At 37.1% G+C, this 90,210-nt stretch carries 76 protein-coding genes, 4 tRNA genes and 1 pseudogene (1 of these 81 running past the window's edge); 26 read left to right on the top strand and 55 right to left on the bottom strand.

Annotation, left to right across the window (positions count from 1 at the left end):
• Positions 1 to 518: 518 nt before the first annotated feature.
• The 12 genes from ESZ36_RS17015 to ESZ36_RS16955 all read right to left on the bottom strand — a co-directional run bounded on the left by ESZ36_RS17015 (position 519) and on the right by ESZ36_RS16955 (position 15,114).
• On the bottom strand, positions 519 to 809 hold the full coding sequence (locus tag ESZ36_RS17015) for a hypothetical protein (RefSeq protein WP_146790064.1): 291 nt from the start codon (positions 807 to 809) through the stop codon (positions 519 to 521).
• Positions 810 to 1,252: 443 nt separating this feature from the next.
• Positions 1,253 to 1,639, bottom strand: a complete 387-nt coding sequence (locus ESZ36_RS17005; protein WP_146790060.1) for a hypothetical protein — start codon at positions 1,637 to 1,639, stop codon at positions 1,253 to 1,255.
• A 116-nt stretch (positions 1,640 to 1,755) separates the two neighbouring features.
• On the bottom strand, positions 1,756 to 1,944 hold the full coding sequence (locus ESZ36_RS17000; protein ID WP_146790058.1) for a hypothetical protein: 189 nt from the start codon (positions 1,942 to 1,944) through the stop codon (positions 1,756 to 1,758).
• A 463-nt stretch (positions 1,945 to 2,407) separates the two neighbouring features.
• Positions 2,408 to 2,797: a diacylglycerol kinase gene (locus ESZ36_RS16995; protein ID WP_146790056.1), complete on the bottom strand. Its 390-nt coding sequence runs from the start codon at positions 2,795 to 2,797 to the stop codon at positions 2,408 to 2,410.
• Positions 2,787 to 3,518 carry a phosphatase PAP2 family protein gene (locus ESZ36_RS16990; protein WP_146790054.1) on the bottom strand — a complete coding sequence of 244 codons (732 nt, stop codon included), beginning with the start codon at positions 3,516 to 3,518 and terminating at the stop codon, positions 2,787 to 2,789. Before ESZ36_RS16990 ends, ESZ36_RS16995 begins: the two co-directional genes overlap by 11 nt.
• Positions 3,505 to 4,413 (bottom strand): cation diffusion facilitator family transporter, encoded by a 909-nt coding sequence (locus ESZ36_RS16985; protein WP_146790052.1) that lies wholly within the window; start codon positions 4,411 to 4,413, stop codon positions 3,505 to 3,507. Before ESZ36_RS16985 ends, ESZ36_RS16990 begins: the two co-directional genes overlap by 14 nt.
• On the bottom strand, positions 4,414 to 6,030 hold the full coding sequence (locus ESZ36_RS16980) for a phosphoethanolamine transferase (protein WP_246129144.1): 1,617 nt from the start codon (positions 6,028 to 6,030) through the stop codon (positions 4,414 to 4,416).
• Between the two features lie 150 nt (positions 6,031 to 6,180).
• Entirely contained in the window at positions 6,181 to 9,381 is a 3,201-nt protein-coding gene (locus ESZ36_RS16975; protein WP_146790050.1) for an efflux RND transporter permease subunit, read from the bottom strand.
• A 14-nt stretch (positions 9,382 to 9,395) separates the two neighbouring features.
• A complete protein-coding gene (locus ESZ36_RS16970; protein WP_146790048.1) occupies positions 9,396 to 10,754 on the bottom strand; it encodes an efflux RND transporter periplasmic adaptor subunit in 1,359 nt (452 codons plus the stop codon).
• Positions 10,755 to 10,817: 63 nt separating this feature from the next.
• Entirely contained in the window at positions 10,818 to 12,056 is a 1,239-nt protein-coding gene (locus tag ESZ36_RS16965; RefSeq protein WP_146790046.1) for a TolC family protein, read from the bottom strand.
• Positions 12,057 to 12,169: 113 nt separating this feature from the next.
• Positions 12,170 to 12,517: a DUF2946 domain-containing protein gene (locus ESZ36_RS16960; protein WP_146790044.1), complete on the bottom strand. Its 348-nt coding sequence runs from the start codon at positions 12,515 to 12,517 to the stop codon at positions 12,170 to 12,172.
• 224 nt (positions 12,518 to 12,741) lie between these two features.
• Positions 12,742 to 15,114 carry a S8 family serine peptidase gene (locus ESZ36_RS16955; protein WP_146790042.1) on the bottom strand — a complete coding sequence of 791 codons (2,373 nt, stop codon included), beginning with the start codon at positions 15,112 to 15,114 and terminating at the stop codon, positions 12,742 to 12,744.
• Positions 15,115 to 15,319: 205 nt separating this feature from the next.
• On the opposite strand from ESZ36_RS16955, the gene ESZ36_RS16950 reads away from it, so the two are divergent.
• Complete coding sequence (locus tag ESZ36_RS16950; RefSeq protein WP_146790039.1) at positions 15,320 to 16,015, top strand: 2OG-Fe(II) oxygenase; 696 nt, start codon at positions 15,320 to 15,322, stop codon at positions 16,013 to 16,015.
• Between the two features lie 161 nt (positions 16,016 to 16,176).
• Here ESZ36_RS16950 and ESZ36_RS16945 read toward each other — a convergent pair whose 3' ends face one another.
• Genes ESZ36_RS16945 through ESZ36_RS16925 form a run of 5 tightly spaced genes read right to left on the bottom strand, consistent with a single transcriptional unit; the run spans position 16,177 to position 22,583 of the window.
• Positions 16,177 to 17,076 carry a dienelactone hydrolase family protein gene (locus ESZ36_RS16945; RefSeq protein ID WP_146790037.1) on the bottom strand — a complete coding sequence of 300 codons (900 nt, stop codon included), beginning with the start codon at positions 17,074 to 17,076 and terminating at the stop codon, positions 16,177 to 16,179.
• Entirely contained in the window at positions 17,064 to 18,713 is a 1,650-nt protein-coding gene (locus tag ESZ36_RS16940; RefSeq protein ID WP_246129147.1) for an urea transporter, read from the bottom strand. The genes ESZ36_RS16945 and ESZ36_RS16940 overlap by 13 nt, the downstream gene beginning before the upstream one ends.
• Positions 18,694 to 20,079, bottom strand: coding sequence for an alanine racemase (locus ESZ36_RS16935; RefSeq protein ID WP_146790033.1), 1,386 nt, complete (start codon positions 20,077 to 20,079; stop codon positions 18,694 to 18,696). The genes ESZ36_RS16940 and ESZ36_RS16935 overlap by 20 nt, the downstream gene beginning before the upstream one ends.
• A 4-nt stretch (positions 20,080 to 20,083) precedes the next feature.
• Positions 20,084 to 22,288 carry an ATP-grasp domain-containing protein gene (locus ESZ36_RS16930; protein ID WP_170235871.1) on the bottom strand — a complete coding sequence of 735 codons (2,205 nt, stop codon included), beginning with the start codon at positions 22,286 to 22,288 and terminating at the stop codon, positions 20,084 to 20,086.
• The gene (locus tag ESZ36_RS16925; RefSeq protein ID WP_146790029.1) at positions 22,275 to 22,583 is read right to left on the bottom strand and encodes a PqqD family protein; all 309 of its coding nucleotides are present in this window, start codon (positions 22,581 to 22,583) and stop codon (positions 22,275 to 22,277) included. The genes ESZ36_RS16930 and ESZ36_RS16925 overlap by 14 nt, the downstream gene beginning before the upstream one ends.
• A gap of 1,132 nt (positions 22,584 to 23,715) precedes the next feature.
• Between ESZ36_RS16925 and ESZ36_RS16920 the strand changes: the two genes are divergently transcribed.
• Positions 23,716 to 24,981, top strand: a complete 1,266-nt coding sequence (locus ESZ36_RS16920) for a GGDEF domain-containing protein (protein ID WP_146790027.1) — start codon at positions 23,716 to 23,718, stop codon at positions 24,979 to 24,981.
• Between the two features lie 64 nt (positions 24,982 to 25,045).
• Here the strand turns inward: ESZ36_RS16920 and ESZ36_RS16915 are convergent, their stop codons facing one another.
• Both ESZ36_RS16915 and murQ read right to left on the bottom strand, forming a co-directional pair.
• On the bottom strand, positions 25,046 to 26,242 hold the full coding sequence (locus ESZ36_RS16915; RefSeq protein WP_146790025.1) for an exo-beta-N-acetylmuramidase NamZ family protein: 1,197 nt from the start codon (positions 26,240 to 26,242) through the stop codon (positions 25,046 to 25,048).
• Positions 26,243 to 26,252: 10 nt separating this feature from the next.
• The gene (gene murQ / locus ESZ36_RS16910) at positions 26,253 to 27,179 is read right to left on the bottom strand and encodes an N-acetylmuramic acid 6-phosphate etherase (protein ID WP_146790023.1); all 927 of its coding nucleotides are present in this window, start codon (positions 27,177 to 27,179) and stop codon (positions 26,253 to 26,255) included.
• A 199-nt stretch (positions 27,180 to 27,378) separates the two neighbouring features.
• Here murQ and alr point away from each other — a divergent pair, with 199 nt between their 5' ends.
• Positions 27,379 to 28,461 carry an alanine racemase gene (gene alr, locus ESZ36_RS16905; RefSeq protein ID WP_146790021.1) on the top strand — a complete coding sequence of 361 codons (1,083 nt, stop codon included), beginning with the start codon at positions 27,379 to 27,381 and terminating at the stop codon, positions 28,459 to 28,461.
• Between the two features lie 19 nt (positions 28,462 to 28,480).
• Here the strand turns inward: alr and queE are convergent, their stop codons facing one another.
• A complete protein-coding gene (gene queE, locus ESZ36_RS16900) occupies positions 28,481 to 29,149 on the bottom strand; it encodes a 7-carboxy-7-deazaguanine synthase QueE (RefSeq protein WP_146790095.1) in 669 nt (222 codons plus the stop codon).
• 140 nt (positions 29,150 to 29,289) lie between these two features.
• Between queE and queC the strand changes: the two genes are divergently transcribed.
• Both queC and ESZ36_RS16890 read left to right on the top strand, forming a co-directional pair.
• Positions 29,290 to 29,946, top strand: a complete 657-nt coding sequence (gene queC, locus ESZ36_RS16895; RefSeq protein WP_146790018.1) for a 7-cyano-7-deazaguanine synthase QueC — start codon at positions 29,290 to 29,292, stop codon at positions 29,944 to 29,946.
• A gap of 407 nt (positions 29,947 to 30,353) precedes the next feature.
• A complete protein-coding gene (locus ESZ36_RS16890; RefSeq protein ID WP_146790016.1) occupies positions 30,354 to 30,566 on the top strand; it encodes a hypothetical protein in 213 nt (70 codons plus the stop codon).
• Between the two features lie 12 nt (positions 30,567 to 30,578).
• Here the strand turns inward: ESZ36_RS16890 and uvrB are convergent, their stop codons facing one another.
• Both uvrB and ESZ36_RS16880 read right to left on the bottom strand, forming a co-directional pair.
• Entirely contained in the window at positions 30,579 to 32,600 is a 2,022-nt protein-coding gene (uvrB, locus tag ESZ36_RS16885; protein ID WP_146790014.1) for an excinuclease ABC subunit UvrB, read from the bottom strand.
• A complete protein-coding gene (locus ESZ36_RS16880) occupies positions 32,597 to 33,985 on the bottom strand; it encodes an MATE family efflux transporter (protein WP_146790012.1) in 1,389 nt (462 codons plus the stop codon). Before ESZ36_RS16880 ends, uvrB begins: the two co-directional genes overlap by 4 nt.
• Before the next feature lie 640 nt (positions 33,986 to 34,625).
• On the opposite strand from ESZ36_RS16880, the gene ESZ36_RS16875 reads away from it, so the two are divergent.
• The 3 genes from ESZ36_RS16875 (at position 34,626) to ESZ36_RS16865 (ending at position 34,933) form a co-directional block, all read left to right on the top strand.
• A tRNA-Asn gene (locus ESZ36_RS16875) sits at positions 34,626 to 34,701 on the top strand.
• A gap of 40 nt (positions 34,702 to 34,741) precedes the next feature.
• Positions 34,742 to 34,817: transfer RNA gene (locus ESZ36_RS16870), tRNA-Asn, on the top strand.
• Between the two features lie 40 nt (positions 34,818 to 34,857).
• Positions 34,858 to 34,933 (top strand) — tRNA-Asn (locus ESZ36_RS16865).
• 350 nt (positions 34,934 to 35,283) lie between these two features.
• Here the strand turns inward: ESZ36_RS16865 and clpA are convergent.
• Complete coding sequence (gene clpA / locus ESZ36_RS16860; RefSeq protein ID WP_146790010.1) at positions 35,284 to 37,542, bottom strand: ATP-dependent Clp protease ATP-binding subunit ClpA; 2,259 nt, start codon at positions 37,540 to 37,542, stop codon at positions 35,284 to 35,286.
• A gap of 20 nt (positions 37,543 to 37,562) precedes the next feature.
• Positions 37,563 to 37,883: an ATP-dependent Clp protease adapter ClpS gene (clpS, locus tag ESZ36_RS16855; protein WP_146790008.1), complete on the bottom strand. Its 321-nt coding sequence runs from the start codon at positions 37,881 to 37,883 to the stop codon at positions 37,563 to 37,565.
• 254 nt (positions 37,884 to 38,137) lie between these two features.
• Between clpS and cspD the strand changes: the two genes are divergently transcribed.
• Positions 38,138 to 38,356 carry a cold shock domain-containing protein CspD gene (gene cspD / locus ESZ36_RS16850; RefSeq protein WP_011043688.1) on the top strand — a complete coding sequence of 73 codons (219 nt, stop codon included), beginning with the start codon at positions 38,138 to 38,140 and terminating at the stop codon, positions 38,354 to 38,356.
• Between the two features lie 93 nt (positions 38,357 to 38,449).
• On the opposite strand, the gene icd is transcribed toward cspD, so the two are convergent.
• Together icd and ESZ36_RS16840 are read right to left on the bottom strand one after the other, a co-directional pair.
• A complete protein-coding gene (gene icd, locus ESZ36_RS16845; protein WP_146790006.1) occupies positions 38,450 to 39,700 on the bottom strand; it encodes an NADP-dependent isocitrate dehydrogenase in 1,251 nt (416 codons plus the stop codon).
• A 241-nt stretch (positions 39,701 to 39,941) separates the two neighbouring features.
• Positions 39,942 to 42,173 (bottom strand): NADP-dependent isocitrate dehydrogenase, encoded by a 2,232-nt coding sequence (locus ESZ36_RS16840; RefSeq protein ID WP_146790004.1) that lies wholly within the window; start codon positions 42,171 to 42,173, stop codon positions 39,942 to 39,944.
• A gap of 182 nt (positions 42,174 to 42,355) precedes the next feature.
• Here ESZ36_RS16840 and ESZ36_RS16835 point away from each other — a divergent pair, with 182 nt between their 5' ends.
• The 5 genes from ESZ36_RS16835 (at position 42,356) to purB (ending at position 46,852) form a co-directional block, all read left to right on the top strand.
• On the top strand, positions 42,356 to 42,961 hold the full coding sequence (locus ESZ36_RS16835; RefSeq protein ID WP_170235870.1) for a pseudouridine synthase: 606 nt from the start codon (positions 42,356 to 42,358) through the stop codon (positions 42,959 to 42,961).
• On the top strand, positions 42,951 to 43,460 hold the full coding sequence (locus ESZ36_RS16830; RefSeq protein WP_246129143.1) for an NUDIX hydrolase: 510 nt from the start codon (positions 42,951 to 42,953) through the stop codon (positions 43,458 to 43,460). Before ESZ36_RS16835 ends, ESZ36_RS16830 begins: the two co-directional genes overlap by 11 nt.
• 111 nt (positions 43,461 to 43,571) lie before the next feature.
• The gene (gene mnmA / locus ESZ36_RS16825) at positions 43,572 to 44,699 is read left to right on the top strand and encodes a tRNA 2-thiouridine(34) synthase MnmA (protein ID WP_146790000.1); all 1,128 of its coding nucleotides are present in this window, start codon (positions 43,572 to 43,574) and stop codon (positions 44,697 to 44,699) included.
• Between the two features lie 73 nt (positions 44,700 to 44,772).
• The gene (gene hflD / locus ESZ36_RS16820) at positions 44,773 to 45,408 is read left to right on the top strand and encodes a high frequency lysogenization protein HflD (RefSeq protein ID WP_146789998.1); all 636 of its coding nucleotides are present in this window, start codon (positions 44,773 to 44,775) and stop codon (positions 45,406 to 45,408) included.
• A gap of 73 nt (positions 45,409 to 45,481) precedes the next feature.
• Positions 45,482 to 46,852, top strand: coding sequence for an adenylosuccinate lyase (gene purB / locus ESZ36_RS16815; RefSeq protein ID WP_146789996.1), 1,371 nt, complete (start codon positions 45,482 to 45,484; stop codon positions 46,850 to 46,852).
• Between the two features lie 149 nt (positions 46,853 to 47,001).
• On the opposite strand, the gene ESZ36_RS16810 is transcribed toward purB, so the two are convergent.
• Positions 47,002 to 47,409 (bottom strand): DUF4826 family protein, encoded by a 408-nt coding sequence (locus tag ESZ36_RS16810; protein WP_146789994.1) that lies wholly within the window; start codon positions 47,407 to 47,409, stop codon positions 47,002 to 47,004.
• A 229-nt stretch (positions 47,410 to 47,638) separates the two neighbouring features.
• Here ESZ36_RS16810 and ESZ36_RS16805 point away from each other — a divergent pair, with 229 nt between their 5' ends.
• Positions 47,639 to 48,676 carry a Leu/Phe/Val dehydrogenase gene (locus tag ESZ36_RS16805; protein WP_146789992.1) on the top strand — a complete coding sequence of 346 codons (1,038 nt, stop codon included), beginning with the start codon at positions 47,639 to 47,641 and terminating at the stop codon, positions 48,674 to 48,676.
• Between the two features lie 242 nt (positions 48,677 to 48,918).
• Here the strand turns inward: ESZ36_RS16805 and ESZ36_RS16800 are convergent, their stop codons facing one another.
• The 5 genes from ESZ36_RS16800 to thrS form a co-directional block, all read right to left on the bottom strand.
• Positions 48,919 to 50,022, bottom strand: coding sequence for a phosphoribosylaminoimidazolesuccinocarboxamide synthase (locus tag ESZ36_RS16800; RefSeq protein WP_146789990.1), 1,104 nt, complete (start codon positions 50,020 to 50,022; stop codon positions 48,919 to 48,921).
• A 211-nt stretch (positions 50,023 to 50,233) separates the two neighbouring features.
• Positions 50,234 to 50,593 (bottom strand): 50S ribosomal protein L20, encoded by a 360-nt coding sequence (rplT, locus tag ESZ36_RS16795; RefSeq protein WP_011043699.1) that lies wholly within the window; start codon positions 50,591 to 50,593, stop codon positions 50,234 to 50,236.
• A gap of 16 nt (positions 50,594 to 50,609) precedes the next feature.
• Positions 50,610 to 50,804, bottom strand: a complete 195-nt coding sequence (gene rpmI / locus ESZ36_RS16790) for a 50S ribosomal protein L35 (RefSeq protein ID WP_033080618.1) — start codon at positions 50,802 to 50,804, stop codon at positions 50,610 to 50,612.
• 211 nt (positions 50,805 to 51,015) lie between these two features.
• Positions 51,016 to 51,573, bottom strand: a complete 558-nt coding sequence (gene infC / locus ESZ36_RS16785) for a translation initiation factor IF-3 (RefSeq protein WP_146789988.1) — start codon at positions 51,571 to 51,573, stop codon at positions 51,016 to 51,018.
• Between the two features lie 124 nt (positions 51,574 to 51,697).
• Positions 51,698 to 53,608, bottom strand: a complete 1,911-nt coding sequence (thrS, locus tag ESZ36_RS16780) for a threonine--tRNA ligase (protein WP_146789986.1) — start codon at positions 53,606 to 53,608, stop codon at positions 51,698 to 51,700.
• A 385-nt stretch (positions 53,609 to 53,993) separates the two neighbouring features.
• Between thrS and ESZ36_RS16775 the strand changes: the two genes are divergently transcribed.
• Positions 53,994 to 54,716: an SRPBCC family protein gene (locus ESZ36_RS16775; RefSeq protein WP_146789984.1), complete on the top strand. Its 723-nt coding sequence runs from the start codon at positions 53,994 to 53,996 to the stop codon at positions 54,714 to 54,716.
• 21 nt (positions 54,717 to 54,737) lie between these two features.
• Here ESZ36_RS16775 and ESZ36_RS16770 read toward each other — a convergent pair whose 3' ends face one another.
• Positions 54,738 to 56,423, bottom strand: a complete 1,686-nt coding sequence (locus tag ESZ36_RS16770) for an NAD(P)/FAD-dependent oxidoreductase (protein ID WP_146789982.1) — start codon at positions 56,421 to 56,423, stop codon at positions 54,738 to 54,740.
• 147 nt (positions 56,424 to 56,570) lie between these two features.
• Here ESZ36_RS16770 and fdxA point away from each other — a divergent pair, with 147 nt between their 5' ends.
• From fdxA to ESZ36_RS23215, 7 genes and pseudogenes are all read left to right on the top strand, one after another.
• The gene (gene fdxA, locus ESZ36_RS16765) at positions 56,571 to 56,906 is read left to right on the top strand and encodes a ferredoxin FdxA (RefSeq protein ID WP_146789980.1); all 336 of its coding nucleotides are present in this window, start codon (positions 56,571 to 56,573) and stop codon (positions 56,904 to 56,906) included.
• Positions 56,907 to 56,995: 89 nt separating this feature from the next.
• On the top strand, positions 56,996 to 57,916 hold the full coding sequence (locus ESZ36_RS16760; protein WP_146789978.1) for a fructosamine kinase family protein: 921 nt from the start codon (positions 56,996 to 56,998) through the stop codon (positions 57,914 to 57,916).
• A gap of 141 nt (positions 57,917 to 58,057) precedes the next feature.
• Positions 58,058 to 58,264 carry a CPXCG motif-containing cysteine-rich protein gene (locus ESZ36_RS16755; RefSeq protein ID WP_011043707.1) on the top strand — a complete coding sequence of 69 codons (207 nt, stop codon included), beginning with the start codon at positions 58,058 to 58,060 and terminating at the stop codon, positions 58,262 to 58,264.
• Positions 58,265 to 58,429: 165 nt separating this feature from the next.
• The gene (locus tag ESZ36_RS16750) at positions 58,430 to 59,803 is read left to right on the top strand and encodes an MATE family efflux transporter (protein ID WP_146790091.1); all 1,374 of its coding nucleotides are present in this window, start codon (positions 58,430 to 58,432) and stop codon (positions 59,801 to 59,803) included.
• A 171-nt stretch (positions 59,804 to 59,974) separates the two neighbouring features.
• Positions 59,975 to 60,051 (top strand) — tRNA-Val (locus ESZ36_RS16745).
• Between the two features lie 166 nt (positions 60,052 to 60,217).
• Positions 60,218 to 61,459 (top strand): integrase domain-containing protein, encoded by a 1,242-nt coding sequence (locus tag ESZ36_RS16740; RefSeq protein ID WP_146789976.1) that lies wholly within the window; start codon positions 60,218 to 60,220, stop codon positions 61,457 to 61,459.
• A 50-nt stretch (positions 61,460 to 61,509) separates the two neighbouring features.
• A pseudogene (locus ESZ36_RS23215) lies at positions 61,510 to 61,635 on the top strand (hypothetical protein); the annotation flags it as partial.
• Positions 61,636 to 61,640: 5 nt separating this feature from the next.
• Here the strand turns inward: ESZ36_RS23215 and ESZ36_RS16735 are convergent.
• From ESZ36_RS16735 to ESZ36_RS16665, 15 genes are all read right to left on the bottom strand, one after another.
• Entirely contained in the window at positions 61,641 to 62,684 is a 1,044-nt protein-coding gene (locus tag ESZ36_RS16735) for a hypothetical protein (protein ID WP_146789974.1), read from the bottom strand.
• 126 nt (positions 62,685 to 62,810) lie between these two features.
• Positions 62,811 to 63,905, bottom strand: a complete 1,095-nt coding sequence (locus tag ESZ36_RS16730) for a tyrosine-type recombinase/integrase (RefSeq protein WP_146789972.1) — start codon at positions 63,903 to 63,905, stop codon at positions 62,811 to 62,813.
• A gap of 47 nt (positions 63,906 to 63,952) precedes the next feature.
• Positions 63,953 to 64,384, bottom strand: coding sequence for a helix-turn-helix domain-containing protein (locus ESZ36_RS16725; protein ID WP_146789970.1), 432 nt, complete (start codon positions 64,382 to 64,384; stop codon positions 63,953 to 63,955).
• A gap of 3 nt (positions 64,385 to 64,387) precedes the next feature.
• Entirely contained in the window at positions 64,388 to 64,591 is a 204-nt protein-coding gene (locus tag ESZ36_RS16720) for an AlpA family transcriptional regulator (protein WP_146789968.1), read from the bottom strand.
• Positions 64,592 to 64,792: 201 nt separating this feature from the next.
• Positions 64,793 to 65,605 carry a hypothetical protein gene (locus ESZ36_RS16715; protein ID WP_146789966.1) on the bottom strand — a complete coding sequence of 271 codons (813 nt, stop codon included), beginning with the start codon at positions 65,603 to 65,605 and terminating at the stop codon, positions 64,793 to 64,795.
• Positions 65,596 to 66,792, bottom strand: coding sequence for a hypothetical protein (locus tag ESZ36_RS16710; protein WP_146789964.1), 1,197 nt, complete (start codon positions 66,790 to 66,792; stop codon positions 65,596 to 65,598). Before ESZ36_RS16710 ends, ESZ36_RS16715 begins: the two co-directional genes overlap by 10 nt.
• A 97-nt stretch (positions 66,793 to 66,889) precedes the next feature.
• Positions 66,890 to 67,540, bottom strand: coding sequence for a hypothetical protein (locus ESZ36_RS16705; protein ID WP_146789962.1), 651 nt, complete (start codon positions 67,538 to 67,540; stop codon positions 66,890 to 66,892).
• Between the two features lie 59 nt (positions 67,541 to 67,599).
• Positions 67,600 to 69,003: a tetratricopeptide repeat protein gene (locus tag ESZ36_RS16700; protein WP_146789960.1), complete on the bottom strand. Its 1,404-nt coding sequence runs from the start codon at positions 69,001 to 69,003 to the stop codon at positions 67,600 to 67,602.
• 22 nt (positions 69,004 to 69,025) lie between these two features.
• Positions 69,026 to 72,232 carry a type I restriction endonuclease subunit R gene (locus ESZ36_RS16695; RefSeq protein WP_146789958.1) on the bottom strand — a complete coding sequence of 1,069 codons (3,207 nt, stop codon included), beginning with the start codon at positions 72,230 to 72,232 and terminating at the stop codon, positions 69,026 to 69,028.
• Positions 72,232 to 72,876 (bottom strand): hypothetical protein, encoded by a 645-nt coding sequence (locus tag ESZ36_RS16690; protein ID WP_146789956.1) that lies wholly within the window; start codon positions 72,874 to 72,876, stop codon positions 72,232 to 72,234. Before ESZ36_RS16690 ends, ESZ36_RS16695 begins: the two co-directional genes overlap by 1 nt.
• Positions 72,876 to 73,274, bottom strand: coding sequence for a hypothetical protein (locus ESZ36_RS16685; protein ID WP_146789954.1), 399 nt, complete (start codon positions 73,272 to 73,274; stop codon positions 72,876 to 72,878). The genes ESZ36_RS16690 and ESZ36_RS16685 overlap by 1 nt, the downstream gene beginning before the upstream one ends.
• A complete protein-coding gene (locus ESZ36_RS16680; protein WP_146789952.1) occupies positions 73,274 to 74,653 on the bottom strand; it encodes a restriction endonuclease subunit S in 1,380 nt (459 codons plus the stop codon). Before ESZ36_RS16680 ends, ESZ36_RS16685 begins: the two co-directional genes overlap by 1 nt.
• Positions 74,653 to 76,755 (bottom strand): type I restriction-modification system subunit M, encoded by a 2,103-nt coding sequence (locus tag ESZ36_RS16675; RefSeq protein WP_146789950.1) that lies wholly within the window; start codon positions 76,753 to 76,755, stop codon positions 74,653 to 74,655. Before ESZ36_RS16675 ends, ESZ36_RS16680 begins: the two co-directional genes overlap by 1 nt.
• 621 nt (positions 76,756 to 77,376) lie before the next feature.
• Entirely contained in the window at positions 77,377 to 77,739 is a 363-nt protein-coding gene (locus ESZ36_RS16670) for an RNA-binding S4 domain-containing protein (protein ID WP_146789948.1), read from the bottom strand.
• Between the two features lie 446 nt (positions 77,740 to 78,185).
• Positions 78,186 to 78,875: a hypothetical protein gene (locus ESZ36_RS16665; protein ID WP_146789946.1), complete on the bottom strand. Its 690-nt coding sequence runs from the start codon at positions 78,873 to 78,875 to the stop codon at positions 78,186 to 78,188.
• Positions 78,876 to 79,229: 354 nt separating this feature from the next.
• Between ESZ36_RS16665 and ESZ36_RS16660 the strand changes: the two genes are divergently transcribed.
• Both ESZ36_RS16660 and ttcA read left to right on the top strand, forming a co-directional pair.
• Positions 79,230 to 79,559, top strand: coding sequence for a DUF3135 domain-containing protein (locus ESZ36_RS16660; protein WP_170235869.1), 330 nt, complete (start codon positions 79,230 to 79,232; stop codon positions 79,557 to 79,559).
• A gap of 196 nt (positions 79,560 to 79,755) precedes the next feature.
• Positions 79,756 to 80,700, top strand: coding sequence for a tRNA 2-thiocytidine(32) synthetase TtcA (ttcA, locus tag ESZ36_RS16655; protein WP_146789942.1), 945 nt, complete (start codon positions 79,756 to 79,758; stop codon positions 80,698 to 80,700).
• Positions 80,701 to 80,881: 181 nt separating this feature from the next.
• On the opposite strand, the gene ESZ36_RS16650 is transcribed toward ttcA, so the two are convergent.
• The 7 genes from ESZ36_RS16650 to ESZ36_RS16620 form a co-directional block, all read right to left on the bottom strand.
• On the bottom strand, positions 80,882 to 81,763 hold the full coding sequence (locus ESZ36_RS16650; RefSeq protein WP_146789940.1) for a glucosaminidase domain-containing protein: 882 nt from the start codon (positions 81,761 to 81,763) through the stop codon (positions 80,882 to 80,884).
• Positions 81,764 to 81,787: 24 nt separating this feature from the next.
• Positions 81,788 to 82,654, bottom strand: a complete 867-nt coding sequence (locus ESZ36_RS16645) for a YciC family protein (RefSeq protein WP_170235868.1) — start codon at positions 82,652 to 82,654, stop codon at positions 81,788 to 81,790.
• 93 nt (positions 82,655 to 82,747) lie between these two features.
• The gene (locus ESZ36_RS16640; RefSeq protein ID WP_146789938.1) at positions 82,748 to 83,434 is read right to left on the bottom strand and encodes a LysE family translocator; all 687 of its coding nucleotides are present in this window, start codon (positions 83,432 to 83,434) and stop codon (positions 82,748 to 82,750) included.
• 338 nt (positions 83,435 to 83,772) lie between these two features.
• Complete coding sequence (locus tag ESZ36_RS16635; RefSeq protein ID WP_146789936.1) at positions 83,773 to 84,345, bottom strand: DUF1415 domain-containing protein; 573 nt, start codon at positions 84,343 to 84,345, stop codon at positions 83,773 to 83,775.
• A 57-nt stretch (positions 84,346 to 84,402) separates the two neighbouring features.
• Positions 84,403 to 86,211, bottom strand: coding sequence for an ABCB family ABC transporter ATP-binding protein/permease (locus tag ESZ36_RS16630; protein WP_146789934.1), 1,809 nt, complete (start codon positions 86,209 to 86,211; stop codon positions 84,403 to 84,405).
• A gap of 381 nt (positions 86,212 to 86,592) precedes the next feature.
• Positions 86,593 to 88,308, bottom strand: a complete 1,716-nt coding sequence (locus tag ESZ36_RS16625) for an alkaline phosphatase family protein (protein ID WP_146789932.1) — start codon at positions 88,306 to 88,308, stop codon at positions 86,593 to 86,595.
• Between the two features lie 184 nt (positions 88,309 to 88,492).
• Positions 88,493 to 89,476, bottom strand: coding sequence for a helix-turn-helix domain-containing protein (locus tag ESZ36_RS16620; RefSeq protein WP_146789930.1), 984 nt, complete (start codon positions 89,474 to 89,476; stop codon positions 88,493 to 88,495).
• A 213-nt stretch (positions 89,477 to 89,689) separates the two neighbouring features.
• On the opposite strand from ESZ36_RS16620, the gene ESZ36_RS16615 reads away from it, so the two are divergent.
• On the top strand, positions 89,690 to 90,210 hold the 5' end (the start) of the coding sequence (locus tag ESZ36_RS16615; RefSeq protein ID WP_146789928.1) for an arylsulfatase. Its footprint extends 1,048 nt past the window's final position; the window shows 521 of its 1,569 coding nt (coding positions 1-521); its start codon is at positions 89,690 to 89,692; the stop codon falls past the right edge of the window.

Below are 90,210 nucleotides of genomic sequence, written 5' to 3'. Positions count from 1 at the left end.
TATCATCCCACATTACACTAATAAAATATTGATACCTTCCATTCTCCAGTGATTCAGAATATGGGTGTTCTTCGCCACTTTCGCTAACCATTAATTTATCGTATGACATTGAGAAAACTCTAACGCCTTGCTAAGCGGCTAAAAAATATTGGCTATAATCGCGAAGCGATGGCCAACTGTTTTGTGTCCGTTTGAGCAACTTGTTATATGCAACGCTGGTTGAACCAAGCTTTGCACGAATTTAAGAAGCCCGTAATATATAACCTAATAGTGAACTTTTACGCTACACGCGAAAGGTTGAACAAAATTAATAGCGTTGCCACCTTTGAAAAAGGTATAAAAGGCAATGCTTATTAATGCTGATGAAATCTAGTTTTAGCGAAAAACGTTGCACTAGAAAGCACTTTATCTAAAGCTAATTTTTAATAGCATATAACGCCCAAATAACAGGCTAAGTAATAGTTGGCTAAAATGTGCGAGGAACGAAGCGCGGCCAACTGCTACGTGTCCTTGTTTATTTACTTGTTAGGTGAATTACTAGGTACAAACAGATCCAAAAAAAATTCAACCCAAATAAATGTAGTTTCTTTTTTACTAGCATCGGCTCTTAAAACATCTTTTTTAGCCTTACATTGAGAAAATATTGCATCGTCATCATTATTTAAAGAGTCATTATGGTTACTATAAGCTAATTCTCTGCATTCATTTATATCATCTGATTCATTACCAACACTTGCACAAGAGGTAACTAAGAATACAGCGCATAATAGAATAATTTTAATTGAGATAGATCCAAAAGACGACTTCAATGGTATTCACCTAACGCCCAATTAAGGGGCTGATAATTGTTTGCAAAAATGTGAAGCGAAGCGGAACCGAGCAAACTGTTAGCAGTCCCACTTTAATTTCTTGTTATGTGTTGTTCTCTGGGAGATCCTTGATAACTACAAAGTAATAGACTAAATACCCTATCCAAGAAATAAAGAAGGACATGAGGAACCAAATAAGCTTATGCATGCCTTTTGCTTTTTTAGATGCCAAAGCGAAAACCCAAGGTAACATCCCAATAATGAAAACGATGAAAAGAATTAAAATTTGCCAAATACTTATGCCGCCCAAAATAGACTCCTTTTTAAATTGATACTACAAAAACACATAACGCCCTAATAACAGGCAAAAAATTGTTTGCTAAAATGTTGAGGCACGAAAACAGAAAACTGTTTTTTGTCCTTGTTAATTAGCTTGTTATGTTTCATTTGCTACCATAGAGAGTAACAATATCACTATCTGCTGACTTATAAAAATACAAATCTTTAGCACCAGTTTTTGACATTAAATCAAATGGGATATTTAGCTCTGAAACATGAATATTTTCAATTTTAGAATTATAAAAACAACCACTAAATTCGTATTCAAATTCTTTAGGATGCTTATTGGTGTCTAAGTAAGCGACTTTCATACCTTTGAATGGTTCTGGGCCATATACATTTTCTGTACTTATCGGTGGTCGCCAATTGTTTAAACATTCTAATTGAGAGTCATTAACAAGTACTGGCGAACCAGACTGTTTAATTTGAAATTGATAAATATTCAGTGCAACGAGTAAAGTAATTAGAACTATAAAAATTTTATTAAGCACGACTCTTCCTTGAAACATAACGCCCAAATAACAGGCTAAGTAATGGTTGGCTAAAATTGTGTAGCGAAGCGGAACGTAGCCAACTGTTACGTGTCCTTGTTAATTTTCTTGATATTTTACTTTTTTACCAACTCAAAAAACTGAAAGTGATCTTGATTACCTTTAAAACGAATATAACCTTTATCTTTGAGAGAATGCAGCACTATTAACCTTTCAGCTTCGGAACCTGTATCACAAGATAGGAACCGTTCATCTTTAGGGAAATTATCCAATTCCGTTTTTTCACTAGGTGTTAACCTCGCCATATTATAAGTACTCTTGATTTAAAATGCTGATGCCAGCTTGTAAAATATCAGTTTTATTATGAGGCAAAGTTCCTTCTTTCTACAGATGGGATAAATCGTCCATAATTTATAATAGGAAGAGATTACTTTATTGTTATAGATAGATCAACGAGTTAAAAATAAGGGTGCAAGTGGTTGATGTGTGAAAGGAGGCAATTTGCACGCTTTCTTGTAGAAAGAAGGAATTAGAGCGACTTGTATAAATAAACAGTGAACAAAAAACAAACAATAGACTCTTTTGCTATTAAGAAATATTTTTTATAACGAGTTGAACTAATTCATTCGCCTAAATTAAATCAATCGTATTATGTACTTTATATCATTCTAGTTAGTTTTTTTTCACCATAAAAAAGGGTAACTTTCGTTACCCTTTAGCTTAATTAATTATCCTCGAAGTTCTTTGATTTTCGCCTTGGAAAAGCAATTATGTAACGCAGGTAAAACATACAAGGTTAATAAACACACTACCCCAAATTAATATTGCAATGATGACGCTCACCATAACAGCTAAAGAGCCTAGGTCTTTTGCCAAACCAGAAAGAGGATGAATCTCCAGACTAATTCTATCAACTACTGCTTCAATGGCTGTGTTGATAATTTCTGCCAACAATACTACTAATAAGGCACACCACAGCAAAACATACTCTAATAACGAGAATGGAAAAAATAAACTACAGGCAACCAGCGCAACAGAAAGCCAACACTCTTGTTTAAAAGCCGCTTCATTTATTATCAGCCATTTAAAAGCTCTTAGTGAATGTCCTCCTGCGAGGTAAATACGTTTTATCCCCGTAGGTTTTCGTCTAAGACTCATGAACTAGCTCCTGTTGATTATTCTTGGCATTAGGTTTGGGATTAGGAAAATGCAAGGTACGAAAAACTATCACGGCTATCAAACAAATGATCAACCATGACAACGTCATCGTGGTTAGTGTATGGCTTAAAAAGTGGTCTCCTATAAGCATCTTATAAATGCCCATAACCCAGCCAATAGAAACAGCAACACCTACCGCAATATATTGGTATTTATGTCGATAAAATAAAAATAGTAATGACATTAGGGCAAAACCGCCACTGGCATGTCCGGCGGGAAAACACTTGTATTTTTTAGTTGATTCAAACGATTCAGGCATTAATTCAAACGCCTTAACATAAGGAACATCGCCTCCATATAATTCGATTTGCGCAGGACACGCACCATTGGTGGTTGCTTTTAATCCTCCTATGACTGAGGGCACTAAAATCAGAGAGAAAATGACCACCAACAATCGCCTTTGAAAGTGCTTAGCGTTCTTGCGCCTAAAAGAGATAAAGTAAAGCGCGATGAGTGAAAGTGCCAACAAGATTATGCTGTATTTAGGAAACAAGTAAAAAACAAAGCGATAATGCTCTTCATATTTGTCAATGATCCACGTTTGGTTGGATGCATTAAAGAATAAGTTTTGCACCAAAATATCGCTATTTGTTGTTTCAAATAAGAAAGCAATAAGCGTTAGTGCATACATTGAATAGAGAATATGCTTACTCAAGTTCATAACAGTTTTCCGTAGGCAATTGATTCCCTACCACGACTTCGATGGTCGAGTGATGAATACCGTATTGTGCCGCGAGCAGATCCTTAATTGGCGTAAGGTCTTGAACATGTTCCATTGTTTTTAGATTAACACTTGTTTCTAAATATACTTCGCTATCATCTAGTTGCCACACATGAATGTGTCTTACTTTATCAACATTCTCGATTGATTCGATATCCTTGCAAAGCTTGTCGATATTAATATCAACTGGTACTGCTTGCATTAAGATACGAATACTTTGCTTCGCTAAAATAATACCGTGGTACACCACATACACAGAGATCAATATGGTTGCCAACAAATCAACAACATACCATTGGTATAAAATAATCAAGCTTCCCGCAACAATAACAACGACAGAAGCAAAGGCATCGGATAAATTATGAATAAATGCAGCTTTTAAATTCAAATTATTCTTCGCACCTGCTTGATAGGTTAACCACGCGGTTATGGAATCAATCACCAAGGCTATGGACGCAATCCAAACGACAATCCAACCATCGATTGGTTGAGGATTAAAATACTTTTCGATTGATGCATAAATGAGATAAACACCTAGAATAATAAGAGTAGTGCTGTTAATTAACGCACCTATAATTTCAGCCCGTTTAAAACCAAAAGTCATCTGGCTATTAGCGGGTTTTCTTGCAATTTTTCTCGCTACAATCGCAATAACTATTGCTCCTGCATCGCTTAGGTTATGAAGCGCATCAGCAATCAAAGATAAACTACCAGAAAAAATCCCTCCGATGATTTGGACTATGGTAAGTAAAATATTGATAAATACTGCCATGCTTAATTTTCCATCATGGCTATGAGCATGTGAATGGCTATGTGTGTTGTTGCTATCTGACATTTATTCTTCCCCTTGCATAACGAATAATGGTGACGGTTCATCTAAAGATATTGGCATGTCGGTACTGATGTTTAAGGCGTGTAACAAAGAATAAGAAAACGCATCGTGTGAATTTTTTTTCTTACTTTGTTTTACCGTACTTTCCATATCAATGTGCGATGAAGAGCCAAACCAAGCGATTAACGGTACGTGGGTTTGTTCTTCTGGCGCCAACATATAAGGCATACCATGCAAATATAATCCATTTTCACCTAACGACTCTCCATGATCACCGATATAAAACATGGCTGTTTCAAAGTTATTATTATTTTCTTCTAATAAGTTAATGGTTTCATTTATAAAGTTATCGGTATAAAGAATGGCGTTATCATAAGCATTGACTATTTCACTGGTTTCACAAGCAGAGAGTTCGCTTGTTTGGCATGCAGGGGTAAATTTTTCATAGTCTTTGGGATATCGTTTGTAGTACGCAGGTCCATGATTACCCATTTGATGCAGAACAATGAGTACACTGCCCTCTTGTTCATCAATATAGCGTTGTAAACCGCCAAGCATACCAATATCACGACACTCTAGATCACAGATTGAATTTACCTCTGGGGATTTGAAGTTTTGATACTCAACCCGATCAGCAACTCCCTTTGAGTTAGAATTGTTGTCCCGCCAAAGCACGCTTACACCTGCTTTAGCAATAACATCCAATACGTTTTGCGTTCGACGTGCTTTTTTATTATCAAATGTCTCTCTATTTTCAAATGAAAACATACAAGGGACAGAGATAGCCGTTGATGTGCCACAAGCATAGAATTCGTCAAAACTGATTAAGTTATTTCTTTGAGCTAATAAGGGGGTAGTCTCTCGCTCATAACCATTTAAAGAAAGGTTTCCTGCATGCACCGTTTCACCAACAATCACAATATATAGTTTTTTGTGCGATTTATCATCAGTACCACTTGCAGCATTTATTACCATTAAAAAATCGTTATTTTCTTGTGGCTCTAATATTTCTTTGACGAAAAAACCCGTAGAGTAAATGGGGTAAATGGGATTCAAGTAAAATCTCAGTGGCTTATGCTCTCTAAAAAAATTAGTGAATTGAGCACTGAAAATGTAGAGTGAAATAGTGACTACGCCAAGCGCGATAATAGTGTTGCTTATCTGTAGCCAACTATTTATCTTCCATGAATACTTATCAATACTAACAAGGTAAAGACAAATTATTGGTAAGATAGCGAATAAAAAAATGTTTAAAATAAACTCGAATGAAACTAAGTCAATTGCTTCATCAACGTTTGTTTCAACAATATTTTGGATCATCACGTTATCGATAATGGTGCCAAAACTGTCGGTAAAATATCCCGCTGAGGCAGAAAATAGTAGCAATACACTCAGTATGATGCGAACAGGAATTATGATACTGAAGCATGACACTATGATGGTTAATACGCTCATTACGACTAGGGTAAGTGCAATAATAAAACCTTGATTATCCTGCCAAGGATATACTGAATTTACTTGTTCAAAAAATGTTGTATTCCCCGTTGCTACTATAAATAGTACTGTGGCAATAATAAGCAGGTTGGGTGAACAATTGAAAAAAGACAACTTTTTCATCATTATTCTCTAAATTTAGGACGCAGAAATTCGAAGCTTAATGAAGCCATAAATTAAATATCTGTATCGAGTGAAAATGACTAGCTAAGCGTTATTTCCTTATCAACAACTTAGCTAGTAGGGTTTTATAGTGTTATCAAATTACTTAGTGAGTTATTCCCTAAGTTCTTTGATTTTCGCCTTTGAAAACCAGGCATATAAAACCGGTAAAACAAACAAGGTTAATAACGTTGCTGTCACTAAACCACCAACAATTACGCTGGCAAGTGGTCGTTGAATTTCAGCGCCAACACCGTTAGACATCAACATAGGTATCAAACCTAACGCCGAGGTAATCGCCGTCATCAATACTGGTCGTAAACGCGATACCGCGCCATCAAAAACAGCTTTTGAGGTATCAATACCATCTTTAACCAGCTGATTAATGCTTTCTACCATCACCACACCGTTGAGCACAGCGACACCAAATAAGGTGATAAAACCGACAGAGCTTGGCACTGATAAGTATTGGCCTGAAATATACAGCGAGAAGATACCGCCAATAACCGCTAATGGCACATTCACTAAAATAAGCATCGCTTGACCAACAGAGCCAAAAGCAAAGTAAAGGAGCAAAGCAATTAACGCCAGTGATAAAGGTACTACTACAGCAAGTCGCTGCTGTGCACGTTGTTGGTTTTCAAACTGACCACCAATAACCACAGAATACCCTGCTGGCAAGTCCACTTTACTCGCAATAGTTTCACGAATATCAGCGACCACACTGCCCATGTCTCGGCCTTGTACATTGGCTTGAATAACCACACGTCTTTGCACATCATCACGGCGCACTTGCGGCGGACCTGATTCAAAACTAACGGTAGCAATATCGCCTAGACGTACCCAAGCACCTGTGGGTGATTGTATTCTAAGGTCAGCAATGGCTTCTTGGTTATCACGGTACTTTTCTTCAAAGCGTACATAAATATCGTATCGTTCATTACCATTAATTATTTGGCCAGCACTTACTCCACCAATGCCATTTTTAACTACGGCCATTACATCGCCAACAGACAAACCAAAACGTGACAATTGTTGTCTTTTCGGTTTGATCACTAATTGCGCTTCACCCGCGATTTGTTCTAAAGCGACATCTCTAGCACCCTCAATTTGTTTGATAGCCGCTTCAATTTCTTGGCCTTTGCTCGCCAGCATAGTTAACTCTGGACCAAACAATTTAATAGCAAGTTGCGCTTTTACCCCAGAAAGTAACTCATCAACACGTGTCGCAATAGGTTGTGAAAAGTTAAGTAATAACCCAGGGAACTGCTCAAGTTTCTCTTCCATTAAGCCTTGTAATTCAATGCGATTTTTAGCGCTGGTCCATTCTGAGACGGGTTTTAAACCAATGTAAATTTCAATGTTATTCACTGGTTCAGGATCGCCACCTATTTCAGCACGACCAATACGACTTAAGGTATATTCTACTTCAGGGAACTCCATTAATTTTTCTTCAAGAATTGGCGCAACCGATAAGGCTGTTTCTAAACTAGCTGAAGGAGCTAACGTCGCTCTTAGGTTAATGGTGCCCTCTTCTAATTCGGGGACAAATTCAGTACCGATTTGCGGTACTAACGATGCCGCACCTGCAAGTAACAATAACGAAGCAACAATCACTACTTTGGTATGTTTCATTGCCGCCTTTAATCCTTTGCGATAAAGCTTATCTAAAGGTTTTAAAACAAAACTTTCTCTTTCTTTAACCCCTTTTTTAAACATAAAAGTAGCTAAAGCAGGTACAACAAACAATGCCACTAAAATAGCTGAAATTACCGCTAAGATAATACTGATTGCCATCGGCTGGAACAATTTAGCTTCCACCCCTTCAAAGCTAAATAACGGTGTAAATACCACTAAAATAATGGAGGCTGCAAAAAATACTGGACGCGCGACTTCTTTCCCTGCTTCTTTTAATCTTAAAGGAATACCCGCTTCATCGTGTTCTACATCATGGGGATCAGCGTCAGTCTCTGGGTTTCTCTGTTGTGCATTTTTATAGTGCGTTGAATCAGGTCTATTAAGATGTTTGAACATGTTTTCAACCATCACTACTGAGCCATCAACCAACATACCAATAGCAACCGCGATACCACCTAACGACATTAAGTTAGCCGATAAACCTATCCAAGACATCACCATTAACGCAATAGCGATTGAAATTGGAATGGAAATTAACACTAAAAAGGTTGCTCGCAAGTTCATTAAAAACAGTGCAAGTACAATAGCGATAAAAATAAATGCCAGCGCTAATGCTTCCACTACGGTATCAACCGCTTTAGTAATTAAATCAGCTTGGTCGTAGAAGGGTTCAAAACGTACTCCTTCAGGTAGTGCTTGATTGATCATAGGAATACGTGCACTAATACCGTCAATGGTGGCTTTAGTATTTGCACCCATGCGTTTTAGTACTATGCCTGAAACCACTTCACCTAAGTTTTCAATATTACCTTGTGCATCTCTGCGCGTCATTGTTACCGCGCCTTGACGAATTTCACTACCCAATGAAACCTTGGCAACATCATCAATAGTTACCACAGTACCATCAACCGTTTTAACCGGTACTTGTCTGATATCGGCTAAACCTGCTTCGCCGCTATTAAACCAACCTGTACCACGAATAACTAACTGCTCTTGTCCGCGGTTCATATACCAACCACCCACATTGGCATTATTGTTATCTAATGCACTAACAATATCGTCTTGGGTTAATTCATATGACAATAATTTACTTGGTTCAATATTGACTTGATACTGCCTAACATTACCGCCAAAAGATAATACATCGGTAACACCATCTACAGGCATAACCAGTAACTTCACGATCCAATCGTTTAAACTTCTTAAGGTCATAGAATCATAACCAGAATCTTTATCAGCAATTAACAAATACTGAAAAACTTGACCCAAGCCTGACGTGTTTGGTCCCATTGCTGGAGTACCTACGCCTTGGGGGATTAATTCTTTCGCTGCTTGTAAACGTTCAAATACTAATTGTCGAGCAAAGTAAATGTCAGTTCCTTCTTTGAAAACAACGGTAACACCCGATAAACCCGTTTTTGAAATAGAACGTACTTGCTCTACATCAGGCAGCGCATACATTACGGCTTCAATCGGATAAGTGATTAGCTGCTCAACTTCTTCGGCGGCTAAACCTGGTGCTTCCGTATTTACGGCCACTTGAACATTAGTTACGTCAGGGAAAGCATCTAAATTTAATTTTGGGATCACCATAATAGATGCCGCCATAGTAGCGATCAGTGCGATGATCACTAACAGTCGATTATTGATCGACCAATCAATCATTTTATTAAACATAATCTTACTCCTCCCTAGTGGCCATGCGGATCAAATCCGCCTTTTGCTATTTCTGACGCGACAAAAAATGCACCTTTTGTCACCACGCGGGTATTAGGCGCAATACCGATAATTTGACGGTAATTGCCTAATGGCTGACCTAATTCAACTTCAACGGCTTTAAATTCACCGGGATGGTCTTCAACAAATACGGTCCAATCACCATCGGCACCACGCATTAATGCTGTTTCTGGTACTGCTATTACAGGGCTTTGCGTATCAAATTGAAAATTAACATTCACAAACATGCCTGAATGCAAACTGTCATCAGTATTTTCAACTGACAATCTTACGATTCGGGTACGCGTACTTGGATCAATGGTATGTGCTTCTTGAATGACCTTAGCCACATGCACTTGTCCAGCAAACTCAACTTTTGCTATGGTGCCAATAGGAAGACTTAACTTTTTATTTGGCGAAACACGCGCTTCAACCCATAAGTCTTTTTCATCAGCCAACACCATTACTTTTTCGCCTGCAGGCACGCGTTGCCCTTGTGAGAAATCATCACTTAATACCACGCCTGAACGCTGAGCAACTAAGGTATATTCGCCAAGGTTTGATGAATTATTTTTAACAATATCTTTAATGGCGGCTTTCGTTAAACCAAAGGCGGTTAATCGACCATAGGCAGAAATGTAATCTGTTTCACTGGCTAACAATCGGCTTTCACTGACCGTACCAAGACCCAATTTTTTAGTTCGCTGCCAGTCACTGTAAGCAACACGATATTCTGCTTGTGCTTCTGCCATTGATTCACTAAATAATGTAACCAAAGCCTGACCCTTAGTAACATGCTCACCCAAAATAGCGTGACGACTGATCACCACCGATTCAGTACGCGGCGACACAATATAACTGGTGTAACCGTTCGCTTTTATTTCCCCTGGTGCATAAACACTTTTAGCAAAAACTTGAAGTGTTAACTTAGTAACTTTGATGTTAGCTAATGCCATTTTTTCTGGCGAAAAACTTATGCCTTCTTCATGTTCTTCTTCATTCTGTTGTTCACTCTTTTGTTCACTAGTAGCTGCACTGCCATGGCCGTGACCATCATCAGCTTTACCTTCTTTAGCATGCGCTGCTTTGCTTTCATTACTGCCGTGGTCATGACCACTTTTGTCATGTACTTCTTCAGTTTCAGCTTCATGATTGTGTTCAGCTTTTATTACGATTGATTGCTCTTTCAACGCCGTACTTTCAACTGCCACATCGCTGTAAGAAAACACTGTGGTCGACGCGATAGCTAAGCTGGTGAATATACTGCTTAAGGTAATAAGTTTTATTTTTTTCGCTATTTTTTTAGATGTTTTGTCAGTTATTTTATTTTTCATTTTTAATTCCAAATTCTTTGACAACGTACGCTTATCGAAACGGCGTAAGATGAGATAACAGGTTTAGTTTAATAGCTTAGTTGCCACATTTAATTGACCTACATTGAGTAGCCATTGCAATTCGCTTATTTTGAACTGGGCTTGTAACTCAATGCCCGCGTATAAACCTTCCGCTCGTTGTTGTAATGCCAATAGATAATCAGCCGTATTTAAATCGCCAAATTGCCATTGTTTTTCCAATAACTGCGCACTGTGTTCACCACGCCCTTGCATTAACTGTTGCCAGCGACCAAGATATTTTTTATTAGAGATTAATGACGCGGTACTCGCCTGTATCAAATACTTTTGCTTGCGCATTACTGAACGAAAATTCGCTTCTGCTGCGATAGCTTGTTGATTTTTAGCTTTTGCGTTGGCTTGGTAATCATTACGAATATTTAGTGGCATGGAGAAAGTCACGCCAACAACATTGTCGACATCATTTTTTCCGGCACTAATACCAATAGTGGGATCAGCTTTGGTTTCAAGCATGGCATATTGAGCTTTGCTTTTTTGCATCTGCCATAGTGCTTGAGAAGCCAATACTTGAGGGTGCTGCGTTAACCACTGCTCAGCGACTTGAAAGTTTGTCACGCCCAAGCCCTGCTCTGGATATACTTGCGTATCAGGACGCCAATCAGGCAGTAACTCATTAACTTCAGCTTGCGCTTGTGTTAACTGCGCTTGTATCTGGGCTGTTGTATTAAGTAATTGCGACAAATTCAAAAACGTTAGCTCTGCATCAACCGGACCGAGATCGCCAGCCTTCTGCCTTTTAGTAACAATTTTAAGAAGAATCTCTAATTGTTGCTCTTGTTCAAAAGCAAGTACCGACTTGTCCATAGCAAGTTGCCAGTTGATTAATGCTTTCAATGCTTGGGCTTTTTTTTGCGCAACAGCGTAAGTAAACTGTTTACTGGCAGCGGTTAATATTTTATCGCCAATAGCAGCATTAACAGCCTGCTTATCCCACAAGTCAATGGTTTGGCTAATACCTATATTAAAGTTATTGCCGTCACCTTCTCGCTCAAAACCGGTAGATAATTGAGGGTTATATAGGGGTAATTTACTGCCCTGTGCTTTTGAAAATTCAGCATTCATGAGCTCACGCGCTGAGACAATATCAGGATGCTTATTAATTTGCCGATCGAGCCAATCACTTGATAACGTTGGCTTAGCAAAGGCAAAGCAACTTACAGACAAACTTGCCGATAAGCCGATAAACAGCACGACTCCAGCAGATTTTGCTGAGAAAAATTTCATAATAATCTCTTAATTAATAATTAAATGCCGCAACTGAAACAACATAAACTAACTAAGCTAAATTAGGCGCTAGTTAAGAATAAATCTGTTACGGGTATAGTTTTAAAATTAAATTAAGATATTGGGGGGCGTATAGGTTCTTCGGTGAAGATTTTGTCTACATTATTGCTATAAAAATACTGATTTGTGATGATAAATTCAGGTGTCGGTAACGTAGATTTATTCGTTGCAACCCACTGAGTGTGAGTGCCTTGACAGTGACCACAATGATGGCAATCTTTAATATTATGTTCGCTGTCAGATGATTCATCTAAAAGTTCGATGTCATCACTATCATGGGAATGTTCTGTTTGAATATGTTGAGAATCGACTTGATGACTTGCATTTGAATCAGCCACAGCAGCATACGATTGCAATGCAATCAATAATACTAATACCAAGCCAACCCAAGTGTTTTTCATCTGTACGTATTCTCTACTATTAAGAATCTAAGAATCTTCGAGCTACATGCTAATCAAAAAAGTTAGCCCAGTCAATTAGGTTGAGCGCTATCGTTACACTTTATAACAATAAAGAAGGGTAACTTTCGTTACCCTTCTTTTGAGATTTTGATTATCAATTATTTAAATCAACAGTTTTAAACAGTTTATTAAATCAAACTGTTAACTCAAATCATCTTATCAAATTACTCTGGTGTCGCTTGCAAGTTTAACGTTAAACCTGATGCTGCTGAATACCCGTAGATATCAATATACCAAGTACCGCTAGCAGGTGCTGTAAACTCACAGCTTTCATTGTTGCCATTTTTATAAGGACGACAATCGTAAGTAGACGTTGTTGATTGCTTACCTTGCGTTACATATAAATCTGCATCACCTGTACCGCCTGAAAGTGTTACTGCTAAATCTGCATAACCTTCTGCTAAGTCAAGGGTATAACGCGTCCATGATCTTCTGGCAACATTAACATCGTTCACTGTGCTATCAATCGGATTAATAGTTTCGCCACCACCCGTAGTAGGTTCAGTGAAACTACCCGTTAAGGTAACATCGGCAAAGTCACTATATGCTTTAAGTTTCACATAATAAGTGCCACCCTCTTGCGTGCTTGCACATGATTCAATATTACCTGATTTATATGGACGACAGTCGTAAACACTATCTGTTGGCTCTGCGCCAAACTTCACATATAAATCTGCATCACCACTACCACCAGTAGTAGCAAAGTTAATATCTGTTGCGCCAGCAGGTACTTGCATAGTAAAGACTAATTCATTGCCCGTAGAAGCAGTTAGACCACTTTTAACAACACCATTTTCGAGTACGGTATCATCTGGTGTTGTACCACCACCGCCACCTGACCCACTTCCATCACAACCATTAGCAGCAATATAATCAATGGCATCTTTAGTTTGGGCTAAACCGTAACCAAATTTAACATCGCGTCCTGTCGCGCCAAGATCTTGTGCGGTAGCGTTAAGTACATTACGTATTTCAACGTTAGTACAAGTTGGATGATGACTCCAGACTAGCGCAGCAACGCCGGCAACATGTGGAGAAGCCATTGAGGTACCACTCATTTTACCGTAGTTACCAGCGCCAATATTTACTGTGGTGCTTAAACCAATATTCGCTAACATTGCTGCGCCATCTGTATCAGATACGGTAACACTAGGAATATTCGTTGCGTTTGTATCGCCTAAAGTCCCACCGAAGCTGCCAGCTGCATTGTTATATAAAATTGCACCTACACCACCGCTGTCTTGACAGGCTTTAACTTTATCGTGAAAAGAAATATTACCTCGTTCGATTAAACAAACACTGCCACTAGCGCCAGAATCGATTGCATCACCCGTAGCAAAGTCATACAACGAGCCTGTAGCATTGCCTTGGTTTTCCATGGCATTGGCCGCATATGCCGTGCCTGAAACTGATACTTCAACGACTGATCCTAGCCCTTCAGGGTAAGTTGAATAAACATCAACACCTGGACCTGATATTTCAACTTGACTGTTTTTCTGTGAAAAATCAGCTAAGACTTTAGCGCTATCAATAGCGGCTACTGACATTACTGAGTCGTATGATGCTGGATAGCTTTCTACATCTGTAGGGCTCGTTGCAACACCGTCATTACCCGCTGCTGCGATAAGTAAAACACCTGCATCATAAGCCGTCTGAATGCCATTTTTCTCACTAGCACTTGAACCAGTTCCACCTAAGCTCATGTTAATAACATCTGAGCCAGCACTTACACATTTATTAATAGCGCTAACTAAGTCAGAAGAATAACCCCAACCAGCTTCATTAAAGACTTTAATTATATGTAAATTAGGATCGGTTCCAATAACACCACGAACACCAATACCATTATTAAGTGCTGCAATAGTACCCGCTACGTGAGTACCGTGCGGCCCACCGTGATCAAACCAATTACCTGTTCCGCTATCATTAGTACCCGTAATAGTACCGCCTTGTGCGCCCATATCTTCATGAGGTAAGTTTAAGCCTGAATCAATAACACAGATTTTCTTACCACCAGAATTAGCTGATGCAATACTGTCATCAACTTGATCGGCTTGAACCATACCAATACCATAAGGTACGCTTTGAGCCATAAAACGACGTTGTAAATCTTCTTCTACGTATTCAACATTATCATCAACCGCTAAACTCATCACATCTGATGTAGATAACTCGGCACTGATCATATTGATGTCTGGGTATTCGCCTTTAACTTTAGCGCCCATTTTTTTTAATTTTGTCTTAACTGCCGCTAGACGAGCAAAAGCTGTTGGACTTGCCATGTTACTAAAACCGGCAACGTTATTCATAACACCTTGGCTACCTGATTGAGAATTACCGGATTGCTTATATTTGATAATAAAACGTTTCGGTAAAGGTGAGCTAGCTACGGCAGATAATAAATTATCTGTAGTTTGCACTCCGACGGGTTGTGCAGCATAAAGTGCTGTTGATATTGATAGTGACAAAACACTTGCAGTAGTTATTATTGCTGTCTTATTTGTTGGTAATTTAAACCATTTTTTATTATTTGACATGTTTGTTTCCTAGTACGTTAATGGTAATTTTTTTTTATACTAATTCAGTACACAATGATTTTTCATCAAAGCAATAAAAATATAACATCAATGTTGCAAATGTTACAAGTATGTTAACAGATCTTTATTTTTACGTTAAATAAGAGGTGATAAAGATATATTATCGTGCCATTATCCAAATAGATTATATTTTAGAGGATCACTAATGAGCCAATTTATTGGTGTGTTTAACAACGCCCTACCTGATGAACTGTGCGACAAACTCATGCAAGGCCATCATAAAAGTGACAACGTTGTTAAAGGTCGGGTTGGTAGTGGTGTAAATACAGATCTGAAAGATAGTCATGATGTCACTATGGTTGAAAAAGAATGGCAAGCACTACAACTTGAACTTGTTAATGCCAGCTATCCCCATGTAAAGGCTTACTTAACTGAGCACTATATGGCATTAATTTCAGCACTAAATCCGACAGTAAGAGATCCAGAAACAGGCTTGCCTGCATCGGTGACTAAAGAAAATTTTGACCGTTTAGGTACCGCTTATCTAGACCAATTGATTCAGTACGTTTTTTGCTACGACAACTTCACCGTTCAGCGATATGAACAAGGAGTTGGTGGTTATCATTACTGGCATTCAGAAATTTTTCCGCAATTGCCGCACAATAAGCCGCTACACAGAGTGCTAGCTTTTTTATATTACTTAAATGATGTCGAAGAAGGTGGCGAAACTGAATTTCATTATCAAGGAGTAAAGGTTAAACCTAAAAAAGGTTCATTAGTTATTTTTCCTGCGGGTTTTACTCATACACATAAAGGTCATATTCCTTTATCTGATGAGAAATATGTAGTCACTTCATGGTTAATGTATAACAAAGCTGAACAGCTCTATGGTAAGAAGTAATATTGTCTAGCGCGTATAGTGGCACAGCTAACTAGCAGGATTCGCTTAACTTAACTTAACTGTTAGTTGGCTATTTGCTTTGTCAGAGGAAAACTGACAATAGATCGGATCCACACTCTGGTAGCGTCTCAATCCCCAAACTAACTATTCTCGATAAATATTTACTCTGGTTTATGCTTACTTAAGTTGTTATTTAAGAATTCTCGTACAGCTGCTTGTGCATCGAGGTGTGCTTGTTTGTTATAACTAACACGAACACTTCCCCATGGTTGTTGCTTTGATTCTTTCCGAACATTCTTTAACAACTGGTAGCGCTGTTGTTGATCATCAAAATTATGATACGCCCCTGTAAATGTCAATAATTGCTGATGTGATTTATCTTTATTATTATTTAGTAGTTGCTGACAATGAATTGGCTGGGTCCATTCATCGTCTTCGCCCATCAAGATGCGTATTGGTACATTAGCTTTATATTGTTTACCCGACATCAGGTACTGTTGGTACTGCCAACAGCTCGGATAAAATGCGATGCCAGCGCTGTAACTTTTTCTTTCTATAGCAGAATTTTGCTCTAATACTTTTAATGTTATGGCACCGCCATAAGACCAGCCGAATAAAACAATGTTGTTTGGATTTACTTCACTGAGTGATTGTAAGTAATTTAGTGCAACCAAAGCATCTTTAGGTCTTCGTTGGTTAAAGTGTTGCCATATTTTGTCTTCGGCTGTACAAATATCTTTGATACCTAAAGCGCTAAAGCTATCTACAATCAATGTTGTATAACCCCATTCATTGAGAGTTTTTCCCCACTGATCGTGTTTATTTGAAACCCCATAACAGCCATGTAGTAATACCGCTGCAGGATGTGGTCCAACTCCGTTAGGCTGCATTAAGGTAGCCGACAACTGGTATGTATCTAACAACTCAGTGTTCGACAACAAGACAACTTTTCCCTGCTGCTTTTCAGGCAATTGCAATAATATCAGCGCTATTGCCACCACTAGGATAGCAAGAAACATTATTAATTTTACCTTGGTTGGAAGCCTTGTCATTTTTTCCATTTATAGCTCCACTTCAACGGATGGAGCACATTTATGAACCAATTAATCTCTGCTAGCCAGTGTGCGATGTCGCCTGTGAGCTGTATATCTTTTTCTTCTACGAAATAACCCAAGGGTAATGTACCGATAAAGATAATTGGTGTTTTATTTGAGTTGGCGTTTTCGATGATCATCGACACTACGGAGGTTATTGTGGGTACACCAATCACCAACAAACAACCACATTCCACCATGTTAGTTTGTAAAGCTTGATAACATTGTGGGTCAATGTTTTCATCGGCAGCCAGAATTTGAGGTTTTAGTAACCCCGAACAATGTTGGCAGTGAAGGTCGCGTTGTAACCATAGAGGTATGGGAGGCCATGCTTGTTGTTGGGCACAGTCAAGGCAATATAACCTTTTTATCGAACCATAACATTCGTAAACCGGATGCTGTTCAGTATTAAAAAGGCTATCAACTGTTTCAGTAAACAACCCCGATAAATAGTGATTCAACAAATAATCGAGTTGTTTATCAATGTTATTTTTATTAATTGCTAATGCTTGCTGGTAGTAGTCAAATGATGCTTTCCAGTAGAGATATCGGCAACGTTTCGACGTTTTAAATTCAGCCAGAGTATAACTAGTGATTGGCACCTTGGGATCTAACCATTGTCCAGAGGGATAATCTGGCAGTGTTCCTTTGCGTATTCCTGAACCCGTAATAGCCACACATTGTTTAGCCCTTAAGCGATTGGTTAGCAGGAGCTGAAATGTTCTCCAAAGCTCGCTTTGAAGTAGGTTATGGTTTTTATATCGTTTGAACAAACTTAATGTTATCAAGCTGCTCATAATGAAGGGGATTAAGAGAGGCGCGCTTAACTGCTCTAATCCTGTGATTAACCAAAAATACCAAATAACCCATGCCAACAGGGTATTAAATGTTGCCGCTAAGGTAGCTAAGCGATAATGCTTTAAAAATAGCGTTTTTATCGAGAAGTAAGCCAGAGCCAAGTTAATTGCCCATAAGTCGACCAAAACATATAAGCTTAGTCCCGTTATCCATTGAGCTATGAGGCCACCTGTTAGGCTGATACCAAGGGTTTGTAAAGTGGCTAGCGGATATTGATAGGCCATAGCAGACACCACGAGAATAATTGCAATTTCTCTACTATAGGTCTGAAAAATAGGCTCAGCTGCCCCTTCAAATAAAAGATGATTTGTATCTAACGAAAACAATGAAATAGTTAATACAATGAGCAAAATACTGGCCATTGCTGGAAGAGATAATATTGGCAGTTGTCTTGGAATGAGTAAGGCGCGTAATCGAAATTCAATCAGTAGGCAAAGTAGCAGTGTAACAAGAAACAAACACAATCCCTTGATGCTAAATATAGAATCGCCCCAATACATGCCAACTATTGCGCCGTTATAACCTGCAATGCCAAGTTTCCATTCTTGCACAGTGTAGTCTTTAATGATGAGGCTTAAACTATTGTTTATTAACACACCAACTATTGCGGCAAAAGCCGACCACACCGAAACCAGGGCAATGGCTAAAAAAATTAATAGACCAGACGTTTGCCGGTCTAAAAAGGCAAGTTGGGCGAATGACCTCCATTGAACGGTAAAATGATTTTTAAAATTGGCATTTATCATCACGCAGTCGGCCCGGTAATAGATCAAGCGCAAATATATCTTGGTAAGTCTCGGCACGTCGGATAAGTTCTGGCCCCTGTTCACCTAATAATATGGTCGCCGGTCTGGGTTGAATAAACTGATTCGATTGAGTGTGACAATATGCGCCAACATTACCAATACTGAGGTGATCTCCGACATTTAATGCTGGCATCAATATTTGCTCACGCAATCTATCACTTTGCATACACAAAGGGCCGAAGATATCGACTGGCTTTAATAACCCTCTCTCCTCACTTTTTGTTGCTGCAACTGTCTTGATTTGATGGTTGTAGTAACAAACGGTAGGAACTAAGTTAACCCCTGCATCAATAATAACCGCGTTGCGACCTCCAGCTATCTCTTTCTTAGCAATGACGGTACTTATAAGTTGTGTCGAGGCGTCGACTATCGCTCGTCCAGGTTCTAGAATCAATGTTGGGTTATTTCCAAATAGCTCGCTATGTTTACGTAATTGCCCAAAAATATGTTCCGCATAAGGTAGCAGATAATCATTATTTGTCCGTTGACTACCACCGGGTAAGTCATACTCAGGTCTAAGAGTATTGGCCGAAGGAAAGCCGCCGCCAATATCTATACTCGTCGGGTTAAGCCCTATTTCTCGTGCTTGTTTTGCTAGTTCTATGAGCTTTTCGACAGCATTAGCGTAAAGTTCATGGGCCAAAACAAAGGTACCCACATGGCAGTGGAAACCTTCAAATTGAAGTTTTGTATTACGGGAAATTTTCTTTAGCGCAGTTAAACTTTCACCATTTTCATTGTTAAACCCGAACTTGGTCCATGGGTTGGTGCCATAACGAAAATTTACCCGAATAGCGACTCTAGCAGGGGTGAAAAGTTCTTCAGAAAGCCGTTCTATAAGTTCCAATTCATTGAAGTTATCAATGTTGACCAGCGCCCCCTCGCTAAGTGCCAGTTTAAGTTCTGATTGAGTTTTATGGGGGCCATTAAATATTATATCTTTGCCAGGGATACCCAAGGTGCGTGCCAACTCATATTCCATGCCAGAAACTACTTCAGCCTGGGCACCTTCTTGACGAAGAATGGCGCAAACCGCTGGTAGGTAATTAGTTTTTATGGAATATGCCACTTTGGTATTAACGTGTTCATCACTAAAGCTGCGTTTAAAATTTTTAAAATCTTGACGTAATCTTTGCTCTGACACCACATAAAGTGGAGAGCCAAACCTTTGCAATAATTCAACAGTATCTAGAGTTAAGGGTTCATCTGCTGCTACCGTTATATTATGTAGTTGGTGTTTCTCCAAAGCCAAAAATGGCAAAACCTCTATAACTGGCCGATGGTAAGGTTTAAGTGCAATTGTCATAATATCAATTTTCCTTAATTTGGTCTGGAGCAATTCGATTATGGTGTAGATATCCCTTGGTCGAAAAAGAGGCTAACTGATAAGGCTGTAAACGTAATTCAGTAGTACTTCTTACAAATACAAGGTCTGTTTTATCTGGTTCGGGGGTGATTTCTTTACCTAGTGCAGTATGGACAACCTGTTGAGGATGATTCGATCCTAGCGTGGCAGAGTAATAGATCCAGCCAGTAAAACGTGGATTGATCTCGATAAGATAAAAACGGTCTAATATCTCGTCTCTAATAAATTCCCCCTCTACCGGGCCAACCCATTTGATTTCTTTTAAAAAGCGGGCAAAAGCCGCTTCTAATTCTACTTGTGGTAAACGCATGGCTCGCCAAGTACTGCCTCTGGGACATAAACTTAATTTTTTTACCGTCAGCATAGTTAGCGGTTCGTGTTGATGATTACAAACGGTAGCCACTGCAAAACTTGGTCCGCTAATCATTGGCTGAATCAATACTTCTTTCATTCCATCATAATAGAGTGTGTGCCATGCAGCTTTTGCCTGACTTTCATCCATGACTGATACACAAAAAGAGATAGGTCCTTTTACCACCGCTGGTAAACCAACTTTTTTAACAGCTGCTAATACTTCATCTTCATTACGGGCACTAATGGTTTCGGGGATCATAAAGCCCTGCTGATCCGCTTTATAAGTGCCACTAAATAGCTGTGTTTTACTCCGTTTTTCAAAGCTATCTAGGTTAGGTAATAAAGTATGAACGCCCAATTTTTTTAGCTCATCGGCAAATTTAATAAAAAACGGTATTTCGCCATCCAAACAGGGGATCAATACATCAATGGCCTGCATTTTTATAATTTTTTTGAGACGTTCGAATAACGTACTTTCACTTTCTGTTATCGGTAATTGAAAACAAACATCAAACAACTCTTTGTTATATGCCCCAGAATCGAAGGTGCCGTAACATAGGCCAATTAAATGCAAGTCGCCAGAAGCACTGCGTAACGCTCTGGCAACGCCAATACCCGCATTAACAAGATCAAAGCTACTGGTTCCAGTAACCGCGACACGCAGTCCCTCTCTAACAGCTAGTGGTTTATCGTCATGATTACTTCGAGATTGACCGTTAGTCATTTCTGTCACATCTATGTGGCCATGCCGATCCAAATGTTGCATGTCATCGAGTCGCACTACGGCTTCTGTAATACTACGAACTAACAATGGGGCGTCACTGGAATGATTTGAAGGGGATGTCGTTTTATTAATCTCAGGTTCAGTTAATAATTTCAGTAGTTCTACAGCTAAATTTTTATTGGCCCAATGGCTGAGCATACACCAATCAGGAAGACAGGATTTAACGCCTTCTAAAAAGTAAATTGAGCCGCCTGTTGGGTGGATCAAATCTAAAGTGATAGGTCCCTGAGCACCTAGCTTTTTGATAATTTCCAGTCCTTGCGCCTCTAATTCTGGGCTATCAATGATACTGCTACAAACCGCATGACCATTGCTATTTATAGCCAGTTTTCTACATGAGAGGTTTTCAACGCGATCACCGTTTTTATTATTAAGACAAACCAGTGAATAAGCTTCACCCGCAATGCGCGCCTGTAATAGTACTCCTGAGCGTCGATCTCGCTCAAGCACGGCAGATGAAAAACGTACAACCTGTTCGGCGTTGTGGGCAATTAATTCCAATTCTGCTCCTTTGACTAACACAGGATAGCCAAGATGATCGGCATAATGGGATACTTCATGCAGATGGTGAGCAATTAAACTGTGGGGATACGCAATATGATGTTGATGTAGATAAGAAGCTAAAGTAAGTGGACTCAATTGGGCAATTTTATCGGCATTGGGCACAAGTGTTTTTATGCCATTTTTATGTAGTCGCTCTGCTAGCCTAGCTGTAGCAGCAATATCTTGTTCTAAACACGGAATAAAGGCGGTAAATCCTAATTTTTTTTGTGAATTGATTAAACTTAAATAAAACGCTTCATCTCCTTTAAGTGGACTTTGAATTCTTGTCACTGTATCAACCACTCCGGGTTGCCAAGCCCCTGTCATAGCCGAATCATCAACCAGAGCATCAATAATAAGTGGTCCCTGCCAACCTGCGCGTAATGCACGAGCAACACTGGCTCCGGCATGTGGAATATCAAGACCACCAAACCCTGTAATGGCGACTCGAGTATTAGAAGTTTTCATAAACAAATCCTGTGCCACTGAGTTGTTGAATGAAAAGTAGTGCATCTTGTCTGGCTTCTGTCACTGACACATCGAAGCGACTAGCAAGAGCATCAGCCAGTTGGTCGCAGGTAGTGCCTTTTTGTAAGGCGACCAATAATACGCCTGCACTGTCATTACAGGTACAAATAGCTCCGCTGCGGTTATCTATCAATACCCACTCATTTTCCTCTAATCCTGGTTCTAGAGAAACCCAAGAGCGCAGCGCAAATTGTTGAGGAATAGTAATCGGTTCTCTATTAGTAAAACTATTCATAATACTTTCCCTTTTGTACCTGAAATGTATGGATATTGATTTATAACCAAAATGTAACTGCTATCTTTCGCGTGTTTAGTAACCCACCAAAAACTAGCCATAATCAACTAGATATTGCTCTGTCTCTAGGTAGAGATCTCGTCGTATTGATAGCTTTGTGAATACATTTACACATTTAAACGGTGAAAAGGAGATAACAAACCAGAGATATAAAAATCGATAACAACTAAAAAGTGATAAGCAAATATTAAAAATCGCTAGGGAATAGTTGTTTGATTTATAAAGATATAAGCCAATTGGCGACGATATATTGAATTGAAGCCGCAAGAAATGATAAAAAACGATTAAGAGGTTGGTTTTTCTCTGCGGCATAATTGGTGCCACTGATGTTGCTGATTGATTACCGGTGATGAGAAAATATTGACTCATAATAATACCCACAGAAGTATGTAAATTAATTCATATTTACCCCTCAAACAGCGACATACATTGGCAAAGTAAATATTTATTACTAATTTACAAAAAGTTTAGTCTAAAAGTGCATTTTTGCAATTGATTGGATTATTCAGTAAAGGTAAGATTTTAAAATACGAACACACTGATCGGACCAGCAAGTTGTTCCATATATTTAATATAAACAGATAATTACAGAACTTTTATTGAATGTAAATCGTACAAATAAAGCATCAATCAGGCCAATAAGTTTTTGGTTAAATTAACCCTGTATTGCGTTGATTTACTTTTTTCGTTGAAAACGAGTTACTGGAATAGCGTTTGTTCAATGCCAGCTCTCTTTGTGTTTGTGTTTGTCTTTTTACCTTTAAACCCGTTAATCAAGATGCCTGTTTCAGAGTGCTTGAACTTTTTCAATTCAAAACATTGTGATGAAATAATAGTAACGGGTAAAAATATGCCACTACTTTAAATACTGTATACTTTTGATGTAAATCAATTGCTCATCGCTAAATTAGCGATAGGCTGAAGACATTGGTATTATTACTAATGCTGTATTACTTTTAAAGTAGTACTGTTTTTATGTTCAATTTTCACCAAATAAAAATTTATCTTAATTTTATCCTTTTGGGATTTAAACTATTGAACACGTTCACCTAGGTTAAGGAATAGTTTTTCCATGCAAACAAAAAAAAATACTAAAAAAAGCAAAGAACTTTATGCCACTATTTCACTGATACTTATATCTTTACTCATTTTATCATTACTTTTTCTCAACATAGACAAGCATAAAGTAATCAATTTAAATGCGGCAGACATTAAGGTTGTGGATGATCGTGCAGTGCTAGGTGCATCAGTTGCAAAAGTAGTAAAAACCAATCATGGTCTTGAATTTACCTGCCAAATAACAAAATCTCATCTAACTCAACCGTATTGTGAGTTAATTATAAATCTACAAGATTTAAGCAAACAAGCTCCCTTTACTGGTTTAGACTTATCTAATTATGAGCAAATCGGCTTATGGATTAATCATAATCACCCAACACAACCGGGTACTCGTATTGAGTTACGTAACTTTAATACCGATTACTCAAATAAAGGAAACGAAATAATATTAAAACATAATAGTTTAGAGTATTTAGAAGCATACGTTCCTAACCCTATTTGGCTGAAATTAGCTGATTTCTCTATCCCTCAATGGTGGAATAACAGTCATAATTTAACGCTAAAGAATGGTGGTACTGATTTTTCAAATATTTATTCCATTGTCATAACACCAACTGTGCAAGTGCAACAAGGGATGTATGAGTTAACCGTTGAACGCATTGAATTAAAAGGCAAGTATATTGGTACTACAGTACTTATTGCCGTGTTAATTATGTTGTGGAGTATAGCGCTGGGCTATGTCATTAGACGATTAGTGCCAGCTAAAGAAGTGGAAATTGAAATACCTGAACAAGCGAGTCAAACCATTGAGTTCGGTACTATGAGTTGCCCTCTGACAGGCGCATTAAATCGTATTGGATTACGAAAATGTTTTGATCAATTAGCGCCCACTGATCTACAAAAATTAAGTGTTATCTTCCTTAACATCGATTATTTTGAAGATCTTTATCCAAATTACGGTTATAAAATAGCAGATAAAATTCTACAGCAATTTGTAAATGAAGTTGATAATACCTGCCGCTCTAGTGATACGGTAGCCCGATGGAACTCAGAAGAATTTTTATTAGTATGCCCAGACACTGAGTTATCTCAAGCGATTGATGTTGCGGATAAAATCAGAGCAAAAATACAGGGAGCCACTTGGCCAAATGAAATTAAAATAACCTGTAGCTCCGCTGTCGCACAAATGTATGATGAAGATCTTAATGATTTAATTACCCGTGCAAATAAAGCCCTGTATAAAGCAAAAAATACCGGTAGTAACAAAACAGCGGCTTAATTCTATACTCGTGATCTATATTAATGGCTAAACTGAATAACCACTAATACTTATCGTTTAAGTATTAGTGGTATAAGAGATACGGTTTACGCTTTTGCTTAAAATCAATAATTCCAGCTTGCCAACTTAGTCTAATCTGCTCTGCACTTTTCCCGGCGATGATGTCTTTTCTTAATTTATCCGTGCCTGCCAATTTATCCATAAATTTTGGGCTATTAAAGAAAGTAGCATTTCGTTCTTCAAATGCTTTATACCAGCGCAAAATAAAACGTAAATCTAGGCCATGACTTACAACCTGACGAAGGTCTTCTCCTTGCACCCTTATATTCATGAATTTTGGCTTACTCGCAGCTCCAGGCATTGAAACAGGGGTAAAATTAAAATCTCCAATATTTATATTTTCATGACCGATCACCTGAAACGGAAAAGGCGTTCCTCGGCCTATGCTAACGGGGGTTGCTTCAAAAAATGCTAATGAGGGATATAAAGCAATTGAATGTGAATTTGGCAAGTTAGGACTTGGTTTTATTGGCAAATTATAGACATTGTTTCTTTGATAACTTTGTACTTTATAAACGGTAAGAGATAGTTCCTTTTCACTTGCTAACCACCCTTCTCCTTTAATCATTAGCGCAAGCTCAGCCACAGTCATTCCGTGTAATAAAGGAATTGGATGCATGCCAACGAAAGAACGAAACTCTTTTTCAAGTATCGGGCCGTCAACAAAGGCACCATTAGGGTTAGGTCTATCTAACACCATGAATTCAACCCCCGCATCTGCCGCAGCTTCCATCATATAATGCATAGTACTGATGTAAGTGTAAAAACGGACTCCAACGTCTTGAATATCAAAAATGATAACATCAAGGTTTTTCATTGTACTTATGGATGGCTTACGGTTTTTACCATAGAGAGAAATGAGCGGTATGCCTGTTTTAGTATCAATACTTGAATCAAATTTTTCACCCGCATCACGATTTCCTCGAAAGCCATGCTCGGGTGCAAAGATCATCTTAATATCTATCTCTTTGTTCAACAAAACATCCACTAAATGTTCATCAAACACCTTAGAAGTTTGATTGACTACTAACGCGACTTTTTTCCCTTTTAGCTGCGGTAGATATTGCTCAACTTGCTCCGCGCCAACAATGATATTGTTTTCTACAGTGATGCTCTCATTAGCACTAACAGACAAGCTAATAATGCACGTATAAAAGCTAAGGAATAGTATGATTACTTTGATAAGAATAACTAATTTCATAGACGTTACATTAACAGCCTTGTTGCTCTACCGCTTGACGTAGAAAGCCTTTATTTGAAGCTAACGCAGCTTTTGCTTGAGTACTATCTAAGCCCGTCAACACCATTAAACTGGCTAATTTTGTTTGATTATTTGCTTGGCCGAGTGCCATTTCTGCTGTATCAAAATCACATTCAGTTGCCTGCATCACAATACGAACAGCACGTGCGTAAAGTTTCTTATTACTGGCATTTACATCAATCATTAGGTTTTGATAACTTTTGCCACTGCGGATCATGCTGGCAGTACTAAGCATATTCAAAATGAGTTTTTGTGCCGTGCCTGATTTCATTCTAGTGGAGCCAGTCAATGCTTCTGCGCCTACGACAGCGCAAATATTAATATCACAGTGTTGTGCATAATTGCTATTAGCGCTACAACTAATACCTATCACTTTGGCGTATTGCTCTCTGGCAAAAGCCATTGCTGATAACACATAGGGCGTTCGACCACTGGCAGCTATACCTACTACAACATCTTTGTTAGATAAGTTAATCGCTTTCAAATCATCAATAGCCAGTTGTCTATTATCTTCAGCACCTTCAACTGCCTTATACATAGCGCCAGCACCGCCGGCAAGAATACCAATAACTTGCTCACTCGAAACACTGAATGTAGGTGGACACTCAACAGCATCAAGTACACCTAAGCGTCCACTAGTCCCCGCACCTATATAAATTAATCTACCGCCACAAGCAAAAGCGTCAACAATAAGATCAACCCCTTGGGATATTTCAGGTAGTAACAGGCCAACAATTGCAGCAACTTTTTGATCTTCTGTGTTTATTTTTTTAAGTACACCAAGAGAATCAAGCAAGTCTATATCTAGCGTGTTAGGGTTTTGTCCCTCTGTTGTTATATTTTTAAGCTCATTAACTAACTTGGCTTGCGTATTCATTAAATTCTCTCGTTATGGTTGCTAGGATCTTGTTTTAAATATAATCGCTTGACCATAAAATCAATGATTAAGCTAAGGTCCACAATATTGATCATGGTACACTGATAACTTATAATAAATAGAAAAATTAACGACATTTATTTCGTTGACTTAATTTTATTTTCGCCACTTTTCATCAGTAAAGCATTAGAAATATCACATGAGTTATACTTCCAGACTTACACAAGCCATTATCGACTTAGACGCCCTTGTTAAAAATTATCAATATGTTGATAATCTCGCAAGTAACAGCAATACCATTGCCGTTCTCAAAGCGGATGCCTATGGTCATGACGCCAGTAAAGTAGCTCACGCTTTACGTTCAAAAGTTAAACTTTTTGCAGTTGCTTTTATTGATGAAGCGCTAGCGCTTCGTGATGCTGGCATTAATAACTCTGTACTCATTCTTGAAGGACCTTTTAAAGAAAGTGACTTTGAAATAGCCCTTGAAAATAACTTTGCTTTAATGCTTCACAGTGATTATCAAATAGAGTGGCTGAAATCAATTACTCCTGAGTTTTCTGGTGATATTTGGCTAAAAGTCGATACGGGGATGAACCGCTTAGGATTCCATGTTGGGCAAATTGACGATGTTATGTCCCAATTATCAGCTCAACAAATTAATAACTTGGTATTATGTTCACATTTTGCAACCGCTGACCAAATTGATTGCGATCGACCTGCCAAACAACTAGCCCAATTAAAAGCATTAGTTGCAAAATATGGCTGTAAATATAGTATGGCTAATTCAGCGGGTATTTTAAATTGGCCTGCGAGTCACGGCGATCACAACCGATTAGGCTTAGCACTTTATGGTGCTTCTCCTATTGGAGATAGTCCATTAAGCCAACCACTAATCCCCGTTATGACCTTACAAGCCAATATTATTGCTATACATACAGTGAAAGTTGGTGAATCAGTGGGTTATGGCAATAATTGGCAAGCTCAACGAGAAACGAAACTAGCAACAGTGGCTATTGGTTATGCTGATGGTTATCCTCGCAATGCTAAATCAGGTACACCTGTATTTATTAATGGTACCCAAGCACCACTCGTTGGCCGAGTTTCAATGGATATGATCACTGTTGATATTACTGATTTGAAACATACTGCGATCGGAGATATTGTTGAGTTGTGGGGCAAAAACTTAAGTATTGATATCGTTGCTCAAAACAGCGATACCATTAATTATGAATTATTAACTCGAGTATCTAAACGCGTACCCAAAGTATTTGCCGGTTAACTGAACGGCGCAGTTTTATTTATTCGATACCAATATATTTGTGAACTTGCACGGATAAACGCCAATTGTTAGCTATACATGTTGCTATTGCTAACTCGGTTGCACGCTTCTTTTGACTAATGGGTTGTAAATATACAGGAGTATTTTCAACCTGATGCATTGCCAATAGTGCTTTTAAGTCATCTACATTCTGCTCTGTAGCAACGGGGTGTTTTATTTCATTAGCACGTGACATAGCGCTCGCTAAAATATCATAACCACCGCGCATTTTAATTTTAGGAGAAACGGTTACCCAGCATTTTGCTGTAGTAAGAATTTCAAAGGTACCAGATGTTTCAATTTGCGTACTATAACCTAGATTCTCAAAGGTTTCACAAAGTGGCGTTAGGTCAACCATACAAGGTTCGCCGCCAGTAATAACGATATGCTTTGCGTTAAAATGCTTTTCCTTCACTAATGCTAGAATATCTTCAGCTGAGAAATTAGCCCACTGAGCAGTCTCCGCTTTTTTAGCTAACATAATTTCAGGGCTGACTTGGTCCGTAAGTTCGATATCCCAAGTATGTTTAGTATCACACCACGAACATCCGACAGGACAACCTTGTAATCGAATGAAAATTGATGGCTGGCCCGTGAAGGAGCCCTCCCCTTGAATGGTTTCAAAAAGCTCATTAATTTTATAGTTCATGTCTGTTATGGTTTTCTCTTCTGCATTGTGGTTTATTTTATTAGGCGTGGTATTCACTTTCTGCTTTAGCCTGTTACTTATTTCAAGTAAAATGATAGGCGATTATTATTATACCTTAGATCAATTAAGAGAGCTTTCAAATGGCTGAAAAAGTTGTTGTTATTTATTCTGGTGGCATGGATTCTTTTACTGTATTAAACCGTGCTCGAAAAGACGGAAAAGAAGTATTTGCTTTATCTTTTAATTATGGTCAACGCCATGTAAAAGAGTTGGAGTGCGCTAGCACTGTTTGTAATGAGTTAGCTATCAACCATAAGGTAATTGATATCTCAGCTATTAATCAATTACTTGCTGGTTCTTCACTTACTGATGATATTGATATTCCTGAAGGTCATTACGAAGCAGATAGTATGAAATCAACTGTTGTGCCTAACCGCAATATGATTTTACTTTCTTTAGCCGTTGCTTATGCAGTATCGGTTGGGGCAGATCAAGTTTATTATGGTGCTCATTCTGGTGACCATGCTATTTATCCAGACTGTCGACCTGAATTCGTTGAAAAAATGAATGATGTTTGTAAAATTGCAAATTATGAAAGTGTCGAAATATTTAGTCCTTATTTGAGTGTCGATAAAACGGCAATCCTTGCGGATGGTATAGCAATGGGTCTAGATTACAGTAATACGTGGACCTGTTATAACGGACGAGATAAAGCGTGTGGAAAATGTGGTGCATGCGAAGAGCGCTTACAAGCTTTTGAAGAGAATGATGTAACTGATCCAATCACATACGAATAAAGAACGCTGAAGTAATTTCAGGTAGAGTGATTTACAAAAGTGAAACTATGTCTGAATCAAAGTTAGATGCACATATTGCAGCTATCTTTGAATCAGAGTCATACTACTATCAGCAATATTTAATCGAATTTAGCTGATAAATTAGAAATTTCTCAAGAGGACTTTCAACGCAGCATAAGATATTTATCACAAGGAAATCATCACGAGAAGTGCCTCTACTGCAGCAAATAATGCAAGTTGCCCTTTTGTTCTATTTTTTTAATCATTTAACATAATGTTTTTAATAGCATATATAACTATAGATTATTATCTTCCCATTATTCTCTTTTAAGACAAAAATTTTATAACCGTTAGCACGCTTTAGCTCTAGACTTAAAAGGTGTTCAATGATTAATTGAGGATATCTTATGAGTGCAACTTGGAAGTATCAAGCACGACTTTTAAAGCAGATGATTGACTCAAATAATGAAACTCAGGCCCACCTTTATATGGAACGGCTATTATTGTTTCCTGTCGATATTCAAGACCGAATAATAGAAGAGATAAGCCACCTTCCGCACTGTAGTAGTGATGCGATTGCTAATATTCTCGGTCATTACTCAGTACAAGAGCTGAAATAATTTGAGCTCTGTTTAAGTAGATAGTTGCTGTATTCGTAACTTTGCGATTTTATCGCGCATAGCAGCAGCTTGTTCAAATTCTAAATTCTGCGCATGCCCCTGCATTAGCTTTTCAAGCTCAACTATTTTAGTGTCAATTTGTGACGTGGTTAGTAGAGGTTCTTCAGCTTGCTGGTTAATATGATAGTTTGTATTAGCCTCTGCAACTTTATCGAGTGACTTAGCATCACTATAACTACCAACGCCCATAACATCGGTAATTCTTCTAACAACGCCTTGGGGAGTGATATTGTTGTCTAAATTGTATTGGTGTTGCTTCACTCTACGTCGTTCTGTTTCATCAATAGCACGTCGCATAGAGCCCGTGATTCTATCTCCATACAGTATTGCGCGACCATTGAGATTACGCGCAGCTCGCCCGATAGTTTGAATCAGGGAACGATCAGAACGTAAAAAGCCCTCTTTATCCGCATCTAAAATTGCCACTAAAGAGACTTCTGGCATATCTAAGCCTTCTCGAAGTAAGTTAATCCCCACTAAAACATCAAATTTACCTAGTCTAAAGTCTCTTATAATCTCTACCCGTTCAACCGTATCAACATCTGAATGCAAATAGCGTGCTTTAATACCATGCTCATACAAATAATCCGTTAAATCTTCGGCCATACGTTTGGTTAATGTAGTGGCTAAGACCCTTTCGTCTAGTGGTAGTCGCTTATTTATTTCTGATAATAAATCATCAACTTGTGTTTCAACCGGTCTAACTTCGATTTCTGGGTCAAGTAAGCCTGTAGGCCTAACTACTTGTTCCGCAATATCGCTACCACATTTCTCTAATTCAAATTTGCTTGGTGTAGCCGAGACATAAATTGTTTGTGGTGATATAGCTTCAAATTCTTCAAACTTCATTGGCCTATTATCTAACGCAGACGGTAATCTAAAGCCATATTCCACCAGGTTTTCTTTACGCGATCTATCCCCTTTATACATGGCGCCAATTTGTGGGACAGTAACATGTGATTCATCAATAATGAGTAAACCATCATTAGGTAAATAATCGAATAATGTTGGTGGTGCACCGCCCTCTTCTCTCCCTGATAAATAGCGAGAGTAGTTCTCTATACCAGAGCAATAACCAAGCTCAGTCATCATTTCAATATCAAATTGAGTACGTTGGGTAAGACGTTGTTCCTCGACTAACTTATTATTATCCTTGAGCTGTTGTGACCTATGCTTCAGCTCAATTTTAATTTTATCTACTGCCGCTAAGATTTTTTCTTTAGGCGTAGCGTAGTGTGTTTTTGGGTATACCGTAACCCGATCCAGCGTTCTTTCAACTTGTCCTGTGAGTGGATCAAATTGACTTATCCGTTCAATTTCTTCATCAAATAGTTCAACACGTAAAGCTAGGCGATCAGATTCAGCAGGAAAAATATCAATAACGTCACCACGAACTCTATAAGTAGCACGCGCAAAAGCAACATCATTTCGAGTGTATTGTAGTTCAGCGAGACGACGTAAAATATCGCGCTGATTTATAATGTCACCTCGACTGATATGTAACATCATCTTTAAATAAGAGTCAGGATCACCCAAACCATAAATAGCAGATACTGAAGCAATTATAATCACGTCTCGACGCTCTAACAGTGCCTTAGTAGCCGATAGCCGCATTTGCTCGATATGTTCATTAACCGAAGCGTCTTTCTCTATAAAAGTATCTGTTGTTGGCACATAAGCTTCAGGCTGATAATAATCATAATATGAAACAAAGTACTCAACTGCATTATTCGGGAAAAACTCTTTCATCTCACCATACAATTGCGCCGCCAACGTTTTGTTGGGTGCTAACATAATAGTAGGTCGATTAAGTTTTTCAATCACGTTTGCAATGGTATAAGTTTTACCTGAGCCAGTTACACCTAAAAGCGTTTGATGGGCTAAACCCGACTCAATACCTTCTAACAGTTGCTTTATCGCTGTTGGTTGGTCACCACTAGGAGTATATTCAGAGCAAATAGTTAACTTTCTCATACCACTTGCTCCGATGAAGCCGACTCATTATGAATAAATTCTTTGCTAAATAGTCGGTACGAAATCATGGCCATTAACACATTGCCAAGTAAAGCACCGGCAAATAAACCTGCTAACCCGTAAAATAAACTGCCTAAATAGGCTAATGGTAAATAACAAACAAATAATCGTATGATACTTAAACCCAAAGCAATCATTGGCTTATGTAAAGCATTAAATGAAGAGTTAGTTAATATGATAATGCCTTGCAAACCATACCCTAGTGGGAGTATCCAAATAAACAGTTTAATTAAATCAGCAACTTCAGTCTCTTTGGTAAAAACACTTGCGATCCAATGTGCGCATAAAGCTAATAAAATATAAATTACGATTTGCCAAACTAGAATAAACTTTATGGCAGCTTTGTAAGCAGTTTCTACTCGATGTAATTGACCTGCTCCAAAATTTTGGCTAATAAAAGGGGGTAAAGTCATCGATAAGGCTAGTACTATCAAACAAGCTATTGATTCAAGTCTTGAACCAACACCAAAGGCTGCTACAGCTGCCTCACCATAAGTAGCAACTATTGCAGTCATAATAGCCGCCGCTAAGGGTGTTAACATATTTGCGCTTGCAGCAGGTAAACCTATTTTTAAGATATCTTTACAGGCAATAACCAGCTCTTTAATAGGCAACATAGTTGTATGAATAAGGTCGTGTTTTTTAGTTAAAATATACAATACGAAACCTAAACCAAAAACCCACGAAATTAAGGTGGCAATTGCCGCACCTTGTATTCCCATAGCTGGGATTGGCCCGAAACCAAAAATAAAAATAGGGTCAAGTATGGCGTTAATAAGTCCGGCACTGCCCATTATCATACTGGGTGTTTTAGTATCCCCTGATGCACGTAAAACTGCATTACCGATCATAGGACCAATTAAACAAACACTTCCGATATACCAAATATCCATATATTGATGAATTAAAGGCAATAAAGATGGCTGAGCACCAAGCAAAGTAAATAAAGGATCTGTAATAAAATAACCCACTGTGGATAAACACGCGACTATAATTGCCGCTAAATACAATGCAGCTGTTGCCGCATTTTTTGCAGACTTTGTATCTTTTTTACCTAAATATTTAGCGATAACTGCAGAGGTTCCTATACCCAAACCAATAGTTAAACTAAGTACAGTGAAGGTAACAGGGAATGTGAAACTAATAGCTGCGAGGGGTTGTGTCCCGAGAAGTCCAACAAAAAATGTATCTATTAAGTTGAATGTCATCAAAAGCACCATGCCATAAATCATTGGAATGGTCATACGTTTTAAAGTACTAGCAACAGGATCTTCGAGTAGATTAACTCGTTTTTTATTAGGTGTAACAGTGTTAGTTTTGGTCATTTATTATTATCAGTGATTCTTTGGGTCTGTCAGGGTAAATAATATGTAGTAGTACATTGTAAAAGATTAACTAACTTTTACCTAGTGTAGATTTATCCGATAACCACCCTTTATCAAAAACTACGTTTAACTAATGCCATAAAAATAAATACGTAACATATTCCTTTATTGAAGTGTCATAACAAAAGGTACTGCAAGCTTATACAATTAAGATATCAAGGAATAACAAAACACAAGTAATATAGTAAAAAAATGGGGTGGTTAAAAATCAGCCTAATTATCAAATAAAACATAAAAACAGCTCAACCTTTTGAAATATAACGATATAAAAACAATGTCATTTTCTATTGACTTATAGACACGCCAATCAAACCGTATTAGCAACGTAAACTTACACTTTAATCCACATAGTTATCCACAGGAATCGTGGATAACTAAGTATTTGCACTATTATCAGGTTAAAATATTATCAAGATATCGATGAGTACAAAAAACCGTCTAATAGTGGTGTAAAAGAACCTATTCTGAACACATCTTCAGCAAACAATATTTATTTCAATAATTTATTATTTTTGTGTTGACACATAGGCCACAGGTCTTTATTATTCTGCCCCGTTAGCCACTGAGGTTAACGCGAGATTCCCCAATAGCTCAGTTGGTAGAGCGATGGACTGTTAATCCATGTGTCACTGGTTCGAGCCCAGTTTGGGGAGCCACATTCAACTTCATTAATAAACAGAAGTTAAAAAAGTTTATTCCCCAATAGCTCAGTTGGTAGAGCGATGGACTGTTAATCCATGTGTCACTGGTTCGAGCCCAGTTTGGGGAGCCACATTCAACTTCATTAATAAACAGAAGTTAAAAAAGTTTATTCCCCAATAGCTCAGTTGGTAGAGCGATGGACTGTTAATCCATGTGTCACTGGTTCGAGCCCAGTTTGGGGAGCCACATTAAAATGTGAAACGAAACCTGCTATATGCAGGTTTTTTTTCGCCTATAGAAAAGTTACCTCCGTAATTCCACCATCTAACTCTCTAATATAATTGTAGATAAAACGATAGACTACAGTCTCTTTAAGCCTTTATAAATCGCTGGCTTGAGCCATTTTATATAAAGTTCTAGAAGCCAAATTAAATTTTAAACAAAACATTCTGTATCAAGTTTTTTCGCCCTTAATAAGACAAATATTTAAATTCACATCAACCAACAACCACTACACCCTTTAATAAAAGATTAAATAGCAGGCATAAAAAAACCTAACGAACTCGTTAGGTTTTTAATAGGTTACCTGTGAATTATTATTTCGCGGTAATCAATTCTTGCTTGTTTTCAAAATTAAAGACCAATTTATCTTTCTTAACATCAACCTTGGCAGTACCACCATGGGTCAATTCACCAAAAAGCAACTCATTGGATAGTGTTTTCTTCAAGTGCTCTTGAATTAAGCGAGACATTGGTCTTGCTCCCATGGCTTTATCATAACCATTTTCAGCTAACCAATCTTTAGCTTGCTTAGTTAATTCAAGTGATACACCTTTATCATCAAGCTGAGCCTGTAACTCGACAATAAATTTATCGACTACTTGATGAATAACAATATTGTCCAAATGATTAAACCAAACAATATTATCTAAGCGGTTTCTAAACTCAGGTGAAAAGACTTTATTTATCTCACTCAATGCATCTAGGCTATGGTCTTGCTGTTTAAAGCCGATAGATTGACGTACCGTTTCTTGTACCCCTGCATTAGTTGTTAACACTAGGATAATATTTCTAAAATCGGCTTTTCGACCATTATTATCCGTTAATGTACCGTGATCCATCACTTGCAATAGAATGTTATAAACATCTTCATGAGCTTTTTCTATTTCATCCAATAAAACTACCGCATGAGGATGTTTTATAACTGCATCCGTTAGTAAACCACCCTGCTCATAACCTACATAACCAGGAGGAGCGCCAATAAGACGACTAACAGCATGTTTCTCCATATATTCTGACATATCAAAACGTAATAACTCTATGCCTAATATTTTAGCTAACTGTTGCGTTATTTCTGTTTTACCAACACCTGTAGGGCCTGCAAATAAGAAAGAACCTACCGGTTTTTCTTCACTACCTAGCCCTGCTCGAGATAATCGAATAACGGACGAAAGCTCATCAACAGCTTTATCTTGACCAAAGACAACAAGTTTCAAGTTTCGGTCTAGATTTTTAAGTCCATCCTTTTCAGTAAGTGATACTGATTTTTCAGGAATCCTAGCCATTTTTGCAACAATGCTTTCAATATCGGTATTATTAATAACTTTCTTACGCTTATTAGGTGCAACAAGTTGTTGCTTGGCACCCGCTTCATCAATGACATCAATAGCTTTATCAGGAAGAAACCTTTCATTAATATATTTAGCTGACAGCTGAGCTGCTGCTTGTAAGGCTTTATTAGTATAACGAATGCCATGATGGCTTTCATATTTCTCTTTTAAACCTTGCAGTATTTTAGTGGTGTCAGCAACACTAGGCTCAGCGATGTCAATTTTTTGAAAACGACGGGCTAGGGCTCGATCTTTTTCAAAAACACTTTGATACTCTTGGTATGTCGTAGAGCCTAAACAACGAATTTTCCCAGCTGACAATAACGGTTTTAGTAGGTTGGAAGCATCCATCATACCGCCAGACGCCGCACCAGCCCCTATAATAGTATGAATTTCATCAATAAATAGTACGGCATTCTTATCTGCTTCAAGCTCTTTTAATAAGGATTTAAAGCGTTTTTCAAAATCGCCTCTATATTTAGTTCCTGCGAGTAACGCTCCCATATCTAGAGAATAGATGGTCGCATCAGCTAAAAACTCAGGCACTTGTTTATTAACAATTAAGTTAGCTAAGCCTTCAGCAATAGCGGTTTTACCTACGCCTGCCTCACCAACAAAAAGCGGATTGTTTTTTCTACGTCTACTCAACACCTGTAAAGTACGTTCAAGTTCATCGTCACGACCAATTAAAGGGTCAATATTACCTTTTATAGCTTCTTCGTTAAGGTTTACCGAAAAGTTCTCGATGGTACGTGGTTCTTCTTCGCTTTGCTGTTCGCCGTCCAAAGTATGTGGAGAATGTTCATCATCAATTTTTGCAATACCGTGAGAGATATAATTAACAATATCTAAACGACTAATATCAGATTTTTTCAAGATATAAGCTGCTTGTGATTCTTGTTCGCTAAAAATTGCCACTAAGACATTTGAGCCGCTGACTTCATTTTTACCTGATGATTGCACATGAAATACAGCGCGTTGTAATACCCGTTGAAAACCTAACGTAGGTTGAGTTTCACGCTCATTTTCACTTACCGGAATCGTAGGTGTAGTTTCGCTGATAAAGTCTAATAAACTTTTACGAAGTTTTGTTAAATCCGCTCCACAAGCACCAAGTGCCTCGATCGCTGAGGGATTATCTAATAGGGCCAACAATAAATGTTCAACAGTCATAAATTCATGGCGAGATTCTTTAGCTTGGCGAAAGGCTAAATTAAGTGATACTTCTAAGTCTTTGTTTAGCATAGCTACTCCAATTTATAACTTTAGGCTTTTTTCATCACACACTTAAGAGGGTGCTGATTTTCAAAAGCGTACCGGACAACCTGTTCTACTTTTGTTTCTGCTATTTCAGCAGTATATGTGCCACAAAGGGCTTTTCCTTTATAATGAATGGTTAACATTATATCTGTTGCCTGCTCTTCACTTTTATTAAAAAAGTTACACAATACGTCTACAACAAAATCCATTGGGGTGTAGTCATCATTAAGTAAAAAAACATAGTATCTAGCTGGCTCTTCTATTTGCTCTTTAACTGACTCTTCTACAATGCCTTCGGTGTCAAATAACTCTTTCCAGTTGCTCATATATTTATCTTAGTCTCTACTTTTTACTTTTGCTGTAACTTTTCGTGCAATTAAGCTGAAAACAATAAAAAAAAACAGCTTTTAAACTTGACAAATTTTATAATTTATCTACGATTCTATAGGTGGCTAATTTTTAGTCGCTTAATCTGTTGTCTATGCACCTACTTATTATTTACCTACTCTTTTTAAAGCATGGTACGTAAATATAAGTAAAACATAATTGAATACTAAAGGATATAGAAGGAAGTTGAAGTATGGCACACGGTACAGTTAAATGGTTTAATAATGCGAAAGGTTTTGGCTTTATTCGCCCAGATAGCGGCGGAGAAGATATTTTCGCACACTATTCAACTATTGAAATGGATGGATATCGAACATTAAAAGCAGGACAGGATGTCGATTACGAACTAAATGATGGCCCTAAAGGTCATCACGCAGCAAGTATCAAATTAGCTGATGGCGAACTAGAATAAATATAAAATGTTACGCTAATATGATAAAAAAAAACACAGCTATTTAGCTGTGTTTTTTATTAGATAATTTTCGTTAGTGTATATGATCAATATTTACATATGATCAATAATACAATCACCAAACGCTGAACAAGAGACTAATGTCGCATCATCCATAAGGCGTTCAAAATCATATGTTACTGTTTTCGCTTTGATTGCTCCTGACATTCCTTTAAGCAATAAATCAGCCGCTTCTAACCAGCCCATATGTCTTAACATCATTTCTGCAGAAAGAATAACAGAACCAGGGTTTACTTTATTTTTACCAGCATATTTAGGAGCTGTTCCGTGGGTTGCTTCAAATACAGCAACTTCATCGCCTAAATTTGCTCCTGGTGCAATACCTATACCACCAACTTGAGCAGCAAGCGCATCAGATAAATAATCACCATTTAAGTTTAACGTAGCGATAACACTATATTCAGCAGGACGTAATAAAACTTGCTGTAACATAGAATCAGCAATAACATCCTTGATGATAATCTCTTTACCTGTGTTAGGGTTTGTAAGCGTGCTCCAAGGCCCACCATGAATCAAACTAGCACCAAATTCATCACGAGCAAGTTCATAACCCCAATCTTTAAAAGCGCCCTCTGTGAATTTCATAATATTACCTTTATGAACCAGAGTTACCGAGTCTTTATCATTATCAATTGCGTACTGAATCGCTTGTCTGACTAAACGTTGGCTTCCTTCTTTTGATACAGGTTTTATACCAATACCACAATTATCAGTAAAACGGATATTATTAGCACCCATTTCTTCCGTTAGAAATTCAATCATAGCTTTCGCTTTGTCACTACCGGCTTGAAACTCTATGCCAGCATAAATATCTTCGGTATTTTCTCGAAAGATAACCATATCAACTTCAGAAGGTCTTTTAACTGGGCTTGGAACACCAGTAAACCATTGTACAGGACGTTGACACACGTAAAGATCAAGCATTTGTCTTATTGCTACATTTAAAGAACTCATACCACCACCTACTGGTGTAGTTAGAGGTCCTTTAATGGAAACTTTATATTCTTGTAATATGGCCAGTGTTTCTTCAGGTAGCCACGTTTCACTATCATACATTTTAGTTGCTTTTTCGCCCGCATAGACTTCCATCCACGCAATTTCTCTTTCGCCGGCATATGCTTTAGCAACTGCTGCATTCACAACTTTTAGCATTGGGGGTGTTACATCAACACCAATGCCATCACCTTCAATAAAAGGGATTATCGGATTATTTGGTACTGATAATTTACCATCAACAAAGGTAATTTTATCTCCGGTAGTGGGGATGATGATTTGATTAGTCATAGGGCGAGCTCCACATTAAACAAGTATAAAAAGGTTATTTTACTAAAATAATTCAAAAAAGGATAAGTCACTAATCACTATTTAGTGATAACTACTATCATTAAAATGAATAAACATAAATTAGACTTAAATATAATAATAAAGATAATCAAAAACTAAGCATTATTTCTTAGCTTTTGATTAATATAGTGCTATTTACTAGCACCTTAACTACATATTTATTTTAAATCAAAAAATTGACTTATAGCAATGCAGATAAAATCGTATTCAATGTTTCACTTGGGCGCATTGCTTTTTCTGTAAGTTGAGTATCCGCAAAATAATAGCCATTAACATCGATAGCTGGACCTTGAGCTGCATTTAATTCAGCTACAATTTTTTCTTCTTGCTTAGTGAGTGCTTGGGCAACACCTGTAAAGCTTTCTTTAAGATCTGTATCTGTAGTTTGTTTTGCAATGGCTTGTGCCCAATACATAGCAAGATAGAAATGGCTACCACGGTTATCTAACTCACCAACTCGACGAGATGGCGATTTATTAGTATCTAAGAATTTACCCGTTGCCGAATCTAATGTATCAGCTAATATTTGTGCTTTAGCATTACCTGTCGTTATTGCAACATGTTCAAGAGATGCAGCAAGCGCTAAAAACTCACCTAAAGAATCCCAACGCAAGTGGTTTTCTTTTTCGAATTGTTGAACGTGCTTAGGCGCAGAGCCACCAGCACCAGTTTCGAATAAACCACCACCATTCATTAGTGGCACAATAGAAAGCATTTTAGCACTTGTACCAAGCTCTAAAATTGGGAATAAATCAGTTAAGTAATCACGTAATACATTACCGGTAACTGAGATTGCATCTTCACCTTTAGCAACACGTGCAAGCGTATATTCACACGCTTTAACAGGTTCAAGAATTTGAATATCTAGGCCGGTAGTGTCATGGTCAGCTAAATAAGTATTAACTTTTTTGATCATTTCTGCATCATGGCCACGATTTTCATCTAACCAGAATACTGTTGGAGTTCCCGTTGCTTTAGCGCGAGTTACTGCTAATTTAACCCAATCTTGAATAGGTGCATCTTTAACCTGACACATTCTGAAAATATCACCTTCGGCAACATTCTGTTCGATCAAAGTATCACCGTTATCATTCACAACACGAACAACACCGGTAGCTGACATGGTAAAAGTTTTATCGTGTGAACCATACTCTTCTGCTTTTTGTGCCATTAAGCCTACATTTGGCACAGTACCCATTGTTGTTGGATTGAAAGCACCGTTTTCACGACAAAAATCAACTACAGCTGAGAAAACACCAGCATAGTTACGATCTGGGATCATAAACTTAGTATCTTTTTGACTTCCATCCGGTGCCCACATCATACCAGAGGCACGAAGAGCAGCAGGCATTGATGCATCAATGATTACATCACTAGGCACGTGTAAATTAGTAATACCTTTATCAGAATCAACCATAGCCATTTCAGGACGAGTTGCATAAACAGCTTGTAAATCGGCTTCTATTTCTGCTTTTTGAGCAGCAGGTAAACGTGCGATTTTAGCGTAAACATCACCGATACCGTTATCAGCGTCGACACCTAACTGATCAAAGGTAGCTTCATGTTTAGTAAATACATCTTTATAAAATACTTTAACAGCATGGCCAAACATAATTGGATCTGAAACTTTCATCATGGTTGCTTTTAAATGCAATGAAAGTAAAACATCTTCTTCTTTAGCTTTATCAATTTCAGTTTCATAGAATTCGATTAATGCTGATTTACTCATTACTGAAGCATCGATAATTTCTTTATCAAGTAATGGTAATTTTGATTTTAATAATGTCACGTCACCATTTTGAGCAACAAACTCAATATTTATATTGGTTGCTCCATCAATAGTTACTGATTTTTCACTACCGTAAAAATCGCCAGATACCATGTGAGCAACATGTGATTTTGATTCAGAAGACCATGCTCCCATTGAATGTGGGTTGTTACGTGCATATTGTTTAACAGAACCCGGTGCACGGCGATCAGAATTACCTTCACGTAATACTGGGTTAACAGCTGAACCTAAAACTTTAGCGTAAGTTAGCTTAATTGATTCTTCCGCTTCATTTTGTGGTTCTGCAGGATAATGAGGTAAGTCAAAGCCCTTTGCTTGTAATTCTTTAATAGCCAGTTCTAATTGTGGAATAGATGCTGAAATATTTGGTAACTTGATAATATTAGCTTCTGGAGTTTTAGCTAATTTACCTAACTCAGATAATGCATCATCAACGCGCTGCTCTTTAGTTAAGTATTTTGGGAAATTCGCTAAGATACGAGCGGCTAAAGAAATATCACGTGTTTCAACGTTAATGCCTGAAGAAGCAGTATAAGCTTGAATAATTGGTAATAAAGAATACGTCGCTAAGGCAGGCGCTTCATCGGTAATAGTATAAATGATTTTTGAGTTATCAGTGCTCATTGAGATTCCTACTTTAATTAGCCAAAAAGCTCCGGTGAACACATAAATATCTATTAGAATTTAATGCATATTCACCCAAGCTAAAATTTATTTTTTGCGCGCACATAGTATAGTAATTCAAAGCGTATTAATATAGCCAAGCAGAAAGGCATCACATATTTTAAAGGAAAATTAGTCTACAAATGAATCAGAGCAACGGCTATACAAGACATACCGCTAAAAAGCAAAGAAAGGTACGACCACTTGATGAAAAGCAGATAGTAGTGCTTTTTAACAAACCGTTTGACGTTCTTTGTCAATTTACCGATGAGAACAACCGCCGTACATTAAAAGATTTTATTACAATACCAGGTATATATGCCGCGGGAAGACTAGATAGAGATAGTGAAGGCTTATTGTTACTCACCAATGATGGGAAATTACAACATCAGATTGCCAATCCAGTTAAGAAGACCGAAAAAACTTATTGGGTGCAAATTGAAGGGACGCCTTCAGAACAAGATTTAACAAAATTACGTCAAGGAGTCGAATTAAAGGACGGTATGACTAAACCGGCTAAAGTTGCCATTATGCTTGAACCTAACGTTTGGCCACGTAATCCTCCTATAAGAGAGCGTGCCAGTATCCCAACGACTTGGCTAGAAATTACAATTACAGAAGGTCGTAATAGACAAGTTAGACGGATGACAGCAAACATAGGCTTCCCTACCCTGCGACTCATTAGATATCGTATTGGTAACTGGACATTAGACAATATTAATAATGGGGAATATAAAGTTGAGCAGTAACAAGCCCCTCACATCTGGTCCTAATATATCTAATGAAAACGACCATGGTATAAATCAATTTAAACCAAATACAACCGTTGCTGCCATTATTCATCACGGTGGTAAATTTTTGTTTGTTGAAGAACATGAAAAGAGCCGAGTCGTTTTTAATCAACCTGCCGGGCATTTAGAGGAAAATGAAAGTCTTACTGCGGCCATAAAACGAGAGGTACTAGAAGAAACAGGCTTACAAGTAGAACCCGATTTTTTATGCGGTATTTATTATTTTCACCAACCTGATCTCAAGCTATATTTTTTACGCTTTTGTTTTGTTGTCGAATTAAAACAGTGGTTAAAAGGCCAACCTCAAGACAATGAAATCATTGATACCCATTGGTATACCCTTGAACAAATCAAAGAAAAACGTTCTCAATTACGTAGTTCTATGGTGCTAGAGTGTGTAGAAGATTACTTAGCTGGCAATAAAATTCCGTTATCACAGTTAAAATCTAATCTTTAATCTATATCCTATTAGTTGTGCATGTTATAATTTTTCGCCTCTTATTTCAGTACACTTACTTTTAATTATAGTTAGTACGCTAATTTTTAATAAATCTATTGGTCAAAACACATGTTAACAGCCTCAAATACTAAAGCCCCAGAACAAACCAAAGTCATTGTTGGTATGTCTGGAGGTGTCGACTCTTCTGTCTCTGCTTATTTGCTTAAAGAGCAAGGTTACCAAGTAGAGGGTTTGTTTATGAAAAATTGGGAAGAGGATGATACTGATGAGTATTGTGCTGCAGCCCAAGATTTAGAAGATGCGCAGGCTATTTGTGACAAACTAGATATCAAATTACATACTATCAACTTTGCTACTGAATATTGGGACAATGTTTTTGAGTACTTCCTAGCTGAATATAAGGCTGGACGTACTCCCAACCCTGACATCATGTGTAATAAAGAAATAAAGTTCAAAGCATTTTTAGAGTTTGCTTGTGAAGATTTAGGTGCTGATTACATTGCCACCGGACATTACGTTCAGCGTGAGCTACGCGATAATTCATGGAAAATGATACGAGGTCTTGATAATAATAAAGACCAAAGTTATTTTCTCTACACCCTTGATGAAGCTCAGTTAGCGCACACTTTATTTCCTGTTGGCCATATTGAAAAGCCTGAAGTACGTGCTATCGCAGAAAAAGCGGGATTAATAACCCATAACAAAAAAGACAGTACTGGTATTTGTTTCATTGGTGAGCGTAAATTCAAAGACTTTTTAGGTCAATATTTACCTGCACAGCCCGGTATTATTGAATCAGCAGAAGGTGTTGCTGTCGGTCATCATGATGGGCTTATGTATCATACTTTAGGACAACGCAAGGGTTTGCGTATTGGCGGTTTAGCTGATGCAGGTGAAGCGCCTTGGTATGTTGTTGAAAAAGATTTATTACGCAATGTGCTTATTGTTGGTCAAGGGCATAACCACCCTCGCCTATTTTCTAAAGGCCTAATTGCCAATCAATTACATTGGGTTGATAGAAAAGCACTAACAACGAGCATTAAATGCACAGTGAAGACTCGTTATCGTCAAGAAGATGTTTCATGTACTGTCACTCCTATAAGCGACTCTGCTACGGGAGAATATCAAATAGACTTTACTGAGCAACAAAGTTCAGTGACTCCTGGACAGTCCGTTGTATTTTATCAAAATGATGTCTGTTTAGGTGGTGGTATCATTGATACCCTTATTCGCTAACATTGAGCATGCCTAAGCCAAGTCCAACTAAGACTAATAAAGTAAAACAGACAAACTAAAAACTAGAGAAACAATGAAAGATCAAACAATTACCTTTGCGGCTATTTGTCAAGTAGCCTATCAAGTACAACAAGTATCACGCACGGGACAAATCTCTGATGAAGAATTCAGTGTTTTATTGCAAAGTATCATTGAAACCTCGCCAGTAAATACCTTAGCGGTTTATGGTGGTGAGATCGGTAATATTAAAAAAGGTCTTGAGCTATTAATCAGCCATTTAGGTAGTGATAATGGTACAGACAGCGCTAAAAAGGGCAAAGATCCCGAACTTACTCGCTATATCATTAGCTTAATAAATTTAGAAAGACGTCTTACTAAGCAACCTAAACAGCTTAACGCTCTCGGTGAACGTATAAACGCAACCGAGCGGCAACTTGAACATTACACACTAACCAGCGACACATTAACGGCAAGTTTCGCTAGTATTTATAGCGATATTATCAGCCCGCTAGGTCATAAGATTCAGGTCACTGGCGAGCCAAGTATTTTAAAACAAAATATAAACCAATATAAAATTAGAGCCTTACTATTAGCGGGTATACGTGCGGCTGTATTATGGCGACAAGTAGGCGGTAAAAGACGCCACATATTATTCAGTCGTAAGAAAATAGTCGATACCGCAAAAGAATTACTTAAATCTATTCGATAAAATTTAAACACTATTTAACTCTTAAATTAAGCATTTTAATTAAAGAGAATATTAATATAACCTAGGAAAAATTATGGAACTTTCAGCATTAAGTGCAATATCACCTGTAGATGGTCGTTATGGTAGCAAAGTAAAATCATTGCGCCCTATTTTTAGTGAATTTGGCCTAATTAAATACCGTGTTACTGTTGAAGTACGTTGGTTACAAAAACTTGCAGCAACTAGCGCAATTGCAGAAGTTCCTGCATTTTCAGCACAAGCGAATGATGTTTTAAATAGTATAGTTACTAACTTCAGCGAAGAAGATGCTTTATCAATCAAAAAAATTGAAGCAACAACTAACCATGATGTAAAAGCGGTTGAGTACTTCTTAAAAGAGAAAATTGCTGATAACGCTGAATTAAACGCTGTGACTGAATTTATTCACTTCGCCTGTACTTCAGAAGACATCAATAACTTATCACACGCCTTAATGTTAACTGACTGTCGTGAGAATGTATTATTACCAGAAATGGATAACATTTTAGCGGCAATGAAAGCGCTAGCGATTGAATATAAAACTATTCCAATGATGTGTCGTACTCATGGCCAACCTGCCTCACCTAGCACGCTAGGAAAAGAGATGGCTAACGTTTATGTACGTCTACAACGTCAACGTGAGCAAATTGCTAACGTTGAAATGTTAGGTAAAATCAATGGTGCTGTAGGTAACTACAATGCTCACCTTAGCGCTTACCCTGAAGTTGACTGGCATGAATACGCTAATGAATTTGTTACTTCATTAGGTTTATCATTCAACGCATTTACTACACAAATTGAACCGCATGACTACATTGCTGAATTATTTGACGCAATAGCACGTTTTAATACCATTTTAATCGATTTTGATCGTGATATTTGGGGTTATATTGCTATGGGCCATTTCAAGCAGAAGACTATCGCTGGTGAAATTGGTTCATCAACTATGCCACATAAAGTTAACCCAATCGATTTCGAAAACTCTGAAGGTAACTTAGGCATTGCAAACGCACTATTCACTCATTTATCACAGAAATTGCCTATCTCTCGCTGGCAGCGTGACCTGACTGACTCAACAGTGCTACGTAACTTAGGTGTTGGTTTTGCTCATACAATGATTGCTTACGGTGCAACTTTAAAAGGCATTAGTAAGTTAGAAGTAAATGAAGCTAACTTAGCCGCTGAATTAGATAGTAATTGGGAAGTTTTAGCAGAGCCGGTACAAACGGTTATGCGTCGTTACGGTATTGAAAAGCCTTATGAGAAACTAAAAGAATTAACGCGTGGTAAACGTGTTAATGGTGACTCTATGCGTGCTTTTATCATGACTCTTGAATTACCTGACCATGCTAAAGCTCAGTTATGTGAAATGACACCTGCTAGCTATATTGGCCGTGCAGTTGCTTTCATTGATGAACTAAAATAATCTTTTCTTTCAGATTTTGACTATAAAAAAGAAGGCTCTGCCTTCTTTTTTTATTTCTATACTTGTATATTTATTTGTCAAATTTGTAAATGAAACATGGTGTTAGTGTTTTTCTGGATTAACACCCTGTAAAATATAAAAAGACTAATTTATTTTGACTGCCACAATGACTCATTATTGAATAATTTGTACAAACCATCGGCACGACCAATTAATAAATGAGCAAATTTATTTTGTTCTTCATTATTGGCTTGTAATAAGTTTTCAGCTTGCATTTGCCACTTTAAGGAGAAGTGCCTTAATGCTTCACGAGCATTAGGTGCAACATCAACACCGCTATGGTCGCTCGGTAAATCCCCACATAAAACCCAAAACTTATTGCCATCTATAGATGTCAACTTCCATAACGCCAATATCGGTACTAAATAACGACTCTCTTCTACCTGAACACTCTGTGTAACAACACCTTTCTCGGCTAGGTATTTAGTAGCAACTTGATATTGCGTTTTTATCCATTGCTGTTGCTGCTCTTCTGTCATTTGTATTGCTTCGGTCATTTTAATTCTCAATTATTCGAATTTATTTTGGATTAGTTATTTATAGCAAAGCTCTGTTTGTCACGTTAAATTTGCATGTTGTAGCTTTTCGCTTACAGCTTGCATCCTAAGTTTAAATTGTTAATTTTATCAGTGACTAGCTTGAGTTTTTTCTAGGTGCTATCGTTCCTTAACAACATTACAACACATTTAAATTGCCTTTTCTAGCAAGAAAGAATGGAGACAAACAATGGCTTTATTTGATTTACCAGATTTTGACGACCACGAGCAAGTAGTTTATTGCAGTGATGAAGCGAGTGGCCTTAAGGCTATTATTGCCGTACATAGTACCAAACTTGGAGCAGCAGTGGGTGGCTGTAGAATGTGGGATTACGCTGACGATGATGAAGCCCTCGTTGATGTTTTAAGACTATCTAAAGGTATGACATATAAAAATGCTATGGCTGGTCTTAGCATGGGCGGAGGAAAGTCTGTCATTATTGGCGATGCTAAAAAACTAAAATCAAAAGCGTTATTCAAGGCCTTTGGTGAAGCTTTAAATAGGCTAAATGGACGCTATTTAAGTGCGGAAGATGTCAATATTACTACCAGTGATATTGACATCACAAACAGCGTAACCCCTTTCGTAACAGGCACTGAAGGTAAAAGTGGTAACCCTGCACCTTTTACAGCTCTTGGAACATTCCTTGGTATCAAAGCGTCAGTAAAACATAAACTTAACCGCGATGATTTGACTGGTCTCAAAGTAGCCATTCAAGGTTTAGGTAGCGTAGGCTATCAATTATGTGAGCACCTCCACAAAGCTGGGGCAAAACTTTTTATCACTGATATCAACCAAACAGCTTTGGATATGGCTGCTACTGAGTTTAATGCCACCATAGTAGGCTTAGATGAAATATACGATCAAGACGTCGATATCTATGCGCCTTGCGCTCTGGGTGCCACTATCAATGATGAAACCCTACATCGTTTAAAAGCGACTATCATTGCAGGTTGTGCGAATAACCAATTAGCCGAACCTCGTCATGACCAAGCATTGGTTGAACGCGGTATATTATACGCACCCGATTATGTGATTAATGCGGGTGGTATAATCAACATATCTTTTGAAGACAATTATGATCACGAAAAATCAACTAATAAAGTTGGTGACATTTATCACACCTTGTTAGATATTTACGCTAAAGCGGATGCTCAAAATAGACCTACAGGCATCATTGCTGATGAAATGGCGCGTGAGATAATTGCGAATGGCGGTAAAGCTTAGCTTCGATAATTAAGACTTATACCATTTGGATTAATTAAGGTTACAGAATTCAATGAGATTAAATTTTCAAGAACAAGACGCTTGACTGAGCAATAGCTAGCTATTGGGATTGAAAGCAACGACGTTATTGGATATTTAGGCCATTTGAAAATGATCACTTACTTAGTTCAATTGGTATTAAATATTTGATATAAAAAAACCAGCAATCAGCTGGTTTTTTTATGAACTCGATATTTTACAGACTAATCAATTAACTGATACTGCTCACGTAAAATTGAAACAATTTCAGCTTTAGGATTATCAGATAAAACAATTTTATCACCAGTAATTTTTTCTGCGATATCAGTATAAGTTTTTGAAACATCCATAAGTACTGACAGCGGAAGTTTATTATCACGTGCTAATGCTTCACGTTCACTCATACGATCTTTGTTTAATAAAATATCAGGATCCGTAAAATGGTTTAACAATAACTGTCGAAAACCTTCTTTGGAGTTCTCAACAACCTTACCTGCTCGATATTGTTCCCCATCCCATATTCGTGAAGAATCAGGCGTACCCACTTCATCCATATAAATTAGTTTGTCATCGCCGTTAACATCTTTGACGTAACCAAACTCAAACTTTGTATCAACAAAAACTTGGTCTATTTTTGATAAAGCGGCAGAAATAACATCGAAACCTTCAGTCAGCAGCTTTTCATACTGTGCAATATCATCGACTGATTTAAAGTTAAATGCTTCAAAATTATCTTCAATGTTTTTACGCGTAATATTGACATCATCAACAGCAGGAACACCGGGAATACCTTCTAATATACCTTTGGTAGAAGGTGTTTGTAATAGTGCAGTTAACTTACTATCTTTCGCTAACCCTTCTGGTAATTCAATACCACAAAAGTCTCTTTCACCCTTAGTATATGAACGCCACATTGAACCTGTAATGTATTGACGACAAATGGCTTCAATCATTACTGGCTTAGCTTTTTGCACAATCCATACAAAGGGATGCGGAATGTCTAGAATATGGCTATCAGCAAGACCTTGCTCTTTGAACAATTTAAACCAATGGTTTGATATTGCATTAAGTGCTGCGCCCTTACCAGGAACACCACGCATATCATTCTCTCCTGACCAAATGCAATCAAAAGCAGAAATTCGGTCACTTATCACCATAATGGCTAACGAAGTATCACTGGGAACATCATAGCCCTTTTCTTCGATAAGACGCTTGCTATCTGTTGCTGTCAACCAATAAACAGAACGTACTTTACCACTGTGTACAGGTGCATCAGTACGGATAGGAAGGTCGTTATTAACGGCTAAAACTTTATCAGCTAAGTTCATAATTATTTCTCTTAATTATTAATTTTGGTTAATACCAATCAGTCTAAGTATTAAATATTTTCAGCGTGTATAAAAATTGCTGCTTAACTAACGTTACTATTACCGAGTAATAACTTTAGTTAAACACTATCTTTTAAAAATAAAAAGGACGCTATAAAGCGTCCTTTTTTTTAAGCTTAACTAAATCTTAATTAAGCTTACATTACTTTACTTAAGCAGCTAAAGAAGCTTGCGCTTTTTCAACTAGGAAAGTGAATGCTGCTTTGTCGTATACTGCGATGTCAGCTAGGATCTTACGATCTATTTCAATAGAAGCCTTTTTAAGACCATTAATGAATTTACTGTAAGATAAACCATTTTGACGAGCTGCTGCGTTAATACGAGCGATCCAAAGCTGACGGAATTGACGTTTACGTTGACGACGATCGCGGTAAGCGTATTGACCTGCTTTAGTTACTGCTTGATAAGCAACACGGTAAACACGGCTACGTGCTCCGTAATAACCTTTAGCTTGCTTTAGAACTTTTTTGTGACGTGCACGAGCTTGTACACCACGTTTTACTCTAGCCATTTTCTATCTCTCCTAATTAACCGTGACGTAATAGTTTTTTAACTGACTTAATGTCAGATGCGGCGATCATGCATTTAGCACGAAGATGACGCTTAACTTTAGTACGACGCTTAGTCAAGATATGACGAAGGCCAGCTTGTTTGAACTTGTAGCCATTGGCTGTTTTTTTAAAGCGCTTTGCAGCACCTTTATTGGTTTTCATTTTAGGCATGTGAATAATTCTCAAATTTATACACTTTTCTAATAAAAGAAGAGGTATATGCCAAATATTAAGTAGCGAGGGCGAAACTGATTTTTATCACAATAAAACATGAAACAATCAATTTACTTGCAAGCCTGTACTACCAGCGTAAAGATAAAATTGGTGAATTAAACTTCTATTTAATAAAAAGTAAAAGTTTAATTACTTGTCAAACCAAAGATTATCTATTTTTAGGGGCTAAGACCATCACCATTTGACGTCCTTCTGCTCTACGCGGAAAGAATTCAAGTACGGTTAATTCTTCTAAATCGTTTTTAACACGAGTAAGAAGCGCTAAACCGAGCTCTTGGTGGGCCATTTCACGGCCACGGAAACGTAATGTAACCTTGACCTTGTCGCCGCCTTCTAAAAAGCGTTTCAGGTTACGTAATTTCACCTGATAATCGCCTTCATCTGTACCAGGACGGAATTTAATTTCCTTAACCTGTATTTGTTTCTGGTTTTTACGTTGTTCTTTCTGTTCTTTAGCTTTTTCATAGATGAATTTACCGTAATCCATCACACGACAAACTGGTGGTTTAGCAGTAGGGCTAATTTCAACAAGATCAACACCAGCTTCGTCAGCTTGGTCCATTGCTTCATTTAATGTAACGATGCCACCAGGCTCTCCGTCAAACTTAATCAAACGAATTTCGTTGTCTAAAATATCTGTAATTAACTCATTCAAACGATGAGCTGGCTCTTTACGCCCGCCTCGTTGTCCACCTTTAATAGCCATGTTCCTCCAAAGAACTCTTTAATCTGCTTATGTAATCTCTGCCTTTACTCTATACAATTATAGGAAAGGCAGACTATGTTATTTTTATATGTTATCCGTTTTTAGCTTTATCGTTATTTAAGTGTTACTGACGTGTTTTAACTTCATCAGATAACTTAGCAATAAAATCATCAACCGACATTTTTCCTAAATCTTCACCACTTCGAGTTCGAACGGATATTTCACCGGACTCCATCTCTTTATCACCAACAACTAATAAATAAGGAACTCGCTTCAAAGTGTGCTCGCGGATTTTAAAGCCTATCTTCTCATTTCTCAAGTCTAATTTTGCTCTAAAGCCATTTTCTTTTAGTTTTTTAACAACTTTCTCACAATATGGCGCTTGTTTATCAGTAATATTCATAATTGTTGTCTGAATAGGCGATAACCATGTTGGAAATTTACCAGAGAACTCTTCGATTAAAATACCAATAAAACGTTCTAATGAACCTAAAATAGCTCGGTGAATCATTACCGGAGTATATCTTTCGTTATCTTCACCGACATAAGTTGCACCTAAACGCTCTGGTAATGCAAAATCAAGTTGTACTGTTCCACATTGCCAAGCACGACCTAAACAATCCATTAAAGTGAATTCTATTTTAGGACCGTAAAAAGCACCTTCACCAGGTAAGTATTCAAAAGCAATATTACTGTCTGTTAATGCTTGTGCTAAACCAGCTTCCGCTTTATCCCAAATCTCATCACTACCAATACGGTTTTCAGGACGGGTAGAAAGCTTGACAACAACATCTTCAAAGCCAAACGAGCCATAGACGTCATATACCATTTCAATACATTTTTTCACTTCCGCTTGAACTTGTGATTCCATACAGAAAATATGAGCATCATCTTGAGTAAAGCCACGAACGCGCATTAAACCATGTAAAGAGCCTGAAGGTTCATTACGATGACAACAGCCGAACTCAGCAATGCGCAATGGTAAATCACGGTAAGATTTCAAACCTTGATTGAATATTTGAACATGACCTGGGCAGTTCATTGGTTTAATTGCGTATTCACGTTTTTCAGAAGTAGTAGTAAACATGCCATCGGCATATTTGTCCCAATGTCCTGATTTTTCCCAAAGACTTCTATCCATCATCATTGGCGCTTTAACTTCGTCGTAATCATATTCGTGTAACTTTTCACGAATAAATTTCTCTAACTCAGTATAAATAGTCCAACCATCGTTATGCCAAAACACCATGCCTGGCGCTTCTTCTTGCCAATGGAATAAATCTAATGTTTTACCAATTTTACGATGGTCACGCTTTTCAGCTTCCGCTAAACGTACGATATAAGCTTTAAGTTGCTTTTTATCCGCCCATGCAGTGCCATAGATACGTTGCAACATTTTGTTGTCTGAATCGCCACGCCAATAAGCGCCAGCAACTTTCATTAATTTAAAATGATGACAATGACGCATGCTTGGTACATGAGGACCACGACACATATCAATGTATTCTTGATGATGATATAAAGCCGGTGTATCTGTTTTCTCGATGTTTTCATCAAGAATAGCTAATTTGTATGTTTCGCCACGTTCGGTAAAGGCGTCATAAGCATCTTGCCAAGAACCTGTTTTCTTAACAACTTCATAACCGGTACGTGCTAATTCAGTCATGCGTTTTTCGAGCTTAACTAAATCATCTTCAGTAATTGATTCATCAAGGTCAATGTCATAATAAAAGCCATTGTCGATCGTTGGACCGATAGCCATTTTAACATTTGGGTATAACTGCTTTATTGCATGCCCTAATAAATGTGCACATGAGTGACGAATGATCTCAAGACCTTCACTATCTTTACTGGTGATAAGTTGTAAAGAGGCGTCTTGAGTAATTAATTCACAAGCATCAACAAGATTTCCGTCGATACGACCTGCAATGGTTGCTTTAGCAAGACCAGGACCAATATCAAGGGCTACATCCATTATAGATACAGCATTTTCAAAAGAGCGTTGTGAACCGTCAGGGAGAGTAATTACAGGCATGTTTTTCCTTATCAGTGGCGGCGCAATACGAAGCGTCGCTTGAGTTTTAATAGTTAAAAATAAATGGTATTAGCTGCTGCATCCTGCAATCGCTTAATCATGTTCATCCTGAACAGAAAAAAGAGCATACAGCTCTTTTTATTAAATTAGGTTTTTCACCCGATGATTGTAAAAGCCTTACCCTTTTTAAACAAGGGTTTTCAACACGGTTCGAACAATTAAAACGGTTTATACCCGCTTTAAATTCGACTACAGTCAAAACTATCCTTTAACAAAGCTATATCTGTGGAATAAATGACAAAACTATCAGCGTTTAAACTACATAGCACTTTAGCGGAAAATCAGTAATACTATTGTTCAATGATTTAATAACCAGCTGAATTTAGTGAACAAAACGTCCCTTCTTATCATACTACTACTTTTTAGTTGTCTACATTTAGCATATGCCGCACAAGTCCCATGGAAGTTATGGAACAAAAGTAGCTCTCAAAGTGTTAGTTATCGTCCCGCTAAAATAGATACCCACACTGACGACAAGCTAATTGAAATTAAAGCGACAGCGACTGTCCATTCAAGTATCTCTGGATTTTTACTCTTTTTGCAAGACGTCAATAACACACAAAACTGGTTAATAAATGCCGGTGAAAGCAAAATAATTAAGCAATACTCAGCAAAAGAAAATAGTTTTTATATAAAACTTACTCAAGTTTGGCCATTAGAGCCTAGAATATTAATGCTACATTCCACTTATTGGCAAAATGATGATCTGAGTGTAGAAATCAATCTAACAGATGCAGAGTCTGCTTTGGTTAACGACTTCATGTCATTGGCCGTTAGTAATTTAGATGATTTTTTACAAATAAAAACTCATAGTGCACATTGGAAAATAATACCAAAGTACTCTGAGGAGGAAGGTAGTGAGATTTTGATTGAATATATTTTTATCGCCGATGGCCGAGGAGACACACCAAAATGGTTAGCTGATCATCTAGCGCTTAAATCTATTTGGAAAAGTATGCGTAATATTAGGCGTCAGTTACCAAAAGAAAAATGGCAACAACAAACAGTAGAAGGTATTACTGAATTATCAGTAATACCTTCTAACTAAAAGACCTTTTATACACCTAAATTAAGGCTGTTGCTCTGCTGTCATGGCTAATGCCATTGCTTCAGCAATCTTAATACCATCAATTCCTGCAGATAAAATACCACCTGCGTAACCAGCACCTTCGCCAGCAGGATACAAACCTTGCGTATTAAGGCTTTGTAACGTTTCTTTATCACGTGTAATTTGAATGGGTGATGAAGTTCTAGTTTCTACTGCGGTTAATGTTGCTTCCGCCATTGAAAAACCTTTAATTTTTTTATCAAAAGCAGGCAATGCTTCTCTAATGGCGGCTATCGCATAATCCGGTAGAGTTTCACTTAAATCGCAATAAGTAACACCCGGTTTATAAGATGGCGTTACTGAGCCATGCTCGCCACTTTTACGCCCTGCGATAAAATCTCCAACAAGTTGTACTGGTGCGTCGTAATTTTCGCCGCCAAGTTTAAATGCTTTTTCTTCTAACCTACGTTGAAACTCCATACCCGCAAGCACATAATCTCTGTTCGAGGCAAATTCACTGGTGATAAAATCTTCCGGTTCAATACCAACAACAATAGCACTATTAGCATTACGCTCAAGACGGGAGTATTGGCTCATACCGTTGGTCACTAAACGTCCTTCTTCAGAAGCTGCGGCAACAACAGTTCCACCTGGGCACATACAAAAACTATAAACAGAACGACCATTACTACAATGGTGAACTAACTTGTAATCTGCAGAGCATAAAATTTCATTACCGGCATTATTGCCAAAGCGTGCTTCATCAATAACCGCCTGCTCGTGTTCAATACGAAAACCAACTGAGAACGGTTTTGCTTTAATGTAAACCCCTTCATCAAATAACATGCTAAAGGTATCACGAGCACTATGACCAATGGCTAAAGCAATATGATTAGTTTCAATATGTTCACCATTAGAGAGTGTTAACCCCGTCACTTTTTGATTTTGATAACCTTCAATACCTTGCGTAGTACATTCATTACCATCAACATCAGTAAAGTGAATATTATCAACCCGCTGGTTAAATCTAACCTCACCGCCAAGTTCAAAAATTTTGGCACGCATTTTCTCAACCATAGTCACTAATTTAAACGTACCAATATGGGGTTTGCTTACATAAAGAATTTCTTCAGGTGCGCCCGCTGCAACAAATTCATGAAGCACTTTACGACTGTAGTGCTTAGGGTCTTTCACCTGACTATAAAGTTTGCCGTCTGAGAAGGTCCCCGCACCTCCTTCACCGAATTGCACATTGGATTCAGTATTCAGTACTTTTTTACGCCAAAAGCCAAACGTATCTTTAGTACGTTGTCTAACTTCTTGACCGCGTTCTAGCACAATAGGATTAAAGCCCATTTGCGCTAACACTAGGCCAGCAAAGATACCGCAAGGTCCCATACCTATAACGACAGGACGATTTTTAAGATTCTTTGGTGCCTGGCTAACAAATTTGTAGGCCATATCGGGTGTTTCTTTTACTTGGGTATCATCCTCAAATGTTGCCAGAAGCTGTTCATTAACAGTCGTTTCGACATCAAGGGTATATATCAAGAAGATATTATTTTTCTTGCGCGCATCATAACCACGTTTAAACACTGTGAATTTTATTAACTGAACGTCTTTAATTGATAATTTAGTTAAAATTGCTTGTTCAAGTTCGTGCTCTTGATGGTCAAGCGCAAGTTTAATATTGGTTAAACGAATCATTCTTTGAGATCCAGCATAGGAAGAGTAATATTTTTCGCTATTTTACCTGTACGCTAACATTTTAGAAACAAGAGATTGAAATTGCTCTCAACAAAGGTATGATCCACACCACTATTAAGACAAATATTAACGACTTTAGATAACACTATGGCATTTGTAGTAACCGATAACTGTATATTATGTAAATACACTGACTGTGTGGCAGTGTGCCCTGCTGATGCCTTCTATGAAGGCCCTAATTTTCTGGTCATTAGTCCTGATGATTGTATCGACTGTGACCTATGCCCTGTTGAATGCCCCGCAGGCGCTATTTATCAGGAAGATGAAGTCCCCGCAGACCAGCAAGAGTTCATTGAACTTAATGCCGAATTATCAAAACACTGGCCTAGAATTACCGAAGTTAAGCCGCCCTTAGAACAAGCAAAAAAATGGGATGGCGTCACAGATAAAATTCAATATTTAGAAACTCAATCAGATGACTAAAACGTGTTAAATAAATATTTATTACCAAGACAACACTCTGCGGGAAAACAGCTATACTAAAGAACATATAATTACCCTTGGAGATAACTATGTGGCATTGCATTGAACAAGCCATTAGCGTTGAAACTGGGAAGCCATTTTATATTTCAGACAAAAAGGAAATATCAACAAGGCCCGCCAGCAGCTCCTCATTCACTTGTTCATATGATAAGAAAGAACCACCACCAAATTTATCATTCAAAATTACTGACGGACATCGCAGTTATTTTCTAAAAATCAACAACAAAGACTACCTTGAAAACTTCCAAGCGGAAGCATACTCATTGAAGCAACTCAATAGTTTGGCTAACATTGCCAGCCCTAGCGTGACAGGTATAGGCACTAGTTTAGACAAGAGCTTCTTAATACTCGATTATATTGACTTTAGTAGAGCAAAACCTATTCTTTGGTATCAATTGGGTCAACAGCTCGCCCAAATGCATTATGAAACTCGCCACGGTCAATTTGGTTGGCAACATGATAATTTCATTGGCAGTACAATTCAGCCCAATCATTGGAGCAGTAACTGGACCACCTTTTTTTCTGATCAACGAATTGCTTGGCAATTACAATTACTGTCTGAGCGTTCAATTATGCTGGGTAATATTGAGCATATCACGCAAGTTTGTCACGACGCATTACTACACCATCAAGTGTCTCCTTGCTTAGTTCATGGTGACTTATGGCAAGGTAATACCGGTTTTTCTGGTGAACAGGCGATGATATTTGATCCTGCTTGCTATTATGGCGACCGAGAAGTTGATATTGCTATGACCGAACTATTTGGTCACTTTCCTGATGATTTTTATCATGGCTACCAAGCAGAATATCCCTTAGATGATGGTTACGAACAAAGAAAACTAGTCTATAATTTTTACCATATTTTAAATCACGCTAATATTTTCGGCGGCATTTATATTGATCAAGCCAAAGCAACGTTATCAAGAATTATGTCATTACCATTACACTAATAATTTAAGATAATAAGTAGATATATAAATATTCGTTTTCCAGAAAAAATTTCGACTATTTTTTAGTCATTTAATTAAAAATAGTTATACTGAATAAACTCGATTATATGAAATCGAATACCCCTTACTTACGGAGGCTATATGACCATTAAACTAAGTGAAAAACGCATTACTTGCCCTCACTGTGGTCATCACTTGCACGCGACGCTAGATGCCTCTGCTGGTGATCAAGATTATTACGATGAGTGCCCTTCTTGCTGCATGGAGATTCACTACAATTTGCATGTTGATGAATATAGAAAAAAGATTCAATTAACCGTAGATAGTGATGACGAGCAAGTCTTCTAGACTCCCTCATTCAAGACTCAGTAAACTGTACTAATAGAAACCTGGATTACTTTACTTTATAAGACACTTTTTGCCTTGTTTGCTCAAGCTATCTCATCTATGATGCTTGAAATTTGGCAATACCGAAAATCGCTCCCCTTCTTCTTTACTAAAGTAACCAATGACATGAATTTAGCTGACTTCTTCACCCATAGTAAAAGCTTATTAAAACTCACTTACCCCATTTTAATCGCGCAATTAATTCAAAATTTAATGGGTTTTGTCGATATTGTTATGGCAGGACGTGTCAGCGCTACTGATTTGGCCGCGGTTGCTGTGGCAAATAGTATTTGGTTACCACTTATATTGACCATTTATGGGTTAATAATGGCACTTTCTGCTATTGTTTCTCAGCTTGCCGGTGCCAAAAACTATACAAAAATAGTAGAACAAACCTACCAAACTGCTTGGATATCTTTAGTGTTAGGTTTGTCACTGATACTTCTCTACTACATAGTCACCCCTATAGTGTCACCACTCGTCACTTTAGAGAGCAATCTTGAAGAGTTGATGTTCGATTATTTAGGCTTTATTGTTTGGGGTGCTCCTGGATTTTGTTTATACCTTGTACTCAGAAATTATTCCGAAGGTCTTTCGTACACTAAACCAACGATGGTGATTAGTATCATTGGTTTACTGGTCAACATCCCCGCTAATTATATTTTCATCTATGGAAAATTTGGCATGCCTGCTCTAGGCGGTGCCGGTTGTGGGGTAGCTACAGCGCTAGTTTACTGGTCTATGTTTATCAGTATGCTTATTTATTGCTTTTATTCAAAGGTACTAAAACAAGCAAATTTATTTAGTGCCTTTTATTGGCCCGTATTTGCTGAAATAAAAGCAATACTTGGCTTAGGTATACCAATCGCTTTGTCACTGCTTTTTGAAGTGAGTCTTTTTGCAATTGTTGCTATTATTTTAGTGCCCTTTGGCGCTCAAGTTGTCGCTAGCCATCAAGTAGCGCTAAACTTTACTGGCTTGGTATTTATGGTGCCATTAAGCATAGCCATGGCTACTACAATTAAAGTCGGCTTTGCTGTCGGTAATAAAAACTTCAAGCAAGCAAGAGACTACACCATGTACTCAATTGTGCTTGGCTTAGCCCTAGCTTGTTTCACGGCGCTAATAACCGTACTTTTTAGAACACAAATTGCTGGTATTTACAGTACAGAAACTCCCGTTATTGAATTAGCCGCCAGTTTAATGTTACTTGCTACCATTTATCAATTTTCAGATACCATTCAAGTTGTCTCAGCAGGAGCATTACGCGGCTATAAAGACACTAAGTCTATATTATATATAACGTTTGTATCTTATTGGCTTGTAGGTTTATCTGTAGGCTTAATATTAGGGATAACTGACTGGTTTGTACCAAGAATGGGGCCTTATGGCTTTTGGATTGGTTTTATTGTTGGTTTGACCACAGCAGCAATATTACTCGCTTGGCGTTTAAAAGTAATTCAGCAGCGAATTAAAAATAACACATTTGAGATGGATTAGACTGACAACTTAGCACATGTATCATCCGGTAATACTGTTGACTAGCATAACTTTCAGTCACTTTGATGATTTAACAAGCAAACAATACTAATTTTTAAATGAATTAAACAAAACTACTTGCAAGAGGATTAACCAAAAGCTAACATAGCGCTCGTTGAGTTATCAACGTCTGCTCGCTTAGCTCAGTTGGTTAGAGTACTTGCATGACATGCAAGGTGTCACAGGTTCGAGTCCCGTAGCGAGCACCAAATTAGGGTTTTATAACCCACTAAAATAACCCGTAAAGCCCATAACCAAAGGTTTTACGGGTTTTTTTATGTCTAAAGCTATTTCATGTGGTTCTTTGAAATCCACGCTTTTTAGTAGTACTGTTAGTAGTACCAGTTAAAAATACAACAAAGCGGTACTACTAAAATGGCTAGAGGCGTTACCCCCCTTACTAACACTGAAGTAAAACAAGCAAAACCTAAAGAGAAGCTTTATAAGCTTGCAGACGGTGGTGGTTTGCAATTAAGAGTTAAGCCGACTGGCTCGAAGTCTTGGTTATTTGATTACTTTAAACCTATCACTAAAAAACGAACCTCAATGGGCTTTGGTACATACCCCGAAGTTTCACTAGCTGAAGCGAGAAAAAAACGTGTAGCCGCAAGAGAGCTATTGGCCAAAGACATTGACCCCAAAGAATTCAAAGACGATAAACACCGCGAACAGCTACTTTCCGCCAGTAATACGTTTAAAAGTGTGGCTATTGACTGGTTTGTTATTAAAAAGACGACCATTGCAGAAAATACCGCTAAAAGTTTATGGCGTAAGTTTGAAAACCACGTATTCCCAAAACTAGGCCACAGGCCAATAGATAAAATATTAGCGCCTGAAGCTATTGAAGCATTGAAGCCCTTAGCCGCTAAAGGTAATTTAGAAACTACAGGGAAGATCATCGGTCATTTAAACAATGTAATGACTCATGCGGTTAATACAGGGATATTACACCATAATCCTTTATCTGGTATTCGTAGCGCATTTCAAACGCCTAAAGTAACTAATATGGCAACCATTAGACCAAATGAACTTGGTAAGCTAATGATTGATATAAGCTACGCTAGCATTAAACTAGTCACTCGATGTTTACTTGAGTGGCAATTGCATACCATGACACGCCCGAGTGAAAGTGCAAAAGCACAATGGTCTGAAATTGATTTTGAAAATCAGCTTTGGACGATACCCGCTGAACGAATGAAAATGAGGTTAGAGCATAAAGTCCCTTTAACACCACAAACCATTGAAATATTGGCGCGTTTACAACCGATGACAGGAGATAGAAAGTACCTATTTCCTTCTTACATTGATCATAATAAACATTGTAATGTTGAATCAGCAAATAAAGCATTAGGTCGTATGGGGTATAAAAACAAGTTAGTGGCTCATGGTTTACGCGCTTTAGCCAGTACAACATTAAATGAACAAGGGCATGATCCTGACGTTATTGAAGCAGCTCTATCACATGTAGATAAAAACGAAGTAAGGCGCGTTTATAATCGTGCTGAATATCTTGAACGTAGACGTGTATTAATGTGCTGGTGGTCGCAGCATATTGAAGATGCAGCTACAGGTAAGTCATCAACAGTGAGTAATATCAAACATCTTAATATGATGTAATCTCATATGTACTACCGCTTTTTAAATGAAACTGTTTAGGATCTAAATACCACATTAAAGACATTAGATTGTTAACGTCAAGTCACGGCTTAAAATTAGATTTTGTATCGATAACGCCCAAACATAATCGTTGGCTGAAATGTAAAACGGAGCAAACTGTATTTTCCCCCACGTGAACAACTTAGCCCTTGTTTGGTTGAAGCCTGAATCTCCACAATGGTAACAACTTACTGCTATAGTCTTCTGGTATCACAATAGAGAAAGATTTTGCTTCCCTTACAGTCTCTATAGCTACAACTGAGCCATTATCTTCAGTAGCCATTTTATAAGCTGATGAGATCATTGAGGTTAATTGACCAATCGAGTCAAAGCCATTTTCAGAATACTCTTCCTCTGGTTCGAATTTGTATTTAATGCTAATGAGACGATTTTGAGAAACTACAGGTAAAGCCTCTGTTTCAGTCCATTTCCCATACATAGCAAATAGGTTTAGCAACTCTTTCTCTTTATCGGTTTCAACAAGATTTCCTGCGCAATAACACAAAACATTCTTAATTATAAAGTTCGTTTCACCACTATCTTCATCGTACGTCGCAGGTTTAGACGGATCAGATATTATATAGATTTCAATTGGAGGAGTAGTTGAGATCCATTGGTCACCAAGTGTAATAAATTCATTTTGCATCATAGCCGTTTGAAGGTCGACAACATACCTCCCACCATGCGGTTCAAAGGCTTCAGGATCTAACAGTACCCATAGATTCATTTTAGAATAATAAATCGCAAACTTTACTGGGCAACCGACAAGTTCTGAATATTTCAAAACAGATTCAAAATATCGTTTTGTAAATGAGAACTTATTACTAAATGGTTCTCGATGGTAGTTTTTAACTTCTACCAAAAATGATGAGTTGTTTTCTTTTAGGACAATTCTAAAGTCAGGTATTGATATATCATCATTACAGTACGCTTCACCACCATCTTCTTGCTTGATAAGACTACATTTACCAAGTGAAGCGGCAACAAGACCAAACATCGATTCAACACGTTTTCCAAAGACAAGATTTAGATTTTTATGATTTTCCTTAAGCGCGCTTCTAAGACTTTCAATAACCTTGTCTACAGAATTTACATCATTAATATCAAAGGCATTTTTTGCACACAATTTTGAATAGAGTTCAAATGAATCAAATTTCTCAGGGTTTCTCGATATTTTGGTGATCACTATATTGTCCGATTTAGGTTAAGGGGCAAATATTTTATGGCTAATGCCTTCAATACGCACTTTCCTGTCTGTAAGACTAAAATAGTATCACAGCAGGAACGATCAGTTTGCATTTGAATCAATTCATTAATCTTTATCCATCATTTTTTTAAGCGTAGCTTCAATTACCGCCTGCATATCTTGGCTTTGTTCTGCTCTTGGTTGGTTTAGCTTTTTAATCAACTCTGCTTGTAGGTAATCAGGTACATCACCATAGCTATATAAGGTTGTTAATACGCCAGCATGCCCTAAGTTTTGACTCCATGCTTTAAACTCTTCAGGGCTTTGGCATAACTGCTCACCTTTCCTAACTAAAGTATCTCTAAAGCTATGCGGGTTAAAGTATTGCAGTCCTGCCGCTTTAAAAGAACGTTTAAATATATCGCGTATTGGATTAGCTGTAGACCAATGTTCTTTTAATACACCACAAGCACTGAACTTTTTACCTTTAGTATTCGCGACTTTAGTTTTAGGAAACAATGGATCATCATGGCTAAACAATAACTCTGTCTTCAAATGTTCTATCCACTCCGTTAATATTTGTAGTGGTAACTCACCAACAGGAAAAAAGTAAGTTGTGAAGGTTTTACTGAATTTAGTTTTCACCTCCCTTGCATCTTGAAATACCGCACCATTAACTAAATCAACGTGCTTAACTTTAAATGAAGCTGTTGCACTATCTCTTGCCCCAGTTAATACGGTAAACGCCATTATTGCCCTATTCCGTTTTTCAATATCAGTTTGACTCGGCATCTTCTCTAATACATGAGTTATTTGCTCTAATGTAGGGATTGGCTTTTTACGTCTAGCGCCAGCAATACGGGTATCTTTTTCTGATAAGTTAAAGTAATCCGCATCGGTATAATTGAAGCGTGATTTATAACCTGTTTGCTGTGCTAACCATTGAAAGAAAACTTTTAAATGATTGCATGTTCCGTTTATCGTTGACTTACTTAAATTCTCACCTGTTTTAAGGCTTTTTTGACTAAGTAATGAATTTTTAAAAGCCACCGCTTGGTTAAAATGAAAAGCCTTAAAGTCTTTAAATTTCGTGTATTCTTCAAAGCGTTTTATAGCCTTGGAAATACAATCTATTGATGCTTCACTATGGCGTTTTGCTTCCTTCATAAAAGTTATATATTTACGCTTAATTCTTTCGTTATTAATATCATGATTTTTCATTGTGTCACCTGCATATCAAAAGTACTGTTTAGGGGGAGTTTGAACAACTAACTTAATCGTTTTTGTTGCAACGGTAATATCACTGCAAAATATCGTTGTAATCGTGCTAAATCCTCTAACCTCTGGTATTTGTTCATCAAAGAATTGCAAATATTGCACCTCCCTTTCAAGACAAACAGGCTTAAATTGTAAGGTTCAAATTCAATTGATTCCTGCAATGGCTCTCTAGCTGAATTACAACAAAAGCAGTAAATTTCGCCAAACTCACAAGGACGTTTATTAATCGTCCGAAGATCTTTTAAAAACTCCCTTAATTCACTGCCCAATATCAAGTAAGGTCGATGGTTATCTATCTTTTTCAAGCCTCTTTTAATCCAATTTTTTACCGTGTTCTTATGAACTCCGTACAACTTGGCAATATCACTGACAGTATAATTTCGGTTTATTTTACATTTATTAGGGTTATAACGTTTAGCCATACATTACCCCTTAACTTGATCAGATTTGGCTAACGACACTTTTTCTTCTATCCACTGTTCAATGTCACTTTCAAGCCATGCAATAGCTCTATCACCTAAAGAAATAGATTGAGGGAATACGTTGTTTTTCATACGTAAATAGATACTACTGCGCGATAGACCAGTTAGTTCAATAACACTAGGTAGGCGTAACATTTTATGAGCCATGATGGATTCTCTTAGTTGATTAATAAATTCAACTAGAGATTAAGTCGGGGATTTAGGGGATAAAACACGAACATAAAAAATATAAAACAATGTATAACAGTAAGTTAACTACTTTGGTTTTTATTGGTTATTCTTTAAATATCCTCCAAGGCCTTATACATAGCAGGTTTCAGTAGGGGAAATATTTCCCCCTAAGTTTTTTTAGTTTTTTAAAACTCTGGTGATATTTGCAACTCCACCACCCTGTGCAATTGGCATTTTTGATATTTGATAAGCGTACCAACCTTTAGTTTTCTTAGGTTGATTAGCTTTATTAGGATTTTTACGTTTTAACTTTTCGTATTCGTCTTGCCAATCTTGATACATAGCTTGAGTGTTTGCTTTGCTCTGTTCATTTTTATCAGTATTAGGGCGATAGGCTTTAACGGGAGATGATTGCTTAAGGTTTAAAGCATGGTCAATTTGTTCTTTATCTAACGCTATCTTATTATTTTCAAAGTATAGAAGTTCGTTAATAGGTAACTCACGTTGATTAACAATCAATGATAATGGCTCTACATTTAACACAACACTTTTACGCCCTAGCAACTTACTTTTTAATGTGCCTAATGTAATGCTTTTTTGATCTCGTTTGTAGCTAACGGTATCAGACAGATTTAATAGATCAGAAATAATAATAGCTAATTGCTTGATGCTCACTTCCCATTGCTTCAGCTGTTCAGTAGGTACTATCAACCTGCCCATTTGCTCATGCATTACAGGATGTTCACAGACTGCATAATATCGGGTGTTATTGGGGTATTCGTGTCGCACAACATCAACATTACAACGGTATTCGCAACCATGGCACTGTATAGCTGATGCAGTAGCTTTAGGAATAATTACTTTGTTCGAAAGTAAAATATCAAATGCCGATTGATGCCACAATTGAATAGCCGACCAACTGAACATAATTTTATGCTTGTTGGCAGATAAATTATTAATGATTAACGCTAAAACTTGCTCTACATGCATTTGAATTCAAGCTGCTCTTCGTCTATCACATGAGGCTCAATGTCAGAAGCAATAAGCATTTTTCGAATAACTAGATCATCACCGCAGTATCCAAGCCGACACTTATCAGGGTGGGTAATTTTAATAAGTTTATTCCGTGTCTTTTTTGACATTGTTGGATAAAAAGACACTTTTAACGTGACTTGGCTGATAAACCGATCTACAAGGATTAGATTAAGTTGATGCAACTGCTCATGAATTGCATTTTTATTACGTGTAGTACACTCACCTATTGTTATATAGCTACTTGGTATAGCTTTATGGCTAGACCTAGCTTCAATTAGTGCAACTGAGTATATCCCGCCTTCTTTGGGGATTTTAAATTCAAAATCTTGCTCAGTTAGTACATCAAGGTTATAAACTTGTTTTTCTACTAACCCATGTTCAGGTAGTGGTGCTTTTAAAATGTATTCAGCAAATAATTTTTGTAAAACAGGAATAGACTTAGTATTATTTTTAGCATGAATATCTAAAGTCCCATTTTTTTCGCAATAAACCATTATTATTTCAAAGGCCATTGTGTGAGGTAAATCTATTAACTTATGTTCTACCCACTCTACCGTTGATTTTGCAAAGTCTTCAGGAAATGCACAAAAGTATTCCAAATCACCTCGCTTATAGTTCTCAATCTTACAATGTCTACCTCGACCTTCCTCAAAGTGGAAGTGGTCACTGATAGCCTTAGATAATAAATCTATATCTAGTTTTATTAATGCTAACTTGGCTTTAGGTAAGTTTTTAATTTTACGCCATGCCGTAGGTGTAATATTATCGGCTTGAAAATATAAAGAAGCACCCTGCCAGTATTCAGGGTTATTTAAGAATGCCCACATTGATTTATTATGTAAGCCAAGTACATCGGTAATAACTTCAACAAATTCAATATTGCCATATTCTTTCGCCTCATCAATTAACGCAATAATACCTCCTTCAGACGCCAGCGAATTAATACTATAAAAATCAGCAACCACATTGTCCCTAACATCATCACTAAGCTCTAAAAAGTACTTAAAAATAGTATTTACGTCATTTTCATCTACAGCATGTAAATCAATACCAAATTCAATGTTTTTATGTTCAAAATATTTAATTAAGAAGGCATTAGATATTTTACGAAAAAATTGTTTAGGCGAATATGGAGTAGACATTTTTAATTTTTATCTTTGCTAGCGTCATATACACACACTAACAAAGTTCAAATAATATACAACTGAAACATTAATAGCCTTTATTGGTAGCTATATATTATTTGACAAAATGTAAGTGAATAAAGTTATACCAGTCAGGTAGGTCTAAAAAGAAGTCTATTGGGCTGTATAAAAAACAGGTTCCAGTTGCTATGGTAAAAATTACTATAACCCAAGGGTATAAGAATTTTTGCCAATCTTTTTCAATCGGTTTAAAGAAATCATCCTTCAACCAATATGAAAACATTAGAGCTGGTATTGCAAACAGTATAGTTCCAACGGTAAAAATTCCAACTCCAACTTGTCCGCTATTTAAATAAGCATATAAAGAAAATCCAGATATAAAAAACCAACACATGTATAAAAAACTTGATGGTATTTTTAATATAAATCTAATTTTTTTAAGTACTATATTGATAGAGTCAATTTCACCCTGATTCTTCCAAAAATAGTACATTGCTCCTGAAGTAATAAAAAAGAATATTGCTAATACACTAGTCAATTTTCCAATAATTATATCTTGAACATTAAATACTTTATCAACCCCTTCAATCTGATTGGCTTTGGCTATTATTAATTGAAAAGATTCTAAGGTATAAAAGCTTGCAGCCACATAACCACAAATAAATGCTGCAAAACGAAATGCAGAATTTTTAATAAATTTAATAATTTTGTAGCCTGTTTTTGCTTTCTTTATAAGATCTGTCATGGGTAATTATTCTATTGCCATTAATTTATTGGTAACTGTATTTCACCTTTGAATTTTCATTAGCCGAATATGCTTGAATTTTTAGTTGTAATTGGGGTTGGAGATTCGTTCTTCCCACAACATTTTTTATATTTTTTATTTGAACCGCAAGAACACGGATCATTCCTGCCAACTTTTATCACTCTTAAAGGCTTTGGTTTTGATTCTTCAATTTCTTTTTGGATTTGTTCTGATTGTTTATCAAATTGGTCAAGAAAGTCTTGCATGCCTTTCTGCATTTGACCAACTAAATCTTCAAATTCTATAAGGTGGTATCGCTTTGCCACATAGCTACCTTTACTTATACCATCAAGTAATAGAACCTCAGATTTATCGTTATTTTTTTCTACGATAAATCCTTTATGGTACAAAATACCGAGTTCACCAATTGAGTCGGCACAACCTAATTCAATGGCTTTTTCTAAATGCTCTAATGCTAATTTATTATCAAACTCTATTTCTGAATGAATATAAAACAAATAGCGATTCGCTAATGCTGAATCGACTTTAAGGGCTTGCTGTAAATATTCTTTAGACTCTTCATATCGTTTTTCATCAAATAGATAAGCTCCGTAAAAAGCTACAGCTTCGTTATAACCTCTATCCGCAGCAATCTTAATGTATTGAAAAGCTTCTTCCTCAGTAACTCCGTTTACTAGACCACTCGCTGCTATTTTTGCGCTGCGAAATAACGATTCAGCATCACAGTGTTGGTATAATTGTTTAGCGTCTGAATGATAGTTGGACTCTTTAAAACTTAACTTATAAGCTGACTCATAATGATTAGCGGCTAACTTTAATAACCCGTCATGGTGTAACTTAAAGGTATTATCTACAACTAACGGCATGCCAATAGTTGCTTGTTTAGCGATTGTTTCATAGGCAATTCCAGCTTTAAGCTTAGAAAGATATGAAGAACTTATTGCAGCATCAAAGATTATTTTCTTGAAGCCATAATCACTACAATCAACGTAACTAATTTTTGAAATACTTTTTCCAAGCTTTAGCAACAGATAGGTATCTTCAAATAATTCAATGATGTATTTTCTAGCCGTATTTGCTTTTTCTAAACATTTATTCTTAGTCTCTTGAATAAAAGTAGCATCATTGTCTAGTTCAGTTTTTTTATTATTATGTACGCCATCATTACAAAGAATTCTAAGATCATGAAATAAGTTTTTTGTATTTCGGTTTATTATTTGTGAATCATCCAGAGTATTAATTCTGTCATTCAATTTATTAGATGAAAACTCTAATGCCATTTTCTCTGCAATTAGAACACATAACTCTTCTGTTATTTTTCTAAATTTTAATAATGAATAATCAGGGTTGTCAGTTAAAAACTCTAGTGCTGTTTGATAATCATCAAAAATACTACTAGAAAACTGATCCGCTAAATCTAAGTCCGTTTTGATTTCATTCATCTAATACTTTTCCTTTATAAATCTATGGCTGCGGTGTTGAACCATCTTTACCCAATCCCTTCATCAACACATCAAACATCAATTCAGCAAAGCCTTTAGCTACGGCTTCGTTTGATAACACCTTCATTGCCATGTTTTCATGTACGCCCATGCTTTGTATAACAGCATCATTAATGGACTCAGGGAATGCGCCTAGCATGGCTTGTTCTTTGGTGTTGTTGCGAAGTTGATCCATCACTGTTTCATTTTCCGCAACTTTGCCAGCAATAGTATTGGCATAATTGATCATATCGCCTTCAGTTAACCCGTCTTCAACAAACAAATCATTCATACGGCTAATTATTTCGTTTAATAATTCGGTTTCAGCATCCTTCGGTGTTGCCCCACTGCTCTCTTTAGTTGGTGCTAAATACGGTTTAGGTTCTTCACCCACTTTATAACCGAGTTGTAAATCAGCTTCACGTTGTTCATGTAAGCGGTAATGGGTCATTGCCACATCAGACAAGTCAATATCGTCTTGCAGTACATCAAAGCGTAATAACGGGTGTAAATGTTTAGCAAAGATACTGAGTTTTTCTAAATCAAAATCATCAAAATCGACAATCTGAGAACTAAACTCGTAATAGCGACAAAATGAAATTAAATCTTTTTTAAATACTTCTATAATATCTCGCGCTTCTTTAGCATTTTTAACGCTATTTTCAGCAAATTTAATTTTCTTATCGTTGTTTTCAGCTTTCGCTTTTTCTAATTCTACTCTGGCAATATCCATCACATGAGTAGCTTCTTTATATCGAACAGAAAAACGCTCAACAGCAGGTTTACAAATATTGGCTAACTTCTCTTGTTTAGTCCGTTTGTTGTTATAAGCTTCAACAAAGTTTTCAACTTCAACCCATTGGTAAATGCCAACAGCATTAAGTTTATCCATTATTTCAAATACAAGATTAGGATCAGACACGCCAGCTAACTCAGCAGTTTGAAAATAAACTTTAAACTCTTCTAAGACTTCTTCAGGTTCGTTAACAAAATCCAATACAAAGGTTTTATCTTTTCCTTTATAAGTACGGTTTAACCTCGAAAGTGTTTGAATACATTCAACACCTCTTAACGGTTTATCAACATACATAGCGACTAATTTGGGCTGATCAAAACCTGTTTGAAACTTGTTCGCAGCCAGCATTATCTGATAGTCAGTTGTATCAAAGGCTTTACGCATATCTCTGCCACGTAAATTTGGGTTCATACTTTTTTCAGTAAAAGCGATATCAGGAAAGTCAGGGTCATTAACTTCACCTGAAAATGCCACCATTGCATTTACGTTTTCATAGCCTTTGTTGGCAACATATTTTTCAAAAGCTAATTTATACCTTACTGCTTCTAATCTGCTTGATGTAACCACCATGGCTTTAGCTTCACCACCTAATAAGTGTTTAACCTTACTATTGAAGTGCTCAATAATGGTTTCAACTTTTTGGGCAATATTATGTGGGTGTAATCGTACCCATTTAGCCATTTTAGATGCTGCTTTTTTACTATCTACTTCGTGGTCACTATCAGGATTTTGATGCGCTAATTGGTACGCTACGCGATAACTGGTGTAGTTTTGTAATACATCTAATATAAAACCTTCTTCAATAGCTTGGCGCATTGAATAAACATGAAAGGCTTCTGGTTTATTTTCATCACTTGCTGGTGATTCAGGATCAGGACAACGACCAAATAATTCTAGCGTTTTACCTTTAGGTGTGGCGGTAAAAGCAAAGTAACTAATGTTTTTAGAGCCTTTTCTGGCTTCTAAACTTAAACGTAAAATATCTTCAGAATCTAACTCTTCATCATCACCCAATTTTTCAGACATCAACACTTCACGTAATTTACGTGCTGTTGTTCCTGTTTGACTAGAATGAGCTTCATCAGCAATAACAGCAAAGCTTCTACCAACAAGGGTTGAATCTTTACGGATAGCTTCTAAAACGTGTGGAAAGGTTTGAATAGTAACGATGATAATTGAGGTACTAGCTTTTAATTCGCCAGCTAATTGGCTTGATTTACTGCCTTGAGCTTCCTCACGGTTAACACGAGCTATCATGCCTTCGTTATGGTCAAACTGATAAATTGTGTCTTGTAACTGACTATCAAGTACGGTTCTGTCGGTAATAACAATCACTGAATCAAATACTTTATCACCAACACTTTTCTTTAATTCTTTATGGTTTGAGTAGTAATGCAATGATGCTAATTGATGCGATAACCAAGCAATTGAATTTGATTTACCTGAACCAGCACTATGTTGAATTAAATACTTTTCGCCAGTACCTTCTTTTTCGACAGTATTTAATAATGTCGATACAGCAGACCACTGATGGTAACGTGGAAATATCAGCGTTTCTTTTTTAACAATAGCACCATCAAGTTGTTCTTTTTCTTCAACTTGCAGATGAATATAACGACCTAAAATTAGTAATAAATTATCTTTCTCGAAAATTTCATTCCATAAATAGGCTGTTGGATATCCTATATCAGATACATCATTACCTTCACCACCTTCGCTTGTGCCTTGGTCAAAAGGTAAAAAAAAAGTTCTTTTACCAGCTAAACGTGTAGTCATTGCTACGTTGTATTGGCTAACAGCAAAATGCACTAATGCGCCACGCTTAAATGTTAATAGAGGTTCGGGCTTTTTAGTTTTAGGATCTTTAGGTTGGCGATCCTTCATATACTGAATTTTAGCGTTGTCTAATGCTTGTTTAAATTCAGACTTTAATTCTAAAGTAACAACAGGAATACCATTAACAAACAAAGTTAAATCTATTCTGCCTTCATAGTTATTAGGCGAATAAACCAGCTCAGGAACAACACGTAATATATTTTGGTTATAACGTTCAATGGCATCAGGATTTAAACTATGATCAGGTTTAAAGGTACATAAACTAAATTTAGCACCACGATCTTTAATTAAGTTGCGTAATACCCATAACGTACCTTTGTTACTGGCTGATAAATCACGAACCACTGTTTTTAATAATGCTTCTTCGGGGTTTTTTGGGTGTATGCCTAATTGCTTTTTCCATTGGTCGGCTTGTGTATTTTGAACAAAAGCAATTAAATCTTCAGGGTACAACGCTAATTCTTTATTATAATTTTTAGACTCACCTAATAACCAGCCATGTGACTGCATTTGGTCTAAAATATCGTTTTGGAAAATAACTTCCTGAGTGTTTGTCATTACGCCAATTCCTTCTGTTCTTTTTGAATATCAAAATCTTTCGCTTCATATATGCTAATAATGTCAGAAAGATCGCCAATATTTATTTTATTATCAGTTAGCAAATCAGTATTGATACAAATCCTAAATTCGCTTTGCCACTGGAAATCATTATGTTTGACGAATGGACCAATAAAACCTTCAAATTCGTCACCACTCTTATACTCAACTAATTGCCTAAAGCAGTCTCCATTTAACTCTGAAATAACTTTTTTAATTCGCTCAACAAAAATTTTAGGATTGTGAATTACTGCTACATGGTCTCCAAATTTTTTAATTTCGTCTGGTAATGACTCTAACGACCAATTTTCCGTAACAGCATATAAGCAGTAGATTGAAAATTTTTCAAAATTACTACCAAAAGTCCTCATTGCACCCGAAGTTATTTCAGCAACTTCTTGGTATTCACCATCAATTTTGATTGAGAGCTTACTGCCATTTGGAATTGTTCTGTGCTCCGCAACCCCTTCGTTTGGATCACCTCTAACACCATCATCTTCAATTTTTCGATAATTTGAAAATGGTTGAAGATAAAGTTCACCTTTATTGAGCAGGTTGAACAAATGCTCTTTTTGACCATATTTTGCAAATAGAGCTACTTTCATTAGTTACAATCTTCACAAATATGAGATAACCATAATTTTTTTAGCCGTTCTGTCGGTAATTCATTTTCGTTATGATTCTTAATTTTATTTAAATAAAAACAAACACGTGAATTAGCTTCCGATATATGGTTTTGAATAATATCAACATCGTCTTGATTATTAATATTGTGAATTAGTTCTTGGGCTTCTTTATGTGCTTTTTTTGCTAACGCTTCTAACAGTTTATTATCTATAACGGAGGCTACTTTTGAGCCACCTCGCTTCAAAGGGTCGTCAATGCGCTGCTGTGCTTTAGTAATATCTGCCGATTTCACATTTTGACCACTGTGAGCTTGTACTACAGTCGCTATTGAAGATATTGCACTAACAAATAAGTTAGCAATTGGTATCAAGTCCATTATGCCACCTCTTCTTCCTTAATAATTCGAGCTTGCCAATCCCTTACATCTATTTTGCCAGTGACAGCGGCAGAAATAAGAGCTGTTTTGCGTTCCTTTAATACAGACCTTAAACTGCCTGATTTGATTATGGCTTCATCCATTATTTCTAATTTAGTAATAGTTGTTTCTATAATTTCTTTTTGTTCTCTCACGGGAGGCATTGGTATAGTAAGGTTCTTAATATTCGACATATTCAAGAATGGTTGAACATTTGAATTTGCTATCAACATAAGCTGCTGATTCATAGATTGAATTACCCACACTAGAAAAGACGGAATGTAGTCGTGCTCTTCTACCGTTATTTTACAACTACCTGTAGTGGAAAGGATCGCTTCAGGTACATCAATCGGAAGCAAGCACGCATTACCAATTGTGCCTACTTTAGAAAAGAGAACATCATTCGGATATACAGCGTGTCTATCAAGGTCACGAAATTTAGCCTCCCTCATAAACATTAAATTTTCTTTATTAAATCCTTTATTTGTAATGTTTACTGTTCTAACAACTGGTATACCTTCATCAACATAATCTTCAGTCGTGTTCACACTTGATCCAAAAGGTCCATCAACCATTGAGTTTCTTTTCTGTTTAACAATGTGCTTCAACGCACCAATTCCCCAATGTTTAGGGACTTCACCTAGCCATTCAACGCCTGAGTCTTTCATTGGGATATCGGGGTTGAGGCCACGTGTGACGGCATGAGAAATAACAGCTTGTCTTTTTTCTTTTAATAGCTCAATTAACTTTTCTTGCTTGGCAATTAAAGTGTCAGTTTTTGCAGTTTCATGGTCGAGGAAGTTGGCAATTTTTTGTTGTTCATTTATAGGAATAAGTGGAGTCTTAATATTAATTAAATCTGTAGAGTTAATTGCTGGATAACTTACACCAACCGACCTTGTCACAACCTCTTCGATAAAACCTCTAGCTCTCAAGCAATAAGATGCGAACCCTTTATCAAAATTACTGTTAGGTCGAATAACTGCAAAGCCTGTAGAGACGAGCATGTTTTCAGGAGGATTTGTTATTGGTGCTATTGCTTCCAAATATGTTCTTACGGTCGAAACAATGACATCACCATCTTTTACTTTCCGTCTTGCTCTTGAAGGTGCGCTTCCAAAGACCATTTTTTCAGTTTTAGAAATCCCATCAACTGCTGATACTGATCCAATATCAACATATTCAACCTCATGATCTGGAGCAGTCTTTTCATTTATCACTTCATCATTACATGATGATAGATATTTTAAAGGCCTTACTTCCCAATGAACTGGTATTGATTCCAACCAATTAACACCCGATTTTTTATACTCTGGATAAGCTTGATAACGTCCTGTCATTATGAATGCACCTCTTGCAGTAACTTCATAATATCGGTTGATACTGTATCTAAATCTGCATCAATGGCTTCTAATGCTCTTGGTGGTTGGTATACATAAAACTGGCGATTAAAAGGTAATTCGTAACCAACAATTCCTATTTCACCATCTTTTTCATCAGTTTTACTTTCATCTATCCACGCATCAGGTACATGTGGTAATACTTCACGTTTAAAGTAGTCTGTTACTAATTCTTTTAATGGTACATTTTCATTATCACGTAAATCAGGGTTTGGCTCAGGTTGACCTTTGTTTTTACCTGATTCAAATATACAGGTTTCAGCGTTTTCATCTTGCTCTCCAAAAAACTTACAGATATTTTTTTGCTCTGCTGCTGATAGCTTTTCGCTTTTATCTTCAGCAAAGCGTTTAAATAAATCAGTACGGCTATATATTTTCTGTTTACCAGTCAAACTTTGTAATGTTGAGTATCCAGCAGGTTGAGAAAGTTCTATTGTTACGTCTGGATTTTTCTTCTGTGCTTTTTCAATATAGTCTTGGCAATAAAGTTCGAATTTATCTTTAGTTACGTCAAACGCAAGTTTTAACGGACGTTCAACGGTGATGCGTCTGTAACCAAAGTCTTGATAATCAAATATTTTGCTAAAGTCGTTTTCAATAAATTGTCCGTATGTTTTAACTATGGTTTCAATGCTTTTTTCTGTAAGTTCTTTACGTTTACTACCCAATGACTTACGCATAGCTTGGTAGAATACGTTTTCATCATTACCTTCAACCTCACCGCCACCACTTCGACCACGCCCACCTTTTTTAGCTCGTTCTTTTGAGGCATTGATTAGCTGAACTTTACCTTTACGTTGTGCTGGTTTATTATTTGATAAGATCCAAACATAAGTAGAGATGCCAGTGTTGTAGAACATATCGGTAGGTAAGGCGATTATTGCCTCAAGTAAATCATTTTCAAGCACGTAACGTCTTATCTCACTTTCACCTGAACCTGCACCCCCTGTGAATAAAGGTGAGCCATTTAAGATAATACCAATACGTGAACCTGTATTTGTAAGTGAAGAGCCTGTATCACTGTTACCACCTACAGGACGCATCTTGCTAATCAGGTGCATTAAGAATAATAACGAACCGTCAGAAACCCTTGGTAAACCAGCACCAAAACGACCTTCAAAGCCTTTTTCTTTATTCTCGTCATTAATTTTCTTTTGTACTTTTTTCCAATCAACCCCGAATGGTGGGTTAGATAACATGTAATCAAATTTAGCTGTGGTAAGTTGATCGTCAGATAAGGTATTACCCAATTTAATGTTATCAACCTTTTGCCCTTTAATCAGCATATCGGCTTTACAGATAGCGTATGACTCAGGGTTTAACTCTTGCCCAAATGCCGATAATGCCGCCTTATCGTTAAGCTCATGCACGTATTCCATGCCTGATGATAAGAAGCCACCCGTACCAGCCGTTGGATCATAAATACTGCGAACTAAGCCTGATTGAGTTAGTAGGTCATCATCATTACAAAAGACTAGTGACGTGGTTAAACGCACAATATCACGTGGGGTGAAGTGTTCCCCTGCGGTTTCGTTAGAGCTTTCAGCAAAGCGTCTGATTAATTCTTCAAACACTAAACCCATGTTGTGATTATCAACTGCTTCAGGATGAAGATCGGTAGTTGCAAAGCGTTTAGCTACTTTATAAAGTAAATCAGCTTCTTCAAGTTTGTCGATTGTATTGAAGAAATCAAAATGTTCGAATATTTCACGGGCATTAGGGCTGAATGATTGCACATAGCTTTCAAGGTTTTGTGCAACACCTGTTTCACCAAGCTTGTTTAAATCCATTTTGCTTGTGTTATAAAAACTTAACTTGGCTGAATGGGTAAGTAATTTGTCTTGAGCTTTTTCATCTTTTTCTTTAACTGTTTCGTACATGCTAAGTACGCTAGGTTTGGTATCTTCAAGTACACACTCTAAGCGTCTTAATAGGGTAAAAGGTAAGATAATGCGACCGTATTGGCTTTGCTTAAAATCACCACGAAGAAGGTCGGCAACCGACCATAGAAATGCGGCTGTAGAAGAGAAATTGTCTGACATTAGATTACCTTAAAAGCTTCCTGCTATCGATAACACTAATGATAAAGGCTTGAAATCAAAAGCAGGATTGAATAAATTGGACTTAATGGTAATTTAACACAAGCGTCTATTTATTAAAGTAATTAAATGCCTTAGTACATCTTTAAACTGTTTAAAGTAACTTTTTAACTACTAGTTGGTTTTTAAATATACTCAGTACGCCAGCGAATTGATATTCGATTAAGCTATAATTTTCTTGGCAAGGTAGTTAAATGAGGTAATATATTCTTGAGTTTTAACGTGTAATTAGCCATTTTGTAAACATTATAAAACAGCTACGATTCATCGAAAAAGAGAGTGACTTCAGCTTTTAGTAGTACCACAAGTAGTACCGACAAAAACAGAAACAAACAAAACATTTAAACATCAACAAGTTAACCTTTAGAGTAGAAGCCCGTAGCGGCACCAAATACCGGTTCATTAAGAACCATTAAAAACCCGTAAAGCCCATAACCAAAGGCTTTACGGGTTTTTTATGTCCTAAACTATTTTATGCCCGTTCTTCAAATCTACGGGGAATTTAACTTTCTCCGATTAAAAATTGCGATTTGTTTTAAATTACTTCACGAATTTAACGAATAATTAAACTGAACTAGACTTTCTTTTCGAGCGTTCAGTAACAGATTCTGATGTATTAACTGGTGCTTTACTTTTAGCTCTTTTTTTATGTTTTGAATTTTTAGTCGCTGAAACTACTGTACTAATAAACTCTGCTGATTTTTTGGTGGGATTATAAGCGACTTTAAAAGTTTCACCGTTATATCCGATAATATCGCCGTTGCGAATTTTTTTACGCTTTTGAACTTCAACTTTATTATTTACTAAAATATTACCTTCACTGATCATGGTTTTAGCTTCGCCGCCACCAACAATATTGGATATTTTTAGTAATTTATAAAGTTCTATAGGTTCAACACAAATGTCGATAATTGAGTGTTCAGACATGAAATACGCCTAATAATTTTAAATAGTAATATTGTCAAATTCTAACATATATTGAAGAGAAATTATATTAAGGGTACTTAATAATGCTGAGCTAGCGTAGATGGTAAATACGTTATGCAGGAATACGTAAAAATTTAACTATTCCACTTCAATTTAACCAAGAGTTATAGATCTAAAAACTCCCTTCCCCTCATAATAAATTGAAACTATTGAGTTATTTCGTGAATAATGACTCCACCTGAAATAAGTCTCCTACCTGCACCTAATAAAATAGAAATGCCATTTTTATTAAGCAGGATTTTTGTGTGTAAGAGTCATGTTATTAGTCACTAATCCCTTATTCTAAAATAATTAAATATCTAATAGACCATCACTGAATACTTATAAATTATACCAATGAGCGAAGAGTTAGAATTTCTCGATCCATTTTTTATTTCAGTTTGGCGTCAGTATAATTTATAAACACGTCGGTATCCGTCAATTAGGTAAATTTTACTAAAATTATGTTCTAATTTTAAAGCGTCATAGGCTCCCCGATATGAATCAACATCGGCCATGCAATAGGTATTAAACAGTGCCAGCCAATATTCATCTGCATCACCAGTAGCGTTACATTTTTGATTCTTAATGACGATCCTGTTTTCTAACAGAAACTGAGTGTTTTCTTGAATGTTTGTTGAAGCGAATTTAGTGGCTATTGACTGAATCACTTTTTTCTTTGGTGGATGTTTACACTTATATAAATTGATTGATACCACATAACCTAAAATGTCTATCACTGCCTCATGTGTTTTGGTAGCAATCATATTGAGAATGATTCGGGTCAGTTCTTTTTTAAATTCATTTATCCGCTTAATAGGGCTCGGAATAACAAGATGAATCCATCGGTTTTTAGGAATTAGGTTGCCTATTTCTTCATTTAACTGTTCGACAATATTTGAGATTGGCACATCATCTGCCAACCTTGAGCGCCGCTTTCCATTTTCGTTGATGTGCTCAACCAGTTTGGTAACTTCTACGGCAATCCTCCGGTTATTTAGTAGTAAATAACCGTCTGGCGGGTCTTCGCCGTCGATATATTTACCACCGAATTTAGATGCTAGGGTCGCAAGAACATATTCTTCATCTGGTCTCATGATTTATCCTTAAACATATCCGTACATTATGTAGACAGTACTGCAATGGATATTTTAACAGTAAGCTAGTCTTTGATTCATGTGCATGAATTTCAAATATTTAGCTTCCATAATGGCATACTTTCGTACTTAAATTAGGTCGATAACTGGACTAACAACTTACAAATTAATATACAAAACTAATCAATTCATATTGTTAGTATAGGATATTGGGCGATTTTTCGTGTAGTGCTCTTTGCTTGGTTAGTAATAATTGACCTATACTTACTGCAAGGAGCACAATTAATTTTTGTAAGTATTTTACGGATGATCAAAATAGTAACTACTTAGATGCGATCCTATGAGGTATTCACTATGAATAATCACCTCCCCGACCATGAAACGCTAAGCGAATTAGCTGAAAACTCCCCCGATAAACTTGAATTTATTCTTAGAGAAAATATTGCCGCGCTCATCGAGCAAACATCAGGAAGCCAACGGCGACGTTTACAAGGTTTGCAATTTCAGATAGATGTACAACGGAAACTGGCCAAAAACCCTGTCGATTCTTGTATTCGAATATCGCGAATGATGCATGATTCTTTTATTGAATTAAATAAAGCATTAGCAAACTTTACTAAAAATCAGCCTATGTCCGATACAAAAAAAGACTCTAATGTTATCTATTTAACGGATAGAGAATGACATCCCACTCTGTAAAATGTGTTTAAACATATTCAAGAGTAAGATACTTGATTGAGTGATAACTGACTATTGTGATTGAAAGTAACAATATCATTGGATATTTAGGCCATCTAAAAATGATCACTTCATTAGTACAATTGGTATTATCAAACTGCTATAATTCCCGCCGTTAATTTCAATCAATAAAGTAAGCCACATGACAGTAGAACAGCTAACGTTACCCACGACCCAACTAACATCGGTCCAAAAAACACAATTTATAAAATTAGAAAAGAAACTCAGGCGTAATGTTGGTCAAGCCATTGCGCAATACAATATGATTGAAGATGGCGATAAAGTAATGGTTTGTTTGTCTGGTGGCAAAGACAGCTATGCCATGTTGAGCATTTTAATGCGATTAAAAGAATCGGCTCCCATTCATTTTGACTTAATAGCGGTTAATTTAGATCAAAAGCAACCTGGTTTTCCTGAGCATATTTTACCCGAGTATCTCGATAAACTCGGTATTGAGTATCATATTGTTGAAGAAAACACTTACGATATTGTCAAAGATAAAGTTCCTGAAGGTAAAACGACTTGTAGCTTATGCTCTCGACTACGTCGCGCTGTTTTATACAAAGCAGCTAAAAAGATTGGTGCCACTAAGATAGCGCTAGGCCATCATCGTGATGACATGATTGAAACCCTAATGTTGAACATGTTTTATGGCGGTAAGATGAAGGCAATGCCAGCAAAACTTGTCTCAGATAATGGTGAGCATGTGGTTATACGCCCGTTAGCCTTTTGCAAAGAAAGTGAGCTTATTCAATACAGTGAATTAAAACATTTTCCTATTATCCCATGTAACCTGTGTGGCTCTCAGCCCAATATGCAAAGACAAAATATAAAACGCATGTTAAATGATTGGCATGACCAATTTCCGGGTCGTATTGAATCTATGTTTACTGCAATGCAAAACGTTGTTCCTTCACATTTATGCGACAGTAAATTATTTGATTTTAAAAGCATTAACAGCACTTCGGGGATTATTAACGGTGGTGATACTGCCTTTGATGAAGTAGCGATTGAAACACCACAGGACTTGTCACCTAAAAATCATCTTAACGATGCCCAACAACTCAATGTGATTGAAGTTAAATAATTGATTGCAAATGGATTAAGTGTCTACTAATTAAATATCAACCGATTTTAGTACACAAATAAAAATGGCCAATGTTAATAACATTGGCCGTTTTTTTATATGCTAACTTACTTAACTAAACAACTTAACTAAACAACTTAACTAACGTTTGAATAGTTATTTAGCTAATAAACTTAAATTATTAATCTGATGAAGCAGTCTGTTGCTGACTGTTTAGCTTAACAAAGTAACGTTGGTTATGTCTTAACATGTCAGTTATATCTAACACGTACTGCACACCACGCTCAGAGTAAGGTAACAAGCCAGTTGCTAAAATTTCAGCATCAAGTGCCTGGTCTTGCGCTCTTAATTCAGCACGAATTGTTCTAAATACATGATAAGCATTATGCTTATTTATATTATTAAAATACCCCGAAACAGCAGCATCAACACTTTGAAATGCTGCAACTTCATGCTTGGCTCCAGTATTACGTCCCCCTGGTACCATGCCACAGCCCGTTCTATAACACCAAATACCGAAGAAGTTTAAACCTATACGGGCAAAACGTGATGTTCCCCAAGCAGACTCATTAGCAGCCTGTACCAACACCAATGAAGTAGGGATAATATCAACACGTATCAACAAGTCATTAATTTGCTGTAAGGTTGAAGCTTCTTTATTAATACGATAAGCCTTGATAAGGGTTTGCAGTGACGTTTGTTCTTCTATAGTCAGCCCTAAACCAAGTGAGATCTGCTCATGCCAATGCTCTAGTTTCGATCTATCCTCAGCTAATTGATTATTCTTCGCTTCTATTGCTGGACGAACAAAACCAAAGAATTGACGTTTTTTTGTTGGAATATCATAAATAGCGGCAAAATCAGGTAAATTTACCTTATGTAATGGTTTTTCTATTACTTTCACTTTTTCAACAACCTGAACGACAACCTTAACAGTGGCAGGTTCAACATCGACATCTACGATAGTCATTAATGGCTTAGGCACTAAAAAAGTAAAAGGCGCTACTATCGCAATAACTAACGCAAGACATACGAAAAAACGAACGAATAACATAGTTTTCATAAAAACTCCTTATTTATGATAATATTAGGCAGAAAAAGTATCATCTGAGCCATTGTGATCAGAGTCTTTATTCGTGGAATGACTTAATGCTGTATCAGTGCTTTTTACCTCAGAATAAATACCAAATATTTCACGATATAAAACACCTTTAATGTTGTAATACCAAGGTGCTAAATAAGAAAGACCAAATAAAAACACCATAACAGCAAGTGGTGCCAAACTTGACTCGATCAATAAAGCGATAGGAAAAGCTAACGAAATTAAAGCCAAAAACAATACAGAATAAATAGCTAATAATGGCATTATTTTAAAGCGTAATGCTTTAACAGATAATGCAATAGCTTGTACTGGAGTTAGATTTTTTTCTACCACTAAAGGTATCGTTAGTGACAACAGTACTGCTAATAACACACCTGGTATAATTAACAATTGAAAACCGATACTAATCAATAGAGAGGTTAGTAGCGCACATAGTGCAACCCAACTTCCACGATGTAAGAATGAGAGTACCATTTTACTTTTTGTTGGCTTGTTCACTGCATGGTAAACACCCATCATTTCTATGCCAGCCATAAAAGGCCATACAGCAATAGTCACAATGACATTGATCAGTTGCAGTAACTGAGGGTCTTCGATAACACGCTCAATACCACCAAAAAAACTACTCGTAATAAACGACACTATCATACCGAACACTGTTACTAAAAGCAGTGCTATATTGATATACATTCTCGACTGCAATGTATGCTGCCACGCTTCGGTTAAAATAGCTTTAACATTAATTGAGTACTCACCTTTTACAGCACGCTCAACACTACCACCAATGGACACAGTTATATTTTCTTCTGGCAAAGCTAACCCTTTTAAATTCATCAATACTACATTTGTCATCTATTATACTGGAAATGAGAACAGATTGCTCACAGCTCAATTTAACAGCAACTTGACAAAGTGAGCAAAGGTGAGCTGAAGAATAAATAACGGTTAATTAAGATCACTTAACACCAGTTGAATCGCTAATAACAATAAGATTAAACCCATAACACGATCTAAAATATAGCCTTTACGCTGTAAAACGTAGCGTACTCTCTCTTGAGTTAACATATAAGATAGAAAACAAAACCATGCCGCTGTTGCTGCGACTAAATAAGCACCATAAGCAATTTTGATACTCAATAGTGTTTCGGGTGCTATCACCACAGAGAATAAGCTCACGAAGAATAATGTTGCTTTAACATTTAAGGCGTTGATTAAAAAACCACTAAAAAATGCTTTTTTAGCCGATGGGTTATCGACTGTCGTATCAGCTTTAGGTATATCATTCTGCGTTAACGAATTATTATCAGAACCTTCGCTGCCAAGAGTTAATGACTCATTATCAGGTTTTTTAGACTTAAAGCAGTGCCACGCTATATAACAAAAATAGCTAGCAGCAATATATTTTAATGCCGTAAATAAACGCTCATCACTGGCAATTAGCAGGCCGATACCAACCAAGGAATAAGTAACGTGTACAATAATGCCAGCCGCGATGCCGAAGCTAGTATAAATAGCAATGCGTCTGTTATATCGGATACTTTGTTTTAAGATAAGTGCAAAGTCAGGACCAGGACTTGCGACAGCAAAAAAGTGGACCATAGCGATAAGTAAGAATTGTTCTAAAACGGGCATAGTTCAATATGAGTATTTATGAAAAGTGCGTCATTTTACCTCAGAATTTAAATAAAGCGACCTTAGTCAGCTAAAACGCTATGCCTACAGTGTAAGCAATTAGCTACTGATCGCTATTCGTTGTATAGATTGTTGTACTAGAATGACGCGGTAAAACGCCCAAAGATCTTCAAAGCAATTAAAGCTATATTCTTTGCCGTGGTAACTAGTTTTCATACGCTAACCTATACATGTTAAATAACGAACAAACAGTGTATAAGTTTCAACCAACCAATAGCGTTAACAAAACGTAATTTAGCGTATTGATTGGTTATCTCTAATTAATGTTTACCACAACGCTATTTTTGTGGATGAGCTTGGTGAATTCCCTTTAAAATGTCTTTAAAATAGTTACTACCTTTTTGCTCCGCTAATGCTACATTTTGTTCAGGTATTTTTTCAGGATCTTTATATATAGCTAATACTCTTGCCATACTTGCCTCGCGGATTATATGCAGCATTGGGTAAGGAGAACGATTGGTAAAGTTACTAGCATCATCGAAATCATCGTCCGCAAAACAATATTCAGGATGCATAGTTGCTAACTGAAATATGCCTTCAAACTCTGACTCAATCAGCAAGTCATTGGCATAATCGACTAAGTCGAGATAGCGTTCGAAACGTCTAAATCCTTCAGCAAAGATGATCAAGGTTGTTTCAATCTCATCATGTTCTTGTAAATAATGGCATTGTTTTATCAAGGTTTGCAAAGCAGGTTTAACTTGTTCAGCGTCAGATTTATGATAACAAATGGTGTTATTAACAAATTCTTTTTTCGCAAAAGGACAAAAATTGAGTCCTATTATAATTTCATCTAACCATTGTTTAGTTGCATCAACTTCCGCTGATGATTGCTCTATGTCTTTATTCATAACTTTCTTACTCTAAAATTACTGTTTGTTGTTATGCATTTTAATAACTTGCCAAATCTAAGATTGTTGTAGCTGCCACATTTTGCTGTATTGCCCTTCAAGGGCTAGTAATTGCTGATGATTACCCTGCTCAACTATTTCACCATGATTCATCACAATAATATTGTCACTATCAATGATGGTTGATAGACGATGCGCGATGACAAGGCTAGTTCTACTTTTAGTCACTTCATTTATTGCCGTTAAGATAGCTTGTTCTGAGTGGCTATCGAGCGATGATGTTGCTTCATCAAAGACCAAAACTTGTGGATTCTTTAAGATCGTACGGGCAATAGCAACGCGTTGTTTTTCACCACCTGAAAGTTTTAATCCCCGCTCTCCCACTACGGTTTCTAAACCATCAGGTAAACTGGTAATAAATTCAGATAAATGTGCTAAGTCAATAGCTTTTAAAACTTCATCTTCACTGGCCGTTGGACAACCGTACTGTACATTATTAAATAAAGTGTCGTTAAAAAGCACGGTATCTTGGGGCACAATACCAATATGGCTTCGCAGTGATTGTTGGCTCACTTGACTGATATCTTGCCCGTTAATCTTAATATTGCCTGAGTCAACATCGTAAAAACGAAATAACAATTTTACTAATGTTGATTTACCTGAGCCACTTTGTCCAACCACAGCAACTTTTTCACCCGCATTCACATTAAATGAAATACCTCTAATGATAGGACGCTTGGCATTATAGGCAAAGGTAATATTATTAAAAACAATACTGGCTTCATTAATCGTACTATTGCCCTGCTCTGCCAAATTTAATATCGCAGCGTCAGGAACATCTTGTACCTTAGGTGCTTTAGCTAATAAGCCAAATAGGTTTTCAATATTTGCCAGCGAGCCTTTTATTTCTCGATAAACAAAGCCTAAAAAGTTAAGCGGCATAAATAACTGCATCATAAAGGCATTTATCAGAACAAAGTCTCCAAGAGTCATAACATCTGCAGCGACGTCACTCGCGGCAAGCGCCAGCATGGCAGTCATAGCTGCGGCTATAATGAGTGCTTGTCCACCATTTAAAGCAAATAACGATAAACGATTTTTAATTTTTGCCTGTTCCCACGTTGACAGCTGTTGGTCATAAGCTTGCGCTTCAAATTCTTCATTGGTGAAATATTTAACGGTTTCGTAGTTTAGTAAACTATCAATGGCCCGAGTATTACTTGATGAATCTGCTATGTTGGCTGCTCGGACGTAGCGTGTGCGCAACTCGGTGGCAAAAACGGAATAAGCTATATAGGTCAAAATGGAGGAAAGCGTTATAACCGCATACCATATGCCGTATTTCACAAATAAAATAGTCACCACCATCACTATTTCAAGCAAAGTGGGGACAATGTTAAAGACCATAAAACGCATTAAAAAATTGATGCCCGAAGTGCCTCGGTCAATATCGCGAGACAATCCTCCCGTTTGTCTATTAAGGTGAAAATCTAAATCAAGGGAATGTAAATGACGAAAAACTTTTAACCCAATGCGCCTTATAGCCCTTTCAGTAACTCGACCAAATAGCGTATCTCTTATTTCAGCAAAAACTACGATCGACAGCCGTACTAAACCATATGCGGCCACTAAACCTAATGGAACAATAATTAAAGCAGACTCGGCGCCTGTAGTGTTAGCATCTAAGGTATCAACAATGTCTTTTAATATGAAAGGCAGGTAAACACTGGCTATTTTAGTAAAAACTAAACATGACATAGCAAACGCAATACGTTTTTTATACTCGAATAGGTAAGGTAAAATAAGTTTGAATGCTTGCCAGTTGATGGAACTGACTTCTTGATCGGGATAACTAGAGCGGCGCATGGCATTTCTTTAGCGGTAAAAATTTAATTTTAAATTAGAAAGTGAATTTAGCCTAATAATTATAATAAATAGTTTGTTTTATTTATCTATTTTTCCTTAAAATTCAATTAACATTGTAAATAAATCTTTGTCGTTCTGTATTAATAAATTGGTGGTTAATCGGTGTTTAATTATTAGCATTCAATTATGGGCTTGACCCAGCAATACTTTTAAAGACTTAGCGGCTGTACTTTTAGCAAAAAACATCACTGCTGCTTAAAGAAAAATAAGCAGAATAACGGCTAAGTTATTACTGCTTATTCTTAGGGTATATACCTTGTTATGTCTAGATCTCGTAGGTCATATACTAGTGGATCGTGTTATTGAGTGAAATATAAAGCCTTAATCTGTATCAAGTACCTTTTCAAGTATCTGCCCTTGGGCGCCTGATGGTGCTTTAATACCTAGTACTGCTGATAACGTTACTGCAATATCGGTGGTACTCACTCGTTTATAGACCTTATCATCATCAATATTAAATCCTGCAAAAATTAGAGGTACAAAAGTATCGTATCCCCAAGGTGAGCCGTGAGTCGCCGCAACAGTTAAACCTTCCATATCAGCAACAAAACGATGAGCCTCAAGCACAACATAGACATCGCCAGAACGATTTTTACTGTGATTATTAACCACTAAGGTATGTAGGTAGTCTTGCGGGGTATTACCTATTTCTATATCGCTACTTGTTACAGCAAGCGCAACACCATCAAATTTTGAAACTTCCATAGCTACGGCTTTTTGAACTTGCTCAAGTGACAGTTTACGTTCAGCAATTAAATCTCGATCAAGGTATATGTAAGGATGAAAGTAACTTTTAATTAGCGCAGTATCGAAGCCAAACTGTTTCTTTAGGGCTTTCATACTCGGTGCTTTATCCCACTCTTTAGGAGCAACCACATCAGTTTTCATGCCTAATGACGATAAATAAGCCGGCACTTCAGCTGCACCATGATCGGCAGATAACACGATAAGGGTATTCTCTAAACCCACTTTTTTATCAATAAATATCAGCAACTTGGCTAACGTTCGGTCTAACCTCAGCATATTATCTTCAGCTTCTAAACTTGAAGGGCCAAAAATATGACTAACATAATCTGTTGATGAGAAGCTTACTGATAAATAGTCAGTAACCTCGTCCTGACCCAGCTGTTCGTTATTAACCACTGCTTTAGCAAAGTCTAACGTCAGCTCATCTCCTGCAGGGCTTAAGGTCAAAAAAGTATTGAAATAATCATTACTCATATCGCCGTACTGATGTGGGAAAGTGCGGCCAAAACCAGGGAATTTAGTTTCCCATGCTTGATCATCTTGTTTTGCAAAGACATACTTAGCTTGAGGTTGGCTTAACTGCCACGTTTTTTGATGATATTTCTTAGTGGGTTTTGCTTCATTCCAATTTGATACCCATTCAGGATATTTGTCATAGTAATATTCACTGGTAACAAATTCCCCTGATTTTTTAGAGAACCAAAAAGCCTTGCCCATATGTCCTGCCATGGATATAGCACCTCGGTCCTTTACTGATACGCCAAAGACTTTAGCTTTACCATTTGAGGCAATCTTTAACTCATCACTAAATGTAGAGACTTGGATATTATTCGGTGAACGACCTGAAGATTTTGCAGTGCGTTGAGTGGGATCAATTTCTGTTTTTTGATTAACCCCTGCATCTGCTGATAACAATGGGTAATTAGCATCTTCAACGTTATAAACTAACCGTTGCAATTTATCATCAAACCAGACATTGCCTATCATGCCATGTACCGCTGGCAATGCACCGGTAGCCAGTGTTGCATGACCAACGATAGTTTCAGTATTAGCATGATTATGATGAGCATCTTTATAGACTACACCTTCATCGAGCAGATATCTAAAGCCGCCTTTTCCCATTTTATCTAAATAGGCGGTTGGCATATCGCCGCGCAGTTGATCCACGGTAATTTGTAAAATGAGTTTAGGTTTATCCGTTTGTGCGAATGCATAATTACTGCCCAAGAGGGCTAATGCGGGTAATAAAAGCCCAAGATGAGTTTTATTTTTTGTCTTTACTGTTATCATTTTTAATAATCCTTTATCGTCTATAAGTTAACAATTACAAAGTTTTAGTATGAATGTTGTGTAGATGAAACTTACGTTAGCACGTCACCCTATTGAATAATATGCAATTTCCGTAAGACTGTATGGTGTTGAAAATAAAAGTATATCGAACCCTATTAATGGGTAATAGATAACAGCTTATCTGTTAATTTTCTAGATTAAGCTTTTTAAGTGTTGCGGAGGGTAATTCTTGAAAAAGTTGGCGGTATTCACTTGCGAAGCGACCTAATTCTATAAATCCCCAATCGAGTGCCACATCGACTATTTTATCTTTTTTACCGTGATTAACTAATAAATCTCGCCTGACACCATTTAGGCGTAATAATCTTAAGTAACGTATAGGTGTTACCCCTAAGTATTCTTTAAAGCCGTATTGAAGATTTCGTTCACTTAATTTGGCGACTTTACACAATTCAGGAATTGTTGGTATGTTCTGTCCGTATTGGTGCAAGTAATCCATGACATGACGAACACCTTGTCTACGTTTTGATTGATTAACACGCTTTTCATTACAAGGCGTTGTGACTTTAAGAACATTAAATACCAGCCTTAAAATAGTATCATTTATCATCCGTAATGAATTTTCGGTTTTTATCACCTCTGGTTTTACTTGTATTAGATTAATAATATTATTTACCCCTGTCGCATATTGAGTTAATGCAAGAGGCTCTGTCAGGCAGGCTTTACTCACTAGCCAGTCACTTGGGATTTCTTGACCCGTCAGCAAATGAATATCACGCACAAATGTGTCTCTATCAAAGACGGCTGCGATCACATTTAAATGGTTTTTAAAGTTGACATCCCAATCGCCACCCGTGGCTTGGAGAATAGCGTTTTGTTCGATGTGTTTACCACAAAACGTTGAATCATCTCTGTTTGAAAGCAATGCAGCAAAAGGAACAAAATTATTCGCAGGCGTTGCTTCTATTAATGCTCCTACATTTAGGTTTTCACGAAAGACCTGTAATTTCCCTAAATTGATCTCTAGATAATCACCTTGTAATTGCCCTGTATGCAACTGGGTATAGCGACGATTCTTGTTCACTTGAAATTGAGCCAACTCATCAATATCAGAGGTCGACATACCTCTTACTTTGTTATTACTGTGAATGTTGTTTGGAAGATCCATTGCTTATCAAAAGTCCTTTTTCTATAAACCATCAAGTTGATTTATCGTACTAACTATAACTAAATCCTTTCGGAAATTGCATACTTAAATGTTAACCGAGTTAATATAATGTAGCAATAACTAAGCGAGGTCGCATTAATTAAGTGGCGATACAGCGTTACTAAGTTTTTCACCATAATAATTAAAATTTTTACTGTAAATAAAGGGAATAATATGGAAATAAATAATCGGCTTAAGAAATTCGCACTAGGCATAGGTGTACTTGCTATTGCCACTAGTGCAGCAGCAACAACCAACAAAGCTAAACCTAATGTACTCGCTATTTGGGGTGACGATATTGGTTATTACAACCTTAGTGCTTACAATCAAGGCATGATGGGATATGAAACACCAAACATTGACCGTATTGCAAATGAAGGTGCTTTGTTCACGCATCATTACGCACAACAAAGTTGTACAGCAGGTCGTGCTTCATTCATTCTTGGTCAAGAACCTTTTAGAACAGGTTTATTGACTATCGGTATGCCTGGTTCAACACATGGTATCCCTGATTGGACTCCTACCATTGCCGATTTGTTAAAAGAAAAAGGCTACATGACTGCACAGTTTGGTAAAAACCATTTAGGCGATCAAGACAAACATTTACCGACTAACCATGGTTTTGATGAATTTTTTGGTAATTTATATCATTTGAATGCTGAAGAAGAGCCTGAAACTTATTATTATCCTAAAGA

The sequence above is a fragment of the Colwellia demingiae genome (assembly GCF_007954275.1).
Lineage (GTDB): Bacteria > Pseudomonadota > Gammaproteobacteria > Enterobacterales > Alteromonadaceae > Colwellia > Colwellia demingiae.
This window is presented reverse-complemented; position numbering and strand designations above follow the sequence as displayed.

Coding starts and splice junctions, on each gene's coding strand:
- ESZ36_RS17000 (WP_146790058.1), bottom strand. CDS start 1,944: ATGGCGAGGTTAACACCTAGTGAAAAAACGGAATTGGATAATTTCCCT.
- ESZ36_RS16995 (WP_146790056.1), bottom strand. CDS start 2,797: ATGAGTCTTAGACGAAAACCTACGGGGATAAAACGTATTTACCTCGCA.
- ESZ36_RS16990 (WP_146790054.1), bottom strand. CDS start 3,518: ATGAACTTGAGTAAGCATATTCTCTATTCAATGTATGCACTAACGCTT.
- ESZ36_RS16985 (WP_146790052.1), bottom strand. CDS start 4,413: ATGTCAGATAGCAACAACACACATAGCCATTCACATGCTCATAGCCAT.
- ESZ36_RS16980 (WP_246129144.1), bottom strand. CDS start 6,030: ATGATGAAAAAGTTGTCTTTTTTCAATTGTTCACCCAACCTGCTTATT.
- ESZ36_RS16975 (WP_146790050.1), bottom strand. CDS start 9,381: ATGTTTAATAAAATGATTGATTGGTCGATCAATAATCGACTGTTAGTG.
- ESZ36_RS16970 (WP_146790048.1), bottom strand. CDS start 10,754: ATGAAAAATAAAATAACTGACAAAACATCTAAAAAAATAGCGAAAAAA.
- ESZ36_RS16965 (WP_146790046.1), bottom strand. CDS start 12,056: ATGAAATTTTTCTCAGCAAAATCTGCTGGAGTCGTGCTGTTTATCGGC.
- ESZ36_RS16960 (WP_146790044.1), bottom strand. CDS start 12,517: ATGAAAAACACTTGGGTTGGCTTGGTATTAGTATTATTGATTGCATTG.
- ESZ36_RS16955 (WP_146790042.1), bottom strand. CDS start 15,114: ATGTCAAATAATAAAAAATGGTTTAAATTACCAACAAATAAGACAGCA.
- ESZ36_RS16950 (WP_146790039.1), top strand. CDS start 15,320: ATGAGCCAATTTATTGGTGTGTTTAACAACGCCCTACCTGATGAACTG.
- ESZ36_RS16945 (WP_146790037.1), bottom strand. CDS start 17,076: ATGGAAAAAATGACAAGGCTTCCAACCAAGGTAAAATTAATAATGTTT.
- ESZ36_RS16940 (WP_246129147.1), bottom strand. CDS start 18,713: ATGATAAATGCCAATTTTAAAAATCATTTTACCGTTCAATGGAGGTCA.
- ESZ36_RS16935 (WP_146790033.1), bottom strand. CDS start 20,079: ATGACAATTGCACTTAAACCTTACCATCGGCCAGTTATAGAGGTTTTG.
- ESZ36_RS16930 (WP_170235871.1), bottom strand. CDS start 22,288: ATGAAAACTTCTAATACTCGAGTCGCCATTACAGGGTTTGGTGGTCTT.
- ESZ36_RS16925 (WP_146790029.1), bottom strand. CDS start 22,583: ATGAATAGTTTTACTAATAGAGAACCGATTACTATTCCTCAACAATTT.
- ESZ36_RS16920 (WP_146790027.1), top strand. CDS start 23,716: ATGCAAACAAAAAAAAATACTAAAAAAAGCAAAGAACTTTATGCCACT.
- ESZ36_RS16915 (WP_146790025.1), bottom strand. CDS start 26,242: ATGAAATTAGTTATTCTTATCAAAGTAATCATACTATTCCTTAGCTTT.
- murQ (WP_146790023.1), bottom strand. CDS start 27,179: ATGAATACGCAAGCCAAGTTAGTTAATGAGCTTAAAAATATAACAACA.
- alr (WP_146790021.1), top strand. CDS start 27,379: ATGAGTTATACTTCCAGACTTACACAAGCCATTATCGACTTAGACGCC.
- queE (WP_146790095.1), bottom strand. CDS start 29,149: ATGAACTATAAAATTAATGAGCTTTTTGAAACCATTCAAGGGGAGGGC.
- queC (WP_146790018.1), top strand. CDS start 29,290: ATGGCTGAAAAAGTTGTTGTTATTTATTCTGGTGGCATGGATTCTTTT.
- ESZ36_RS16890 (WP_146790016.1), top strand. CDS start 30,354: ATGAGTGCAACTTGGAAGTATCAAGCACGACTTTTAAAGCAGATGATT.
- uvrB (WP_146790014.1), bottom strand. CDS start 32,600: ATGAGAAAGTTAACTATTTGCTCTGAATATACTCCTAGTGGTGACCAA.
- ESZ36_RS16880 (WP_146790012.1), bottom strand. CDS start 33,985: ATGACCAAAACTAACACTGTTACACCTAATAAAAAACGAGTTAATCTA.
- clpA (WP_146790010.1), bottom strand. CDS start 37,542: ATGCTAAACAAAGACTTAGAAGTATCACTTAATTTAGCCTTTCGCCAA.
- clpS (WP_146790008.1), bottom strand. CDS start 37,883: ATGAGCAACTGGAAAGAGTTATTTGACACCGAAGGCATTGTAGAAGAG.
- cspD (WP_011043688.1), top strand. CDS start 38,138: ATGGCACACGGTACAGTTAAATGGTTTAATAATGCGAAAGGTTTTGGC.
- icd (WP_146790006.1), bottom strand. CDS start 39,700: ATGACTAATCAAATCATCATCCCCACTACCGGAGATAAAATTACCTTT.
- ESZ36_RS16840 (WP_146790004.1), bottom strand. CDS start 42,173: ATGAGCACTGATAACTCAAAAATCATTTATACTATTACCGATGAAGCG.
- ESZ36_RS16835 (WP_170235870.1), top strand. CDS start 42,356: ATGAATCAGAGCAACGGCTATACAAGACATACCGCTAAAAAGCAAAGA.
- mnmA (WP_146790000.1), top strand. CDS start 43,572: ATGTTAACAGCCTCAAATACTAAAGCCCCAGAACAAACCAAAGTCATT.
- hflD (WP_146789998.1), top strand. CDS start 44,773: ATGAAAGATCAAACAATTACCTTTGCGGCTATTTGTCAAGTAGCCTAT.
- purB (WP_146789996.1), top strand. CDS start 45,482: ATGGAACTTTCAGCATTAAGTGCAATATCACCTGTAGATGGTCGTTAT.
- ESZ36_RS16810 (WP_146789994.1), bottom strand. CDS start 47,409: ATGACCGAAGCAATACAAATGACAGAAGAGCAGCAACAGCAATGGATA.
- ESZ36_RS16805 (WP_146789992.1), top strand. CDS start 47,639: ATGGCTTTATTTGATTTACCAGATTTTGACGACCACGAGCAAGTAGTT.
- ESZ36_RS16800 (WP_146789990.1), bottom strand. CDS start 50,022: ATGAACTTAGCTGATAAAGTTTTAGCCGTTAATAACGACCTTCCTATC.
- rplT (WP_011043699.1), bottom strand. CDS start 50,593: ATGGCTAGAGTAAAACGTGGTGTACAAGCTCGTGCACGTCACAAAAAA.
- rpmI (WP_033080618.1), bottom strand. CDS start 50,804: ATGCCTAAAATGAAAACCAATAAAGGTGCTGCAAAGCGCTTTAAAAAA.
- infC (WP_146789988.1), bottom strand. CDS start 51,573: ATGGCTATTAAAGGTGGACAACGAGGCGGGCGTAAAGAGCCAGCTCAT.
- thrS (WP_146789986.1), bottom strand. CDS start 53,608: ATGCCTGTAATTACTCTCCCTGACGGTTCACAACGCTCTTTTGAAAAT.
- ESZ36_RS16770 (WP_146789982.1), bottom strand. CDS start 56,423: ATGATTCGTTTAACCAATATTAAACTTGCGCTTGACCATCAAGAGCAC.
- fdxA (WP_146789980.1), top strand. CDS start 56,571: ATGGCATTTGTAGTAACCGATAACTGTATATTATGTAAATACACTGAC.
- ESZ36_RS16760 (WP_146789978.1), top strand. CDS start 56,996: ATGTGGCATTGCATTGAACAAGCCATTAGCGTTGAAACTGGGAAGCCA.
- ESZ36_RS16755 (WP_011043707.1), top strand. CDS start 58,058: ATGACCATTAAACTAAGTGAAAAACGCATTACTTGCCCTCACTGTGGT.
- ESZ36_RS16750 (WP_146790091.1), top strand. CDS start 58,430: ATGAATTTAGCTGACTTCTTCACCCATAGTAAAAGCTTATTAAAACTC.
- ESZ36_RS16740 (WP_146789976.1), top strand. CDS start 60,218: ATGGCTAGAGGCGTTACCCCCCTTACTAACACTGAAGTAAAACAAGCA.
- ESZ36_RS16730 (WP_146789972.1), bottom strand. CDS start 63,905: ATGAAAAATCATGATATTAATAACGAAAGAATTAAGCGTAAATATATA.
- ESZ36_RS16725 (WP_146789970.1), bottom strand. CDS start 64,384: ATGGCTAAACGTTATAACCCTAATAAATGTAAAATAAACCGAAATTAT.
- ESZ36_RS16720 (WP_146789968.1), bottom strand. CDS start 64,591: ATGGCTCATAAAATGTTACGCCTACCTAGTGTTATTGAACTAACTGGT.
- ESZ36_RS16715 (WP_146789966.1), bottom strand. CDS start 65,605: ATGCATGTAGAGCAAGTTTTAGCGTTAATCATTAATAATTTATCTGCC.
- ESZ36_RS16710 (WP_146789964.1), bottom strand. CDS start 66,792: ATGTCTACTCCATATTCGCCTAAACAATTTTTTCGTAAAATATCTAAT.
- ESZ36_RS16705 (WP_146789962.1), bottom strand. CDS start 67,540: ATGACAGATCTTATAAAGAAAGCAAAAACAGGCTACAAAATTATTAAA.
- ESZ36_RS16700 (WP_146789960.1), bottom strand. CDS start 69,003: ATGAATGAAATCAAAACGGACTTAGATTTAGCGGATCAGTTTTCTAGT.
- ESZ36_RS16695 (WP_146789958.1), bottom strand. CDS start 72,232: ATGACAAACACTCAGGAAGTTATTTTCCAAAACGATATTTTAGACCAA.
- ESZ36_RS16690 (WP_146789956.1), bottom strand. CDS start 72,876: ATGAAAGTAGCTCTATTTGCAAAATATGGTCAAAAAGAGCATTTGTTC.
- ESZ36_RS16685 (WP_146789954.1), bottom strand. CDS start 73,274: ATGGACTTGATACCAATTGCTAACTTATTTGTTAGTGCAATATCTTCA.
- ESZ36_RS16680 (WP_146789952.1), bottom strand. CDS start 74,653: ATGACAGGACGTTATCAAGCTTATCCAGAGTATAAAAAATCGGGTGTT.
- ESZ36_RS16675 (WP_146789950.1), bottom strand. CDS start 76,755: ATGTCAGACAATTTCTCTTCTACAGCCGCATTTCTATGGTCGGTTGCC.
- ESZ36_RS16670 (WP_146789948.1), bottom strand. CDS start 77,739: ATGTCTGAACACTCAATTATCGACATTTGTGTTGAACCTATAGAACTT.
- ESZ36_RS16665 (WP_146789946.1), bottom strand. CDS start 78,875: ATGAGACCAGATGAAGAATATGTTCTTGCGACCCTAGCATCTAAATTC.
- ESZ36_RS16660 (WP_170235869.1), top strand. CDS start 79,230: ATGAATAATCACCTCCCCGACCATGAAACGCTAAGCGAATTAGCTGAA.
- ttcA (WP_146789942.1), top strand. CDS start 79,756: ATGACAGTAGAACAGCTAACGTTACCCACGACCCAACTAACATCGGTC.
- ESZ36_RS16650 (WP_146789940.1), bottom strand. CDS start 81,763: ATGAAAACTATGTTATTCGTTCGTTTTTTCGTATGTCTTGCGTTAGTT.
- ESZ36_RS16645 (WP_170235868.1), bottom strand. CDS start 82,654: ATGACAAATGTAGTATTGATGAATTTAAAAGGGTTAGCTTTGCCAGAA.
- ESZ36_RS16640 (WP_146789938.1), bottom strand. CDS start 83,434: ATGCCCGTTTTAGAACAATTCTTACTTATCGCTATGGTCCACTTTTTT.
- ESZ36_RS16635 (WP_146789936.1), bottom strand. CDS start 84,345: ATGAATAAAGACATAGAGCAATCATCAGCGGAAGTTGATGCAACTAAA.
- ESZ36_RS16630 (WP_146789934.1), bottom strand. CDS start 86,211: ATGCGCCGCTCTAGTTATCCCGATCAAGAAGTCAGTTCCATCAACTGG.
- ESZ36_RS16625 (WP_146789932.1), bottom strand. CDS start 88,308: ATGATAACAGTAAAGACAAAAAATAAAACTCATCTTGGGCTTTTATTA.
- ESZ36_RS16620 (WP_146789930.1), bottom strand. CDS start 89,476: ATGGATCTTCCAAACAACATTCACAGTAATAACAAAGTAAGAGGTATG.